Raw genomic sequence first — 113,148 nt, forward strand, 5'->3', positions numbered from 1 at the left:
CAGGATTTCAAACGGGCCGACGTCGCTATTGAGGAAACGCTCTTCTTCGTTTTCGTGCTCTTCCGGAATGCGCATCACATACACGCCAGACCCCTGGCGAATATCCACCGTCCCCTGTAGTTCAAGCATCAGTAGCGCTTCACGGACGATGGTACGGCTCACCCCGTAGGTTTCCGCGATATTACGCTCCGGCGGCAGGCGCGATCCCACGGGATAGTGCCCCTGGATGATCTGCAGGCGCAGATCCTCGCCAATCTCCTGGTACTGCTTCTTTTCCGCCGGGACGACAGCCTTATCCACGTTATCACCTGTACTCTTTGTTAATGCGTCGGCCGGGCATCCTCCCGGCCAGTTTGTGCGCTATGTTACCAGAACTGGCACGCTCTTCGCCTACTTCCATTCTTCGTCGAGAGTGAGCGCCAGCACACGCTCATCACGCAGCTGGCGGAACCAACTCGCCGACTTCTTGGGCCGCCGGGCGCGCTGATTATCGAGATCGATCTCAATCAGGCCGTAGCGATTTTTAAAGGCATTCATTGGCGAGACATTATCGGTAAACGCCCACAGCATGTAGCCGTGACAGTTCGCCCCCTCTTCCCGCGCCAGTAGCGTGTAATAAAGATGTTCGCTGATGAACGTGATCCGGTAATCATCTTCTATGACTCCGTCACGGTTGCGGAACTGACTCTCGTTCTCGACCCCCATCCCGCTTTCGGCAACGAACCACGGGATGTTGCGATAGTCGTTTTTGATGCGCATTGCCATGTCATAAATAATGCGCGGATAAATCTCCCAGCCGCGGGATTTATTCATGCGCCGCCCCGGCAGCTCAAAAGGCTCGTAATAATAGGCCGGATGGAAAGGTGTCTCAGGATGCCAGGCCCTGGAGGGCGCCTTAACCCGGTGCGGGTAGTAAAGGTTGATGCCCAGCTCATCGACGGTGTTATCCGCAATTAGCGCCAGCTCCTGCTCATTGTATTCCCACTGCACATCGTGCTGTGCCAGTAGGGAGAACAGCGCCTGCGGGTAACGCCCGTGAACCAGCGGATCGAGAAAGACCCGGTTGTAGAAGAGATCGTAAATTTCTGCCGCCCGCACGTCATGCGCTGCGCGTGAGCGCGGATAGGTCACCTCCGGGTTGAGTATGCAGCCCACGCTTCCGCTGTAGCCTTTTTCGCGAAACAGTTTTACCACCTTTGCTGTCGCCAGCACTTTGTGATGGTTCCACTGCATCCAGGTGCCGGTGTTCTGCTCGTAGGGCCAGCGCAGCGCATCCAGATAGACGCGGGTCTGTACAACGATCGGCTCGTTAAAGGTGAACCAACGCTTCACGACCTTGTGATAACGGGCGAAGACCTGCTCTGCATAACGGGTGAAGAGCTCCACCACATGCTTCGATCCCCAGCCGCCGTAGGTCTCCAGCAGGGTGCCAGGCAGTTCGTAATGTTCAAGGCAGATCATCGGCTCAATGCCCTGGCGATGCATCTCGGCGAACAGTTCATCGTACCAGGCGGCGTAGGTCTCATCGACCACGGCGTTTTCATAGTCGATTAAAAAGCGCGACCAGTTGATGGACGTGCGGTAATGGGTCAGTCCCGCCTGTTTCATCAGCGCCACGTCTTCCCTGAAGCGGTTGATGAAGTCGGTGGCCACCGCCGGGCCATAGCCGTTATGCCAGACGTGGCGATCATTTTTGTACCACAGGTCAATCCAGGAGTCTTGTCCCTCTCGCTTGCCGCTCCAGCCTTCAGTCTGCCAGGCGGAGGCCGCCGCCCCCAGGATAAAATCCTGAGGGATGCTAATGCGTTTTATGCTCATGAAATCCTCATGCGTTATGGGTCGCCTGCTGGTTCTGGGCCTGCTGCGCGGCAATCTCTGCGCGGCGGGAGGCGATTTTCACAAAGGGCAGATAGATAAGTATCGCGGTCACAATGCAGATCAGCTGGGTGATCACCGCCCCCATCGAGCCCGCCGTTGAGAGCCAGGCGTTAATCAGCGGCGGCGTCGTCCAGGGCACCATCACCACGGCTTTACCGGCAAAACCGGTTACGGTGGCGAAATAGCCGATAGAGCCCGTCACCAATGGGGTGATGATGAACGGGATCGCCAGAATCGGGTTAAGCATGATTGGCATACCGAAGATCACCGGTTCGTTGATATTGAAAATGCCGGGGCCAATCGAGAGCTTGGCGATCTCTTTCATCTCTTTACGTTTGGTGGCGATCATCACCGCGATCAGCAGCCCGATCGTCAGGCCGGAGCCGCCGATGCTCATATAGACATCCCAGAACGGCATGGTAATGATATTGGGTACCTCTTTGCCCTGTTCAAACGCGCTCATGTTAACCGTGATAGCCCCCAGCAGAAGCGGCTCGCGGATCGGTTTAATCATCTGGTTGCCATGAATGCCGATCACCCAGAACAGCTGGGCCACAAACATCAGCAGCAGAATGCCCGGCAGGCTTTGCACCACGCGTTCAAGCGGCTGTTGCACCACCTGATAAACCGCATCGTACAGATACATACCGGTTAACTGATGGAAGACAAAGCCGAAGGTGGCAATAGCGGTGGTGGTGATGATCGCCGGGATCAGCGCAGAAAAAGAGGCAGAAACGTTAGGCGGTACGGTGTCGGGCATTTTGATCTTCAGCCCGGGGCGGGTCTCCAGCCAGCAATAGATCTCTACCGACAGAATCGCGATAAACATACCGAGGAACAGGCTGCGGGTGTCAGAGAATTGGCGCAGCAGCACATCTTTTACCACGTGCATTTCACCGTCCACCAGCATCTCTACCGTCGTTGGCGTAACGCAAATAAAGCAGATGACCGCCAGCAGCCCTGGAAAGAGCGATTTAATGCCGTTGATCCGCCCCAGTTCGACACCGATCAGGAACACAGCGCCGATATTCAGGAAGTTAAGGGTGGCGTAGTTAAGCGCACTGGTGATGGGCTTTAGCGCCGCCAGGAACGAGAGCGACTGAAAGCTGGCCAGGCCGTTTTTCGGATCCAGCACCATATTGGAGATCAGCACCGAAAACGCCCCAACGATGATGACCGGCATTAAGGTGATGAAAGCGGATTTTATCGCCATGATGTAGCGATAACTGTTGAACTTGGTGGCGAAACTGCCCAGAGAATCGATCAGTTTTTCCTGTAAGGCCATAGGGGTAATACCTCAGTAAAAGGGCTTTTATTGAATAAGGTGTACAGCCGGATACTATTGGCATACCAAAAATAGCTTTCAGCGTCATATTGTTCTGTGACTTGGCTCGCAACGCGGTAAGAGGTATCCCAGATTGTGATTTAGATACACTTTGGTATACCACTTATCGCCCGCGATGCCGCGGGTGGCAAAAAGCGTGATCATGATGGGGGTTTTGCCCTACCCGCCCGGCTTAAGCGCCGGAACGTCTGTGATAAACTGCTTTTATAACGGGAATGCAGGAATAACGAATGGCAACAATGCTGGATGTCTCACTGCGTGCGGGCGTATCAAAAGCCACTGTATCGCGCGTGCTGAACGGCACAGGTCAGGTCAAAGAGAGTACGCGGCAGCAAGTGTTTAAAGCGATGGAAGAGCTGGGTTATCGCCCTAATTTTCTTGCCCGCTCGCTGGCTAACCGTACCAGCAACAGTATTGGCCTGGTGGTTTCCACCTTTGACGGATTCTATTTTGGCCGCCTGTTGCAACAAGCCTCGCGTCAGACAGAAACGCATGGCAAGCAGCTGATTGTTACCGATGGCCATGACACGCCCGAGCGGGAGCAGGAAGCCGTGCAGATGCTGGCGGATCGTCAGTGCGACGCCATCGTCCTCTATACCCGGTATATGAGCGAAAAAGCCATTATGGCGCTGATCAACAGCGTGAAGATGCCGCTTATTGTCATCAACCGTGACGTCAGCCAGGCGCGCGATCGCTGCGTCTTCTTCGAGCAACAAGATGCGGCGTATAAAGCCGTGGATTATCTGATTCGCCAGGGGCATCGGGAGATCGCCTGTATGACGGTACCGATCCATACGCCGACCGGGAAAGCGCGTCTGATGGGGTATCGTAAAGCGCTGGAAGAACACGGCATTGCGTGGGATGAGAGCCGGGTAAAATATGGCGACGCCGGGATGACGCGGGGCTATGAACTCTGCCGTGAACTGCTTACCGAAAACGTAAAGTTTACCGCCCTGTTTGCCTGTAACGACGATATGGCGCTGGGTTCATCAAAAGCGCTGCACCAGGCGGGGCTGCGTATCCCTCAGGATGTATCTCTGTTCGGCTTTGATGACGCCCCCTGCGCGAAATGGCTGGAGCCAGCCCTGTCGACCGTCTATCTGCCGATCGACAATATGATCACCACGGCTATCGATCAGGCGATCCGGCTGGCGAACGACCAGCCGATCGAGGCGATCCCGCCCTTTACCGGCACGCTCGTCATCCGGGACTCCGTCGCGCCAGGGCCGGAGTATGATCAGAAGAGTTCCAGCGCCAGCAATTCCTGAATCGTCTGACGGCGGCGGATCAGGCGTGCCGCGCCGTTATCAAACAGCACTTCCGGCAGTAGCGGGCGGCTGTTGTAGTTAGAAGACATCGACGCACCGTAGGCCCCCGTATCATGCAGTACCAGATAATCTCCCGGTACCACGGCAGGCAGCGAACGGGTTTCGACCTTGCCGCCTTCCAGCTGGGTAAAGACATCACCGGATTCACACAGCGGCCCGGCGACCACGGTTTCTACCTGCTCTGCCTGAGTTAAATCGCGCCCGTCGCCGGCCAGCGCGGTAATGTGGTGATAGCTGCCGTACATTGCCGGGCGCATCAGATCGTTGAATCCTGCGTCGATCAGTACGAAGTGGCGGCTACCCATTGTCTTAACGCTACGCACCTGTGCCACCAATACGCCGGACTCTGCCACCAGGAAACGCCCTGGTTCGATCTCCAGCTTTACCGGATGGCCGAGGTGTGCGGCAATTTTGTCACGCGCGGCGCTCCACAGACCGTAATAGTGATCGGTATCGATCGCCTCTTCCCCTTCACGATACGGAATAGAGAGGCCGCCGCCCGCGGAGATCGCTTCCAGATCCTGCCCGAATTCCATGACCTGACGCACCATGGCACCGCATACCTGCTCCAGATGGCCGTAATCGACGCCAGAACCAATGTGCATGTGAATGCCCACCAGCTTCAGGTTGTACTGTTGCAATACCTCCAGCGCCGCCGGCAGATCGCTATACCAGATGCCGTGTTTACTGTTCTCGCCGCCGGTATTCGTTTTCTGACTGTGGCCATGGCCAAAGCCGGGGTTAACGCGCAGCCAGACGCGATGGCCAGGCGAAACCTCGCCTAACTGGGCAAGCATATCTACCGAGCCCGCGTTAACCGGGATCTGCAGTTCATGCACGCGGGCCAGGGTTTCGCTGTCGATCAGATCGGCAGTAAACACAATGGCATCGCCATCGGCTTGCGGATCATAACCCGCCGCCAGGGCACGTTCGATCTCCCCCAGCGATACGGAGTCGACTTTGACACCCTGCTCGCGCATCAGGCGCAGGATATGGATGTTTGAGCACGCTTTCTGAGCGAAACGCACCACATCAAACTGATGCAGCGCGGCGATTTTTTCGCGAACGATCTGTGCGTCGTAAACCCAGACCGGGCAGCCAAACTCCGCAGGCAGGCGCAGCAGATTCTCGGCGTTGAGGGCGGTGTCTGTGTTGTGTAACGAGCGTGGCATGGTCTTCTCCGGTACAGGTTTTTTATGATTACGCCACAGTGCGAACCGAATAAAAAATATCGTTTTATCGTCAGTCTATGCAAAAATGATATGGATAACTTTTTGCCACAGGCCACCGTTATGCCCGCCGTTAACCTACGCCATATCGAAATCTTCCACGCCGTGATGACCGCCGGTAACCTGACCGAGGCCGCACGTCTGCTCCACACCTCGCAGCCCACGGTCAGCCGCGAGCTGGCGCGCTTTGAAAAGGTAATTGGGTTGACGCTCTTTGAGCGAAGCCGCGGGCGTCTGCATCCTACGGTGCAAGGGCTGCGGCTCTTTGAAGAGGTCCAGCGATCCTGGTACGGGCTGGACAGGATTGTCAGCGCCGCCGAAAGCCTGCGTGAATTCCGCCAGGGAGAGTTGTCGATCGCCTGTCTGCCGGTTTTTTCCCAGTCCTTTTTACCGACGCTGTTACAGCCCTTTCTGACGCGCTATCCCGACGTTAATCTCACTATCGTGCCGCAAGAATCCCCGTTGCTTGAGGAGTGGCTTTCCGCCCAGCGACACGATCTGGGGCTGACGGAAACCTTGCTCACCCCTGCCGGAACGGAACGTACTGAACTGCTGTCGCTGGATGAGGTGTGCGTGCTGCCCGCAGGGCATCCGCTCAGTCAGAAGAGCGTGCTCACCCCCGCCGATTTTCAGGGTGAGAACTACATTAGCTTGTCGCGCACCGACAGCTATCGCCAGCTGCTGGATTCGCTCTTTAGCGAGCATCAGGTTAAACGCCGGATGGTGGTGGAGACCCACAGCGCAGCATCGATTTGCGCCATGGTGCGCGCAGGGGTAGGAATTTCGGTAGTGAATCCGCTCACGGCGCTGGAGTATGCGGCGAGCGGAGTGGTTATCCGCCCATTTAGCCTCTCGGTGCCGTTCACGGTGAGTTTGATCCGCCCGCTGCATCGCCCGGCCTCCGCCCTGGTGGAGGCATTCAGTGGCTGGTTACAGCAGGGGGCAAAACAGTTTACGGCCGATCTTCTCAGGACAACATAAATTCCACCGCATCCGCCGCGTGGATCGCCGCCGTATCGAAGACCGGAATGGGGCTGTGCTCAGCAGGGACCAGCAGGCCAATCTCGGTGCAGCCGAAGATCACCCCTTCCGCCCCCTGCGCCGCCAGTTTCTCGATCACGCTAAGATAATAGTCGCGCGAGGCATCACTAAAGGTGCCGAGGCAGAGCTCTGCAAAGATGATCTCATTGATGCGCGCGCGGTCTGCTTCATCGGGGATCAGCGTTTCAATGGCAAACTGCGACGTCAGACGGCCCCGGTAAAAGTCCTGCTCCATGGTATAGCGGGTGCCCAGCAATGCCACGCGCGACATGCCGGATGTCGTAATCGCCCGCCCGGTCGCATCGGCAATATGCAGAAATGGCAGCGGGCATCGCGCTTCAATATGCGACGCAACTTTGTGCATGGTATTAGTACAGAGCAGAATAGCTTCGGCCCCCGCCTGCTGCAGGCCCAGCGCCGCGCTGGCCAGCATCTCTCCGGCTTTGTCCCAGTCGCCGCTTGATTGACAGGCTTCGATCTCATGAAAGTCCACGCTATGCAGCAGCAGAATCGCAGAGTGCAGACCACCCAGGCGCTGCTTTACGCCCTCATTGATTAAACGATAATAGGGAATGGTTGATTCCCAACTCATTCCGCCCAACAGACCGATCGTTTTCATTCTGCTCCCCTTTCTGGTTTTCCTCAGTGAAGCAAACTTGTGATCGAGTTTCCAGTTCCTTGGTTCAACGTTTTCTTTTTATACGGGCTGAGATAAGTTAATTGAAACAACGTTTCACTCTATATCAGGATACAACCATGTTTATTTTTCATAAAGAGACCCGCCTGGACGATTTGGGCAACGGCGTGACGCGCCGCATTCTGGCTCACGACGGCAAAATGATGGCAGTAGAGGTGAATTTTGAGGAGGGGGCAATTGGCCCGATGCACAACCATCCGCACGAGCAGCTGACCTATGTGCTGTCTGGCGAGTTTGAGTTCACTATCGGTGATGAAAAACATATCGTGACCGCTGGCGATACGCTCTATAAAGAACCGCATGTGATGCACGGCTGCGTCTGTCTTAAGCCCGGTACGCTGCTGGATACCTTCACGCCGGTGCGCGAAGACTTCCTGAAGTAAATAAGAGGGCGCGATTAAGCGCCCTTTTCTTTCCTGCCTTTAGGCCGCTACCGCCTCGGGCAGTGGAATACGGGAACTTAATGCCTGGTTCAACAGTACGCTACCGCAAGCGAATAGCCCACCCAGTAATCCCGCCAGCAGTACAATGAGCGCTTTACCTGGGCCGTCTTTATTCACCGGCATAGAAGGGGAAAGCTGATATTTAAACGGCTCTACGTTCACATCTTCAATAGAAAGGTTTTCCAGCTGTTGCAGATAGTATTGACGGTTCTGGAAGTCCGCATTGAGTTCAGCCACGTCCTTGATATTTTTTTCAATCTGCAGTTTCTGCGCGATACCGTCAGCGCCTAACGCCACTGAGTAGTCAGGATCATCCTTCACGGCTTGCCCGTTACTGTAGACCGGCTTTTTGATGCCCGCCGCGTTAGCGACCTCCAGCGAGTAATGCAGGCGCTGAAGATTGGTGTTGTGAACATTGGTCAGGCGCACCCTATCAAGCTGCAGCTGCTCTTTTACCACTTTGGTTTTCAGCGCGATCTGGTTGCGTATGTTCTGCATTGTCTCCTGCTCGACGATGCGAGAAACGTAGTTGATATAGCCTTCCAGCACGGTCTGTGCATCGGCTGCTGTTGGCGCGGTAAAGCTCAACGTCCACGAAATATAGGGCGCTTTATCCGCATCTTTTGCGGAGGTGTTATCGGCTGCTTTCATTCTGTCAGCGATGCTGACCACCGCGCGATGCAGCGTCAGGGGATCCACCTCTGAGCCTTTCAACTGTTCCATCACAAAGGGTGAACTCGCCATGTACTCTTCGAGAAGGGACTGCGACTGGAATTTTTTAATGAACATTTTGAACACTTCCGGTCGGTCCACCTTAACGTCAACATCAAGGACTTGTAACGCAACCATCATCTGGCGCAGCGGGTTCCACTGTGTCTGTTCTGCCGGGGTGATAATGGCTTTACTGGTCCATTTCTGCGGGAGTAAAAACGCGATTGCCAGGCCGGCCAACGCAAACGCGAAGGTAATTGCCACGATGCGCTTTTTGGCTGCAAAAAGGGTCTGTAACAACTCCAGAAGGTCTATTTCTCGGGTATTGACTGCCGGGGAGGCATAACGAGGGAAATCGAGGTCCGTGTGTTTGTTGGTATCCATAGATGACATAACCGTTTTTCTTTTAAAGGTGCAGTGCATTTCTGCCTGGCAAATTACGGGGATCCCGATGATACAAGAACCTAAGAATAATCTGAACGCCTGAATGGTATATCTGTCGCTGGGCTATCAAATTTAGTAGCCCATCCAACAAAAGGATTGCTGCTATAAAATCTCTCCGTTATGCCCCACCCTCCTCTTCCTTTTGGCGAGTGCAATTTTTTGAAATGACGCAAAAATGCCAGCCCCATCACCTTATTGAAACAGCGTTTCGACATCGATCACATTTCCATCATTAACCGAATGACGCGGAAATAAATAGCAATAAAATAAAATAAAACGATGTTTTAGTATTCAAGAAAGACAGTTCGTAAGTTTTGAAAACCAGACACTTCAGTGCGAGGTGCATTTTGAAAATACCCTATTAATCAGCACGTAATGGGTGACTAACCTTCGCATCGCCCTAAAAATTTCCCCTCATGCTAAGGAACACAGGCGTGAGCAGTCTTTACAAATGCAGATTCCGTTTTTTAAACCATTGATCGCCAGGTAGGTATGTATGAATGAAAACAAGCTGCTGGGGTTAGCATGGATATCGCCCTACATAATTGGGTTGATACTCTTTACTGCTTTCCCATTTGTTTCATCTTTCTTCCTCAGTTTTACTGATTACGATTTGATGAGCCCGCCGGTATTTAACGGCATTGAGAACTATCGCTACATGTTTACCGAAGACACCCTCTTCTGGAAATCCATGGGCGTGACCTTCGCGTATGTATTTTTAACCATCCCGTTAAAGCTGGCCTTTGCCCTTGGCATCGCTTTTGTCCTGAACTTTAAATTACGCGGCATTGGATTCTTCCGAACCGCTTACTATATTCCGTCGATCCTGGGCAGCTCCGTCGCGATTGCCGTTCTGTGGCGCGCCCTGTTTGCCATCGATGGGCTGTTAAATAGCTTTATCGGCGTATTTGGCCTCGATCCGGTCAACTGGCTTGGTGAGCCTTCGCTGGCGCTGATGTCCGTCACCCTGCTGCGCGTATGGCAATTCGGCTCCGCGATGGTCATCTTCCTTGCCGCCCTGCAGAACGTGCCGCAATCCCAGTACGAAGCGGCAATGATCGACGGCGCATCTAAGTGGCAGATGTTCATGAAAGTGACCGTGCCGCTGATTACCCCGGTGATCTTCTTTAACTTCATTATGCAGACGACCCAGGCGTTCCAGGAATTTACCGGGCCGTATGTCATCACCGGCGGTGGGCCGACTTACTCGACCTATCTGTTCTCGCTCTACATCTACGACACCGCATTCAAATACTTTGACATGGGTTATGGTGCCGCGCTGGCCTGGGTCCTGTTCCTGGTCGTTGCTGTCTTCGCCGCTATCGCCTTTAAGTCTTCGAAATACTGGGTGTTCTACTCCGCCGATAAGGGAGGCAAAAATGGCTGATATTCAACAACTCTCCACGGCGAGAAGCATCGCAGAACGCGAAGTGGCCCGTACGCTGCGTCGTGAAAAAATTAGCGCCAGCATTCGCTATGTGATCCTGCTGTTTGTTGGCCTGCTGATGCTCTACCCACTGGTGTGGATGTTCTCGGCGTCGTTCAAACCGAACCACGAGATCTTTACCACCCTGAGCCTGTGGCCTGCCCATGCCACCTGGGATGGTTTTGTGAATGGCTGGAAAACCGGCACCGAGTACAACTTCGGTCATTACATGCTGAACACCTTTAAGTATGTCATTCCAAAAGTGATCCTGACCATTATCTCCTCCACCATCGTGGCGTACGGCTTTGCCCGCTTCGAGATCCCCTGGAAGAAGTTCTGGTTCGCGACGCTGATCACCACCATGTTGCTGCCAAGCACCGTGCTGCTGATCCCGCAGTACCTGATGTTCCGTGAAATGGGCATGCTGAACAGCTATATGCCGCTGTACCTGCCGCTGGCCTTCGCCACGCAAGGGTTCTTCGTCTTCATGCTGATCCAGTTCCTGCGCGGCGTGCCGCGCGACATGGAAGAGGCGGCGCAGATTGACGGCTGTAACTCTATTCAGGTGCTGTGGTACGTGGTGGTACCTATCCTGAAGCCGGCCATCATCTCCGTGGCACTGTTCCAGTTCATGTGGTCCATGAACGACTTTATCGGGCCGCTGATCTATGTCTACAGCGTGGATAAATACCCGATTGCACTGGCTCTGAAAATGTCCATCGACGTCACCGAAGGGGCGCCGTGGAACGAAATTCTGGCAATGGCGAGCATCTCCATTCTGCCATCCATCATTGTCTTCTTCCTGGCACAGCGCTACTTCGTACAGGGCGTAACCAGCAGCGGAATTAAAGGTTAAGAGGGAAATATCATGGCTGAAGTTATCTTCAACAAACTGGAAAAGGTTTACTCCAACGGCTTCAAAGCGGTACATGCTATCGACCTGAAAATCGCTGAAGGTGAGTTCATGGTGATCGTCGGCCCTTCCGGCTGCGCGAAGTCCACCACCCTGCGTATGCTGGCCGGTCTGGAGACCATTAGCGGCGGCGAAGTACGCATCGGCGACAAGATCGTCAATAACCTGGCGCCAAAAGAGCGCGGGATTGCGATGGTGTTCCAGAACTACGCCCTTTACCCGCATATGACCGTGCGCGAAAACCTGGCCTTTGGCCTGAAGCTGAGCAAACTGCCGAAAACGCAAATTGAGGCGCAGGTGAATGAAGCGGCCAAAATCCTTGAACTGGAAGAGTTGCTGGATCGCCTGCCGCGCCAGCTCTCCGGGGGCCAGGCCCAGCGTGTGGCGGTAGGCCGTGCGATTGTGAAAAAGCCGGACGTGTTCCTGTTTGACGAACCGCTCTCCAACCTGGATGCCAAACTGCGTGCCTCAATGCGTATTCGTATTTCGGATCTGCACAAGCAGCTGAAGGCCTCCGGCAAACCGGCGACCACCGTCTACGTAACGCACGATCAGACCGAAGCGATGACCATGGGCGACCGCATCTGCGTGATGAAACTGGGTCATATCATGCAGGTAGATACCCCGGACAACCTCTACCACAAGCCGAAAAACATGTTCGTGGCCGGTTTTATCGGCTCGCCGGAGATGAACATCCGCGCCAGCAAACTGGTGCACCAGGACGGCCAGCTCGCCCTGACCATCGGCGACCAGACCATGCCGCTAAGCGCTGAACTGAAAGAGAAAGTCGAGAGCCACGTTGGCCAGGACATTTTCTACGGGATTCGCCCGGACTTTGTCTCGCTCTCTGACGAGCCCTTCCTTCAGGGCGGCTGCGGCGGCGAGATGGTTCGCGCCGAAAACATGGGGCACGAATTCTTTGTTTACCTGAAAGTCGCCGACTATGAACTGACAGCCCGCATTCCTTCCGACGAAGCTAAGCCCATGATTGAAAAGGGGCTTCATCGTAAGGTGTATTTTAAGTTCGACATGAATAAGTGTCATATCTTTGACGCGAAATCTGAACAGAACATCTCTCTCTGACTGGAGTTATAAAAATGAAAAAAGTGCTTTTAAGCGCAGCAATCTCCGCTACCCTGGGTCTGACTGCTTTGCCATCGATGGCGCAGGATGTTGATTTACGTATGTCCTGGTGGGGCGGTAATGGCCGCCATCAGGTGACGCTGAAGGCGATTGAAGAGTTCCACAAACAGAATCCGGACATCAACGTTAAAGCCGAATACACGGGGTGGGACGGACACCTCTCCCGTCTGACGACGCAAATCGCAGGCGGCACCGAGCCGGACGTGATGCAGACCAACTGGAACTGGCTGCCGATTTTCTCTAAGACCGGTGAGGGCTTCTACGATCTGAACAAAATGAAAGATGTGATCGATCTGGCGCAGTTCGATCCTAAAGAGCTACAGTCCACCACTGTAAACGGCAAGCTGAATGGGATCCCTATCTCCGTGACCGCGCGCGTCTTCTATTTCAACGATGAAACCTGGAAAAAAGCCGGTGTCACCTACCCAAAAACCTGGGATGAGCTGATGGCGGCGGGTAAAACCTTCGAAAGCAAACTGGGCAAACAGTATTACCCGGTTGTACTGGAGCACCAGGACACCCTGGCGCTGCTGAACTCATATATGACTCAGAAGTACAACATCCCGGCGGTTGATGAAAAGGCGAAAAAATTCTCCTACAGCAAAGAGCAGTGGGTCGAATTTTTCCAGACCTACAAAAAGCTGGTTGATAGCCACGTGATGCCTGACACCAAATACTATGCCTCATTTGGTAAGAGCAACATGTATGAGATGAAGCCGTGGATCCAGGGTGAATGGGGCGGGACCTATATGTGGAACTCCACCATCACCAAGTATTCCGACAACCTGAAGCCACCGGCAAAACTGGAGCTGGGTAGCTACCCAATGCTGCCGGGCGCAACGGACGCGGGTCTGTTCTTTAAACCGGCACAGATGCTCTCCATCGGCAAATCGACGAAGAACCCGGAAGCGGCCGCTAAGTTGATTAACTTCCTACTCAACAGCAAAGAGGGTGTCCATACTCTGGGCCTGGAACGTGGCGTACCGCTGAGTAAAGCGGCAGTGCAGTACCTGACGGAAGACGGCACCATCAAAGAGAACGATCCTTCCGTAGCGGGTCTGCGCCTGGCGCAGTCACTGCCTGCCAAACTCTCTGTATCGCCATACTTTGACGATCCGCAGATCGTGGCGCAGTTCGGCACCTCCCTGCAATACCTCGACTACGGCCAGAAAACCGTGGAAGAGACTGCCGCTGACTTCCAGCGTCAGGCTGAACGTATTCTGAAGCGCGCCATGCGCTAACAAGGACTTACTTTGAATACCCTGACGCCTATGCGTTGGGGTATTTTTTTATGGAGAAAACACCATGAAAGGCAAAATCATCCCGCTGAATTTTCAGACGCGTCAGGACAGTGAGACCGGACACGAGGTCATACGGATGACGCCCCCGCATATTATTTGCCACCGTAATTACTTCTATCAAAAGTGCTTCACCCGCGATAGCAGCAAGCTGCTCTTTGGCGGCGCCTTTGAAGGGCACTGGAATTACTATCTGTTGGATATCCCCGGTCAGCAAGCCATGCAGCTCACCGAGGGGCCTGGAGATAACACATTTGGCGGCTTTTTATCGGCTGACGATAAATCGCTCTGGTATGTCAAAGAGACCCGCGAACTCCGGCGCGTCGACCTGGAGAGCCTTGAAGAGTACGTGGTGTACGAGGTCGATGACGACTGGGTCGCCTACGGCACTTGGGTGGCCAACAGCGACTGCACGAAGCTGGTCGGGATTGAAATTAAAAAGAGCGACTGGCAACCCCTCACCGACTGGAGCAAGTTTCGGGCATTTTACTTCACTCAGCCGGAGTGCCGCTTAATCAATATCGATTTACGCACCGGCGAAAGGACAGTGATTTTGCAGGAGAAGCGCTGGCTTGGGCATCCCATTTATCGTCCGTTTGACGACAATACCATCGCTTTTTGCCATGAGGGCCCGCGCGATGCTATCGATGCGCGTATGTGGCTGATCAACCCCGACGGTCGCAACCTGCGCAAAGTGCGCCAGCACGCCGCAGGAGAGAGTTTTACCCATGAATTCTGGGTGCCGGACGGCTCCGCTCTCTATTATGTGGCGCACAAAGAGCATGCAGCCCAGCGCTATCTGTGCAGTGCCGATCCTGCCACCTTAGAGAACCGCGAACTGATGGCCATTCCCCCCTGCTCTCATCTGATGAGCAACGACGATGGCTCGCTGATCGTCGGTGACGGCTCGCCGCACAACACGGGCGATATCAACCTGAACGATCCTTTTATCTGGGTATTCGATATTAAGAAGGGAACACAAAAAGCCATTTGCCAACATAACAGCAGCTGGAAAGTACTGGACGGCGACCGTCAGGTGACGCATCCCCACCCCTCGTTCTCGCCGGATAATAAGTGGGTGTTGTACACCTCAGATACGGAAGGAATGCCTGCGCTCTATCTGTGTGCGGTTTAACTTGCTTGCCCCTCTCTATGCAAAGAAGAGGGGCAAACTGAACAGACATTACACGCCGATGTCGCGCAGTTTCTCTCCCGCCATCAGTTTGCGTTCGATATGTTCCAGCGTCACCCCTTTGGTTTCAGGAATAAGCCAGAAGGTTATGCCAATAAAGGCCACGTTTAACGCCGTGTAGAGCCAGAACGTTCCCGCCGCACCAATGGCATCCAGCAATGTCAGGAAGGTTGCCCCGATGATCATGTTGGAGACCCAGTTAGTGGTGGTAGAGCAGGTGATGCCAAAGTCACGGCATTTCAGTGGCTGAATTTCAGAACACAAGATCCATACCACCGGCGCGGCGCTCATGGCATAGCCTGCAATGCACATCATGGTCATGCCCACCGAAAGCCAGGAGAGCCCGCTCGATGCGGTGCCGTTATCGAACTGCATCAGGCAGTAGCCGAGGATCAGCGTACCTATTGCCATCACGCTAAAGCCAATCTTCAGCGCCGGCTTACGCCCGGCTTTATCGACGGTGAACACGGCGATAAAGGTGGCAAACATAAAGGTCAGCCCGACCACCAGAGTGGCAATCATCTGCTGTTCTGTGGTGGTGAATCCGGCCATTTTGAAGATTCGCGGAGCGTAATACATGATGATATTCATGCCGGTAAACTGCTGCATTGCCTGCAATAGCATGCCGAGGAATACCGCGCGGCGAACGTTGCGGTTAACCTTAAACAGCGACCAGCCGCCCTGCTTCAGCTTCAGACTTTCGCGGATCTCATTCAGCTCTTCGCGCGCTTTTTCAGAGGTGTCTCGCAGCATGCGTAGCACCTCTTCCGCTTCCACGTGGCGCCCTTTCTGCGCCAGCCAGCGCGGGCTGTTCGGCAGGAAAATCACTAATACGATCAGCAGCAGCGCTGGTAACGCCAGTACTCCTAACATAGCGCGCCAGTTACCGCTGTAGCTAAAATAGGTATCCGACAGGAATGCCAGCACGATGCCCAGCGTCACCATCAGCTGATACATACTGATCATTTTCCCGCGCACGTTTTCACTCGCCATTTCCGAGAGGTAGAGCGGCGCCGTATAAGATGCAATCCCCACCGCCACGCCCAGCAGCACGCGGGCGAGCAGTAGCACTTCAACCTGTGTGGCAAAGGCAGAGCCAACGGACCCGGCAACAAACAGAATTGCCCCCACCATCAGGCTGTATTTACGCCCCAGACGGAATGAGAGCCAGCCATTAAATAACGCTCCTATCGCTGCGCCCAGCATCATGCTGCTCACTACCCACTCCTGCAGGCGGCTGCTGAGGGTGAAATGCTCGGTAATAAACGGCAACGCACCGGCGATCACGCCAATATCGAGCCCGAACAGCAGGCCTGCCACGGCAGCCGCAATCGAGACAAACTGATTCATGCGCCGGGTGTCGCGCAGCGCAGCCGGCATAAGGGTAGAGTCATTTATCGATGTCATAATTTCCTGCCAGAACCGAAAAATCGTTAACTGAAATTACGAGATAAGGGGAATAAGTGTCAGGCGGGAATGGGTGAAGTTATGGACTAATTAGCTATGGCATGGCGTTATGTGATGGACATTACAATTTCAAATGATTATGAAAAATCTTAATTCCCCGTTAATTAGCTAATAAATAAACAATAAATGTGTGAAGCCTGTCGTGCCTGTTTTTTGAGTATGGATTAATTATCTTTCTTGATATGGATAATCAACATTACAGGCAAAAAAAACCTCCGCCCATGGGCAGAGGTTTTTTATAACGTGACGCGAAAATTAACGTGCCAGCCAGCCACCATCAACCGCAATGGTATAGCCGTTGATATAGTCAGATGCACCGGAGGCCAGAAATACCACCGGCCCCATCAGATCCGATGGCAGACCCCAGCGGCCTGCCGGAATACGCTCAAGAATGGCAGCACTGCGCTCTTCGTCAGCACGCAGCTGCTGGGTATTGTTGGTTGCCATGTAACCTGGCGCGATAGCGTTCACGTTAATGTTGTGCTGCGCCCATTCGTTGGCCAGCAGACGGGTCACGCCCATTACGCCACTTTTCGATGCAGTGTAAGAAGGCACACGGATACCGCCCTGGAAGGAGAGCATAGAGGCGATATTGATAATCTTGCCGCCGTTGCCCTGAGCGATAAAGTGCTTCGCCGCCGCCTGAGACATGAAGAACACACTCTTGATGTTCAGGTTCATCACGTCATCCCAGTCCTGCTCGCTGAAGTTAATCGCGTCTTCACGGCGAATCAGACCCGCGTTGTTTACCAGAATGTCGATTTTACCGAACTCAGCAACGGCGCGATCCAGCAGCTCAGGAATAGCGTCGATTTTACGCAAATCGGCAGTCAGGCTCAGGAAGCGACGACCCAGCGCAGTAACGCGCTCAATGGTTTCGGTCGGCTCAACGATGTTAATACCAACGATGTCGCAGCCCGCTTCTGCCAGACCTAACGCCATACCCTGGCCCAGCCCCGTGTCACAACCCGAAACAACGGCCACTTTACCTTGCAGAGAAAATGAATCCAGAATCATGTTTTTTCCTTAATCGTTCAGCGCCTGTCATAACAGGCAGAGTTATGCATAACTGCCCGCAGTTAGCGCAAATCTTTAACAGCGACGTGGTCCATGTCATCAAAGACCTGGTTCTCACCCACCATACCCCAGATAAAGGTGTATGCACGGGTACCAACGCCTGAGTGAATGGACCAGCTTGGCGAGATAACGGCCTGCTCGTTGTGCATCACGATATGGCGCGTCTCTTGCGGCTGTCCCATCATGTGGAATACGCAGGCGTCGTCTTCCATGTTGAAGTAGAAGTAAACTTCCATGCGGCGCTCATGGGTATGGCACGGCATGGTGTTCCAGAGGTTGCCCGGCTCAAGCTCGGTCAGCCCCATGCTGAGCTGGCAGGTTTCCAGCACATCGGGAACGAAATATTTATTGATGGTGCGACGGTTGCTGGTGAGGTTATCCCCCAGCGTGACCGGAGCGACGTCTGCCGGGGTCACTTTTTTGGTGGGATAGGTGGTATGCGCAGGCGCGCAGTTGTAGTAGAACTTCGCGGGTTTGCTGTTATCTACGCTGGCGAAGACCACCTCTTTGGCACCCTTGCCTACATACAGCGCGTCGCGATGACCAATTTCGTAGCACTGGCCATCAACGGTGATGGTACCTGGCCCACCAATGTTGATCACGCCCAGTTCGCGACGCTCGAGGAAGTAGCTTACGCCCAGCTGTTTGCCCACTTCGCCGCCCACGGAGACAGTTTTTGCCACCGGCATAATGCCGCCAACAATGATGCGGTCAATGTGGCTGTACACCATGGTGTACTCATCCGCGACAAACACTTTCTCAACTAAAAACTCATTACGCAGCCCCTGGGTATCCAGCGTTTTTGCGTGCGCACTGTGGATGCTTTGTCTGACTTCCACATTAACCTCCAACGTATTCTGGCTAGTTAGCCTGGATAATTAACAAAACGATGTTCCGTTTTCATGATGAGCACATATTATCTTCTGTGAAATGGGTTTTCAATTGTATTCGAAACGTTGTTTCACTTTTTCTGCATGTTAATCTCAGAAGTGTAGTTTCGATCACGATTGTCAGGCTAGCGGCCCTACCGCGCTGTTTAAGGTGGTTTCTAAATCACTTTAAAAACATAAAGATAGAATAGAAAAAGGTTCTTACCAGGTTATTCAGCACAAAAATTATTATCAGCAATAACATGAAACTGAATGATACAAATGTCTCCATATTGTCCAGAAGTGCGCCACCAGTCACACACATTGAAACGATGTTTTGATAATTTAATGCCCAGTTTTTAAACCATTATCTTCAGGGCCTTTGCCCTGCCGTCGACATCAAGGAGCGCATCATGGCAAAAGGTATGCGGGTCAAGCTGAACTATGACGTCAGCCGCGATCCGGATACAGGCGTGGAAGTCACCCGCCTGACCCCCCCGGAAGTAACGTGCCACCGTAACTACTTCTATCAAAAATGCTTTTTCAATGATGGCAGCCATCTGCTGTTTGCCGGAGAGTTTGACGGCCACTGGAACTACTACCTGCTGGATATCAACAAAGCCGAGGCCGTACAGCTGACCGAAGGGGCCGGTGATAACACCTTTGGCGGCTTCTTGTCACCCGACGATACTTCGCTCTACTACGTGAAGAACGATCGTACCCTGCGGGAAGTGAATCTGCGCACGCTCGACGAGCGTGAAATCTATCGCGTGAGCGATGACTGGGTCGGATACGGCACCTGGGTGGCGAACAGCGATTGCACGAAACTGGTGGGCATTGAAATCGCCAAAAGCGACTGGACGCCGCTCAATGACTGGAAGATCTTCCACGACTTTTTCCACAAAGGCCCACACTGCCGTCTGCTGCGCGTGGATCTGCAAACTGGCGAAAGCCGCGTCATCCATGAAGAGAAAAACTGGCTCGGTCACCCTATCTATCGCCCGTTCGATGACAACACCGTTGCGTTCTGCCATGAAGGTCCGCACGACCTGGTCGATGCCCGCATGTGGCTGGTCAACGAAGACGGAAGCCATGTGCGTAAAGTAAAGGAGCACGCTGAAGGCGAAAGCTGCACCCACGAGTTCTGGGTGCCAAACGGTTCTGCCCTGATTTATGTCTCTTATCTGAAGGGCGAACAGGGCCGCACGATTTATCGCTTCAATCCGGATACCGGCATTAATGAAACCGTGATGCAGATGCCCGCCTGTTCTCACCTGATGAGTAACTTTGATGGCACGCTGCTGGTAGGCGACGGCTCTGGTACGCCGGTAGATGTGAAAGACACCAGCGGCTATACCATCGATAACGATCCTTATCTGTATGCGTTCGACGTGGCGAAGAAAGGTCATTTCCGCATCGCGCGTCACGATACCTCCTGGGCCACGGTAGCAAATAGCCGCCAGGTGACCCATCCGCACCCCTCCTTTACGCCGGATGACAGTGCGGTCCTGTTTAGTTCCGATAAAGACGGTAAACCCGCTCTTTATATCGCGAAACTTCCTGAGCAACCTGAAATGTTGCAATCTTAATTGAGTTAGTGTTTCTGTAACTGGCCTTGCCCTCCTTCGCGGAGGGCTTTTTTTATTTCTACTGCCACCCGCAAGATATTTCAGGCACAAAAAAGCCGGCGCATGAGCCGGCTTTTCTTTCCCTGATGCTGTCTGGTTAGAATGAATATGCCACACCTAAACGAAAGCGGGTTTGACGTTCATCCGTTGTTTTAACACCGACGTTACCCACCTCAGCGTATGGCGCCCAGTTTTTATCCCACTTATATGCCAGCTTCACGTTATATTCTTGAGAATAATCTTTGTTGTTATTGCGAATGGTGCCTTCAGAGCTTTTCGCATAAACATAATTCAGCTCGGTGCGCCAGTCGCCCATTACCCAACCGATCCACGCATCACCACGATTGACTTTATCGTCTTCCCGGTCTGGCGTAGAAGGATAACGGTTATATTCATAACGGTAACGTGCGGCCATGTAGAAACCGCTATCGAAGCTATATTGCGCATGCAGATAAGGTTTATAGACGGTATTACTCTCTTTGCTTTCCAGCGTCAGGCCCGGCGTTATCGCAATATTCTTGTTTGCTTTCCAGCGCCAGCTAATTTGCTCTTCGTGGCCATTGCCCACGATATCTGCAAAAGGCTGATCGGCTTTATCACCACCTGATTTCCATTTCGCTTCAACAGAGAAACCAAAACCATTATCAAAACGATGTGATACGGACACGCGGTCTGCGTTAGTTCCTGTATCGATATACTCATGACGCAAATCTACGGTAACAGCCTGAGCCGCGAAAGACGCACCAATGAGAGAAGCAAGGACCAGAGATTTTTTAAACATGGGACACCCTCAATTAAAATGATGTTTCGTTTTTATGGAATTGCATTTTATTTTTTAAATAACGATATTTTAGTGATCCTGATCGTAATTATTTGTTTCATTTTTTTTGGCAACGATGGACGTGACAACCATCAACAAAAGAAGATGATTAAGGGGAAATTTAATGGTAAGGATCACAAAAGGAGGGTATTAACGCACGGGATTAATGACACTTAAATTATTAGAAAATTGAGAATTGACTTATGCGGATAAAAATAAGATTCATTTCACAAAAAAAGCCCCCAAAATTGGGGGCTGTGTAGCAGGAGATATTACTGCGCTGGGGTTATCTTTCGATGGCGAGCGCCACACCCTGGCCGCCGCCGATACATAATGTGGCCAGCCCTTTACGGGCATTGCGCTTCGCCATCTCATGAACCAGCGACACTAAAATACGACAGCCTGAAGCGCCAATAGGGTGACCGAGGGCAATTGCCCCGCCGTTAACGTTGACCCGGAGAGGATCCCACTCCAGCATCTTACCCACCGACAGCGCCTGCGCGGCAAAGGCCTCATTGACTTCAATCAGATCCACGTCGCTGAGTTGCCAGCCTGCACGCTCCAGACAGCGGCGGGTGGCATAGACCGGCGCAATCCCCATCAGGGCAGGATCGACCCCCACGCTGGCAAAGGCTTTTATACGTGCCAGCACCGGCAGATTCAGCTCTTCCGCTTTACTCTCACTCATCATCATCACCGCCGCAGCACCGTCATTGATTGACGACGCATTGCCGGCGGTCACGGAACCGAGCATTTCAAAGGCCGGAGCCAGCATGGCCAGCCCTTCGGCGCTGGCATCCACACGCGGTTGTTCGTCAGTATCGACGATAAAGGGTTCGCCGCCAGCGCGGGATGCGGCAACCGGTACAATCTCGTCGCGAAAACGCCCGGAATCAATAGCCGCGCGGGCCTTTTGCTGAGAGCTGAGCGCATAGGCATCCTGTAACTCACGCGTGATGCCATATTCACGCGCCAGGTTCTCTGCGGTCACGCCCATATGGTAATCATTGAAGGCATCCCACAGGCCATCGTGCACCAGGCTATCGATAAGCTGACTGTTGCCGAGCTGCGCACCGGTGCGGCTGTCGGTCAGAACATGCGGAGCACGGCTCATGTTCTCCTGACCGCCCGCAATGACCACGTCGGCTTCGCCGCACTGGATCGCCTGCGTGGCCAGGTGCAGTGCCTTCAGGCCCGAACCGCATACGTCGTTAATGGTGATCGCCGAGACGGTATTCGGGAGTCCCCCTTTTAACGCCGCCTGCCGCGCGGGATTTTGCCCGGCTCCTGCGGTCAATACCTGACCGAGGATCACTTCATCAATTTCATGGGCAGCAACGCCGCTACGTGCCACCAGCGCGTTAACCACCACGCTACCCAGCTCAACCGCAGAGTGACGCGCCAACGCTCCCTGAAAACAGCCAATAGCTGTACGCAATGCACCCACAATGACGACGTCTTTCATCTCAACCTCTGCGCAAAATGACACCGGCAATAGTAGAGGATTGTTATCAACTATTAATGTAATTGTTTAAAAATAGTGAGTTTTATCACAAAGGATTTGTGGCTTAACGCCGCAGGACATTAAGAAGAGTAATCATTATCAAGGTAATTATAAGAGAACGTATTTGCATTATCTCAGCAGAAAGATAAGTTAGAAATTGCAAACACGCGTTCACACTGGAGTAACAAATGGTCGACTGTATCATTCCAGAAATAAAAGAATCAGAAGACGAAATTATTGCCATCCGCCGTTATTTACATGCCAACCCAGAATTAAGCCTCGAAGAGTTTAATACCAGTAACCTGGTTGCCCACCAGCTAGCATCGTGGGGCTACCAGGTTACCCGTGATATTGGTAAAACCGGCGTTGTGGGTTCGCTCAGCAAAGGCCAGGGCAGTAAAACTATCGGCCTGCGGGCCGATATGGATGCGCTGCCGATTTTTGAAACCACCGACCTCCCCTGGGCCAGTACCGTACCCGGCAAAATGCACGCCTGTGGTCACGACGGACACACCGCCATTTTACTGGCGACGGCAAAATACCTCGCCTCAGACGCCTGTCAGTTTAACGGCACAGTGCACCTTATTTTCCAGCCGGCGGAAGAGGCAATTGGCGGGGCGGATTTAATGATTAAGGATGGGTTGTTTGACCGCTTCCCCTGCGACCGAATTTTTGCCCTGCACAATATGCCCTGGCTGCCGACCGGTAAATTCGGCTTCTATGAAGGCAACTTTATGGCCTCTGCCGATACCGTCAAAATTACCCTTAATGGCTACGGTGGACATGGCGCGCACCCTGAGCGTAGCGTCGATCCCATTCTGACGGGCGCCGCGTTGGTGATGGCGTTGCAAAGCATTGTTTCGCGAAACGTACCGCCGGGAGAAACCGCCGTCGTTACCGTGGGGACCTTCAATGCGGGTATTGCTTCCAACGTGATCCCGGATAGTGCCCAGATGGAACTGACGGTACGTTCCATGAAACCGGAGATCCGTGAGCTACTGATTCGCCGTATTAAAGAGATTGCCGATCTCACCGCCCGTAGCTATGGCGCCCGCTGTGAAATCGAGATTTATGACTCCTACCCGGTATTAATTAATGATGCCGAACAGACTGCTTTTGCCCGCCAGCTGGCCATCGAGTTTTTTGGTCAGGATGCGGTGCTGGATAGCGTATCGCCTTCTAACGGCAGCGAAGACTTCGCTTTTATGTTGCAGGAACGCCCTGGCAGCTATTTCTTACTCGGCAACGGCGAGAAAGGGGAGAAAGGCGGCTGCATGGTGCATAACCCGGGCTACGACTTTAATGACGAAATCATCACCACGGGTGCCTCTTTCTTTGCCCGTTTAGTGGAAAACTATTGCCGTTAAGAGAGTACATAAAAATGAAAAAATATTTATTACCGCTGCTGGCATTGATGGCTACGTCATCCGTGTTCGCGGGTGAGACCCGGGAGCTCCGCTTTGGCGTAGATCCGACCTTCGCCCCTTTTGAGTCGAAAAATCCTCAGGGCGACGTGGTTGGGTTTGATATCGATCTGGGTAATGCGATTTGCGCAAAGTTACAGGCGAAATGCGTCTGGGTAGAGAACAATTTCGACGGAATTATTCCCTCCCTGAAGGCGCGTAAGTTCGATGCCATTTTATCGGGGATGTATATCACCGAGAAACGCAAAGAGCAGATTGCCTTCAGCGACAAGATATACAGCGGACCCGCTTTCCTGGTCGCCCGTAAAAATAGCCTGCCCGACACCAGCCTGGCCCAGCTGAAAGGCAAAACCATTGGCGTTGAACAGGGTTCCGCTCAGGAGACTTACGCCAACCAGAAGTGGCGCGGTGAGGGAGTTAACGTGGTGGCGTATCAGGGGGCCGACCAGGTTATCCGCGATCTCGAATCCGGGCGAATTGACGGGGCTGTCCTCTCGGGCGTTATGGCTGAGTACAGTTTTCTGAGCAAACCCCAGGGCAAGGCATTTGGTTTTGTTGGCGGCGCGCTTCAGGACGATGCCCTGTTTGGCGCCGGGGCGGCCATTGGTCTACGTAAAGAGGACGATAAGCTGCGCCAGGAGCTGAACGGGGCGATTGCCGCGATCCTGGCGGATGGTACCTACAAAAAGCTCGCCGACCGCTATTTCAGTTTTGATATCTATACCGGTAAGTAATGTTTTCCCGCTCGTCACAAACGAATGGGCGGGCCTTTTCTGCCGGACGATGTCCCGGGATCGGCCTTCTCCTGTAAGTAATGCCGCAGCCAGTTCCCCGCCATTCCCGGCGGGGAACGTTTATTCCATACCACATCAATGGCCACCGATCGCGGCCATCCTGCGACATTGAGCTGCACCAGGGTTTTTGCCGGCGCGAACTCCTCTACCAGCGCGCAGGGTAATTCGCACCAGCCGAAGCCCTGTACCGCCATGCTGAGCAACATCAGATAGTTAGGTGCAGACCAGACCGGTCCCTGAGCCAGCGTTGGCTGGCGCTCCAGATAGGTGTTCAGGCGCAGCTCTCGCCAGCCGTGCAGTTCATCGGCATTGATGCGCGTCTGCGCCGCCAGAGGGTGGCCGGCAGAGGTATATATCGCCATGTGTGTCTGCATGGGCAGACGGGTGGCACCAATATCGGTGGGATAGTGCTCACGCGCCTCGGTCAGGCCAATCTGCGCCCGCTCTTTTTGCAGCAGATCGATCACGTCCTCTTCTTCCCCAATCAGACATTCGAATTCGGTGTGCGGAAAGCGCTCGTCAAAACGGTAGAGCATCTCTTCAAGCACATCCGGGTGCAGGGTGTCAGAAAGTACAAAGGTCAGCCGGGGTTCAGTTTCATCGCTGAGCGAGACCGCCAGTTCATCGAGACGGGCGCTGGCGGCCAGGATCGACTGGACATAGCCCAGCACCTGCCTGCCCTGAGCGGTCAACACCGGCTGTCGTGCACTGCGATCAAACAGTGTAAAACCGAGATCGTCCTCCAGGTGGGCGATGGCCGTGCTGATGGTGGACTGGCTTTTTCGTAGACGGCGGGCCGCAGCGGAGAAGGATCCCGCCGCCACCGTCTCGACAAACGCCGTTAATGCTTCAGGAGAGTAGCGCATGGTGTATCTACTTTATCGATGGAATCCAACTTTTATATATCAGTTTAAACGATAAAAATAGCGACATTATTTTGCCCATACAGGCACGCTAACGAGGTATCAGGTTATGCAGCACAACGATGTTCAACGCAGAAAACTGCCGGAACGCATCTTTCACGCCGTCTGTTTTGAGGGGATTGCCACGGCGATCCTCGCGCCAACAACTGCCTGGCTGATGCAGCGCCCGGTGCTGGAGATGGGAGGATTAACCCTGCTTCTCGCCACCACCGCGATGATCTGGAACATCATTTATAATGCCGGGTTCGACGCACTATGGCCCCGGCATAAGGTGCCGCGCACGACCAAAGTGCGCGCCCTGCACGCGCTCGGTTTTGAAGTCGGATTTATTTTTATCGGCGTCGGTATCGTATCGATGGTGCTGGGCGTGAGCCTGCTTCAGGCGTTTATGTTAGAGATAGGGTTCTTCATTTTCTTCCTGCCCTACACCATGTTCTATAACTGGGCATACGACACGCTGCGCGATCGTATTATCCGCCGCCGCGAGCTGCGACGCGCCGCAGCAAACTAACGTCCCCACCGGCCGGAAATGCTTTCCGGCCCCGCTTACCTAACGTCAACTGCGCCGTCTTCCCATAATTATGGTAAATTAGCCTCCTTTTTGTTGTTTTTATAGTTGATACGTTTTTCTAATGTCGAAAATTTGGTCTAAAGAAGAGACCCTCTGGAGCTTTGCCCTGTATGGCACTGCCGTGGGCGCAGGAACCCTGTTCTTGCCTATCCAGCTCGGGTCCGCAGGCGCTATCGTCCTGTTTATCACCGCTCTTGTGGCCTGGCCACTCACTTACTGGCCTCATAAAGCACTGTGCCAGTTCATCCTCTCCTCAAAGACAAAAGGCAATGAAGGGATCACCGGTGCGGTAACGCACTACTACGGAAAGACGATCGGCAATCTGATCACCACGCTCTATTTCGTGGCTTTCTTTGTGGTCGTGCTGATCTATGCCGTGGCGATCACCAATTCGCTTACTGAACAGCTGGCAAAACGCATGACGGTAGACCTTACCGTGCGGGTGCTGGTGAGCCTTGGCGTGATACTGGCCCTGAACCTCATCTTCCTGATGGGACGTCATATCACTCTGCGGGTAATGGGTTTTCTGGTCTTCCCGCTGATCGCCTATTTTCTGCTGGTCTCGATTTATTTGACCGGCAGCTGGCAACCCACCCTGCTCACCAGCCAGATGAGCTTCGATAAACATACGCTGCATCAGGTGTGGATATCGATCCCGGTCATGGTATTTGCCTTTAGCCACACGCCGATCATTTCAACCTTTGCCGTTGACCGTCGGGAAAAGTATGGCGATGCCGCCATGGGACACTGTACCCGCATCATGAAGGTGGCCTATTTGATCATCTGCCTGAGCGTGCTGTTCTTTGTCTTTAGTTGTCTGCTGTCGATTCCGCCAGCCTATATCGTGGCCGCCAAAGAGCAAGGCGTGACCATTCTCTCTGCGCTGTCGATGATGCCTTCGTCGCCGTCCTGGCTGGGTATTTCCGGGATTGTGGTCGCCATTGTGGCGATGTCGAAATCCTTCCTTGGCACCTATTTTGGCGTGATCGAGGGGGCGACGGAGATAGTGAAATCGTCGTTGAACCAGGTGGGGGTCAAGAAAAGCCGGGCCTTTAACCGCGCGCTCTCTATTATGATCGTGTCGTTGATTACGTTCGTGGTGTGCTGCATTAATCCGAACGCCATTTCGATGATTTATGCCATTAGCGGGCCGCTCATCGCCATGATTTTGTTCATCATGCCGACGTTATCAACCTACCTGATCCCGTCCCTGAAACCCTACCGCTCGGTGGGTAACCTGCTGACGCTGATTGTCGGCGTGATGTGCGTATCGGTGATGTTTATCGCCTAAATCGCCATGCCATAGACGTGCAGCACGCTGGTCTGATCCGGCGTGCTGAACACGTCGTCGCGCAGATGGCGCATGCCCTGCGCTTCATAAAACCTCCTTGCCCTTTCGTTGCCCTGCAATACCTCTAGACAAAAGTAGCGACTGCCGCTGGCTTTCGCGCGGGTTAATACCTCTGTAAAGAGTAATTGCCCAAAGCCATGACCGGTGGCGGCCTGGGTGAAATAGAGTTTATTCAGCAGCGTACCCGGCTCCGCGGGCTGCTGCTGCCGGGTGTATTTTGCAAAACCGATGGGCTTATCGGTGATGGCCAGCAGCCAGCGCACGTCAGGGTCATTCAGGCTGGCCGTAAGGGTCGAGACAGAATACTCCTCCTCCAGCCATGCCAGCATCGCCTGTTGCGAATGCCAGTAGTGGGCAAAGTGGCTAAGGTAGGTTGTTTTGCCTAATGCGGATAGCACGGCGATATCCTCAACCGTGGCTTCTTTAATCTGTAAATCCATGCTTCCCCCTGATATCCCTGAAGAGAGTACCGGGGGGCATAGCACTGAGGCAACTATCAGATTTTGCAGGATAAGGTCTGTGAATGCGGCATCAGGCGCGGATACTGTCGTACTCGCGATTATTATCAAATTCATGCTTAGCAAACGGGCAGAGAGGAATGATTTTGCGATTCTCTGCACGCATTTTTTCGACTACTTTCGCCACCAGCTGTTTGCCCACCCCTTGTCCCTTCAGACTCGGATCGACATCCGTATGTTCAATGATGCTCAGGTGCTCACCCGTAGGCACAAAGACGATTTCCGCGACCTGGTTACCTGCGGCATCATTGACATAAAACTTGTTGTGGCCTTCCTGAATTTCCATAATTTCTCGCTTATTTATGACGGTATTTAAGGGCGCCGCTCGGGCAGGTGTCGATGACGCGCACCACGGTATCTACATCCACTTCATCAGGGATGATCCAGGGTTTACGTTTAAGATTGAAGAGCTTTGCACTTCCACGCACGCAGTTGCCTGCATGCTGACAGATACCGGTATTAAAATAGACATCAATTTTTTCACCGGTATAGGCGCGATACCCCGCTTCCAGGAGTTCGTTATCCATGACATTGCCTCTGTAATTATTATTGATTCGGCAGTAAGAATAGCGCTACGGCTCATTGAGAAGCAAAATGAAAAAGGGTGCCTCAGGCAGTTCAGACAGAAGAGTGGCGTTTTAAAAAGAGAGTGGAAGAAGATGCGCTTTTTTTCGCTTAAAGCTGTGATTGTTCAGGCTGACAGAGCGTTAAGCGGCTGATTATTTGTCGGGTGATGCAGGAATAAAGAGATTTTTTAAGAAAAGAGAAAGCTGGAGCGGGCGAAGGGAATCGAACCCTCGTATAGAGCTTGGGAAGCTCTCGTTCTACCATTGAACTACGCCCGCTTTGAGGTGCGTAAAGCATTATAGGCTTTACGCACACGCTGACAAGCCTGCCAGCAGCTAAGTGGCGATTAAATAACCATTTAGCACTTCGGTTTTCCGCCCGGGGCAGGCAGATAGCGCTGGGGATCGATAGCCGTGGCGCGATAGCGGATCTGGAAATGCAGCGCCACCGTATTGGTCCCGGTACTGCCCATGGTGGCGATCTTCTGTCCGGCCTTCACGTTTTGCCCGTTATTCACCAGCATGGAATCGTTATGCGCATAGGCGGTAATGTAATCCTCACCATGCTTAATCATGATCAGGTTGCCATAGCCACGTAGCTGATTACCCACGTAGACCACTTTGCCGGCATCCGAGGCATAAACCGGTGAACCGCGCGTGCCTGCGATATCTATTCCTTTGTTTCCCCCTTCTGCAGTGGAATAAGGAACAATCACTTTTCCACTGGCAGGCCAGACCCAGCAGCGCTGCCCAACCGGTGGCCAGGAGGAGGTCGGCACCGCATAGGACGGCGTGACGGCAGTTTTTCTGCTGCTCTTGCCAGACGATTTTTTCGAACCCGCGCTGCTGCCGTTCACGTTCAGCTTCTGCCCGATTTCGATGGTATACGGCGGAGAGATATTATTCAGACGCGCCAGCTCCTTCACGCTGGTGCCCGTCATCCGCGATATGCGATAAAGGGTATCGCCGCGTTTAACGGTATACACCGCACCGGAATAACTGCCCCCCGAAGATTTACTGCCCGAACATCCCACCAGCAAAAGTGTGAGCGTCAGGCAAGTAAGCGCGAAGAGGTTTTTTCTCGTCAGGCTTCCTGCAAACAAAACAGTTCCTTATTCAACGTGAATGGCCGCCATATGATAGCAGCCCCCTTCCCGATGCCCAATCTTTTCACGGCAGCTGAACTCGCCTTCTGCCAGACGAGGTAACGGTATACTGGCGGATAGTGCCCGATGCGCTGTTATCTCCCCGCGGCAGGCAATAAAAAAGCCCCGACGCGGTAAACGTCGGGGCTTATTTGTGTCTCTGTCAGGCTTACTTCACCGGACGCATCGCCGGGAAGAGGATCACGTCACGGATGGTGTGGCTGTTAGTAAACAGCATTACCATACGGTCGATACCAATGCCCAGGCCCGCCGTTGGTGGCAGACCGTGCTCCAGCGCGGTCACGTAGTCTTCGTCAAAGAACATCGCTTCGTCGTCACCGGCGTCTTTCGCGTTAACCTGATCCTGGAAACGCTGCGCCTGATCTTCGGCATCGTTCAGCTCGCTAAAGCCGTTACCGATTTCGCGGCCACCGATAAAGAATTCGAAGCGGTCAGTGATTTCCGGGTTCTCGTCATTACGACGCGCCAGCGGAGAAACTTCAGCCGGGTATTCAGTGATGAAGGTCGGCTGAATCAGGTGCGCTTCGGCCACTTCTTCGAAGATCTCGGTCACGATACGACCCAGACCCCAGCTCTTCTCAACCTTAATACCGATGCTTTCGGCAATTGCTTTCGCCGAGTCGAAGTTATCCAGATCGGCCATATTGGTTTCAGGACGGTATTTCTGAATCGCTTCGCGCATGGTCAGTTTTTCGAACGGCTTACCGAAGTCAAAGACCTCTTCACCGTAAGGCACTTCCGTGGTGCCCAGAATATCCTGCGCCAGGGTACGGAACAGGGATTCGGTCAGCTCGATCAGATCTTTGTAATCTGCATACGCCATATAGAGTTCCATCATGGTGAACTCTGGGTTATGACGCACGGAGATGCCTTCGTTACGGAAGTTACGGTTGATTTCGAACACGCGGTCGAAACCACCCACCACCAGACGCTTCAGATACAGTTCCGGCGCGATACGCAGGTACATGTCGAGGTCGAGGGCATTGTGATGGGTGATGAACGGACGCGCAGAGGCGCCGCCAGGGATCACCTGCATCATCGGGGTTTCCACTTCCATAAAGTCGCGATTCACCATGAACTGGCGAATACCAGCCATGATCTGAGAGCGAATTTTGAAGGTCTTGCGGGATTCATCGTTAGAGATGAGGTCCAGATAGCGCTGACGATAACGCGCTTCCTGATCCTGCAGGCCGTGGAATTTGTCCGGCAGCGGGCGCAGGGCTTTGGTCAGCAGACGCAGCTCGGTGCAGTGAATAGAGAGCTCGCCGGTCTTGGTTTTGAACAACTTGCCTTTCGCGCCCAGAATATCGCCCAGGTCCCACTTCTTGAACTGCTCGTTGTAAATGCCTTCCGGCAGGTCATCACGAGAAACGTACAGCTGAATACGGCCGCCCACGTCCTGCAGCGTTACAAAGGAGGCTTTACCCATAATACGGCGGGTCATCATGCGGCCAGCAACGGCCACTTCGATGTTCAGCGCTTCCAGCTCTTCGTTCTCTTTACCATCAAAGTCAGCATGCAGTTGGTCTGAGGTATGGTCACGACGAAAATCGTTCGGGAACGGCACGCCCTGCTCACGCAGCGCAGCCAGCTTCTCACGGCGGGTTTTCAGTTCATTGTTAAGATCGACGACCGCGTCAGCGCCCTGTGCTTGTTGTTCAGACATGTTGGTTCCTCATAACCCTGCTTTCAAACTTGCTTCGATAAATTGGTCCAGGCTGCCATCCAGCACCGCCTGCGTGTTACGGGTTTCAACACCGGTACGCAGATCTTTAATGCGGGAGTCATCAAGGACATAAGAACGAATCTGGCTGCCCCAGCCGATGTCAGATTTGTTATCTTCCATCGCCTGCTTCTCAGCATTTTTCTTTTGCATCTCCAGCTCATAAAGCTTCGCTTTCATCTGCTTCATGGCCTGGTCTTTGTTCTTATGCTGGGAACGGTCATTCTGGCACTGCGTCACCAGCCCGGTTGGGATGTGGGTAATACGCACCGCAGATTCTGTACGGTTAACGTGCTGACCACCCGCGCCGGATGCGCGATAAACGTCGATACGCAGATCCGCCGGGTTGATGTCGATATCAATATCTTCGTCAACTTCCGGGTAAACAAACGCGGAACTGAAGGAGGTATGGCGGCGGCCGCCGGAGTCGAACGGGCTCTTACGTACCAGACGGTGCACGCCGGTTTCAGTACGCAGCCAGCCGTAAGCGTAATCGCCGATGATCTTGATAGTCACGGATTTCAGACCCGCCACTTCGCCTTCAGACTCTTCAATGATTTCAGTTTTGAAACCACGCGCTTCCGCCCAGCGCAGGTACATACGAGTCAGCATGCTGGCCCAGTCCTGTGCTTCGGTACCGCCGGAGCCCGCCTGGATATCCAGGTAGCAATCTGCGCTGTCGTATTCGCCAGAGAACATACGACGGAATTCGAGCTGTGCCAGCTTCTCTTCCAGAACGTCGAGCTCGGCTACGGCTTCGTTAAAGGTTTCTTCGTCGTCGGCTTCAACAGCCAGCTCCAGCAGCCCGGAAACATCTTCCAGACCCTGAGACATTTGGTCGAGGGTATCAACAATGGCTTCGAGGGAGGAACGCTCTTTACCCAGCGCCTGTGCGCGTTCAGGTTCGTTCCAGACGTCCGGCTGTTCCAGCTCGGCGTTTACTTCTTCGAGACGCTCTTTCTTGGCATCGTAGTCAAAGATACCCCCTAAGAACGTCAGAGCGCTCCGTGAGGTCCTGAATGCGGTTTTTTACCGGGTTAATTTCAAACATGGTCTGTTTTCTTTTCTGGACTAGTCAAAATGCGGTGATAAGAGCGGGATTGTACCCAATCCACGCCCTTTTTTATAGCGATTACTGCCGTTAAATTGGCCAGATATTGTCGATGATGATCTGCAGGGAGCGGTTGCCACGAAACTCGTTAATATCGAGTTTATAAGCCAACTCCACTTCACGCACGCCGTTGTCCGGCCAGATAGAGGTATCAACATTAAAGGCGATGCCATCCAGCAGCGGACCGCCGCCAACAGGCTCGACCATAACTTTCAGGTGGCGTTCGCCGACAATGCGCTGCTGCAGCAGACGGAAGCGGCCATCAAACAGCGGTTCCGGGAACATCTGCCCCCAGGGCCCTGCATCGCGCAGCATCTGTGCCGTTTCCATGGTCATTTCGGCCGCCGGGAGTTCTCCGTCCGAGACCACCTCACCCTGCAGTAACGCGGGATCCAGCCACTCGGTCACCAGCGCGCCAAACAGCTGCTGGAATTCGTCAAACTTTGCCTCTTCCAGCGACAGGCCCGCCGCCATCGCGTGGCCGCCGAACTTAATCATCAGGTCCGGATGAAGCGTGTGGAGTCGCTCCAGAGCATCGCGCATATGCAGTCCCTGAATGGAGCGGCCGGAACCCTTCAGCGTGCCATCCCCCGCGGGGGCAAAGGCAATGACAGGACGATGAAAACGCTCTTTGATACGCGACGCCAGAATGCCGACGACACCCTGGTGCCATTCCGGGTGATACATCGCCAGCCCGCCCGGCAGCGTCTCGCTGCTGCGCTCCAGTTTCTCGCACAGAGTCAGCGCTTCGGCCTGCATCCCCTGCTCAATCTCTTTGCGGGTCTGGTTCAGCGCATCCAGTTCGTTGGCCAGCATGCGTGCTTCGCCGATGTTATCGCACAGCAGCAGCGCCACGCCGACGGACATATCATCCAGACGCCCCGCCGCATTCAGCCGCGGCCCCAGAGCAAAGCCCAGATCGCTGGCAGCCAGCTTTAACGGATCGCGCCCGGAGATCTCCAGCAGCGCTTTAATACCCGGCCGGCATTTGCCCGCACGGATGCGGCCTAACCCCTGCCAGGTGAGAATACGGTTGTTAGTATCCAGCGGTACCACGTCTGCCACGGTACCCAGCGCCACCAGATCGAGATATTCAGCGAGGTTAGGTACGGCGATGCCGCGAGATTCAAACCAGCCTTTATCGCGCAGCAAGGCGCGCAGGGCCAGCATCAGATAAAACGCCACCCCGACACCCGCCAGCGATTTAGACGGGAAGGCGCAGTCGCGCAGGTTTGGGTTGATGAGCGCTTCTGCCGCCGGGAGCGTATCGCCGGGGAGGTGGTGATCGGTGACCAGCACCGGGATCCCAAGCTCATGCGCACGATCCACGCCGCTATGAGAGGAGATCCCATTATCCACGGTCATGATCATTTGCGCGCCGCGCGCGTGGGCTTGATCCACCACTTCCGGGCTCAGGCCATAACCATCTTCAAAACGGTTCGGCACCAGGTAGGCCACATTGTCGCAGCCCATTGCCTGCAGGCTCAAGACGCTCAGCGCCGTACTGGTAGCGCCATCGGCGTCAAAATCGCCCACCACCATAATGCGGGTGCCTTCACGAAACGCGTTGTAGAGCATTTCAACGGCTTTATCGATACCGCTCAGTTGCTGCCAGGGAAGCATCCCTTTTACGCTGCGTTCCAGATCGTCAGGTTTTTTTACGCCACGGCTGGCGTACAACCGACGCAACAGGGGCGGCAGATCCGCAGGCAGATCTGCATTTTCATCCACTTCACGTCGGCGGAGCTGTATCGTTGATTTCACGCGAATTATTTACCGCCAAACTGTTTCTGGTGTGCATCAAGGAAGGCTTTCATCTCTTTCGGCCCCTGATAACCCGGCACTACGTAGCCGTTATTCAGCACAATGGCCGGGGTGCCGGTCACACCGAACTGCACGCCCAGCGCATAGTGATTCGCGATATCGATACCGCAAGAGGCCGGCTGAATGCCTTTGCCGCTCATGGCGTCATCAAAGGCTTTGTTGCGATCTTTCGCACACCAGATGGCTTTCATATCCTGTTCTGGCTGGCTCTGGACGCCCGCGCGCGGGAAGGCCAGATAACGCACGGTGATCCCCAGCGCGTTGTAGTCTTTCATCTCTTCATGCAGTTTGTGGCAGTAGCCGCAGGTGATGTCGGTAAAGACGGTGATTACATGTTTTTCCTGCGGCGCTTTGTAGATGATCATCTCTTTTTCCAGCGCATTCAGGTTTTTCATCAGCATCTGGTTGGTGATATTCACCGGCTGCGCGCCGCTCACATCGTATAGCGGCCCCTGAAGGAAATGTTTGCCATCTTCGGTGACGTACAGCACGCCGCCGCTGGTCATGACGGTTTTCATTCCGGCAATGGGCGCAGGCTGAATGTCGCTGCTGGTGACGCCAAGCTTAGCCAGCGACTGTTTAATCGCTGCATCATCCGCATGCGCCAAACCCGATAACGAAGCTGCCAGCAGAGTGAACAGCGCTAATGACTTTTTCATAATCCTTCCTTAAACAATTCGGCACTCACGCGCGTGGGTGGTGCTGTTGATGTAGCTGCCGCAAGCGTTCCGTGGCGACGTGCGTATAGATTTGCGTCGTGGAAAGATCGCTATGACCAAGCAACATCTGCACCACGCGCAAATCGGCCCCGTGGTTTAACAGATGCGTTGCAAAGGCGTGACGCAGAACGTGCGGTGACAGTTTTTCACTGTCGATGCCTGCCAGTGTGGCGTAATGTTTGATGCGATGCCAGAAGGTTTGCCGCGTCATTTGCTGGGCGCGCTGGCTGGGAAACAGCACATCGTTAGAGACACCGTTCAGCAGCCAGGGGCGACCGTGCTCCAGCCAGTTTTCCAGCCAGTACACCGCCTCTTCGCCCAGCGGAACCAGTCGCTCTTTATTCCCTTTACCGATTACCCGCACCACACCCTGACGCAGGCTGATATCGCTCATCGTCAGCCCGACCAGTTCAGAGACGCGCAGACCTGTCGCATACAACACTTCAAGCATCGCTTTATCGCGTAACTCCAGCGGCTGGTCAACAACGGGTGCCTGTAATAATCGCTCAACTTGCGCTTCGCTCAGATCTTTGGGCAGACGTTGGGGCAGCTTAGGCGACGCCAGCGAGGCGCTGGGATCGTCCGGGCGAATTTTCTCGCGATAAAGATATTGAAACAGCCGACGCACAGCGCTGAGCAGCCGCGCGGAGCTGGTAGCTTTGTATCCCCCCTCCACGCGCTCGGCAAGCAGGGCCTGCAAATCGTCGCTTTGCGCAGTCGCCAGTTCGCGATCGTGATGATGCAGCCACGCCGCCAGCATCGTCAAATCGCGCCGATAAGCACTGAGGGTATTTTCAGCCAGATTCTTCTCAAGCCAGAGCGCGTCGAGAAATTGTTCGATGAGTGCGAGATCCTTTTCCACTTCCGCCCCTTTAGTTCTGCTGTCGGTGCATTATGCCTGAAGGCGTATCGTTTCTGGTACACTAGTTCGCAACGTCAAAGCAAGTATTGAGACATTTTAGCGATGAATATTGGTCTGTTTTATGGTTCCAGCACCTGCTATACCGAAATGGCTGCTGAGAAAATTCGCGACATTATCGGCCCTGAGCTGGTCACCCTCCATAACCTCAAAGACGATGCGCCGACCCTGATGGAGCAGTACGACGTGCTGATCCTCGGCATTCCAACCTGGGACTTTGGCGAACTGCAGGAGGACTGGGAGACGGTGTGGGATCAGCTGGACTCTCTGAACCTGGACGGCAAAATTATTGCGATGTACGGCATGGGCGACCAGCTGGGTTACGGCGAATGGTTCCTGGATGCGCTGGGCATGCTGCACGATAAACTCGCGCCAAAAGGGGTGACCTTTATCGGCTACTGGCCGACGGAAGGCTACGAGTTTACCAGTAAGAAACCTATCACCGCAGAAGGGCAGCTGTTTGTCGGTCTGGCCCTTGATGAAACCAACCAGTACGACCTAAGCGAAGAGCGGCTGCAAAACTGGTGCGAGCAGATCCTCGGCGAAATGGCAGAGCAGTTTAGCTAAATCGCTACCGTCCTTGCGTCGGCTGTTGCTGAGCAATCATCCGACGCAGGTCTCGCCACTCGCCTTCATCCATGCTATCCGCCGATACCCATAAATGGTGGCAGCGCTGCTCTTCGCTTGCACGCAGACGCAGCATCATGCCGGCGTTAATCATCCACGGCGAGCCGACGATCTCCCACTCTTTCCCCTGCCAGCGCAGGCGAGAATCCATAAACAGTTTAATTTCACCCTGACGGGCGTTGATCCGCCGCTGGCTTCGAACGCTGTCAAAGACCACCAACGAGAGAAGTAGCAGCCAGAGCGGGGTATAGCTCAGCGGCCATGGCATTAACAGAATGGCGGCCGCAACCAACCCGTGGAGTAAAAGAGACATCCACTGTGAGCGCCACGAGACGCGTAAATCAGATTGCCACAGGACCACGTTCCCGATTCCGTGTTTGAATTAAAAGCACCATCCGTTGCAGCTCGCTGTCGGCTGGTTCGCCATGATTCATCAGCCAGTTGAATAAATCTGGATCGTCACACTCCAGCAGGCGGATAAACAGCTGTTTATCTTCATCGCTCAGGCTGTCGTATTCATGTTCGAAGAACGGCATGATGGAGATGTCGAGTTCACGCATACCGCGACGGCATGCCCAGTGAATGCGGGCTTTATTATTAATATCCATGTCATTTTTCCTGCATAACGTTGGGTTCAGACACTGCTCCACGCCAGAGTTTTCCCTGCGTGAGGCAAAATCTAGTGTAACGTGTTTTCTGTCGATTCTTTACTGGAATATTACGCATCGGAAGAGGCTGCGCAGAAAACAGAGGCAAAACTGAAGCGGCTCGCACGCTCTTGCGTAACCTTTCGCAGAACGCGTTGAAGGCACGAATAGCCTGTTGAAACCGCTTGCATTGACTACAGTCTCTTTTACCATTAGGCATCAATAAAGCGTTAAGCAAATCAGGACATCACTATGGCATTTACCCCTTTCTCTCCGCGCCAGCCTGTCGCCTCTGCGCGTCTGCCGCTGACGCTGATCACCCTCGATGACTGGGCGCTGGTTTCCGTTACCGGCCCGGATAGCGAAAAATATCTGCAGGGCCAGGTGACTGCGGATGTGGGTCAACTGACGGAGCACCAGCATCTGCTTGCGGCTCACTGCGATGCAAAAGGTAAAATGTGGAGTAACCTGCGCCTGTTCCGTCGCGGCGAGGGCTTTGCTTTTATCGAGCGCCGCAACCTGCGCGATGCTCAGCTGACTGAGCTAAAAAAATACGCGGTCTTCTCCAAAGTTACTTTTTCGCCGGACGACGAGGTCGTGCTGCTGGGCGTGGCCGGTTTTCAGGCGCGCGCTGCCCTGACGAATCAGTTTGCAGAGCTGCCGGATGCCAGCAAACCGCTGACCACCGATGGCGTTACGTCTATTTTATGGTTTGAACACCCGGCTGAACGCTTCCTGCTGGTCACCGACGTCGCCACGGCCGAGCGCCTGACCGAAGCGCTGCGCGGCGAAGCGCAGCTGAACGGCAGCCAGCAGTGGCTGGCATTGAACATTGAAGCCGGTGTGCCCGTCATCGATAGCGCCAACAGTGGGCAATTTATTCCGCAGGCCACGAATTTGCAGGCGCTGGGCGGCATCAGTTTCAAAAAAGGGTGCTATACCGGCCAGGAGATGGTGGCGCGTGCGAAGTTCCGTGGCGCGAATAAACGTGCGCTCTGGTATCTGGCGGGCACCGCCAGCCGCGTTCCGGAAGCCGGCGAAGACCTTGAAATGAAGATGGGTGATAACTGGCGTCGTACCGGTACGGTTCTGGCCGCCGTTCAGCTTGATGATGGCCGCCTGCTGGTGCAGGTCGTGATGAATAACGATATGGAGCCAGACAACGTGTTCCGTGTACGTGATGACGCCAACACTTTAAGCATCGAACCGCTGCCTTACTCTCTGGAAGAGTAATAGCCCTGCACGATGGCGAAGTAAAAAAAACGGTAACCCGAAGGTTACCGTTTTTTGTTATGAGAGCGCGCGCGCCGCACTGCGGTTACACCTGCCCCACATATAAATAAATCGCCAGGAAGTGACAGACACTTCCCCCCAGCACGAAGCCGTGCCAGATAGCGTGGTTGTAAGGGATGCGTTTGCAGACGTAGAAAATAACCCCTAGCGAATAGATTACGCCCCCTACGGCAAGCAAGGTCACGCCGCCTGCCGACAGTTTCACCGCCAGCTGATAGACCACAATCAGCGACAGCCAGCCCATGGTCAGATAGGTGACCAGTGACAGAGCTTTGAAGCGGTGAGCGATGGTCAGTTTAAACAGGATGCCCAGCAGCGCCAGGCTCCAGATAACAATCATTAACCCACGCGCAAGCGGAGAACCCAGCCCCACCAGCAGGAAAGGTGTATAGGTGCCGGCAATCAACAGATAGATGGCGCAGTGGTCGAATTTCTTCAGCCAGATCTTGGCTCGCTGGTGTGGGATAGCGTGATAAAGCGTGGAGGCCAGGAACAGCAAAATCATGCTCCCGCCGTATAAACTGTAGCTGGTAATAGCCATCGCACTGGCGTTAGCATCCACCGCCTGCACCAGCAGCAACACCAGACCGACAATACCAAAGACGAGGCCGATGCCGTGGCTGATACTGTTGGCTATCTCCTCAGCCAGTGAATATCCCTGTGCGAGTAATGGTTTATTAACCATAGAGGTCTCCAGGAGAACATAAAAAAATAACGTATCGCCAGACTATGCTAACTGAGAATGATTCCAGTGAACACCTGTTAGCTAAAATAAAGTCTTATTTTCAGAAAAGTTATATTTTTCATATCGTTACATATAAACCTCACCGCACAGCTGTTCACTCTATGTTAAAGACATTCAAATTCAATGAGATAAAACTGCGTCTGCCCGGGATAGATGTCGGTAATGACCTGCTTTAGCTCAGTTAAGGTCATGTTTTCCTGTCGGGCATGTTGATCATCAAGCGTATCCAGCGTCACGGTCGCGGTGCCGGTCACCTTGATGGTGCAGAAATAGCCATCATCTTCATAGCGGCCAACGCGCAAAATATCACCTGTTTTAAAATGCGACTCGCTTTTATCGCGAAGGGTAATGGTCTTACGCCCGGCCAGAATGTCATCCTGAAAGCGTTGAAAAAAAGTGATGTCGTTTGGCTGCATGGTATGATTCCTTAACGATGACGTCTGCGATGAGAGTTTTGCCACAGTGAGTATGTTCACCCACGCCGCGATTGCCAGTCTCAATAATCTGGAGATGATGGTCTACAACTTTGTCATCAAAAACCGCGACAAAGTCATGTATATGACCATTCGCGAGCTGGCAGATGCCGCGGGCGTGTCCACGACCACCGTGCTGCGTTTTTGCCGCAAGCTTAACTGTGAAGGTTATTCTGAATTTCGGGTACGCTTTAAACTCTATTTAGAGCAGAACGAACCTCAACAAGCTAATTTTGGCGCCAGCGAAATTATCAGCTTCTTTAAAGGTGTCAATAACGAAGAGTTTGATGCCCTGCTCGACGACGCTGTAGATATTATTTTATCTTCTGAACGAATTATATTTGTCGGCGCGGGCACCTCTGGTTCCCTGGCAAAATATGGCGCACGCTTTTTCTCAAATATCGGAAAATTTAGCAACCATATCGACGATCCTTATTTCCCCGTCACTAACGATATGGCTAAAAACGCCCTGGCTATTGTCCTCTCTGTCTCGGGCGAAACCGAAGAGATCCTGCGCTTCGCCAGCCAGTTCAGCCTGCATCACTGCAAGGTACTCTCCATTACCAGTCACGAGCACTCTCGCCTGGCGAAGCTGGCCGACTTTAATCTCTCCTGGCATGTGCCTCAAACGCGCATCGGCGGCGTCTACGATATTACCACTCAGATCCCGGTGATTTATATTCTGGAATCTTTAGGCCGTAAACTGGCGAAGAAACTGACAGAATAAAACATCCTGTTTTTTTGATGTAACAAATCACATTTTGCGCGAATTGTTATATCGTGACTTTTAATTCCCCTTTGTTAGACTCGAAAACAGAACGTAATTAACGAGATTAGCAAAGATGAAAAAACTCACCTTACCAAAAGACTTTTTATGGGGCGGCGCGGTTGCGGCGCATCAGGTCGAAGGCGGCTGGAACAAAGGCGGCAAAGGGCCGAGCATTTGCGACGTGCTGACCGGCGGTGCCCATGGCGTACCGCGTGAAATCACCCAGCAAGTGGTGCCGGGGAAATACTATCCGAACCATGAGGCGGTCGACTTTTACGGCCACTATAAAGAAGACATTAAGCTGTTTGCCGAAATGGGCTTCAAATGTTTCCGCACCTCCATCGCCTGGACCCGTATCTTCCCGAAAGGGGATGAAACTCAGCCAAACGAAGAAGGGCTGAAGTTCTACGATGAGATGTTCGATGAGATGCTGAAGTACAACATCGAGCCGGTGATCACCCTCTCCCACTTCGAAATGCCGCTGCATCTGGTGCAGGAATACGGCGGCTGGACCAACCGTAAAGTGGTCGATTTCTTTGTGCGCTTCTCTGAAGTGGTCTTCGAGCGCTACAAAAATAAGGTCAAGTACTGGATGACCTTTAACGAAATCAATAACCAGCGTAACTGGCGTGCGCCGCTGTTCGGCTACTGCTGCTCTGGCGTGGTCTATACCGAGCATGCTAATCCGGAAGAGACCATGTACCAGGTGCTGCATCACCAGTTCGTGGCCAGCGCCCTGGCGGTGAAGGCCGCGCGTCGCATTAACCCGGAGATGAAAGTCGGCTGCATGCTGGCGATGGTGGCGCTCTATCCGTTCTCCTGCAAGCCAGAAGACGTGATGTATGCCCAGGAATCCATGCGTGAGCGTTATGTCTTTACCGATGTTCAGCTGCGCGGCTACTACCCGTCTTACGTGCTGAACGAGTGGGAACGCCGCGGCTTCTCTATCAATATGGAAGCGGGCGACGAGCAGATCCTGCGCGAAGGCACCTGCGACTATTTAGGCTTTAGCTACTACATGACCAACGCCGTGAAGGCAGAGGGCGGTACCGGCGATGCAATTTCCGGCTTCGAAGGTAGCGTGCCGAACCCGCACGTCAAAGCCTCTGACTGGGGGTGGCAGATTGATCCGGTGGGCCTGCGCTACGCACTGTGCGAGCTGTATGAACGCTATCAGAAGCCGCTGTTCATCGTGGAAAACGGGTTCGGCGCCTACGATAAAGTGGAAGAGGACGGCAGCATCAACGATGATTACCGCATCGACTATCTGCGTGCCCACGTCGAAGAGATGATAAAAGCCGTCACCTACGATGGTGTAGATCTGATGGGCTATACCCCGTGGGGCTGCATCGACTGTGTGTCGTTCACCACGGGTCAATACAGCAAGCGTTACGGCTTTATCTATGTGAACAAGCACGACGACGGTACGGGCGACATGTCGCGCTCCCGTAAGAAGAGCTTTGAGTGGTATAAAACCGTCATCGCCAGTAACGGCGAAACGCTTTAAGCCCCACGGGCACATGGCCTCTCCCCTGTGGGGAGAGGTTCTATTTCCCGCCCGCTAATTCAAGAAAACTGCCCGTCACGTACGACGCCTTCTCGCTCAACAGCCAGACAATCGCCTGTGCCACCTCTTCCGGCTGCCCACCGCGCTGCATCGGCAACATCGACTTCACCCGATCGACACGCCCCGGCTCACCGCCAGAAGCATGAATATCGGTGTAAATCAGCCCCGGACGCACGCAGTTCACGCGGATCCCCTGCGCTGCCACTTCCAGCGCTAAGCCGGTGGTCAGCGAATCCACGGCCCCTTTCGACGCGGCATAATCCACATACTCGCCCGGTGCGCCAAGGCGAGAGGCGGCGGAGGAGACGTTAACAATCGCCCCGCCTTTACCCCCGTGGTTGTGCGCCATGCGTTTGACCGCCTCACGGCAGCAGAGGAAATAGCCGGTGACGTTGGTCGCCAGCACCCGATTAATGCGCTCGGCAGAGAGATTCTCAATCGTGCTCTGTTCAAACAGAATGCCGGCATTATTGACCAGGGCGGCGAGCGGTTCTCCTTCACGATCGAGACTTTCAAACATTGCCAGCACCTGCGCTTCATCGCTGATATCGGCGCGCAATGCAAATGCCCTGCCTCCTGCGTCCTGTATGGCATTAATGACCTGCGTTGCGGCGTGGATGTTGTGATGGTAGTTAACCGCCACGGTATAACCTTCACGGGCCAGCTGCAGCGCGGTAGCTTTGCCAATCCCCCGGCTGGCGCCGGTAACCAGTGCGATTGCCATTGTTCACTCCTTAAAAAAAAACCGGGTAGCGCATGCGCTTACCCGGTTTGTTAATCAGTGGGGGGTTACTGGTATTCGCTCATCGGCACGCAAGAGCAGAACAGATTCCGGTCGCCGTAGACATCGTCCAGACGTTTAACCGTCGGCCAGTATTTGTTTGCCACACCCGCCGGGAAGACCGCCAGTTCGCGGGTGTAACCGTGGTTCCATTCCGCCACCAGTTCGTTCTGGGTATGCGGGGCATTTACCAGTGGGTTATCGGTAAGCGTCCACTCACCCGATTTCACGCGGTCAATCTCACTGCGGATCGCCAGCATCGCATCGATAAAGCGGTCCAGCTCGACTTTGCTTTCAGACTCGGTTGGCTCAACCATCAGGGTTCCGGCAACCGGGAAGGACATGGTTGGCGCGTGGAAGCCGTAGTCGATCAGACGTTTAGCAATATCCAGTTCGCTGATGCCGGTCTCTTCTTTCAGCGGACGGATATCCAGAATGCACTCGTGTGCTACGCGGCCATCACGGCCCGTGTAGAGCACCGGATAGGCATCTTTCAGACGCGTCGCAATGTAGTTCGCGTTGAGGATGGCGACCTGGCTTGCCTGCTTCAGCCCTTCAGCACCCATCATGCGGATGTACATCCAGCTGATTGGCAGGATAGAAGCGCTACCAAACGGTGCCGCAGAAACCGCGCCCTGGCGGGTCAGCATGCCTTCGATCTGCACCACGCTATGGCCCGGAACAAACGGCGCCAGGTGCGCTTTCACGCCAATCGGCCCCATACCTGGTCCGCCGCCACCGTGTGGGATGCAGAAGGTTTTATGCAGGTTCAGGTGGGAGACGTCCGCGCCGATAAAGCCAGGGGTCGTGATACCCACCTGGGCATTCATGTTTGCGCCATCCAGGTAAACCTGGCCGCCATACTGGTGCACGATTTCGCAGACTTCGCGGATAGTCTCTTCGTACACACCGTGAGTGGACGGGTAAGTGACCATGATGCAGGAGAGCTTGTCACCGGTCTGCTCGGCTTTCGCCCGCAGATCCGCAAGATCAATGTTGCCGTTCTTATCGCAAGCGACCACCACCACTTCCATACCCGCCATCTGAGCAGAGGCTGGGTTGGTGCCGTGCGCGGAGCTTGGGATCAGGCAGATATCGCGATGCCCTTCGTTGCGGCTTTCATGATAGTGGCGAATCGCCAGCAGGCCCGCGTATTCACCCTGCGCGCCGGAGTTCGGCTGCATGCAGAGCGCGTCGTAGCCGGTCAGCTTCACCAGCCAGTCAGAGAGCTGGTTGATCATCTGGTGGTAACCTTCCGCCTGATCTACCGGGCAGAACGGGTGCAGCTCGGCGAATTCCGGCCAGGTGATCGGGATCATCTCGGCCGCAGCGTTGAGCTTCATGGTGCATGACCCCAGCGGGATCATCGCCTGGTTCAGCGCCAGATCTTTGCGCTCCAGAGAGTGCATATAACGCATCATCTCCGTTTCGCTGTGGTAACGGTTAAAGACGGGATGGGTCAGGATGTCGTCGTTACGCAGCATGCACTCCTGGATGGAGCGGCTATCGTGCGCCACCTCTTTATCCAGCGTGTCGATGTTCAGGCCATGGTCAGCACCCAGCAGGACATCGAACAGCGCTGCAACATCGTCGCGGGTCGTGGTTTCGTTCAGCGTAATACCCACCGCGTTCAGGATGTCGCTGCGCAGGTTAATCTCTGCGGCCTCGGCGCGCGCCAGCACGGCGGCCTTGTCGGCAACCTCAACACACAGGGTGTCGAAGAAGTGGGCGTGACGCAGCTTTTGCCCTTTTTGCTGCAGACCCGCCGCCAGGATATCGGCGAAGCGATGAATGCGGGAAGCAATGCGTTTCAGGCCAACCGGGCCATGGAAGACGGCATACAGGCTGGCGATGTTGGCCAGCAGTACCTGAGAGGTACAGATGTTGGAGTTCGCTTTCTCGCGGCGGATATGCTGCTCGCGCGTCTGCATCGCCATGCGCAGCGCGGTATTACCGGCCGCATCTTTAGAGACGCCGATAATACGGCCCGGCATGGAGCGTTTGAATTCATCTTTTGCGGCAAAGAAGGCCGCGTGCGGGCCACCGTAGCCCATCGGAACGCCAAAGCGCTGGGCAGAGCCGAAGACGATGTCCGCCCCCTGTTTACCCGGCGCCGTGAGCAGTACCAGCGACATAAAATCGGCCGCTACGCTGACCACGATTTTACGGGCTTTCAGCTCAGCAATAAGATCGCTGTAATCGTGGACTTCACCGGTGGTGCCCACCTGCTGCAACAGCACGCCAAAGACATCCTGATGATCCTTCACCTTTTCGGCATCATCTACAATGACGTCAAACCCGAAGGTTTCCGCACGGGTACGTACTACGTCCAGAGTTTGCGGATGGATATCGGCCGCGACGAAGAAGCGGTTTGCGCCCTTCAGTTTGCTGACGCGTTTTGCCATTGCCATGGCTTCGGCAGCGGCGGTGGCTTCATCCAGCAGTGAGGCAGAAGCAATATCCAGCCCCGTGAGATCCAGCGTCACCTGCTGGAAGTTCAGCAGCGCTTCCAGACGGCCCTGAGAGACTTCCGGCTGATACGGCGTATAGGCGGTATACCAGCCCGGATTTTCCAGCATATTGCGCAGAATAACCGGCGGCAGTTGTACCGGGGTGTAGCCCATGCCAATGTAAGACTTAAAGCGCTTGTTAAGGCCGGCAATCGCCTTCAGCTCCGCCAGCGCGGCAAATTCCGTCGTGGCATCGCCTACCTGCGGCGGTGTGGCAAGCTGGATGTCTTTTGGCACGATCTGGCCGATCAGGGCGTTTAATGAATCTGCGCCAACCGTGTTCAGCATCTCCTGCTGTTGCTGAGCATCCGGCCCGATGTGACGTTCAATAAAGGCGCCACGATTTTCAAGCTGGCTTAAAGTCTGTGTCATGAGCGATGGTTCCTGAAACGTGCAGTGAATGTGTATTCTCCCTCTCCCTGAGGGAGAGGGCTGGGGTGAAGGTGTCGTCTGTTCCCCTCACCCTACCCTCTCCCTAAAAGGGAGAGGGAAAAGGCTTACTCGTCTTCTAACAGTGCTTCGTACGCGGTGGCATCCAGCAGCGCGGCAACTTCCGCTTCATCGCTGGCTTTGATTTTAAAGATCCAGCCGCCCGCGTAAGGCTCGCTGTTTACCAGTTCCGGGGAGTCGCTCAGCGCGTCATTCACAGCAACGATTTCGCCGCCAACCGGCGCGTAGATGTCAGAAGCGGCTTTCACAGACTCCGCCACCGCACAGTCATCGCCTGCGCTAACGGTCGCGCCCACTTCCGGCAGGTCAACAAAGACCATGTCACCCAGCAGCTCTTGCGCATGTTCGGTGATGCCTACCGTGTAAGTGCCGTCCGCCTCTTTGCGCAGCCACTCGTGTTCTTTGCTGTATTTCAGTTCTGCTGGCACATTGCTCATTGAAGTTCTCCTGATAAAAATAATTAGACGACCGGCTTACCGGCGCGAACAAAAATCGGTTTAGTGACGGCAACCGGCATCTCGCGATTGCGGATCTGTACAACGGCAGTGTCGCCAATGCCCGCCGGTACGCGTGCCAGCGCAATGCTGTAGCCCAGGGTCGGCGAGAAGGTGCCGCTGGTGATCACCCCTTCGCGATGATTGCCATCGGCATCGGTGAAGCGCACCGGCAGTTCACCGCGCAGCACGCCTTTGTCTTTCATGACCAGGCCAACCAGCTGTTCGGTGCCCTTATCACGCTGCATCTCCAGCGCTTCGCGACCGATAAAGTCACGGTCAGCCGGTTCCCAGGCAATGGTCCAGCCCATATTCGCAGCCAGCGGAGAGACGCCTTCGTCCATCTCCTGGCCATATAAATTCATACCGGCTTCCAGACGCAGCGTATCGCGCGCCCCCAGGCCTGCCGGTTTCACGCCGGCTTCTACCAGCGCACGCCAGAAATCAGCGGCTTTCTCGTTAGGCATGGCAATTTCATAACCCGCCTCGCCGGTGTAACCGGTGGTGGCAATGAACAGGTCACCTGCCTGCACACCAAAGAACGGCTTCATGCCTTCGGTGGCGTTACGCTGCTCATCGCTAAATAGCGTTGCAGCTTTCGCCTGGGCATTCGGCCCCTGAACGGCAATCAGCGACAGATCGTCACGGACGGTGATGTCGATGGCGTAAGGTTCGGCGTGTTGGGTGATCCAGGAGAGGTCTTTTTCGCGGGTGGCGGAGTTTACAACGAGGCGGAAGAAATCTTCAGTGAAATAATAGACGATGAGGTCATCAATCACGCCGCCGGAGGCATTGAGCATGCCGGTATAGAGCGCTTTTCCCGGCGTCTTCAGTTTGGCGACGTCGTTGGCCAGCAGATAACGTAAAAACTCCCGGGTGCGGCTGCCGTGCAGATCGACAATGGTCATGTGGGAAACGTCGAACATGCCGGCATCGGTGCGCACGGCGTGGTGCTCATCAATTTGTGAGCCGTAGTGCAGCGGCATCATCCAGCCATGGAAATCCACCATGCGCGCGCCACATAACGTGTGCTGTTCGTACAAAGGAGTCTGTTGAGCCATCTTTTCCTCGTTGAATAAGCAGGGCTATCTTTGCGTTTCATGCGGTTTTATCCCCACGAAACCCGGCATCGGCACCACTCCTGGATGTCGACGCAAACGTTCTCTTTGACCTGAACTTACCACCGAAAACGGCGGCAAACCATAAGCGAAAATGGGCCATCACATTAGCTTATGACCAAAAAGGTGCCGAAAGCCTACAGAGTTATTCACTAAAATTATGCGATACAGGCCGCACAAATCCAGCATCACACCCGCCGCATTCTGTTAAAAATGATATTTAATCTGGAAAAACGGGATGATTTTCCGCAACATAAAAATCACCACATTAGTTTTATTAATGCGAAAAAGCGGGTGAAATTAGATTATTTCAAACGAGGAGAAACACCCGGCCAGCAGGCCGGGAAAGGAAAGTGTGACGGGGGTCTTATTTAGCGCAGCCAGTCCGGCAGGTCGTTCAGACCCATTGCCTGGCGTAAAAGTTGGGGTTTCACGCCCGGAAGGGTATCGGCCAGCTTCAGGCCCAGGTCGCGCAGCAATTTTTTGGCCGGGTTAGCACCGGCAAAGAGTTCGCGAAAACCCTGCATCCCTGCCAGCATCATGGCGGCGCTATGTTTGCGGCTGCGCTCATAGCGGCGCAGATAGAGATGCTGGCCAATGTCTTTGCCCTGCTGATGCAGACGACGCAATTCAGCAACCAGCTCCGCGGCATCCATAAAGCCGAGGTTAACCCCCTGCCCGGCCAGCGGATGAATGGTGTGGGCAGCATCCCCCACCAGCGCCAGACGATGCGCGGCAAACTGGCGGGCATAACGCCCCGTCAGCGGGAAGACAACACGTTCGCTTCCGACGCTGCAGAGCCCCAGGCGGTTATCAAACGCCACGCAAAGCGCCTGGTTAAAGGCCTCTGGTGTAGCATCACGCATGGCCTGTGCCGCATCGGGAGAGAGCGACCAGACGATCGAACAGAGATGAGGATCGCTGAGCGGTAAAAAGGCCAGAATGCCGTCATTGTGGAAAATCTGCCGCGCCACGGCCTGATGCGGCTCTGCGGTGCGGATCGTCGCTACCAGCGCATGGTGATGGTAGTCCCACCAGGTCAGGGGGATATCGGCTTTGTTACGCAGCCAGGAGTTGGCGCCATCGGCTCCCACCATCAGGCGTGCCGTGAGCATGTCGCCGCTTTGCAGGGTGAGAAATGCCTCATTTTCTCCCCAGGCTACCTGCTGGATTTGCGCCGGCGCCAGTAGCGTGACATCGCTGCACTGTTCAGCTTTTTGCCACAGCGCCTGGTGAATCACTGCATTTTCAACAATGTGGCCGAGATGGCTATAGCCCAGGCTCTCGTCATCAAAGGCAATGTGACCGAAGCTGTCTTTCTCCCACACTTCCATACCGTGATAGCAACTGGCGCGGCGCGCAACGATATCAGACCAGACGCCAAGGCGGGTAAGCAGCTTTTCGCTGGCGGCATTGATGGCCGACACGCGCAATTCGGGTGCCGCATCGGCGGCTATGGGCTGAGGCGGCTGCTGTTCGAGTACCGCCACGCGCAGGCCGCTACCCTGTAAGCCACAGGCTAACGCCAGCCCAACCATCCCACCACCGACAATGGCAACATCAACATTCTGCACTTGTTAACTCCTTAGCGAGCGACCCAACCGAGAGTCCTCTGCGCCAGCACGTCGCGTGCCGGAATGAATAATTCCATCGCCATCAGCCCTAAGTTGCGCCCCGCAACCAGCGGGGCCCAGCGGTTAGCGAACAGATGCACCAGCCCATCGGTGACGCCGATGGTCGCCTCTTTATCGCGCTGACGACGGTGTTGATATTGGCATAACAGGGGGTACGCCCCGCAATCTTCTTGTCCGAAAAATGCCTGCGCCAGCGTTTCGGCGAGGGTCATCACGTCACGCAGCCCAAGGTTAAAGCCCTGCCCGGCAATCGGGTGCAGGGTCTGGGCGGCGTTACCTACCAGCGCTACGCGATGAGAAATAGCCTGACTTGCGGTGGTGAGCGCCAGCGGATAATGTGCGCGCTGCCCAACATGGGTAATGCGCCCTAACCGCCAGCCGAAAGCCTGTTGTAATTCGTTGCGAAAACGTTCGTCAGACCAGCCTTTGATCTCGTCCGCTTTCTCCAGCGGATGGCTCCAGACCAGCGAACTGCGCCCCTCAGACATGGGCAGCATCGCCAGAGGGCCGTATTCGGTGAAACGCTCAAAGGCACGGCCCTGATGCGCTACGGCGGTGGCAACGTTGGCGATAACCGCCAACTGGTGATAAGGCTGCTGCTGCCACTGGATACCACACTGCTGGCCCAGCGCTGAACGCGAGCCATCGGCGGCCACCAGCAACTCACCCGTGAGAGAGCTGCCATCATCAAGCGTCACGCTGACCTGATCGTCACTACGCGTGAAATGGGTAACACGTGCCGGACAATGCAGCGTCACGCCCGGCGCCTCTTTTAACAGACGGAAAAGCCGCAACCCCACATCATGGAGCTCGACTACCTGTCCAAGGGCATCGATACGATAATCCTGCGCTTCAAGGGTGACGAACCCGGCGTGGCCGCGATCGCTCACGTGCACGGTTTTGATCGCCGTCGCGCAGTCGGCAATCGCCTGCCAGATACCGATGCGGGCAAGGTGCTGACAGGTACCCTGCGCGATAGCGATAGCACGGGCATCGAAACCCGGATGGTCGTTACGCTGTGGTGCGACGGCTTCAATAAGATGGACGGGTGATTGCCCCTGGGTAAGCCGGGAGATCGCCAGCGCCAGCGTCGCGCCGGTCATGCCGCCGCCTACGATGATGACGCTCATGCGCGCGCCGCCGCCATCAACGCTTCGATATCGTCGGCTTTTTTCACCACCGTCGCCGTCAGGTTTTCATTACCGGTTTCGGTAATCACAATATCGTCTTCAATACGAATACCGATGCCGCGATATTGCGCCGGGACATCGGCATCCGGGGCAATGTACAGACCGGGCTCCACGGTGAGCACCATTCCCGGCTCCAGCACGCGGGAGCGGTCCGGGCCATAGAAGCCGACATCGTGGACATCCAGCCCTAGCCAGTGGCTAAGTCCGTGCATAAAGAAGGCGCGATGTGCGTTCTCTGCAATGAGCTGCTCCACGTCACCTTTGAGGATTTCGAGATTGACCAGCCCGGTGACCATAATACGCACCACTTCACCGGTCACCTCCTGAATGGTGGTGCCAGGGCGGAAGAGGGTCAGCGCCGTCTCCAGCGAATCGAGGACAATATCGTAAATCGCACGCTGGGCAGGGGTGAACTTACCGTTAACCGGGAAGGTACGGGTAATGTCTCCCGCATAGCCTTTATACTCACACCCTGCATCGATCAGCACCAGATCCCCATCGCGAAGTTCGGATTCGTTTTCAGTGTAATGCAGAATGCAGCCGTTTTCGCCGCCGCCAACGATAGTGTTGTAAGAGGGGAAACGCGCGCCGTGGCGGGTAAACTCGTGCAGAACTTCCCCCTCCAGCTGATATTCAAACATCCCGGGGCGGCAGCGTTCCATGGCACGGGTATGCGCCAGGGCGCTGATCTCACCGGCGCGACGCATTACCTCCAGCTCCTCGGGCGATTTAAACAGGCGCATCTCATGCACGACAGGGCGCCAGTCAGTCACAGATGCTGGTGCCTTCAGGTTCTGCCGTGAGCCTTTGCGCAGCGTATTGAGCGCAGTAAATACAATCTCATCGGCATACGCATACTCGCCCTGGGCGTGGTAGACCTCGTCCAGCCCATTGAGCAGTTGCGCGAGCTGTTCATTGATCTCACTGAAGGCCAGCGCACGGTCTACACCCAGTTTTTCTGGTGCCGCCTCCTGCCCCAGCCGACGGCCAAACCAGATCTCGGCCGTCAGGTCGCGTACCCGGTTAAACAACACGCTGTGGTTATGGGTGTCATCGCTCTTAATCAGCACCAGCACGGCTTCGGGCTCATTAAAGCCGGTGAAGTACCAAAAATCGCTGCTCTGGCGATAGGGGTACTCGCTGTCGTTGCTGCGTGTGGCTTCCGGTGCGGCGAAAATAAGCGCGGCGCTGCCTGGCTTCATGGTCGCCAACAGCGCCTGACGGCGGCGAAGATACTCTTGCTGAGTCATGACACCCTCCAGTGGTTGTTCTTAATGTAAGGTTGGCTTCTTAACTTCCGGTGCTGTCGGTTTCACGCGCGTAAACGCGTCATGGCACAGCAGCGATGCTACGCGTACGTACTCAATGATCTCTTCGAGAGACATCTCCAGCTCTTCCTGGTCTTCGTCTTCCTCATAGCCTAACTGGGCGATATTACGCAGATCATCGATGGCTTCACCCGCCTCACCGGTCACTTTATCCAGCTTCGGCTGCGTTACCCCCAGGCCAAGCAGGTAATGGTTAACCCAACCGGCCAGCGCGTCGGCGCGCTCAAAGACGCTGACCTCATCGCCTTCAGGCAGATAAAGCTGAAAAAGGAAGCCGTCATCTTCCAGTGAATCGCTGGTCGCGGCGTGCATTTTTCGCAGGGCCTCGGCCAGCTCGTGGCCAAAAGCCAGCCCTTCGTTAGTCAGGTCGTGAACCAGCGGCAGCCATGAGCTGTCGTTGTTTCCGCCACACAGCATCCCGCTGATCAGACCGTGCATTTCAGCCGGGGTGAGCCCCACGCCCTGCTGGTTCAGTAACTGGCCAAATTCGTTGTAGCCAGGCATTTCGTTCTGTATAGACATGCGCATTCGTCATCATTGGGAGGAATATTCATGATATGCTACCACTTTGGACCCTGGTGACACCAGAAAAGGGCTTGTATCTCCGCACCAGGGTAGCTATAGTGTCGCCCCTTCGCAGGCCCCGGGCCGGATGTGAAGGTAGCGCAGTCAAACAGCAGGAAGGTGGCATGTCTGCACAACCCGTCGATATCCAAATTTTTGGCCGCTCGCTGCGAGTGAATTGCCCGCCTGAACAAAGGGATGCTCTGAATCAGGCTGCGGATGATCTGAATCAGCGGTTGCAAGATCTAAAAGAACGCACTAGAGTCACCAATACTGAGCAACTGGTTTTTATTGCCGCGTTGAACATCAGTTATGAACTGACTCAGGAAAAAGCGAAGACCCGCGATTACGCGGCGAGCATGGAACAACGTATTAAAATGCTCCAGCAGACCATTGAACAGGCGTTACTTGATCAGGGTCGCATTACCGAAAGAACGGGGCAAAACTTTGAATAACGCTTCACAGTTGACTATGGTAGAGTGACTGTGAAGAAAAAATTTCTCTGAGATGTTTGCATGTGGGCCAGTCCCCTGAGCCGATATTTCATACCACAAGAATGTGGCGCTCCATGGTCGGTGAGCATGCTCGGTTCGTCCGAGAAGCCTTAAGACTATGACGACACATTCACCTTGAACCAAGGGTTCAAGGGTTACAGCCCGCGGCGGCATCTCGGAGATTCCCTCTCTTCCTACTACCTCTTCATTACCCATGACGCAACTTCCTGAAGTCTCTTCATCCCGACAAGCCATTCGTCAATCTATTCGCCAGCGTCGTCGCGTATTATCCGCCGAACAGCAAACCCTTTTTGCCCAACAAGCCGCCGCCCGCATGATGGCCTGGCCACCCGTATTGATGGCCCATACCGTGGCACTGTTTTTGTCGTTTGATGGCGAACTGGATACCCGACCGCTTATCGATGCGCTGTGGCGCGCCGGCAAGAAGGTCTATTTGCCCGTATTGCACCCCTTCAGCCCAGGCCATTTACTCTTCCTGCACTACCATCCCCACAGCGAGCTGGTGGTGAATCGTCTGAAAATCACCGAGCCAAAACTGGATGTACGTGACGTGCTGCCTCTGAGCGAACTGGATGTATTGATTACGCCTCTGGTCGCCTTTGATGAGCATGGCCAACGGCTGGGGATGGGTGGCGGTTTTTACGATCGTACCCTGCAAAACTGGCAGCAGTATGGCCTGCAGCCTGTGGGTTATGCCCATGATTGTCAGAGAGTGGAAGCGCTGCCGGTTGAGAAATGGGATATTCCGCTACCAGCGGTGGTTACCCCGTCCAGAGTGTGGGAGTGGTAGAGATGTCGGGTAAGCGCGAACGCTACCCGACAAACTTGCAGGATTAGTACAGCAGACGGGCGCGAATGGTGCCCGGAATCGCCTTCATGCTCTGCAGCGCTTTCTCCGCCACATCTTCATCTGCTTCAATATCGATAACCACGTAGCCCATCTGGGCGTTAGTTTGCAGATACTGAGCCGCGATGTTCACGCCCTGCTCGGCGAAGATCTGGTTGATGGCGGTAAGCACGCCTGGTCGGTTTTCATGGATGTGCAGCAGACGACGGCCACCGTGCAGCGGCAGAGACACTTCCGGGAAGTTCACGGCAGAGAGCGTCGAACCGTTATCGGAGTATTTGCTCAGCTTGCCCGCCACTTCCAGACCGATATTCTCCTGCGCTTCCTGCGTTGAGCCACCAATATGCGGCGTCAGGATCACGTTGTCGAATTCGCACAGCGGAGAGGTAAAGGGATCGCTGTTGGTTGCCGGTTCAGTCGGGAAGACGTCGATGGCGGCACCCGCCAGGTGTTTACGCTTCAGGGCATCGCACAGAGCCGGAATATCGACCACGGTACCGCGTGCGGCGTTGATCAGCAGTGAACCGGGCTTCATCAGCGCCAGCTCTTCCGCACCCATCATGTTTTTGGTGGAGGCATTTTCTGGCACGTGCAGGCTCACCACGTCGCTCATATTCAGCAGGTCGGAGAGATGCTGAACCTGAGTCGCGTTGCCCAGCGGCAATTTGCTCTCGATATCGTAAAAGAAGACGTTCATCCCGAGAGATTCCGCCAGAATACCGAGCTGAGTACCGATATGGCCGTAGCCGATGATGCCCAGTTTCTTACCGCGCGCTTCGAAAGAGCCGGACGCCAGTTTGTTCCAGATACCGCGGTGTGCTTTGGCATTCGCTTCCGGAATACCACGCAGCAGCAGTAGCAGTTCGCCAATAACCAGCTCGGCAACAGAACGGGTGTTTGAGAACGGTGCGTTAAACACCGGAATACCGCGTTTCGCTGCAGCGCCGAGATCAACCTGGTTAGTGCCAATACAGAAGCAGCCGATAGCAACCAGCTTCTCAGCGGCGGAGATAACGTCTTCGGTCAGTTGGGTACGGGATCGCAGGCCAATGAAGTGTGCATCACGGATCGACTCTTTCAGCTGTTCAGTGTCCAGCGCACCTTTATGAAACTCAATGTTGGTGTAACCCGCCGCACGAAGGCTATCCAGTGCTTTTTGATGCACCCCTTCGACCAGCAGAAATTTAATTTTGTCTTTCTCCAGTGATACCTTTGCCATTTACCCGACCCTGTCTGATTGTCTGAACTGATGTTGTGCTGGATTTAAATCCGCTCCAGCCAACATATCAAAAAAAACTATTGCAGCAATATGAACGTTTGCGTCGGCTCTCTGAAGAAAAGTCATCCAGAGCAAAATGGCAGAGGAAAATGCTGGAGATGATAATGAAAGCGGCAGGATTGTCAGACGAGACCGAAAAACGTGATACAAGTCACCGAATTTGGCTTTTGCAAAATATTTAGCGGGGGGACAACGCCCCCCACCAGATCATTTTGTGATGGTTTTGACGCCATCTGCGGTACCGATCAGCGCGACATCCGCGCCGCGATTGGCAAATAACCCTACCGTGACGACGCCCGGAAGCGCGTTGATCGCGTTTTCCATTGCGATAGCATCAAGAATTTCCAGACCGTGAACATCCAGAATCACGTTGCCGTTATCCGTAACCACGCCCTGACGGTATTCCGGACGGCCACCCAGCTTCACCAGCTCTCGCGCCAGAGCGCTGCGCGCCATCGGGATCACCTCAACCGGCAGGGGAAATGCACCCAGAATATCCACCTGCTTGGAGGCATCAGCAATACAGATAAACTTGTCAGCTACGGAGGCGATAATCTTCTCACGCGTTAGCGCCGCGCCGCCGCCTTTGATCATCTGCATATGACCATTGATCTCATCTGCACCATCGACATAGATCCCCAGACGATCCACTTCGTTGAGATCAAAAACGGTGATGCCCAGGCTTTTCAGTTTTTCGGTGGAGGCGTCAGAGCTAGAAACCGCGCCCTCGATCTGGCCTTTCATCGTCCCCAGCGCATCAATAAAGTGTGCTGCGGTCGACCCCGTACCCACGCCAACAATGGTGCCCGGCTGCACATACTGGAGAGCGGCCCATCCTACTGCTTTTTTCAGTTCATCCTGTGTCATGATCTCATGCCTGTGGTGTCAATGCGTGACGCGCATTATAGAGCAAACACCTTGCCGGTGTGATCGGCGCGGTCACCAATTTCGTCTGTATCAAACATAAATTTATGTCATAGTGCGACGTAATGAATTTCCTGGGAGCCAGCCAAAGCAATGAAACGTCCGGACTACAGAACACTTCAGGCGCTTGATGCCGTTATTCGTGAACGCGGTTTTGAACGCGCGGCGCAAAAGCTGTGCATTACGCAATCCGCCGTATCACAACGTATCAAACAGCTGGAGAACATGTTCGGGCAGCCGCTGCTGGTTCGTACCGTACCACCGCGCCCAACCGAACAGGGGCAGAAGCTGCTGGCGTTGTTGCGTCAGGTTGAGCTGCTTGAAGAGGAGTGGCTGGGTGACGAGCAGACCGGCTCTACCCCGCTGTTGCTGTCGCTGGCGGTAAACGCCGACAGTCTGGCGACATGGCTGCTGCCCGCGCTGGCGCCGGTCTTATCCGATTCGCCCATTCGTCTGAACCTGCAGGTTGAAGATGAAACCCGCACCCAGGAGCGCCTGCGTCGCGGGGAAGTGGTAGGCGCAGTCAGTATCCAGCCTCAGGCGCTGCCAAGCTGCCTGGTAGACCAACTGGGGGCGCTGGATTACCTGTTCGTCGGGTCAAAAGCTTTTGCCGACCGCTATTTCCCGAACGGCGTGACCCGTGCCGCGCTGCTTAAAGCCCCTGCCGTGGCGTTCGACCATCTGGATGATATGCACCAGGCATTTTTACAACAGAACTTCGACCTGCCGCCAGGCAGCGTGCCGTGCCATATTGTTAACTCGTCAGAGGCCTTTGTGCAGCTGGCGCGTCAGGGCACCACCTGCTGTATGATTCCACACTTGCAGATTGAGAAAGAGCTGAACAGCGGCGAGCTTATCGACCTGACGCCTGGCCTCTATCAGCGCCGGATGTTGTACTGGCACCGTTTTGCGCCGGAAAGCCGCATGATGCGCAACGTGACGGATGCGCTGCTGGCCCACGGGCATAAGGTATTAAGACAGGATTAAACGTGAAAACCCTCTCCGGCTGGAGAGGGTTTAAGTGAAGCGTAAATCGTTACTGCGCTTTAGCCGCCGTATCCTGCTGCTGACCCTGCGCAGGCTCAAGCTGGAACACCACATCAACCTGATCATCAAACTGAATCGTTGGCTGCTCGTAGGTTTCCTGTGCGGAGACCGGTGCTGAATCGGCCTTCATCATACGAACCATCGGGCTCGGCTGGTAGTTAGAGACGTGGTAACGAACGCTGTACACTGGCCCCAGCTTGCTGTTGAAACCGGAAGCCAGCTGCTGCGCCTGACGCACGGCATCATCAATCGCCGCTTTACGTGCTTCGTCTTTGTATTTTTCAGGTTGCGCAACGCCCAGTGAGACGGAGCGAATCTCGTTCAGCCCCGCTTTCAGCGCGCCATCCAGTAGAGAGTTAAGTTTATCGAGCTGACGCACGGTCACTTCCACCGTACGCACTGCACGGTAGCCTTTCAGAATGCTTTTACCGTTCTGGTAATCGTAATCTGGCTGGGTACGCAAGTTGGCTGAGTTGATATCCTTTTTACCTACGCCGTTCTGCTCAAGGAAAGAGAGATATTGCGCAACACGGTCGTCAGCCTGCTTCTTGGCTGTCGCGGCGTCTTTTGCCGCCACGTTCACTTCAATGGCCAGGGTGGCGATATCCGGTACCGCATCCACGCTTGCCGTACCTGAGGTAACAATATGCGGGCTGTCAGGCAATTCGCTAGCCTGAACAGATACGGCGGCAAAACCCATTAATGCCGCCAGGGCGATTGCATTCAACTTCACTTTCATTCCTCCATGCTGCGAAAGAGTGCCCATGTAACAGGGCGCATGCCAGCAAGCTTAGCGGCTGCTGGCCTATTGTCCATAAGACAACGCTTAGTTGAATAGTTCACGCACGTGATAAATACCCTCTTTCGCCAACTGGAAGGCGATAAACCACATCACCAGCCCCACCAGGATGTTGATAATGCGCTGGGCTTTGGTGGTGCGCAGTCGCGGAGCCAGCCAGGCGGCGAGCAGCGCCAGACCGAAGAACCACAGGAATGAGGCGCTAATTGTCCCCAGCGCAAACCAGCGCTTCGGCTCTACGTCGAGCTGTCCCCCCAGACTGCCCAGTACGACAAAGGTATCAAGATAAACGTGCGGATTAAGCCAGGTGACGGCCAGCATAGTGACAATCAACTTCCAGCGTCCCTGCTTCATTACCCCGGCGGTCGCCAGTTCCAGATTACTGCTCATCGCGGTTTTCAGGGCGCCAAAGCCATACCAGAGTAAAAACGCCACCCCGCCCCAGGTCACCAGCGCCATCAGCCACGGTGACTGCATTAACAGGGCGCTGCCGCCAAAGATCCCCGCGCAAATGAGCAGCAGATCGCTCACGGCACATAGCAGCGCAATCATCAGGTGATACTGGCGACGTATCCCCTGATTCATCACAAAGGCATTTTGTGGGCCGAGGGGAACTATCATGGCCGCACCTAGAGCAAGCCCTTGAAAATAATAGGATAACATTCTTAATGTCTCATACTGTTGTCTTAAGTGCAGACTATACTGCGAGAGCGTCATTAGTTGAAATTGATATTATTAATTGTTAATTAAAATAATTAATGGTGGCAGTGATTATTGTATAACAGAATCAATTCCGTTTATTTAACTCACCAGGGATTGGTATGAAACCTCATCGTAGATTGCTTTGTCTGTCGTTAGTTCTCACTGCCCTTTTCATGTCCTGCGCTGTTGGCCATGCGCAAACTGTGTTGCGCTACACCGATCACGAACCCTATGGCAACATGCGAACACGAGCCATCAACGAGATTTTTTTCCATGCAGTTGAGCGTGAATCTCAGGGAAAGGTAAAAATAGAAGCTCACTGGGGAGGTGAGCTCTCCACCAGCTACAATGCGCTTACCACCGTTGCCGAAGGCAAAATAGCGGATATGGGTATTGTGGTTCCGGAGTATTCACCCGCCCAACTCCCTCTGCACCAGATATTCAAAAGCTTCCCTGTTGGGCCGGATACGGGCGCAGCTCAGGTCGCCTTTTTTAAACACATATTTTTGCAAAATCCACAGTTCAGCCGCGAACTGAACAACAACAACCTGATCAATCTGCAATTTTTCCTGGGCTATCCAGCCGGATTTTTCAGCACGGTACCGTCGCTACGGTTCGATGCGCTGGAGGGAACCCGCTGGCGCACAGCCAGCTTTTGGCACCAGGCGTGGCTCAGGAACGCGGGAGGAACGCCAATCTCAATGCCCTGGAACAACAACATTAGCGGGGCGTTGCGCAGCGGGCAGCTTGATGGTCTTCTGGTAAATCTTGATAGCGCCTGGAACATTCAGGTCCAGCGCGCAGCGCCGTGGGTAAGTTACTCTCCCGCGATGTGGCTGGGACATGTTTATCTATTAGCGATTAATAAAGAGGTGTGGGCGGCGCTGGATGCAAAAGATCAGGCTGCCATTCAACGGGCGGCGGCATCAACGGAAAAGCAACTGGGCACGCTACTCGACAAGAGTGTTCGTTCCCTGGGTAAGCGGATGGCAAAAGAGGGGGCTCACCTTCACATCCTGAGCCATGCAGAGCTCGCGCGTTGGCAGGAAGCCACGAATTATCAACAGGTACAGGCAGAATGGATCCAGATTCAGGAAGAGAAAGGCAATAAAGATGCCGCTCTGATAATGCGTGCCGTGGGATTAGCGCTTAAGGATGCCTTGCAAAAATAGCCTTTAAACGACGCCCCCGCGATGCGTGGGCGTCATTAGACGGGTGTCAGTTACTCACTCGCGTTCTCTTTCACTCGCTTAAAGTTAACGTCCATCTGCGGATATGGGAAGCTAATACCATTGGCATCGAAATCACGTTTGATGCGCTCCAGTACGTCCCAGTAAACGCTCTGCAGATCGCTGCTGTTACTCCAGACACGGACCACAAAGTTAATTGATGAGGCGCCCAGTTCGTTGAGACGCACCGTCTTTTCACGATCGTTCAGAATACGATCGTCGGAGTCGATGATGTTGGTGAGCAGCTGTTTCACTTTATCAATATCGGAATCATACGCGACACCAATAATAAACTCGTTACGACGTACCGGTTCGCGTGAGAAGTTGATGATGTTATTAGCGATGATTTTACCGTTCGGGATGACCACGATACGGCCATCTACGGTACGCATAGTGGTAGAGAAGATCTGCACCTGCAATACCGTACCTGCCACCCCACCCAGATCAACATACTCGCCGGAGCGGAACGGGCGGAAGGTCACCAGCAGCACGCCAGCCGCCAGGTTCGACAGGGAGCCCTGCAACGCCAGGCCAATCGCCAGACCGGCGGCACCCAATACGGCGATAACCGATGCCGTTTGCACCCCGACGCGGCCAAGCGCGGCGATCAGCGTAAAGGCAATAATACCGTAACGAACCAGCGCGGAGAGAAAGTCCGCAACCGTGGCATCAATGTGACGCGCGCGCATTACGCGGTTAACCGCATTCGAAATGATTCGTGCGACAATCATCCCGATGATGATGATCGCAATCGCCGCAACGATGTTTACCGCATAACTCAGCAGTAGCGCCTGGTTACGCACCAGCCAGGAGCCAGCGTTATTGATGCTATCTACAACACCGAGATCTTCCATTTATCTATCCTTATGCTCATTCAACGTCAGAACCCTCCCACAGAGGGACAGGCAAGTGAGTAAAGGGTAAACAAAAAGCCAGGGTTTTGCCAAACAGATCACAAAATCAGGATTTACAGCTTATTGAAAAAGCATAAAAAAAGGCCCGCACAGGCGGGCCTTTCTGAGGCTGTTAGCAGCGCAAATTACAGAACGTCAACCGCGTTCAGCTCTTTGAAGGCCTGCTCCAGACGCGTCACCATGGATGACTGGGCAGCACGCAGCCATACGCGCGGATCGTAGTATTTCTTGTTCGGCTGGTCTTCGCCTTTCGGGTTACCCAGCTGACCTTGCAGATACGCTTCGTTGGTTTTGTAGTACTGCAGGATACCGTCCCAGGTTGCCCATTGGGTATCGGTATCGATGTTCATTTTGATCACGCCGTAGCTGACGGAATCTTTGATTTCCTGCGCAGAAGAACCGGAACCGCCGTGGAAGACGAAGTTCAGGCTGTTGTGCGGCAGGTTGTGTTTCTTAGAAACGTATTCCTGAGAATCACGCAGGATGGTCGGGGTCAGAACCACGTTACCTGGTTTGTAAACGCCGTGCACGTTACCGAAGGACGCTGCGATAGTGAAGCGTGGGCTGATTTTGCTCAGCTCGGTGTAAGCGTAATCAACATCTTCTGGCTGAGTGTACAGGGCAGAAGCGTCCATGTGGCTGTTGTCCACGCCGTCTTCTTCACCACCGGTGCAACCCAGTTCGATTTCCAGAGTCATGTCCATTTTGGCCATACGCGCCAGATATTTGGAGCAGATCTCGATGTTCTCTTCCAGAGACTCTTCAGACAGGTCGATCATGTGAGAAGAGAACAGTGGCTTGCCGGTAGCTGCGTAGTGTTTTTCACCCGCATCCAGCAGACCATCGATCCACGGCAGCAGTTTCTTCGCGCAGTGGTCAGTGTGCAGGATGACTGGAACACCGTAATGTTCAGCCATCTGGTGCACATGGTGTGCACCAGAGATAGCACCCAGGATAGCCGCGCCCTGAGGAACGTCAGTTTTCACGCCTTTACCTGCGATGAACGCAGCACCACCGTTGGAGAACTGAACGATAACCGGTGCTTTAACTTTCGCAGCGGCTTCCAGTACGGCGTTGATGGAGTCGGTACCCACGCAGTTAACAGCAGGCAGAGCAAAGTTGTTTTCTTTAGCTACCTGGAACACTTTCTGAACGTCATCACCGGTGATTACGCCAGGTTTTACGAAATCAAAAATTTTAGACATGTTGCGAGTCCTGTATCTTCGGCCTTGGAAAGGGATGCGTGCTTTAAAGCGCGCTAATAATTGGGCAGGTTACCCTGCCCTTAAATGGCTTACTTCTTCGCGCGCTCTTCGAGCATTGCTACTGCCGGCAGAACTTTGCCTTCCACGAATTCGAGGAATGCGCCGCCGCCAGTGGAGATGTAGGAGATTTTGTCGGAAATACCGAACAGGTCGATTGCCGCCAGGGTGTCACCACCGCCTGCGATGGAGAACGCTTCGCTGTCAGCAATCGCGTTAGCCACGGTTTCAGTACCTTTACGGAAGTTCGGGAATTCGAACACGCCAACCGGGCCATTCCACAGAATGGTTTTGGCGTTTTTCAGGATCTCTGCCAGACGCTGTGCAGAGACGTCGCCGAGGTCCAGAATCTGCTCTTCATCTTTAATGTCAGAGACAGATTTCAGGGTCGCGGTCGCGGTTTCAGAGAACTCGGTCGCCACGCGAACGTCGGTTGGAACCGGGATATCGCAGGTAGTCAGCAGGCGTTTCGCTTCATCAACCAGATCGGCTTCGTACAGGGATTTACCCACGTTGTGGCCCTGGGCCGCGACGAAGGTGTTTGCGATACCACCGCCAACGATCAGCTGGTCCGCGATTTTGGACAGAGAGTCCAGAACGGTCAGTTTGGTAGACACTTTAGAACCGCCAACGATAGCAACCATCGGACGTGCTGGTTCTTTCAGGGCTTTACCCAGTGCTTCCAGTTCGTCAGCCAGCAGTGGGCCTGCACAGGCGACATCAGCGAATTTACCGATACCATGGGTAGAGGCTTGCGCGCGGTGAGCGGTACCAAAGGCATCCATAACGAATACGTCACAGAGTGCAGCATATTTTTTGGACAGCGCTTCGTCGTCTTTCTTTTCGCCTTTGTTAAAGCGAACGTTTTCCAGCACTACCAGCTCGCCTTCAGCCACTTCAACGCCATCCAGGTAATCTTTTACCAGGCGCACCGGGCTGGACAGTTTGTCTTTCAGGTAATTAACAACCGGCAGCAGAGAGAACTCTTCGTTGTACTCGCCTTCGGTCGGACGACCCAGGTGGGAAGTTACCATCACTTTAGCGCCTTGTTTCAGGGCCAGTTCGATGGTCGGCAGAGAAGCACGGATACGCGCGTCACTGGTCACTTTGCCGTCTTTAACCGGTACGTTCAGATCTGCACGGATGAAAACGCGTTTACCAGCCAGATCCAGATCGGTCATCTTAATTACAGACATGGTGAATCCTCTCGTTGATTCTTAAAGTTTTGCAGGCGCTTTACGCGCCTTACCTGAAACCTTTAGCGGCCATTGCTAACGTGGTGTCGAGCATCCGGTTAGCAAAGCCCCATTCGTTGTCGCACCAGACCAGCGTTTTGATTAAGTGCGCTCCACTGACCCGCGTTTGGGTGCCATCGACAATGGCACTGTGCGGATCGTGGTTGAAATCAATTGAGACCAACGGTAATTCCGTATAGTCAACTATACCATGAAATGCTTGCTGTGCCGCTTTTTGCAGCAACAGGTTGACTTCACAGGCTTTTACCGGTTTTTTCACGGTAACGCTGAGGTCAATTGCCGTCACGTTGATGGTCGGTACGCGCACGGCAATGGCTTCAAAACGGTCGTTAAACTGCGGGAAAATGCGCGAAATACCGGCGGCCAGTTTGGTATCTACCGGGATAATCGACTGGCTCGCAGCACGCGTGCGTCGCAGGTCAGGATGATAGGCATCAATAACCTGCTGATCGTGCATGGCAGAGTGGATTGTGGTGACGGTACCCGACTCGATGCCATACGCATCATCTAACAGTTTAATGACCGGAATAATGCAGTTGGTGGTGCAGGAAGCATTGGAGACAAGGCGGTGTTCAGCTTGCAGTTCATGGTGATTCACACCAAAGACCACAGTAGCATCGAGATCGTTGCCGCCAGGATGAGAGAAAAGAACCTTTTTCGCGCCCGCCGCAAGATGCGCTTCGCCATGCTCGCGGCTGCCGTATACGCCGGTGCAGTCGAGCACCACATCTATGCCCAACTCGCGCCAGGGCAGCGCATCAAGGCTGCGTTCATGCAGAACCCGAATGGCATCGTCACCGACAAAAAGCTGCTCTCTTTCCTGACGAACGTCCCAGGCAAAGCGCCCATGGCTGGTGTCATATTTCAACAAATGCGCCATGCCAGCAGCATCGGCCAGTTCATTGATTGCCACCACGGTGATTTCCGCACGGCGCCCGGATTCATATAAAGCACGAACCACGTTGCGTCCGATGCGACCGAAGCCATTAATCGCTATGCGTACGGTCATAAGTCTCCTGCAAGGCTATCCTTGATTCGAGGTGGCTGACAGAGTAATGCAGCGACGCTCAGAGGGGAATGCTTGCCTGTCACAAACTGCAACTGATTGGTCATTTGTCGAACACATAATCGACTGAAACGCTTCAGCCAGAATAAGCGAAACGTGGAATAAAAGGAACGTTCCATCGGAGTGATTCGCCATTTATCTGACTTGCGTCACATTTTCTCCGTTAAAAGCGCGTCCAATTATTCCAGTCAGGCAAACCTGTATTCCCCTGCTGCCGTCATCTGCAATACCACATCAGCCTGACGACTCTGGCTAAGCACACGATCGACGTTTGGCCCATCTGTGCGCAGATAAAATGCCTGCGCCTCGTCTGGTGATAACCCCCCTGCTATCTTGCGCTGCACCAGCCGTTCACGCAGCGCCGATGGCGGGGCTGTGATAAATACCGATAAATCACAAAATACCTCCAGTGCTTTCCATTTTTCGTCATCAAGCAGGAGCCAGTTGCCTTCAACGATCGCAATACTCGCCGTTACCGTAATAGCCGCTTCGACAGGATCGTGTTTTTGTCTGTCATACTGCGGCCAGCGTGCGATTGGCTCGCGAAGCTGAGCCAAATTTGCGGCAAGTTTATCAACGTTAAAGGTCTCCGGAGCGCCTTTAAACGTGCGTAAATGGTTGGCGTCCAGCCAGGCGTTGTAGTGATGGAAACCGTCCATCGGCAGCGTCTGGATGCTGGGCAGGTCGGGGGCTTGCCGGGAGAGGTACTCCCAGAACGTTGTGAGCGTCGATTTACCTGTCCCCGGGGGGGCGCTGAGGAAAACAACGGTTCTGGATCGCGGGTTCTCCCTGTGTCGCTTCGCTATGTGCTGTAGCAAGGGAAGATGTACGTTTTGGATTTCATCATCTGAATACTGAGCGTCAACCGGTAATCCATTCACCGTCAGGCTAATTTTCACGGGTCTAATTCCTTAAGTATTGCCGTTATCGCCAGCGTCATTGCCGTTTTGACCATGCCCGTAAACCGCACTTCAGACCACGCGGCAAAGTCAGCAAACTTCATCGACTCAAGGGCGTTAAATAAGGTGGCATTGCGGGTAATGCTATTCACGTTGCTGATGAAATCCCAGGTGATGTCATCTGCAAAACCCGGGATCTCTTTTTGCTCCTGAAGATAGTGATAGAACTGCGAGAAATGGGTGATATCGGCATACAACCATTTCTCCATTTTCCCCAGGGCAAAAATCAAACGCAGCGCCACGGTAATATCGTCTAACGGCCCGCTTTGCGCGAGTAACGGCTTCACTGCATATTCCACAATTTCTTCATCATTATTGACGAACAACGACGGCAGAAAACGTCTGATACCCAGCAGCAAGATCTCATTTGCTTTTGCCATAAACGCGAGTAAATCCGTCTGAGCATCCAGTTGCTCAATTACGTCGTCTTCGATTAGCGTCGTCATTTGTTTCTCGATAAATCACCATGAATGCAGAGAGTCTATAATATTACACGTCCGGTCCGCGCCGCCGATGAGTAAAGTTTGCGTGCGCACGCCGTCCGTCACCTGTTGAATGCCATTGACGAGATCGCCTCCGGTCACGCTCGTGGCGGAGAAAATAACGTCCTCGCCTGCAACGAGTTCGCCCAGTGAGTAGACGCGGTTTATTATCACGCCCATTGCTTCACAGCGCAGGCGTTCGCTGGCGGCGATACGATGATTCTCTTCCGACTCCCCTTTCGCCTGACAAAAGTCGATAAGCTCTGCCTGCATATCTCCCCCCAGTGCCGCGACCGCACAGGCGGAGATCACCCCTTCTGGCGCGCCACCGAGGGTATACATCACATCGTACTGATTATCCCGCAGACAGGTCATTACGCTTGCCGCCACGTCTCCGTCGGGTAAGGCAAAGACCTTCACGCCAAGAGCGGTTGCTTCATCAATGGTCGCCCGCATTCGGGGCTTATCGAGCGTGACCAGCCGCAATTTGTCCAGTGGTTTATCCAGCGCCTGCGCCACGTTACGTAGATTGTCGACCAGCGGTAAATGGAGATCGATGGCCCCCTTCGCCAGCCGGTTCACCACCAGCTTTTTCATATACATATCGGGGGCATGCAGCAAACTCCCCGCTGGCGCAAACGCCATTACCGCCAGGGCATTGTTTTGCCCCATCGCCACCATCCGGGTGCCTTCGATAGGATCAACCGCAATATCCACGCGAGGCCCGCAGCCCTGTCCGACCTCTTCGCCAATCCACAGCATTGGCGCATGGTCAATTTCACCCTCACCAATAACAATGCGGCCACGTATCGGCATATTGTTGAGAGACTGACGCATTGAGCTTACCGCCAGTCCGTCGATTTTATTTTTGTCACCGCACCCGATTTGAGGCCAGGCAGCAAGCGCCGCCTGCTCCGTTGTGCGAAACAGCGGCCAGGCAAGCGACATCATGCCAATGCCTCCCCGGTATCAACGCCAAAGTGCGCCAGAAGATATTTTTCTGCCTGCTCATTCCAGATGCCATGCGTTTCGGCAACCAACCTGGCCAACGCGTTAAACAGCGGGTCGGTCTTCCCTTTCTCGGCAAAATCGGCAATCGCCGTCAAAGGCATGGTCACGCCGTTGTAGATGAGCTTTTTCCCCCCCGGAATGTTGGGCAAATTGAGGACAGTTTCAGGTACCGCATCCAGCCCGCCGATATGTGTCACCATAAAGGAGGGTTGCAGTTTCCCTGAGGCGCTAAGCGCTATTGCTTCTTTCATATCGTCAGTTGAGCCACCTGAGGTGCCCACCACGTGCGTGCTGTTGTAATGCACGTTATAAAAGTTGAAGGGAACCTTGAAGGCTTTATCCGTAGGGCCGGCGAAGAAGTTAAGGCAGCCATCCTCCGCCAGCAGTTCATCGGCCATCTCAACCACTGACGCAACCGCTGCATAGACAAAGACGTCGTCAAAACCGACATCGTTAGTCAGCGCGCGCAATGCCTCCGCAGGATTTTCCATACCCGACGTGTTGATATAAATGAGCTCAATGCCCTTTTGGGCCGCCAGTTCAACGGGTAATAGTTTACGGGCCTGCGCCAGGCGAGTTTCATCAATATCAACCACCACAATACGAGCAGGCTGAATACCGCCGTTAATGGCGTAATCTATTGCACCAATTCCCATCGGCCCGGCACAGGCCAGCAGGGCCAGATTACCACCGGGCTTTATTCCCATTCGATGTTCGTAGACATACTGCGTGGTATGGTAATTCGCTTTATAGGCGCCAATAATGCAACAGGTTGGCTCCGCCAGCGATGCGGCGGCAAAATAGGAGCCGCTATAAGGTAATACGCAGCCCAGATTTACCGCTATTTCCGGAATAATCATATAGGTCGCGTTGCCACCAAAATACTCATAGCTATACCCGGCCGAATAACCGCTCGGCAACCCCATGGCGGGTTGTAAAACAAAACGCTGTCCTTTTTTATATTTTCCGGCCAGTTTTTTCCCTACCTCAACAATAACGCCTGCACATTCGTGCCCGGTAATAACGGGATGGTTTTCTAAATCATCCGGTACGCGTTTATGATCGCTTCCCAGCATTGCCGCTTTCCAGGTAGATAAACAGACGCTATCCGAAATAACGCTCACCAGTAATTCATTATCGGTAATCGCAGGCAGTTCGAATTCGCGTAAACGTACATCACCCTTACCGTATATCGCGGCGACTTTTGTTTTCATGATAAACCTCTATGAATTTGATTAGATTTCAGCAGTGAGTTTTTTGAACAGCACATCAAGCTGTGGGTCGCCGATATAATTATTAATAAGAATGAGCGGTTTTTCTGATACTCGTTTTACGCGCCCTTCAAGACTGGCGTGCGTCACCACCATATCCGCATCGGCGGGAATATTTTCAATGGCATAATGTTTTACCTCGATAACAAGACCACTCTTCTCAAGCCGTTTACGGAATGTTGTCGCGCCCATTGCGCTTGATCCCATTCCTGCATCACATACAAAAGCAATTCGCTTAACGTTCTTAAGAGAAAATGTGCCCGCCTGCTTCATGGATTTCATCGCCTGGGTTGATTCCGTAAAGCGATCTTCCTTTTCCGTTTCCACGGATTTTTCCATTTTCAAAATCAATGAGGTCACGGCGAAGGTCACCAGGGTCCCTACGGCAACACCCGCGAGGGTGGCGATAAATGACCCCTTCGGCGTTAAGGCGAGATAGGCAAAAATGGATCCTGGGCTCGGTCCAGCCACCAGTCCGCCGCCGAGCACATTAAAGGTCCAGGTGCCAGCCATCCCCCCTGCAATCATGCCTATCAGCGTCAGGGGTTTCATCAGGACATACGGGAAATAGAGTTCATGAATGCCGCCAAGGAAATGAATGATCATTGCTCCGGGCGCCGAGCGCTTACTCATCCCCTTGCCAAAGAAGGAAAACGCGAGGAGCAAGCCGAGCCCTGGCCCAGGGTTAGAGGCCACCATAAAGAAGATGGACTTACCCTCTACGGAAGCCTGCTGCATGCCCAGCGGATAGTAGACTCCCTGATCGATAGCATTATTCAGGAACAGAATTTTGGCCGGTTCATTAATTACCGATAACAGAGGGAGATAGCCCGCATGCACCAGCGCCTCGATGCACTCTTTAACAAAGGTATTGGCAATCAGAACCGCCGGGCCAATCACTTCAAATCCGAGCAGGCAAAGCAGCATGCCCGAGATACCGAGTGAAAAATTGTTGATCACCATCTCAAAACCGGCCGGGATGCGTTTCTCTAAAGCCCGGTCGATCTGTTTAATGATCAGCCCCCCTAGCGGTCCCATGATCATGGAGCCCAGGAACATCGGGATATCCGCGCCCACGATCACCCCAATGGTGCCGATGCCCCCCATTACCGCGCCACGTTTTCCGCCAATCAGATGCCCCCCGGTGGAACCAATCATCATCGGCAGTAAATAGGTAATCATCGGACCGACTATTTTTGCGAAATGCTCATTGGGTAGCCAGCCTGTAGGAATAAATAACGCAGTAATGAATCCCCAGGCAATAAAGGCGCCAATATTAGGGATGACCATCGCCGTTAAAAAGCCACCAAAAGCCTGGACTTTAGCGCGAGCAGACTTATTTTCCATAATAGTATCCTGTAAAGGAAAGCGTGATTAAGCGTTAGCAATAATATCGGTGAGTTGTTTTTCTGTATCACAATCTAACAAAGACGTTAAGTTTTCTTCCTCTGATAATAACTCACTGAGGGCCTGGATTGCCTCAATATGTGAATCTGCGTCAGCCGCCGATAACCCGATTAATAGCTTTACAGGTTCATCATTATTATCGAACATGACTCCTTGCTTTAATAAGGTTAAAGACATGCCTGTTTTTAATGCGCCATGTTCTGGTCTGGCGTGGGGCATCGCAACACCGGGAGCCAAAATATAATAGGGTCCGTTATGCTGCGTTGTATCTTTAATGGCCTGAATATATTGCGCGTTGACATAACCATTTTTTAGCAATGATGCCATACTGTGATCAATGGCTTGCTGCCAGTTATCAGCGGAATGTTTTATCTTTATTGATTCATCGGGAAAATAACTTATAAGTCGCATAATCACCCTCTTATTTTAGGTTCGGGCTGAACGTAAAAATAAAATACGCGGGGAAATGCTTTAAGGCAAATTAAGCAAATACGAAAGGTCAATACTAATGGAAAAAATAAAAACGTTATTAAACAATAATTTGTGAAGATAATTTAATTTTGCAACTGTTTAAATGGGATCTTCACTGCAGATATACAAAATACCTATTATTAAAATTTGTGATAAAAATCAAGTTTCAGCTATTGCTTCACATTTAATTCGTGATCTTAGCCATAAAAAAACCAGGCGACTTTTGGTCTGCCTGGCTTTGGGATTTCAGCCCCGGGCGTATAACGCGCCGGGGAAAATATCAATTACAGCAACGCCTTCGCTTTCGCGACTACGTTCTCAACGGTGAAGCCGAACTCTTCGAACAGCTGCTCCGCTGGTGCAGACTCACCGAAGGTGGTCATACCAACGATAGCGCCGTTCAGGCCCACGTATTTGAACCAGTAGTCTGCGATACCGGCTTCCACCGCCACGCGAGCGGAAACCGCTTTAGGCAATACGGATTCACGGTATGCCGCATCCTGCTTGTCGAACGCATCAGTAGACGGCATGGACACCACGCGCGCCTTCACGCCTTCGGCAGTCAGTTTTTCCCATGCCGCTACGGCCAGCTCAACTTCAGAACCGGTAGCGATGAAGATCAACTCAGGCTGGCCTGCGCAATCTTTCAGTACGTAACCACCACGCGCGATGTTAGCCAGCTGCTCAGGAGTACGCTCCTGCTGTGCCAGGTTCTGACGGGAGAGGATCAGCGCGGTCGGGCCGTCCTGACGCTCAACGCCGTATTTCCACGCTACCGCGGATTCAACCTGGTCACATGGACGCCAGGTAGACATGTTAGGAGTTACGCGCAGGGACGCTACCTGCTCTACCGGCTGGTGAGTTGGGCCATCTTCGCCCAGACCGATAGAGTCGTGGGTGTAGACCATCACCTGACGCTGTTTCATCAGCGCAGCCATACGCACGGCGTTACGCGCGTACTCAACGAACATCAGGAAGGTTGAGGTGTACGGCAGGAAACCACCGTGCAGGGAGATACCGTTAGCAATCGCGGTCATGCCGAATTCGCGCACGCCGTAATGAATGTAGTTACCGGCAGTGTCTTCGTTGATTGGCTTAGAGCCGGACCAGATAGTCAGGTTAGACGGTGCCAGGTCAGCGGAGCCGCCCAGGAATTCTGGAAGCCAGGGACCGAACGCTTCAATCGCATTCTGAGACGCTTTACGGCTCGCGATTTTAGACGGATTAGCCTGCAGTTTAGCGATGAATTCGTTGGCTTTCGCGTCGAAATCAGATGGCATTTCGCCTTTCATACGACGGGTGAATTCAGCGGCTTCCTGTGGGAAAGCTTTCGCATAGGCAGCGAATTTCTCGTTCCATGCGGACTCTTTCGCCTGACCCATTTCTTTCGCATCCCACTGTGCATAGATCTCAGACGGGATTTCGAAGGCAGGATGTTTCCAGCCCAGCGCTTCACGGGTCAGCGCAATTTCTGCGTCGCCCAGCGGCGCGCCGTGGGAGTCATGGGTGCCAGCTTTATTCGGGGAACCGAAACCAATGATGGTTTTGCACATCAGCAGGGATGGTTTATCCGTCACCGCACGTGCTTCTTCTACTGCGCGTTTAATCGAGTCAGCATCGTGGCCATCAACGCCACGCACCACGTGCCAGCCGTAGGCTTCGAAACGGGCTGCGGTATCGTCAGTGAACCAGCCTTCAACGTGACCATCGATAGAGATGCCGTTGTCATCGTAGAACGCAACCAGTTTGCCCAGCTTCAGGGTACCGGCCAGGGAGCACACTTCGTGAGAAATGCCTTCCATCATGCAGCCGTCACCCAGGAATGCGTAGGTGAAGTGGTCAACGATGTCATGGCCCGGACGGTTAAACTGCGCTGCCAGCGTTTTTTCGGCAATCGCCATACCGACTGCGTTAGCAATACCCTGACCCAGCGGGCCGGTGGTGGTTTCTACGCCCGCGGTGTAACCCACTTCCGGGTGACCTGGAGTTTTAGAATGCAGCTGACGGAAGTTTTTCAGCTCTTCGATTGGCAGATCATAGCCAGTGAGATGCAGCAGGCTATAGATCAGCATTGAGCCGTGGCCGTTGGACAGCACGAAGCGGTCGCGGTCAGCCCATGCTGGGTTCTGCGGGTTATGGTTCAGGAAATCACGCCACAGGACTTCGGCAATATCAGCCATGCCCATCGGGGCACCCGGGTGGCCAGATTTGGCTTTTTGTACTGCGTCCATGCTCAGCGCACGGATAGCATTTGCAAGCTCTTTACGTGAAGACATTTTGACTCCAGATCGGACTGTTAAAGGCCATACCCTTGACGACAGCGCGTTTTGGGCTACGCCGGAAAAAAGTGCCAACAATGTAACCCAAGCGACAAAGCATGTACATGGACCATTCTTTTGCCTGTTAAGAAATCTCTGGAACACGCTCGCATGTTGCGCAATCTTCTCGCCCGGCGTGATTTATATTCTTTATACTGAGTGAAACTCCGGCTTCGCTGCCCTGGAGTACTTTCAGAATTTATCGAATTCAACGAGTACGGAAGCAACATAATGAAAATGCGTGCAATAGTGCTGGCTCTGGGTACCACTCTGCTTTTGAGTGGCTGTCAGAACATGAACTCCAACGGTCTGATGAGCTCCGGTGCCGAAGCCTTTCAGGCCTACAGCCTGAGCGATGCTCAGGTTAAAGCCCTCAGTGATGAAGCCTGTAAAGAGATGGATGGCAAAGCCACCGTTGCGCCGGCTAATAGCACCTACTCGCAGCGTCTGACCAAGATTGCTTCCGCACTGGGCGATAACATCAACGGCCAGCCGGTAAACTACAAGGTATACATGGCGAAAGACGTGAACGCCTTCGCGATGGCGAATGGCTGTATCCGCGTCTACAGCGGCCTGATGGATATGATGACCGATAACGAAGTCGAAGCGGTGATCGGCCATGAAATGGGTCACGTGGCGCTCGGTCACGTGAAGAGAGGCATGCAGGTTGCGCTGGGCACCAACGCCGTGCGCGTGGCCGCCGCTTCTGCAGGCGGCATCGTCGGTAGCCTGTCTCAGTCACAGCTGGGCGATCTGGGCGAAAAACTGGTGAACTCTCAGTTCTCACAGCGTCAGGAGTCAGAGGCCGATGACTACTCCTACGATCTGTTGCGCAAACGCGGCATCAACCCATCCGGTTTAGCCACCAGCTTCGAAAAACTGGCCAAACTGGAAGAGGGTCGTGCAAGTTCTATGTTTGACGATCACCCGGCCTCCGCAGAACGTGCACAGCATGTACGCGACAGAATGGCGGCTGACGGCATTAAATAAAACAAAAAGGAGGCGATATCGCCTCCTTTTTATTTCGCACCAATTGCCAATATTACCGCACAGATTGTTAATATTCCCTGATAGCAATCAAAGCGGGTTATTCGATATTTCAGCCTGTCTCAGTGAAATATATTAAGAGCAAATGACTCTGCCATTTTTATCGCTGCCTGTATCCCTTCTGTCGAAATATAAAATAGTCTACCCCCTGCGCCGGAGAACCACGCGGCCAGTGGCCCGGCGCGTTACAGCGCGTCACATAACCATTGCAATCATTTATCTTTCAGGTAACTATCAAATACGCAGCAACGCAATTTGATATTATTTAGAAAGAGAAGTTCCTTCCGTGAAAAAAGAATTATCGTTAATCGCATTAGGTTTATTTTCGGCCCTTCCCGCCGTTGCAAGCCAGCAATCTGACAGCCAGGGTTTTATTGACGACAGCCATCTGGACCTGTTTTTCCGTAACGCATACATCAGCCGCGACTACCATCAAAGCCAGAAGGACAAGGCCGAATGGGGTCAGGGAATCGTTGCGACCTTTGAATCCGGTTATACCGAAGGGCTGGTAGGCTTTGGCGTCGACGGCATTGCGCAGTACGGCGTGCGTCTCGACGGTGGCCGCGGCAAGAGCGGCGCGGGCGGTATCGACTTCTTCAGGCAGGAAGATGATGGCCGCGCGAAGTCCGAACTGGCAAAATTTGGCGCGACCGCCAAAATGCGCATCTCCAATACCGTGCTGAGCTACGGCAGCCAGCGTCCTGCGTTACCGATTGTCACCTCCGACAGCTCGCGCCTGCTGTTCGAAAGCTATACCGGCGCGCTGTTAACCTCTAAAGAGATCGACGGTCTGGAAGTTAACGCAGGTTACTTTACCGACGAGCAGCGTAAGAGTGACGATCGCCACGATAGTGGTCTGAAGAGCCTTACCTTCGGCGGCGCAAGCTATCAATTTAACGATCAGTTCAGCGGCGCGCTGTACGCCTCTCACAATGAAGAGGTGATGAACAAGCAGTACCTGGGTCTGAACTTCAAACAACCGTTCAGCACTGGCCAACAGCTGGTACTCGACTTTAACGGCTATAACTCTCGTCTGGATCAGGGCTATGCCAACGACCTCAACACCGGTCGCAGCAATAGCATCTGGAGCCTGGCGGCCAGCTATATCTGGGACGTTCATACCTTTAAGGTGGCGTACCAGCAGAGCAGCGGCAGCACCGGTTATCACTATGGTAGCTATCGCGATCGCGACGGCGTGGGCGACGGCGGCAACACCATCTGGCTGGCGAACTCCTACTGGTCTGATTTTAATGGTGAAGACGAACGTTCGTGGCAGGCCTCTTACGGTCTGGACTTCGCTGGCCTCGGCTTACCGGGTCTGAGCTGGACCACGGCCTACGTGCGTGGCGATAACATCAAAACATCTGAAACCAGCAACGGTAAAGAGCACGAGTGGTTCAACCAGGTGCAATACCAGGTACAGGATGGCCCCGCAAAAGATCTGAAGCTGAAACTGCGCTATTCCGTCCTGCGCGTCTCCAGCAACGCCAGCGACTATAACGTCGGCGGCAACGAGCTTCGCGCTTACGTGGAATATCCGTTTAACGTGTTTTAAGTTTGTCCCCCCTCACTCTAACCCTCTCCCAAAGGGAGAGGGAACGCGATCACCCTCTCCCTTTGGGAGAGGGTCGGGGTGAGGGGAATTGACCCGCACCTCAGCTAACGTTGCTATATCCTCTAATCAATACAGCGACTTCTGCGGCGGCCCGGCAAACTTCAGCGCGCCAATCTGCCCCATGCGCACCTCTACCACCGACGGCCCCGGCATTGACAGCGCCTCCGTCATCACCGCGTCAAAATCCTCGGCCCGCTCCACGCTCCACGCCTGCAGGCCAATCGCCTGCGCCAGCAGGGTAAAGTCCGGCGTATGCAGTTCGTTGTAATACTGACGCCCACCGAAATACTTATCCTGGATCCCGCGCATTACGCCATAGCCGCCGTCGTTCATGATCAGCAGCGTCACGTTCGCTTTCTCCTGGGCAAGCGTTGCCAGTTCACCCAGATTAAGGCTCAGGCCGCCGTCGCCCACCAGTCCCACCACCTTGCGTTGCGGGTTGGCAATCGCGGTGCCGATCGCCATCGGCAGCCCCATGCCAATCGCCCCCGCCAGAGAGTGAATGTTCATCAGCGGGCCGTTAGCGCGGAACAAACGGCTGCCCCACAGGCTGCCGGAAACGGTGATATCCCGCACCAGCAGGCCGTCGTTCGGCAGGGCGTTGTCGATAGCATCGTTCAGCCTGGCATAGGCGCCGCACTGCTCGCGCAGCCCCTGCTCTGCTGTTGCCACCGCCTGCTGAACCTGCCCATCCCACTGGGCATTGCCCCATTCGCGCCCCTGCGCTTTGTTCGCCAGCGCCGTCAGCAGCGCAGAACAGTCGGCGACCAGGGTGTTATCCATTAGATAGTTACGGCTCGCCGCCGCCGGATCGATATCAATCTGCACGCGGGGATGCGGCAGCTCGAGCGTCCATGAGCGGGTTTCGTTACTGCGCAGGCGCGAGCCTGCCACCAGCGTAAAGTCGCACCGGGCAATTAGCGCCTCGACCGACGGTGAATTATGAAACGCCCGCAGGCTGGCGCGATGGCTGTCCGGCAGCACGCCGCGTGCGTGGGTGCTGGAGATCACCGTAACGCCCGCATCCGCCAGCTTTTGCACGGCCTCAGCACTTCCCAGCGCCCCCCCGCCCAGCCACAGCAGAGGCTGTTTCGCCTGCTTAAGCTGCGCCCAGAGCGCCTCGACCGCAGCCTTATCAACGGTGTCCGGCGCGGTGGATTTTACCGGTGCCGTCACCAGCGAGGCCGGGATCTTCGCCCCCTGAATATCAATCGGAATTTCCACCGAAACCGGCCCGCACGGCGGCGTCTGCGCCTCCTGAATGGCCTTATGGAGAATAGCGACTGCCTGGTGAGCATTGCTGATGCGCCAGGCCCGTTTCGAGCTGGCCTTGAGGAAGGTCAGCTGATCGCGGGTTTCGTGGATAAACCCGGTGTCGGCATCCAGCCAGGCTTTTTCGACCTGGCCGGTCAGGTGCAGCAGCGGCGTACAGGCGTTCATGGCTTCCACCAGCGCCCCCACCGCGTTGCCCGCCCCTGCGCCGGTGCTGGTCAGCGCCACGCCAAGGCCGGAAAAGCGTCCGTGGGCGTCGGCCATGGTGACGGAACCCGCCTCGCCGCGCGCGGGCACAAAGCGGATGTTGCCCCGCTGCCCCACCGCATCCGCGATTGGCAGGTTGTGGATAGAGATGACGCCGTAGATGGCCTCAACCTGATACTGCTCCAGCGTTCTGGCGATGGCGTCGCCGACGGTTATCATTTCGCTCATTGCTCACCCTTTCTCAGTCGCACCAGTGGTTGACGCTATTACCCGTCGCCAGATAAATGCTCTTTTGCTGCATCCAGGCTTTCAGCCCCTGAATGCCCTTTTCGCGGCCCAGACCGCTCTCTTTAAAGCCCCCAAACGGGGTCGAAATCGCAAACACTTTGTAGGTGTTGATCCACACGGTGCCTGCTTCCAGTTGCTCGCTCAGGCGCAGGGCGCGTCCGGTATCGCGCGTCCAGATGCCCGCCGCCAGGCCGTACACCGAGTCGTTGGCCTCGCGGATCAGCGCCGCCTCGTCACTGAACGGCATCGCCACCAGCACCGGGCCGAAGATCTCCTCCTGACAGGCGCGGGCGGCGTTGGTCAGCCCCTCGATAATCGTTGGCTGGAAGAAGCTGCCGCCAGCAAGCGCCGGATCGGCCGGGATCTCCCCGCCGCACAGGACGCGGCCCCCTTCGCGTTGCGCCAGCTCTACGTAGGCCTGCACGCTCTGACGATGTTTGTCGTTAATCAGCGGTCCGATATGTGTACCGTCGGCAAACGGATGGCCGACGCGCAGGCCGCGCGTGAGTTCCAGCAGCCGCGCCATCAGCGGAGCGTAAATGCTCTCGTGGATAAACAGCCGTGAACCGGCAATGCACGCCTGCCCCGCCGAGCTGAAAATGCCGTAGCAGATCCCGCGCGCGGCCTGCTCGACGTCCGCATCGTCCAGCACAATGGTCGGGGATTTTCCGCCCAGCTCCAGCGACGCCGGGATCAGCTTTTCCGCCGCCACGTGCGCCAGATGCCGCCCCGTGGTCGTGCCGCCGGTAAAGGAAATTTTCCGCACGCGAGGGTGGCGCGCCAGCGCGTCGCCAATCACTGAACCTTTGCCTGGGAGCACGCTCAGCAGCCCGGCGGGCAGCCCGGCCTGCTCAAAAATACGCGCCAGCTCCAGCGCCATCAGCGGCGTGGCCTCGGCAGGTTTGAGGATCACCGCATTTCCGGCGGCAATGGCCGGGGCAACCTTCTGCATTTCGCTGGCAATCGGTGAATTCCACGGCGTGATGGCCGCCACCACGCCGAGTGGCTCGTAGCGGCTCAGCGTCAGGAGATCGGGCTGGCGTGGGGTGGGAAGTTCGCCTTCCAGCAGTTCGCAGGCGGCGGCGAAATAGCGCGCCGTGCCCGCCGCACTCATCACCAGACCACGCGCTTCCGCCAGCGGCTTGCCGTTATCGCGGCTCTGCATCTGCGCCAGTTCATCGACGCGGGATTCAATCAGATCGGCCACCTTGTGCAGGATCTTCGCCCGCATATGCGGCAGGCGGTTGCGCCAGTCCGGATCGCGCCACGCGCGTTCGCCTGCCTCGATGGCATCTTCCAGATCGTCCAGGCTTGCGGCGTTAAGCGTTGCGTTGATTGAGCCATCCGCCGGGAACTGGCTCTGCATCAGGTTGCCGCCGCCATGGCGCCAGTGACCACCGATAAAAATCTTCAGATCGTCCATCGTGACTCCTCAGCTCAGGGCCAGCTCGCGGCAGGCGCGCACCGCGCTCAGTGCCGCCAGGGTGGAGGTTTTGGGGTTGCTGGCAAGCGGCAGGCCGCTCAGCTCCAGATGAAACTCACCAAACAGCCCTTCGACGTGCAGCGTATGGGTGTTGCGCGTCGTCGCCGGGTCGACCATCAGTTGCACGCGGGTGTCATCCATCCCGACGCCGCCGAGCGCCACGGTCGCCGCCACGTTGGCGTTAGCCGGGAACAGCCGCGCCGCCTCGCGGGCGCTGCCCTCAAAGAACACCTGCGCCTGCGACACCGCGTTAAGATCGATAAGCTGCTCGGCGTAGCTGCCGCGCCAGCTGGCCGGGCTTTTGCGCGACCGATAGGTCACACGCTCCAGGCCGCCCTCTCTGGCGGCGGAGAGCCCGTCGATGCCCGCCACCGCGCCGGAGAGCAGCGTGAGTTTTCCGCCCGCGCTAAGCAGACGCTGTTCCAGCGCGCTGTCCGCCAGCGCGCCGGTGGATATCACAGCCAGATGCCAGCCGCGATGCAGTATCTCTTCGCCGTACTGCGCCACTGCCTGTTGGCTGGCGCACTCCAGCACCAGATCGGGCGCTTCAGCGCAGTCTGCAGGCGAGGCCAGCGCCGCCACCGCACCGCCGAACTGCGCGCGAATGGCCTCGTGGTGGGCCTCGCGCGCCACGATCCAGCCGATGCTGACGCCATCAGGCAGGCGCTCAATCACCGCCTGCGCCATCGCGCCAAAGCCAATTAACATGATTTTTTTCATGATGCGTCCTTACAGGTGACGGCAGAAGCCGCCGGAAACGTCCAGCGCGGCACCGGTGGTAAACGAGGCCAGCGGCGAGGCGAGGAACAGCAGCGCCTGTGCGGGCTCCTGCGGCTTGCCGAGGCGCGCCATCGGTATGCCCCGCTTGCGCGCAATATCCGCCGTCCATTCCGGCCAGCTCTGGCTTTTATCCGTCCGGTTTTCAAAGCGGCGCTGCCACTGGCCGGACTCCACCATGCCGAGCAAAATGGAGTTGACGCGAATACCTTTGCCCACCAGCTCTTTAGAGAGCGTCAGCGTCATATTCAGCAGCGCGGCGCGGGCGGCGGAGGTGGCGATCATGTGCTCCTCCGGCTGCAACGCCAGCAGGGAGTTGACGCAGGTAATCGAGGCGATATCGGACTGCTCCAGCAGAGGCTGAAACGCCTGCACCGGGTTGATTACCCCAAACAGTTTCAGTTCGGCTTCGTGCAGCCACGCCTCGCGCGGGGTGTCGTTGAAGTGCGCCACGTAGCCCTGCCCGGCGTTGTTGATCAACATATCCGCCGCGCCAAAGCGCGCCTGAACCGCCTGCGCGAAAGCCTGCACCTCATCGGCGTTGAGCACGTCGCAGCGGTAAGCGAAGATCTCTCCGTCGGGGTAGTCGTTTTGCAGCGCCGCATGCGCACTGGCGAGCCGGTCCGGATCGCGGCCGCAGAATGCCACTTTTGCCCCCTCGCCCAGCAGCAGGCGCAGCGTTTCAAAGCCGATGCCGGACGATCCGCCGGTGACTACCGCTACGCGACCATCAATGTGTGCATTCATCGCCTATCTCCTGGTGAATACGTAAAAGCTGTTGGTTAAAAAACGCCGCGTTATCGAGGTAGCTGGCGTGCCCGGCCTGGGGAATAGAGGTAAACGGCATGCCGTAGCGCAGCGCCAGCCCCTGCACCTGCTCGGGTTGGGTGATGGCATCCTGCTCGCCGCACCAGGCTTCAAAGGTGCCCGAATAGCGCGTCAGCCAGCCGTGGATATCGTCGTGGGCCAGCATCCACGCGGCGGCGAGATAGCCTTCCGGGCGCAGGGCGCGCATGCCCGTCGCAACGGTCGCGATATCCTCCACGCGCGCGCCGGGGCGCAGCAGCTTCGCCGCACGGGTCTGGGCGAGAATGTCGCCGCCCAGCGCGATCTGCTGCTCGCGGTTGCGCCACACCTGCTCGCGCTGCTCCGGCGCGGCCTGGCCGTAGCCCTGCGCCGCGTCCGCCAGCACCAGATGCAGCACGCGTTGCGGAAACTTCGCGGCAAAGGCGCTGGCGACCAGCGCCCCCAGCGAGTGCCCGACCAGCACCGTCTGCCAGACGCCCGCACGATCGAGCATCGCCGCCAGCGCGTCGGCGTAATCGCCCGCGTTCGCGCGTTCGGTCGAGAGCATCGGGCTTTCGCCATACCCGGGCATGTCCCACGCCAGCACGCGAAAACCGCTCAGCGCCATCTGCTTATGCCAGGAGGCCGCGCCGGAGCTGATACCGTGCAGCAGCATCAGCGGCGTGCCGCTTCCCTGTTCGCGAAAGCCCGTCATACTGCCTCCTTACCCGCGCTTCACTTTAGAGAGCGGGTGATCGGCCGGATAGGTTGGGATTTCCGGCTTGTTGGTTCCCAGCATTACGCACATCAGCGCCTCTTCTTCGCCGTGGTTAAACAGCCCGCGGTAGATGCCTGGCGGAACGGAGATCAGGTCGCGCTCGCGCAGCACGGTTTCGGTGTAGTTGTCGCCGTCCTGAATCATCAGGGTGATCTGCCCTTTGAGCATGAAGAAGACCTCTTCCACGTCGTCGTGCAGGTGCAGCGGCCCTTCGCACTTCGACGGCAGTACCATGGTGGAGAAGGTGAAGTGGTCGGCCTGAACGGTATTGGTGTCGTTCGCCACGCCGGTTGCGCCGGTGCCGATATAGCGCATCTGCGCGCGGCGGTATTTCGGGTCATAGTCGGCCTGGAACTTCAGGGCGTTCCAGTCATACTTGCGGCCTTCAAAGCGCGCAATGCGCGACTCGACCCACTCTTCCATGGTCAGATGGTCAGGCTTAATGCCCGGTTTTGCAGTTACGGTTGAATCAGTCATGACACTCTCCTCAGTAACGTCTCAGCAGCGGCAGTAACAGGACGCAGCCCACCGCCGCCATCACCGCCAGAAAAATCAGCCCGGAATCCATGCTGTGGGTGAAGGCGATAAGCGCTCCCATCACCGCGGGCGACAACGCCCCGGCAAAGTTTCCCAGCCCGTTGAAAATGCCGCCCGCCGTCGCGCTCACCCGGGGATGGGTAGCCTTCGCCAGCAGGGCGAAAATGTTCGGCGCACCCGTGCCCCACATAAAGGTGCTAAAGCTCATCGCCGCGATAATCGTCAGGGGCGTATCAAGGTGCATCACCGCCGTCAGCCCGACAGCTGCTCCCGCCATGGAGATAAAACAGGCCGCCGCCCGCTTATCGACGCGGTCCGAAAGCCAGGCGCCAATCACCTCGCCCGCCAGCATGGCGATAAACGGCATCGACGACAGCCAGCCCGCGTGCTCCAGATGAATGCCCTTGCCCTTGATCAGGTAGCCCGGCAGCCAGCCGTTGATCCCCCACAGATAGGTGAGAAAGGCGACGTTAAAGACGCAAATTACCCAGAAGTGCGGGCTGACAAACAGCTCGCGCCGCGCCGCACGCCGCTCGTCCCGTGATGCCTGCGTAGTTGTTGGTTTCACGTCGAGGCGAATACCGCGCAGGCCTATGCGCACAAAGATCAGCACCGGCACGGTGAGCATCGCCATGACAAAGAAGGTGCTTTGCCAGCCGAAAGTGTTGAGCAGCCAGAGGGAGAGCGGGAAACCAATTGCCGCGCCCACCGGCGTACCGAGCAGCCACAGCATGGTGGCGCGCGCCTGCAGATGTTGCGGGAAGTTATGGCGCACGATGGCGAACGCCAGCGGGAACAGCGGCCCTTCGGCGATGCCCAGTAGAATGCGCAGAACAATCATCACCGTGTAGTTATGGGTGAAGCCCATCGCCACCATCAGCACGCACCACACCGCCATCATCCCGGTGAGCAGGCGCAGCGGCGGGATTTTGTCCCCCAGCCCGCTGAGCAGCACCGATGAAAAGCCGTAGCTCAGCAGAAATGCACTCATCAGGATGCCGAGGCGCGTGGTGTCAAAATCGATCCCCATCGCCTGCTGGAAATGGCTATCGGAAAACAGTGCCGCGATACTGATTTTGTCGAAAAACGCCAGCAGCACGCAGGCCAGCAGCGACAGCGGGATAGCCCAGCGTACGGCTTTTTCAGGCGTACGGGTTCCCTCGCCGCTCGCCTCTGAGGGCGCGGCGTTGGTCTCGAATGTGGTCATGTCTCCCCCTACGGGTGCGGGTTAGCTATCGCAGTGCCATCAGTGAAAAGGCCGGGTCGCTCAGCGGCACATCCGATAAGTCTCGCCCCGCCGCCATCCAGCGCTTCGCCAGCTTGACGGTACGCGCGTCGTTAAAGGCCACCAGCTGCGTCAACCGTCCGCCGTCATCCAGCGAGAAGAACAGCGCGTTATCACGAACGACGGTTTTGCCGCCAGGCTGCGGAATGCCGAGGATCTGGATGTTGTGCTGATATTGATCCGACCACAGCCACGGTGCGTCGTCGTAGCCCGGCGCGTCGGGGTTAAGCATTGCTTTCGCCGTCGCCACCGCCTGATTCTGGGCAAAGGCCCACGACTGGATGCACAGCCCGTAGTGGTGATGCTGCGCGACATCGCCCGCGGCAAAGATGGCCGGATCCGACGTGCGCCCCTGCGCGTCCACCACGATCCCACGGTCGGTCTTTAGCCCGGCGTCGCGGGCCAGCTCAAGGTTCAAATCGACGCCGATCCCCACCACCACCGCATCGAAGGTTTCGCGTTTGCCGTCGCAATGGATCACCGGCAGACCGTTGTGATCGTCAAGCTCCAGCACGCCGCAGCCGGTGCGGATATCCACGCCCTGCTCGCGGTGGATCTTCTCCAGCTGTCGGGAAACCTCGCCGCTCACCGAGCGCATGCACAGGGCAGGCTGCTGCTCGAACAGCGTAACCGCCACGCCACTTTTACGCGCCGAGGCGGCAATCTCCAGGCCGATCCAGCCGCCACCGACAATCGCCAGGGTGTTGCTTTGCGCCAGACGCGCTTTCAGGCGCTGCGCGTCCTGCCAGTGGCGCAGGGTGTAGACCTGCGGATGTTTTGCCCACGTCTCGCCCGGCAGACGCGCCCGTCCACCGGTCGCAATTAAAAGGATGTTGTAACTAAGAAGCTCACCGTTGCTCAAATGTACCTTTTTCGCGGCGCGATCGATCTGCGTGGCGCGCAAAGGACGGTACCAGGTCAGATTCAGCGCCTGTTGGGCCTCTTCAGCAAACAGGCGCGGCAGCGCGGCATCGGCGTCCAGCAACGCGGCTTTCGAAAGCGGCGGGCGCTCATAAAAATCCCACTCCTCTTCCGCCACTACACAAATCTCGCCGTCGAAGCCGTCGTCGCGCAGGGTTTTCGCCGCCCAGCCCCCCGCCTGGCCGCCGCCGATAATGACAATGCGCGAGGTCATACCGCCTCCGGCTTTTTCTGCTGGCGGCGCGTGTCATGGTCAATCCCGCCCTCTACTGCCCATTCGGTAAAGGAGATCAGGGAGTGTTCCAGCTCACGCGGCTGCCAGTTTTCGGTCAGGTAGTCGTCGTTGGTGTAGTACTCAAACGCGCCGCCGGTCGGGCTGTTGACGTACCAGAAGTAGGCGGACGACACCGGATGGCGGCCCGGCCCGATAAAGGTGCTCCAGTCGTTTTTATTCATCGCAATGCCGCCGCCGATCACTTCGTGAATGTCGCGCACGGTAAAGGCGACGTGGTTCAGGCCGCGCTTGCGGTTCGGCAGCTGGAGCAGGAAAAGATTGTGATGGCCGCCACGCGGGCCACAGCGCAGGAACACGGCGCGGTTGATGTAGCGGTCAGAAACCTGGAAGCCAAGCACCTCGCGGTAGAACTTTTCTACTGCCGCCAGCTCCTCGACGAAGAAGACCACGTGACCGACGTTGATCGGCTGAGCGCGGTCGTACACCGGGCTTGGCGTGTCGATGCGGCGGGCGTCTCCCCACTGGTTAATCGGCTCGACGTTCAGCTCAACCGGCACCTGCTGGCTCACCTGTACGCGCAGGGTCATACCGTTCGGATCAAGACACTCCAGCGCGTCCCCCACCTGGCGAAAGCCGGGCTGCTGCGCCAGCTTCGGGCGCAACGCATCCAGCTCGTCCTGGGTCGCCACCGCCCAGGTCATGCGGCGCAGGGTGTTGCCCGCTTCAAACGCCGGCGGCAGGTCGGGGCTGTCAATTGGGTTGAGCTCAACGCGCGCGCCGCTCAGGGTGGTAAAACGCTGGCCGCTGGCATCGCCCGTCAGGCCAAAATCACGCATAAATTTGGCGCAGTGCGTCAGGTTATCAACGCCAAATTCCAGCTTTTCAATTCCGGTTACACTCATCGTTCGTTGCCTCATCTGGCCCAAATTGGGCGTAAAACATGCCCGACGCAGCAAAGCGCCTGACGTTAACTCACTGATTTAACTGGCCTGTGACAAATATCCTAAGAAGCCAGAGATTTTATCCGCCGCCAGACGGACCTCGTTTTGCAGGCGCTCGCGGTCGGTCCGGGGGATCTCCTCCGACGGCACCAGAATGCTGACCACCGCCGCCACCCGTCCGCTGCGGTCATACACCGGATAGACAATGGAGGAGATGCCGTGGCGGAAGAAAGATTCGCCAATCACGTAGCCGCGAGCTTTGTCCTGCTGCACCATCTGCCACAGCGCTTCGCGGTCGTGAAGCTGCCCCGGCGTGTTGCCCGGCAGGCGCTCATGCGGGAACAGGTGTTCAAAGTCAGCGCGCGAAATATCGGTCAGCAGCATGCGGCCAAGCGAGGTGCAGTGCACCGGCAGGCGGGTGCCAATGCTGACCTGGTTGATGCGCGAACCGGCAGCGCTGACGCGGGCGACGTAAATAATGTCGCGCCCGTCGCGGATCGCCAGATGGCTGCTGCACTGGCTGACGTCGCGCAACTGTTCAATAACCGGCTGGCCGACCTGCGCCACGTCCAGCGAGGCGATGTACTCAAAGCCCAGACGCAGCACATTCATGCCGAGCGAGAAAGTATTGGTGCGCGCGTTGCGCTCCAGAAAGCCCATGTATTCCAGCGTCTGTACCACGCGATAGGCGGTCGCTTTTGGCATATCCACCAGCCGGTGCAGCTCGGCAAAGGTCAGATCGCGGTGCTGCTCGCCGAAGGCCAACAGCAGCTGGAGACCGCGCTCCAGCCCCGGCACGAGATACTTCACTTCACGATCGTTTTCCATATTCACCAGGCCTCAGTTAAAGACAAAACCGCCGTTGACCGGAATCAGCTGCCCGGTAATGAACCGCGACAGATCGCTTAACAGCCAGACCACGCTGCCCGTCACATCTTCCGGTTGCTGCGCGCCGGTTAACGCGCGGCCATTTTCGTAGAGCTGATGGCGTTCGGCGGGCACATATTCGGTCGCCTCGACGCGGGTTAATCCCGGCGCGATAGCATTGATGCGGATACGTTTTTCACCCAGCTCACGGGCCATCGAACGGGTCATGGCAATCACCGCGCCCTTGCTGGCAACATAGGCCATCAGGCGCGGTGCGCCCCACAGCGCGGTGTCGGAAGCGACGTTCACAATCCCGGCCCCCTCACGCAGCAGCGGCACGGCGGCGCGCGTCACCAGCCAGGTGCCCTTGACGTTGACGCTCATCACCCGATCCCAGAGATCCGGATCGTAATCGAGCATGTTTTTGCCCCCCACGCCGGTCGCCATGGCTGCGTTATTCACCAGCCCGTCAATCTGGCCCTGCTCGCCGATGGCGCTGAATACCTGCTCAATGGCGTGCGGATCGGCCAGATCGATAATGTGGGATTCGATCGCATAGCCCTGCTCACGCAGCCCGTGCGCGCTTTCGGCCAGCTCGCCCTTCAGGATATCGCACATCACCACCGCCGCCCCCTGCTCTGCGCAGGCTTTGGCAAAGTGATAGCCCAGCCCGCGCGCGGCGCCGGTCACGACGATGCGCTTCCCGTTCAGCAGGCCGTTCATCAGGCGGCTCCCTGCTGTTCTTCACGCATCGCCAGCTGCTCTTTCGCCGCCTTTTGCATCATGCGGCGCAGGCGGGAGAGACCGACGTCGTGCTGGTACAGGTATTCATGCTCGCGGGCGTTTGGGGCGAGGCTTTCGAGTACCACGCGGTCCTGTTCGAGGACTTCCCAGTGCAGTTTCTCCAGGCGGTTGCGGTACATGAAGCGCCACATGTCACGCTGCCAGCCCTGCACCCGGCGGATACGCCAGAAGAAGACGCGGCAGTTGTCGTTATCTTCCGGCACCACCATGCCGACGATAAAGAAGTGGCCGCCCGGCCCGAAACGCTTCTTATAAGGAATGGAGAGGCGCATCCAGCAGGTGCCGCTGTTGCCCAGCTCTACCCAGTCGAAGTTGATGCCGCTCTGCCCTTTTTTCTCAAAGATGAAGCCGGTTTTGGTCGGCTGCAGCACCATCTCCGCCTTGCGATCCCCTTCCGCCATCGAGTGCGACGACGAGTGTAGATAGGTACCGTGCATCGGGTCCATCACGTTTTCCAGCGCGTACTGGTAGTTGCATTTCCACCCGGCGGTGCAGAGGAAGTTGCTGAAATTGTCGGTGTCGGCGAGTTCATCCGGGAAGCTCAGTTCATCCGGCTGCTGGTCAGCGGTAACGCCAAACCACAGGAAGATGGCCCCGTGCGCCTCCTGCACGTTGTAGCTGCGCACGCACTGCTGGCCGACCAGCGGGCATTTATCCACCGCGGGCACATCTTTCACCTCGCCGTTACCCGCCACTTCCACGCCGTGATACCAGCAGGCGATGCGGTCGCCGAGATTCCAGCCCATAGACAGCCGCGCGCCGCGGTGTGGACAGCGATCTTCCAGCGCCTGCACCTGGCCGTCTTTGTTACGCCAGACCACAATCTGCTCGCCGAGACGGGTAATACCCACCGGCGCAGACTGCACTTCCCAGCTCGCCAGAACCGGATACCAGAGGCCGCGCAGACCTTTATCAAGATAGTGTTGTACGGGAGTCGTCATCGCGTTGTCCTCAGTAGCCGTTAACCTGTAAGAATGCCTGGAAGCTGTTCTCGCTCCAGGGCTCGCCCTGCTGGTCGTGCAGGCGTGCGGCGTTCAGACCGTTCACCAGCTCCGGCAGGGTTTCCGCCCCCTGCTCAAACAATTCTTCCAGGGTGGCGATAAGGTGCAGCTCCCAGTTTTCCGGCTCGCGGCTGCGCGTCTGCCAGATAAGATTCGGGTATTCGCCCGGCTTGTGGATCGCGCCGTTACCGCCCTCTGCCGGAGGGGTAAACTGGCGGCTTTCCGGCAGCGCCGGGTTAAAATTCAGGGTCTCGCTCATGCCACGGTCTCCTCGACAAAGGTAATCTGGATTTGGTTTTCAAAGACCCGAACCGGGTAGCGGTTGAGGTTGCGACCGCCAGGGCCATGCAGGCACTGGCCGGTTTTGACGTCAAAAACCGCCTCATGCAGCGGGCACTCCACTTTGCCGTCTTCCACAAAACCCTGGCTTAGCAGCGCGTAGGCGTGCGGACATACGTCTTCCAGCGCGTAATATTCACCGTCAATTAAATAAACGCCGATCTCTTTACCCTCGACGTTGCCGCTAAAAGGGAAATCTTCCTGTACTTGTTCTGCGTCACATACGCCTATCCAGCTCATCGCGATCCTCCAGGCTTTTGTTTCATATATGAAACTCTGTTTCTTATTTAATACGGTCAATATAAAAGCGATGAATCTTTCGTCAAGCGGCAATGTGACGAATTTGTTAACCAAAAGACAATTAATTAACTAAGTGTGCAAAGGATCACGAAAAAATGCAGCGATATGAAATATTCATTATTTAGGCGTGAGGAAATACGTTTTAGTAATGGTCGTAAATATTCACCAAAAGTTATTGACTAATTTTATCATTCGTCATTAGAAATAAATAAAAGGGATGCGCGCGGAGTTTCACCTGTGAAACTTATTTTTATTTTATTGTTTATAAACAACGAGTTTCACTGGTGAACCATTTTACTTGCGTGACAATCACATTTATAAAAAATCAATCAATAAGGCGAGCATGATGACGGCAAGATGGCAAGGTACGATAGCACTGTTATTGCTAATTATTATTTCGTATGTCGACCGGGTTAATATTTCGGTGATGATTTTAAACCCGGAGTTCGCCGAACACTTTCAGTTAAATGAAAACAGAATGTTACAGGGAATGCTAATGACATGCTTTCTGCTGGGCTATGGTTTTTCCGCGTTACTCTTAACGCCGGTTATTGAAAGCAAATTCCATTATCGCCAGGGGTTGTTAATGAGCATTGCCATCTGGGCAGCGGTGTGTGCCATTTCACCGCTGCTCGGCTCGCTGATGGGAATGCTCATCGCGCGCGTGATTTTAGGCGTTGCTGAAGGGCCGCTCTTTTCGCTGAAAACCCGCTTTATCAGCGATAACTTCTGCGCAGAGGAGATCGGCAAACCCAATGCCGTCACCGCCCTGGGCGTTTCGCTGGGGCTGGCGGTGGGCTTTCCGCTGATTACCTGGCTAATGGCGCACCTCGGCTGGGCCGGATCGTTTTATGCCCTGGCAGCGATCAACCTGGTGCTGGGCGGCGGTGCGATCTGGCATTTTCTGCCCGCGCCGCGCGAGGTGACGACCATCCAAAAACCGGGTTTTATGCAGACCTTTACCCTCGCCTGGCATACGCCACTGCTCGGCCTGATCCTGCTGGTTGAAATCGCCACGCTGAGCTATCTCTGGGGTAGCAGCGCATGGCTCCCCGCCTGGCTGCGCGATGAGCATCACTTCTCGCTGCACGCGACCGGGCTGCTTGCCGCGGTCCCCTTCCTGTTAAGCCTTGGCTCAAAATTTCTCGGCGGCGTACTGCTCGACAAAATGCGCCCGGAGCAGGCCCCGGTGCTGTTTGTGGTGGGCGGCTTGCTAACGGCGTTGTCCGTCATCGCGCTGATGCTGAGCCACCAGCCGCTGTGGCTTGCGCTGTTTATGCTCTCGGCAAATATCTTCTGGGGACTTCAGGGGGCGGCCATTCCTGCGGTGATCCAGCATCACGCGGCGCGAGAAGCGGTCGGTAGCGCCTACGGAATTATTAATGGGATCGGCAATCTCTGCGCCGCCTTTATTCCGCTGCTGATGGGGATGGTCATGAAATCGATGGGGTCGGTGAGCTCAGGCTTTTCGGTGCTGGTGGTGTCGCAGGCGATCACCCTGCTGGCGGGGGGCGTGTTGCTGCTGCGCATGCGTCGCGCAGCAGCACTCAGCGCGTAAAGGTTATTCGCCCTTTTTCGCCGCCTGGATGTAGAGCATTTCCAGCGCCAGGGTCGCCGCGGCCAGCGCGGTGATCTCGGACTGATCGTATGCCGGCGCGACTTCCACCACATCCATGCCCACAATGTTCAGATCTTTCAGGCCGCGCACCAGCTTGATGGCGCGGTCAGAGGTCAGCCCGCCGATGACAGGCGTACCGGTACCCGGTGCAAACGCCGGATCCAGACAGTCGATATCAAAGGTCAGGTACACCGGCATATCGCCAACGATCTGCTTCACCTGGGCGATGATGTCGTCCACGCCGCGATCGTTCACCTGGCAGGCATCCAGCACGGTGAAACCGTTGTCTTTATCGAACTCGGTGCGGATACCGATCTGCACGGAATGGTTCGGGTCGATCAACCCTTCTTTCGGCGCGGTGAAGAACATGGTGCCGTGGTCAAATTCACAGCCGTTCGCATAGGTATCGGTATGCGCATCGAAATGCACCAGCGCCATTTTACCGAAGTGTTTAGCGTGGGCGCGCAGCAGCGGCAGGGTCACGAAGTGGTCGCCACCGAAGGAGAGCATGCGCTTACCGGCAGCCAGCAGCTTCTCGGCGTGAGCCTGCAGCTTTTCGCTCATCTCACGCGCGTCGCCGAAGGCATACACCAGATCGCCGCAGTCCACGACGTTCAGGCGCTCACGCATGTCGAAGTTCCACGGGAAACGGTGATGTTCCCAGGCAAGGTTAGTGGAGACCTGACGGATTGCCGCCGGGCCGTGACGGCCACCCGCGCGACCAGAGGTCGCCATATCAAATGGCACCCCGGTGATCACCCACTCCGCGTCACTGTCGTACGGCTGGAAGTTCATCGGAAGGCGTAAAAAACCAAACGCGTTAGATACCAGAGAGTTATCGTACTGATGACCTAAGGTGCTCATGTCCTGACCTCATTTAACGTCGATGTTTAAAAAAGATGAAAAAAAATCCCCTCCGCGTCGTTAAACCCGACGAGGAAGGGATTGATTCGTAAATCGCATATTGGGGCGAATTATCGCCGGTAATCCATACGGGTTCAAGTGAGTATAGCATCCTGCCGGAGGGCGCCTTCGCCTTATCGGGCCTACATTCCCGGGCCCGATACACGGGCATCACACGCCCAGCGGTCTGTTACCCTCTCCCACAGGGAGAGGGAGGTTCACTTACTCGTCTTCCAGATACGTATAACCGTACAGACCCGCTTCAAACTCTTCCAGGAACTGCTGCTGGAGCTGATCGTCCAGACCGGTGTTCTTCACCTGATCGCGGAACTGGGTCAGCAGTTTTTTCGGATCCAGCTGGACATACTCCAGCATATCGGCCACGGTATCGCCCTCGTCAGAGAGCTCTACTTCTACATTGCCATCCGGGAAGACAAAGACATCCACCGCCTCGGTATCCCCGAACAGGTTGTGCATGTTACCGAGGATCTCCTGATACGCCCCGACCATGAAGAAGCCCAGCATTGGCGGGTTCTCCGGATCGTACTCCGGCATTGGCATGGTAGTGGCGATCCCGTCACCGTCGATGTAGTGATCGATGGCACCGTCTGAGTCACAGGTGATATCCAGCAGCACCGCACGGCGCTCAGGTACCTGATCCAGCCCTTCCAGCGGCAGGACCGGGAACAGCTGGTCAATACCCCATGCGTCCGGCATCGACTGGAACAGCGAGAAGTTGACGTACATTTTGTCCGCCATCCGCTCCTGCAGTTCGTCGATAATCGGGCGGTGCGCACGGTTGCTCGGATCGAGCTGTTTCTGCACTTCGTGGCACATGTTCAGATAAAGCTGCTCTGCCCAGGCACGCTCTTGCAGGCTGTACGCCCCGGACGAATATCCGATATGAATATCATGCAGGTCCATCTGGCTATCGTGCAGCCATTCACGCAGCGAACGACGCGTGCCCGGCTCGTGCATCTCTTGCCAGGTTTCCCACATGCTCTGCAGCGCACGCGAAGCATCTTCCGCCGGCGCGGTCGCTTCGGTGTATTCGTTGCGCTCAACGCCGATAATGTTCGAGACCAGCACCGTATGGTGTGCGGTAACGGCACGACCCGATTCGGTGATCACGGTCGGGTGCGGCAGACCGTGCTCATCACACGCATCGCCAATCGCCCAGATGATGTTGTTAGCGTATTCGTTCAGGCCATAGTTCACCGAGCAATCCGACTGGGAGCGCGTACCTTCGTAGTCCACGCCCAGGCCGCCGCCCACGTCAAAGCACTGAATGTTCACGCCCAGCTTATGTAGCTCAACGTAGAAACGGGCCGACTCGCGCACGCCGGTGGCGATGTCGCGGATGTTAGCCATCTGCGAACCGAGATGGAAATGCAGCAGCTGAATACTGTCCAGACGACCATGCTCACGCATGATCTCTACCAGCTGCAGCACCTGGTTTGCCGCCAGGCCAAATTTGGATTTCTCGCCGCCGGAGGACTGCCATTTGCCGGAGCCCTGAGACGCCAGACGGGCACGCACGCCAAGACGCGGTACCACGTTAAGGCGCTCGGCCTCTTCCAGCACGATAGCGATTTCGGACATCTTCTCAATGACCAGATAGACCTTATGGCCCATCTTCTCGCCAATCAGCGCCAGACGGATGTATTCGCGGTCTTTATAGCCGTTACAGACGATCACCGAGCGGGTCATACCCGCATGCGCCAGTACCGCCATCAGCTCTGCTTTAGAGCCGGCTTCCAGCCCCAGCGGTTCGCCGGAGTGGATAAGGGATTCAATAACGCGGCGATGCTGGTTAACCTTGATCGGATAAACCAGGAAATAGTCGCCGTTGTAACCGTAGGATTCACGGGCGCGTTTAAACGCGGCGTTAATGGAACGCAGACGGTGTTGCAGGATCTGCGGGAAGCAGAACAGAGCAGGCAGACGCTGTCCCTGTGCTTCACGTGCTTTCACCAGTTGGGCGAGATCGACGCGCGCTTCCGGTACGTCAGGATCCGGGCAGACGCTGATGTGACCCAGTTCGTTGACGTCGTAGTAGTTGTTACCCCACCACGTAATATTGTATGTGCGCAGCATCTTGCTGGCTTCCTGGGAGCTCATCGCAACCTCCTGCATAGAACGTAGTACACCCTGTTCGCCTGCTGACGAAGGCGAAAATGAAGACATGTCGTCAGACATTGCGAACCTCAACTCTTACTAAAAAGTGTAAAACAGTTGACTACTATCGCAGCGTTAAACTGCGATAACAACCCATTAACCGACCAGTTTTCCAGCACAGAATGCTGGAAGCCGGGCCGTGCGACCGGTTTCTTGTTCATATCATTGTAAAACACGTAACCGAACTAAGTATGACAAGGTTCGGCGAAACCACGAGAAAACTCTTGTATTAACAAGAGCGCCCTTGTTCAGACTTCACAAAGCGTAACCGGCCCTGGAATCCTGAGAAGCGCCGAGATGGGTATATCATCGGCAGGTTTGCAGAATAGATTTGTAGAGAACGGGGAGTGCACTCCGGCCAGAAAGGCGGGACTGACAAGGCAGAAAACGACGGTTCATTATCTTGAATCACCTCCACGGGCGCCCCGAAAGACAGACCCACAAGCCAAAGCGAAAAGTTCACTGCTTAACCCGGCTGGAAGTGGCGTCCCGATGAGATCATCGAGCGCTATTATGTCGAAGCCGTGCGCGGCGTTTTATACCGAGAAGATGGGTAAAAAGCAAAATATAAATATGCGCATTGCCAGTGGTGTCCGGAAAAATTTCCAGTCGGGTTTTCAACGTAGTGGGAGCTATCTCAAAAAAAGCTGGAAATGGGGCGAAGAAGTGACCTAAAATAGCCGTCCAGATGTTAATCCATCCATACTGATTAACACTCAGACTGCCAGTGTCACTACCTGCACGTTCTGGCGGAAAACTCCGCTATAACGACCTCACACGACAGTTTGAGCTAACTAAATTCTCCTTAGGTGAAATAAAACATGGCAAAACACCTGTTTACGTCCGAGTCTGTATCAGAAGGACATCCTGATAAAATTGCTGACCAAATCTCCGATGCGGTGCTGGATGCGATCCTGGAACAGGATCCAAAAGCCCGCGTTGCATGTGAAACCTATGTCAAAACCGGCATGGTTCTGGTTGGCGGTGAAATCACCACCAGCGCATGGGTTGATATCGAAGAGATCACCCGTAACACGGTGCGTGAAATCGGCTATGTGCATTCTGATATGGGCTTTGATGCCAACTCCTGCGCCGTACTGAGCGCGATTGGCAAACAGTCTCCTGACATCAACCAGGGCGTTGACCGTGCTGACCCGCTGGAACAGGGCGCGGGCGACCAGGGCCTGATGTTCGGCTATGCAACCAACGAAACCGACGTGCTGATGCCAGCACCTGTGACTTACGCCCACCGTCTTGTGCAGCGTCAGGCTGAAGTGCGTAAAAACGGCACCCTGCCGTGGCTGCGCCCGGATGCGAAAAGCCAGGTAACTTTCCAGTACGATGACGGCAAAATTGTTGGCATCGATGCGGTTGTTCTCTCTACCCAGCACGCGGAAGATATTGATCAGAAATCCCTGCAAGAAGCGGTGATGGAAGAGATCATCAAGCCCGTTCTGCCGACCGAATGGCTGAACTCCGCGACCAAATTCTTCATCAACCCGACTGGCCGTTTCGTTATCGGTGGCCCAATGGGTGACTGTGGCCTGACCGGTCGTAAAATTATCGTTGATACCTACGGCGGCATGGCTCGTCACGGCGGCGGCGCGTTCTCCGGTAAAGACCCGTCTAAAGTTGACCGTTCCGCAGCGTACGCGGCACGTTATGTGGCGAAAAACATCGTTGCCGCTGGCCTGGCTGACCGCTGTGAGATTCAGGTTTCCTACGCAATCGGCGTGGCTGAACCGACCTCCATCATGGTGGAAACCTTCGGTACCGAAAAAGTGCCTTCCGAACAGCTGACTCTGCTGGTGCGCGAGTTCTTCGACCTGCGTCCATACGGCCTGATTCAGATGCTGGATCTGCTGCACCCAATCTATAAAGAGACCGCAGCATACGGTCACTTTGGTCGCGAACATTTCCCATGGGAAAAAACCGACAAAGCAGCCCTGCTGCGTGACGCAGCCGGTCTGAAATAAACGACCGACCTCTCTTCAAGGCCAGCCTCGCGCTGGCCTTTTTTTATCGTCCTGCCCTGGCTTTATGACGTTTTCAACACGATATGAAACCGCTTACATCACCTGTCATCGGCAGCGCTTTCAGAATATTCTCTTTGCATGAATCCCTTTCTTCTGCTGTTACATCCCCTTTAGGTTAAGTCTGAAACTGGCGCAAATACGATGCGCATCAACTATTTTAACTCTATATTTTCAAAGTCTTAATTTACTTTACGATCGCGATCCGGTGTAACCGATTACACCAATGTGACCTGTATCACATAACTTCACGATCTAATAACCTACCCTTTACATCGATAAAATTGATAACCCAACTGGAGGGCATAATGCCTGACAATAAAAAACAGGGGCGTACGTCCAATAAAGCCATGACGTTTTTCGTCTGCTTCCTTGCAGCCCTGGCAGGATTGCTATTTGGCCTGGATATCGGCGTCATTGCCGGTGCATTACCCTTCATCACCGATGAATTCAAAATTAGTGCCCACACCCAGGAGTGGGTAGTGAGCTCAATGATGTTTGGCGCCGCTGTGGGCGCCGTCGGCAGCGGCTGGCTCTCTTTCAAACTCGGGCGTAAAAAGAGCCTGATGATTGGGGCGATCCTCTTCGTGGCCGGTTCACTCTTTTCAGCCGCCGCACCCAATGTGGAAGTGCTGATCCTCTCCCGCGTATTACTGGGTCTGGCGGTAGGGGTAGCCTCTTATACCGCCCCGCTCTACCTCTCTGAAATTGCGCCGGAAAAAATCCGTGGCAGCATGATCTCTATGTATCAGCTGATGATTACCATCGGTATCCTCGGTGCCTATCTGTCCGATACCGCGTTCAGCTACAGCGGCGCATGGCGCTGGATGCTGGGCGTCATTATCATCCCGGCGATTCTGCTGTTGATCGGGGTCTTCTTCCTGCCGGATAGCCCGCGCTGGTTCGCCGCAAAACGCCGCTTCCACGATGCGGAACGGGTGCTGTTACGTCTGCGAGACACCAGCGCCGAAGCCAAAAATGAACTGGAAGAGATCCGCGAAAGTCTGAAGGTAAAACAGTCCGGCTGGGCGCTGTTTAAAGAGAACAGCAACTTCCGTCGTGCCGTCTTCCTGGGGGTATTGCTCCAGGTCATGCAGCAGTTCACCGGTATGAACGTCATCATGTATTACGCGCCAAAAATCTTTGAACTGGCGGGTTATACCAACACCACCGAGCAGATGTGGGGAACGGTGATCGTCGGGCTGACTAACGTGCTGGCGACCTTTATCGCCATCGGCCTGGTTGACCGCTGGGGCCGTAAACCGACCCTGACGCTGGGCTTCCTGGTCATGGCGGTAGGTATGGGCGTGCTGGGTACCATGATGCACATGGGTATCAACTCACCGACCGCGCAGTACTTTGCCGTAGCGATGCTGCTGATGTTTATCGTTGGCTTCGCAATGAGCGCCGGTCCGCTGATTTGGGTACTGTGCTCTGAAATTCAGCCGCTGAAAGGCCGCGACTTCGGTATCACCTGTTCCACCGCCACCAACTGGATTGCGAACATGATCGTCGGCGCAACCTTCCTGACCATGCTCAATACTCTGGGCAATGCCAATACCTTCTGGGTTTATGGCGGTCTGAACGTGCTGTTCATTGTATTGACCCTGTGGCTAGTGCCTGAGACCAAACACGTCTCGCTAGAACACATCGAACGTAACCTGATGAAAGGACGTAAGCTTCGCGAAATCGGCGCTCACGACTAATCTTCAAACGGGGAGGATGGCTATTGCGCCTCCCCGCCTCCCGCTTTATGCTCTGCCCCTATGAAAACACCCCGTCTTCCCATCGCTATCCAGCAAGCCGTTATGCGCAGCCTGCGGGAAAAACTCGCCCAGGCCAACCTGAAGCTGGGGCGCAGTTATCCGGAACCGAAGCTGGTTTATCAGCAGCGTGGCACCTCGGCTGGTACCGCATGGCTTGAGCCATACGAGATCCGCCTTAATCCGGTGCTTATGATGGAAAATCAGCAAGCCTTTATCGATGAAGTGGTGCCGCATGAACTGGCCCATCTGCTGGTCTGGAAACATTTCGGTCGCGTTGCCCCTCATGGTAAAGAGTGGAAGTGGATGATGGAGAGCGTCCTCGGCGTCCCGGCGCGCCGCACCCACCAGTTCGAGCTGGATTCTGTACGCCGTAATACCTTCCCCTATCGCTGCGCGTGCCAGCAGCATCAGCTGACCGTACGCCGCCATAACCGGGTGGTGCGCGGCGAAGCGACTTACCGCTGCGTAAAGTGTGGCGAGGCGCTAACCGCAGAATAGACTGCGAACATTCAGGAACATTCCTGATCTGACTGATTGCATACAAGAACAACATTCGCTACGTTGCGGGCTCGTTTTACTACGGAGTTCACGATGTACCGTAAATACTCTCTCGCGGTTGCCCTTCTGGCTGCCGCGGTCTCTGGTCACGCGCTGGCCGAAGGTATTCACAGTTTCTCTCAGGCCAAAACCGCCGGCGTGAAGATTAACGCCGATGTGCCCGGTGATTTTTACTGTGGCTGTAAAATTAACTGGCAGGGCAAAAAAGGGGTCGTCGACCTTGAGTCCTGTGGCTACAAGGTTCGCAAAAACGAGAATCGGGCCAGCCGTATTGAGTGGGAGCACGTAGTCCCGGCATGGCAATTTGGCCACCAGCGGCAGTGCTGGCAGGACGGCGGACGCAAAAACTGCGCTAAAGACCCCGTCTATCGCCAGATAGAGAGTGATATGCACAACCTGCAGCCCGCGGTGGGCGAAGTTAACGGCGATCGCGGCAACTTTATGTACAGTCAGTGGAACGGCGGTGAAGGTCAATATGGCCAGTGCGCCATGAAGGTCGATTTCAAAGAGAAAGTCGCCGAGCCGCCAGCCCGGGCACGGGGCAGCATTGCCCGGACCTATTTCTATATGCGTGACCGCTACAACCTCACTCTTTCTCGCCAGCAAACCCAGCTGTTCAACGCCTGGAACAAGCTTTACCCGGTCTCCCCGTGGGAGTGCCAGCGCGACGAACGCATTGCAAAAGTTCAGGGGAATCACAACCCTTACGTGCAGCGCGCTTGCCAGGCGCAAAAGAGCTAACCTACACTAGCGGCAACTGATTTAGACAGACACGCCTTCAGGCCAGGGCCTGGAGGCGTGTCTGTATCACCGTATGACACATGGAATTTCTGACTATGCGCACTCCTCGCATCTATCACCCGGACCTGATTACCGCTGGCAGCGAAATTGCCCTCTCTGACGATGCGGCGAACCACGTCGGCCGCGTATTACGCATGGGCGCAGGCCAGGCGATTCAGCTTTTTGATGGCTCGAATCAGGTTTTTGAGGCGGAAATTACCCGCGCGGATAAAAAAAGCGTGCTGGTGCGCGTTGTGCGCGGCGAAATGGATGATCGTGAATCTCCGCTGCATATTCACCTGGGCCAGGTGATGTCGCGTGGCGAAAAAATGGAATTCACTATCCAGAAATCGATCGAACTGGGTGTAAGCCTCATTACGCCACTTTTTTCTGAGCGTTGCGGCGTTAAACTGGATGCTGAACGGCTGAACAAGAAGCTTCAGCAGTGGCAAAAAATCGCGATTGCCGCCTGTGAACAGTGTGGTCGCAACCGCGTCCCGGAGATCCGCCCGGCGATGGATCTCGAAGCCTGGTGCGCTGAAGAGGAGCAAGGGCTTAAGCTCAACCTGCATCCGCGCGCCAGCGCCAGCATCAATACCCTGCCGCTACCGGTTGAGCGCGTACGGTTGCTGATTGGCCCGGAAGGCGGACTGTCAGCGGATGAAATCGCCATGACCGCGCGCTATCAGTTTACTGATATTCTGTTGGGGCCACGCGTTCTGCGTACTGAGACGACTGCACTCACTGCCATAACCGCACTTCAGGTGCGATTTGGCGATCTGGGTTGAAGCATTAACGGAGAAGAAGAATGATCAAGCTCGGCATCGTGATGGATCCCATCACCAGCATCAACATCAAGAAAGACTCCAGCTTTGCCATGCTGCTGGAAGCGCAGCGTCGCGGCTACCAGCTCCACTATATGGAGATGAGCGATCTTTATCTGATTAACGGCGAAGCCCGTGCGCGCACCCGCATTGTTAACGTCGAGCAGAACTACGACAAATGGTACGAATTTGGCTCCGAGCAGGATCTGCCTCTGGCCGAACTCGACGTGATCCTGATGCGTAAAGATCCGCCATTCGATACTGAATTTATCTACTGCACCTATATCCTTGAGCGTGCTGAAGAGAAAGGGACGTTGATCGTCAACAAGCCTCAGAGCCTGCGCGACTGTAATGAGAAGCTCTACACCGCCTGGTTCTCAGACCTGACGCCAGAAACCCTGGTGACCCGTAACAAAGCACAGCTGAAGGCCTTCTGGCAGAAACACGGCGACATCATCATGAAACCTCTGGACGGAATGGGCGGTGCGTCTATTTTCCGCGTCAAAGAGGGCGACCCGAACATCGGCGTGATTGCCGAAACCCTGACCGAACTGGGCACCCGTTACTGTATGGCGCAGAACTATCTGCCCGCCATTGTGGACGGTGATAAGCGCGTGCTGGTTGTTGATGGCGAACCGGTTCCTTACTGCCTGGCGCGTATTCCGCAGGGTGGCGAAACTCGCGGTAATCTGGCGGCAGGTGGTCGCGGTGAGCCCCGTCCGCTGAGCGAAAGCGACTGGGAAATTGCCCGTCGCGTCGGCCCGCTGCTGAAAGCTAAAGGGTTGATATTTGTGGGTCTCGACATTATTGGCGATCGTCTGACGGAAGTGAATGTGACCAGCCCAACCTGTATTCGCGAAATTGAAGCGGCGTTCCCGGTTTCTATTACCGGCATGCTGATGGATGCGATTGAAACGCGTCTGAAGGGATAATTTCGTTCGAAATACTGTTAGTGACAGCGTCCCTCTTTGTACGCATACTGGGCGCTGTCGCTTTTTAAACCAGGAAACAGAACCTCTGACAATGAATTTACAGCATCACTTTCTTATTGCCATGCCTGCTCTCCAGGATCCGATTTTCCGTCGTTCCGTAGTCTATATCTGCGAATACAGTGATGACGGCGCAATGGGGATCATCATCAATAAACCGCTGGAAAATCTTAATGTTGAAGGCATTCTGGATAAGCTGAAAATTGCCCAGGATGAGCGCGTGCCGGAAATCCGCCTCGACAAACCGGTGATGCTGGGGGGGCCGCTGGCAGAAGATCGCGGATTCATCCTGCATACCCCGCCGGGCTTCTCTTCCAGCATTCGCATCTCTGACAACACCGTCATCACCACCTCCCGCGATGTTCTCGAGACGCTGGGTACCCTGAATCAGCCAGCCGATGTGCTGGTTGCGCTCGGCTATGCGTCCTGGGAAAAGGGCCAGCTGGAACAGGAGATTCTGGATAACGCATGGCTTACGGCGCCGGCGGATCTGAATATCCTCTTTAAAACCCCTATCGCCGACCGTTGGCGTGATGCAGCGAAGCTGATTGGCATTGATATCCAGACTATGCCTGGCGTCGCGGGGCATGCCTGATGAGCGGTACCCTGCTGGCGTTTGATTTTGGCACCAAAAGTATCGGCGTAGCCATTGGCCAACGCATTACCGGCACGGCGCGCCCGCTGACGGCTCTTAAAGCGCAGGACGGTACGCCCGACTGGAGCCTCATTGAGCGGTTGCTAAAAGAGTGGCAACCCGATGAGGTCATTGTGGGCCTGCCGCTGAATATGGACGGTTCTGAACAACCGCTTACTGCCCGGGCGCGTAAGTTTGCCAATAAAATCCATGGCCGGTTTGGCGTGGCGGTGAAACTGCATGATGAGCGGCTGAGCACGGTGGAAGCCCGCTCCGGCCTCTTTGAACAGGGTGGTTTCCGCGCGCTGAATAAAGGCAGCGTAGATTCAGCCTCTGCGGTAATAATTCTCGAAAGCTACTTCGAACAGGGTTTCTGACCCCCTCTCCTCTAATGCCCGGCATGCCGGGCAAATGCGCGCAATACCTCGATCGCCATCACACTTCAGCCGGCCCTTTTTTGCTTTCTGATTAATGTTTCTATAAAAGAAACATTAAGGTGATTTTTGCAGCAACTGCTGGTTAAGCGTATCCAGTTGTTCGAGGCGAGTCTGAATGGTCTGTTCATCAGGGTTCCACATCCCGGCAAAGGCCAGTGCAGCCTGATGTTCGCCAACGGGCCGGGCCATGGAGACTTCGCCATCGTCATGGTGCCACACAACCTGCCCCTGTTCGCGTTGCTGAGCCACATGCGGTGCCAGGTTCTGCCACTGTTCCGGGGTAAAACGCGCCATCAAGGCCTCGTCGCTCTCGGCAGCCAGCAGTGACATGCCGATGACCGAACGCCAGGCAGGGAGCATATGAAAGCCGGCCAGCGCCTGCGTCGCCTGACTGCCGGGAACGGAGTGCCAGATATAGATGACCTGGTCTTCCCACAATACTCCCAACGCCACCACGATATCGCGCGGGGCATGGCGTTCCAGCGCCGGTAGCGCACGGGAGAAGAGCTCTGAGCCACGTATCGCCTGCGCCGCCAGCGCGTGGATCCCGGGCCCCGGCAGATAGCGACGCTGTTCATCCTGCATGGTGAGGCCAATAGAAGCCATGGTCATCAGCAGACGGTTAACGCGGGTGGTGTTAATGCCCATCAGACGCGCCAGCTCCCGGCAGCCAATAGCGCGACCACTGGAGACCAGATACTGCAGACAGCGAATGCCCTCAATAAGGCTTTGGTTCGGTTGTGATGACATAGCCACGTTCATTTTGTGTCGAAAAGTGAGTCGATTCTACCGCCAGTTCAGAAGGATACAAGGTAATGAATATCTATCCCCAACGCGAGGCCAGAACCTTTCCTGGCACCTCTCTGGAAGCTGACCTGCTGGTGGCAGGTGGTGGCCTGGCCGGGCTGTGCGCGGCCCTGGCGGCAGCCCGGGAGGGGCTCAGGGTCGTTCTTATTCAGGACCGCCCCGTATTAGGGGGCAACGCCTCCAGCGAAGTACGCCTGTGGGCAAACGGCGCCACCTCGCACATGGGCAACAATAATCGCTGGGCGCGTGAAGGCGGCATCATGGGTGAGATCATGGAGGAGAACCTCTGGCGAAACAAAGAGGGGAACCCGGTGATGTTTGACCTGGTACTGCTCGATCTCGCTAAAAGTCAGCCGGGTCTGACCCTGCTGCTTAATACTGCCGTATATGAGATCACTCAAGAGCAGGCTCGCCTGACCGCCGTCAAAGCCTTCAATGCCATTAATGAAACCTTTTATACCGTAACGGCAAGCCAGTTTTGCGATGCCACCGGGGATGGCGTCCTGGGCTTTCTTGCGGGGGCTGAGTATCGCGAAGGGGCCGAGTCGCCCGATGAACTGGGGGAGAAAATGGCCCCAGGGGAGCATTTTGGACACAAGCTCGGGCACTCGATCTATTTTTACACTAAGCGCACCGCTGAGCCGGTAAATTTTGTCCCCCCCTCCTTTGCGCTTGATGACATCACCGCCATCCCTCGTTATAAGCGACTGACCTCGACCCTCAACGGCTGCGATCTGTGGTGGCTTGAGTGGGGAGGCCGCCTCGACACCGTTCATGAGAGCGAGACCATCAAATGGGAGCTGTGGAAAATCGTCTGGGGGGTCTGGAACTATATTAAAAATTCGGGCGAATTCCCCGATGCGGACAACCTGACTATCGAGTGGGTGGGCGCGATCCCCGGCAAGCGCGAGAGCCGCCGATTTATGGGCGATCATCTGCTCTGCCAGCAGGACATTATTGAACAGCGCGACCATTACGACGCGGTGGCGTATGGCGGCTGGTCTATCGACCTGCACCCTGCGGACGGGGTGTACAGTACACACGATGGTTGCCGACAGTTCCACAGTAAAGGGACGTACACCATTCCCTTTCGCTCGCTCTACAGCCGCTCTCTGGACAACCTGTTTTTGACCGGCAGGTTGATCTCTGCGTCGCATGTTGCCTTTGGCAGCGCAAGGGTGATGTGCACCTGCGGCCTGCTGGGGGAGGTGGTGGGCCGCGCAGCGGCGCTCTGTCATCGTCATCAGCTGACGCCGCAGGCGCTTGCGCAGCCGGGCCGCATTGGTGAACTGCAGCAGCGGTTGCAGACGACGGGCTGTTACATCCCGCGCCAGTGGCTGGAAGACCCGGCAAAAGGCGCTACTGTCACCACCAGCAGCGAGTATCTCCTCCGCGCGCTGGCGCCAAATGGCCAGTGGCACTCCCTGGCGGCGCGCATGGCAATACTGTTGCCCGTTCGCCGTGGTGACACCTTGCCTGCCATGACCTTTACGCTGCGCACCCGCAGACCGCAGCCGCTCACCGTTACCCTGCTGGGGAGCGAAAAGAGCGGTAATTTTACGCCAGAATGTAGCTACGCCGGGGTGACGCTGGATGTCGGACAAGAGGGCGATTACACCTGCAACTTCGACTGGCAGAGTGACCGGGATCAGTACGTTTTTGTCGCCTTCAGCGCCAGCGAAGAGGTTGAGATAGCGCTGACGGATACGCATTTGCCTGGGCTGATGACCGTCTTTAATAGTCTGAACGCCCGGGTGGCGAAACATACTCGCCAGGTGGCGGATGGCGATTATGGCGTGGATGAGTTTGACTTCTGGCTGCCGCGCCGTCATCCGCAACAGATCTTCCCGGCCATCCGTTTGGATACGCCGCTGGAGTGCTACAGCAAGCAAAACCTGCAGAATGGCCGCCTGCGCCCCGAACAGCAAGCCAACGCCTGGTCTCCCGCGGCTGATGACCCTGCACCGCAGGCCGTATGGCAATGGGCCCATCCGCAGGAGATTACCCACCTGACGCTGGTGCAGGATAACGATTTTGACAACGCAATGGAGAGCGTGCAGATGGGCCATCACCGGGCCATTACGCCGCACTGCATTACCCACTATCGCCTGTGGGGAGATAACGTCCTGCTCGCTGAAGTAACAGATAATCACCACTCCGTCTGTGAGCACCGTTTTGCGCACCCGCTCAGGGTGCAAGAGATCAAACTGGAGATCCTTGCCACCGCAGGCGCACTTCCGGCGATCTACTCCCTGAACGTCCGTTAAACCCGGCCCTGGGCGCGGCGCTCGGCAAGGCTCTGGTCGAAGTTCTGCATCCCCATCTGCTGCCCGGTCTGAATCACGCCGGGCAACTGGTACGTTTTGCCCTCGCGGATCAGGTTCGCCGCCGCGGGGGTATTGACCAACAGCTCATACAGCGCCACTCGCCCGCCCTGGTTATCGTTAACCAGCTTTTGCGCCAGTACCGCACGCAAACTGCCTGCCAGCTGGTTACGCACCGGATCTTTTTCCTGCGCGGGAAAGGTATCGACCAGCCGTTCAATGGCCTGCGATGCGCCGCGCGTATGGAGCGTCGCCAATACCAGATGCCCGGTCTCGGCGGCGGTGAGCGCCAGACGAATGGTTTCGCTGTCGCGTAGTTCCCCCAGCAAAATCACATCGGGATCTTCACGCAATGCGCCACGTAATGCCTCGGCGAAGGTGCGGCTGTGTAAGCCTATTTCGCGCTGCTGCACCAGACAGCGCTTGCTCTGGTGGATAAATTCCACCGGATCTTCCAGCGTCAGAATGTGCCCGTCGCTGTGGCAGTTAAGATAATCGACCATGGCGGCCAGCGTGGTCGATTTTCCGCTACCCGTTGCCCCGGTCACCAGTATCAGGCCGTTATCGTTCGCCAGCAGCTCCGGCATCGTACGCGGCGTACCCAGCGCGCGTAGCTGCGGACAACAGTGCGGCAGCAGCCTCAGCGCAAGGGAGCAGCCATGCGTGTGGGCAAAGGCACTGGCGCGCAGGCGATGCGCCTCCCCTACCGTGATGGCAAAATCGACCTGCCCGCGGGCAATCCACTCGCCCTGCAGCTCTTCGCTGAGCCACCTATTAAGCAGCGCGGCGACATCCGCCGGGGGAAAAGGGGCTGGCTCAATCTTTCCACGGCGTCGCCAGCGCGGTGGCGCATTACTACACAGGTGTAGATCCGAGACATTATGCTTTACACTAAGGGCCACAATTTCTTCCATATCCACACGAATCTCCTCGGAAAATGAACGACATTGCGCATAACCTGGCACAGGTCCGGGATAAAATCTCAGCCGCAGCAACGCGTTGCGGCCGTGTTTCAGAAGAAGTTACGTTGCTTGCAGTCAGCAAAACCAAACCTGCGAGCGCCATCGCAGAAGCGATTGACGCAGGCCAGCGCGCATTCGGCGAAAACTATGTTCAGGAAGGGGTAGAAAAAATCCGCCATTTCCATGACGCGGGCAGAAGCGATCTGCAATGGCACTTTATTGGGCCGTTGCAGTCGAACAAAAGCCGCCTTGTCGCCGAACATTTCGACTGGTGCCATACGGTCGATCGTCTGCGCATAGCCACGCGGCTTAGCGAGCAGCGTCCAGCCGAAATGCCTCCACTTAACGTGCTGATTCAAATCAATATTAGTGATGAGAACAGCAAGTCAGGAATCGCGCTTTCAGAACTTGATGCACTGGCAGAGGCCGTGGCGCAGTTGCCCGGACTCCAGCTGCGTGGATTGATGGCGATCCCGGCGCCGGAAGCGGATTACGACAGGCAATTTGCCGTGGCACAGCAAATGGCTGTAGCATTTGAGGCGCTCAAAGCGGGCTACCCAACCGTCGACACGCTTTCACTGGGCATGACGGACGATATGGACGCCGCCATTGCGGCAGGCAGTACCATGGTGCGCATCGGCACAGCCATTTTCGGTGCGCGCGACTACACCCAATAATAAGGAAACCTGAGGAACGCCATGAAGACGTTGACTTTCCTGCTCTCGACGGTCATTGAACTCTATACGATGGTGCTTTTGCTGCGCGTATGGATGCAGTGGGCGCGTTGTGATTTCTACAACCCCTTTTCACAATTTGTCGTTAAAATCACCCAGCCGATCATTGGGCCGCTACGCCGAGTTATCCCTCCGATGGGGCCGATTGATAGCGCATCGCTGCTAGTAGCACTGGTGCTCTGCTTTATCAAAGCCATCGTGCTGTTTATGGTGGTCAGCTTCCAGCCTATCATCTGGATTGCCGCCGTACTGATCCTGCTGAAGACCATCGGCCTGCTCATCTTCTGGGTACTGCTGCTGATGGCGATCATGAGTTGGGTAAGCCAGGGCCGTAGCCCGGTAGAGTTTGCCCTGATCCAACTGGCAGACCCTTTACTTCGCCCGATCCGTAACCTGCTGCCGTCGATGGGCGGGATCGACTTTTCCCCGATGATCCTTGTGTTGCTGCTGTACGTGGCCAACATGGGGATCGCCGAGCTGTTACAGGCGACGGGCAACATGCTGCTGCCGGGGCTGTGGATGGCGCTATGAGTGCCGTAAGCACCTGCGCTGACGGGCTGGTTTTACGGCTGTATATTCAGCCGAAAGCCAGCCGCGACAGCATTGTTGGGCTGCATGGCGACGAGATAAAAGTCGCCATCACCGCCCCGCCGGTTGATGGCCAGGCCAATGCGCATCTGACCAAATATCTGGCTAAACAGTTTCGCGTCGCCAAAAGCCAGGTCATCATTGAAAAAGGTGAACTGGGGCGGCATAAACAGGTAAAAATCCTCAACCCGCAAAATATCCCGACGGAAGTCGCGGCGCTGACAGAACAGGACTAAACCATGCAGAAAGTTGTTCTCGCTACCGGTAATGCCGGTAAAGTGCGCGAGCTGGCCTCGCTTTTAAATGATTTTGGGCTGGACGTGGTCGCTCAGACCGAGCTTGGCGTGGATTCCGCCGAGGAGACGGGCCTGACCTTTATCGAAAACGCCATTCTGAAAGCGCGCCATGCCGCTCAGATTACCGGCCTGCCGGCCATTGCTGACGACTCCGGTCTGGCCGTCGATTATCTTGGCGGTGCGCCGGGGATCTACTCCGCGCGCTACTCTGGTGAAGATGCCACCGACCAGCAAAACCTGGAAAAGCTGCTTGTTGCCCTGAAGGATGTGCCTGACGACCAGCGCACCGCGCAGTTCCACTGCGTGCTGGTTTATCTGCGCCATGCCGAAGACCCCACGCCTGTTGTCTGTCACGGCAGCTGGCCGGGCGTAATTACCCGTGAGGCGGCAGGCAACGGCGGCTTTGGCTACGACCCGATTTTCTTTGTCCCGTCTGAGGGCAAAACCGCTGCGGAACTGACCCGCGAAGAGAAAAGCGCGATTTCCCACCGCGGACGCGCCCTGAAACTGTTACTGGAAGCATTACGTAATGGCTAATTTGCCACCTTTGAGTCTTTATATTCACATCCCGTGGTGCGTGCAGAAATGTCCGTACTGCGATTTCAACTCGCACGCGCTGAAGGGCGAAGTGCCGCACGATGATTACGTTGCGCATCTGCTGGCCGACCTGGACGCCGATGTACCTTACGCACAGGGACGTGAAGTTAAGACCATTTTTATTGGTGGCGGTACGCCGAGCCTGCTTTCAGGCCCGGCGATGCAAACGCTGCTGGATGGCGTGCGTGCGCGCCTGAACCTGGCAGCGGATGCTGAAATTACGATGGAAGCCAACCCCGGCACCGTGGAGGCCGACCGTTTTGTCGAGTATCAGCGCGCAGGGGTGAACCGTATCTCCATCGGCGTGCAGAGCTTTAGCGAGCCGAAATTAAAGCGCCTGGGGCGTATTCACGGCCCGGACGAGGCAAAGCGCGCTGCGCATCTGGCAACGGGGCTTGGCCTTCGTAGTTTTAACCTTGATTTGATGCACGGCCTGCCGGACCAATCGCTCGACGAAGCGCTGGATGACCTGCGTCAGGCGATTGAACTTAATCCCCCGCATCTCTCCTGGTATCAGTTGACCATTGAGCCAAACACGCTGTTTGGCTCTCGCCCGCCGGTACTGCCGGATGACGACGCGCTGTGGGATATCTTCGAGCAAGGCCATCAGCTGTTGACCGCTGCGGGCTATCAGCAGTACGAAACCTCCGCCTATGCGAAGCCGGGCTACCAGTGCCAGCACAACCTGAACTACTGGCGCTTTGGCGATTATCTGGGGATAGGCTGCGGCGCGCACGGCAAAGTGACCTTCCCGGATGGCCGCATCCTGCGTACAGCTAAAACGCGCCATCCGCGTGGGTATATGGAAGGCCGCTATCTGGAGCGTCAGCACGACGTCGAGGCAGCGGATAAGCCGTTTGAGTTCTTTATGAATCGTTTCCGCCTGCTGGAAGCCGCACCGCGCGCGGAGTTTTCGCGCTATACCGGGCTGCCGGAGTCGGTGATTCGTCCACAGATTGACGAGGCGCTGGCGCAGGGGTATCTCACCGAATGTGATGAATACTGGCAGATCACCGAGCACGGCAAACTGTTCTTAAACTCCCTTCTCGAGCTGTTCCTCGCCGAAGATTCCTGAAGACGGCTTCCGGATTTTGCATCCCGTTCTGCCAGCTGAAGTAAAGGCTGGCAGAGTGTGGGGATGGATAAATTAAAAATTTACGCAAAACAGCTCAGGCGTGAGCTGACAATGGAAGAGAGACACCTCTGGTATCTCTTGCGTGGTCGCCGTTTCTCACGTTACAAGTTTCGCCGACAACATCCCGTGGGCCACTACATTCTTGATTTTGCCTGCTGCGAAGCGCGACTGGCGGTTGAACTGGATGGCGGGCAACATGATGAAAAACAGAACTACGATGAGCAAAGGTCGTTGTGGTTAAACCAAAAGGGGTGGTACGTCATTCGATTCTGGAACAACGAACTCTGGAATAATGAAGAGGCGGTATTAGAAAAAATCCTTGAGACACTGCAAACGCTGCTACCCTCACCCCGACCCTCTCCCTGAAAGGGAGAGGGGGCAGACCATCGCCTCGCCTACGAGGTGAGGGTGCAAACTATCACCTCGCCTACGAGATGAGGGAGCAAACTATCCCCTCGCCCCTTTGGGGAGAGGGTTAGGGTGAGGGGTAAAGAAACTTACTTCAGCGTCCCTACCAGCGCCTTCCTGCTCTCTTCCAGCGACACCACGCGTTTACAGACATCTTTGCCGAAGGCCTGGAAATCCGCTTCCTGATTCTTCCACTCATTCTGAATCGAAGTCTGTAATCCGCCCAGGCTACCCAGCACGCCCTGCAGCGGGTTACCGCCGCCTTTCAGCACGGCTTTTGCACCCATCTCGTTGATGCTGTCCTGCAAAATACCGCCCATCGCCTGGTTCACCAGCTGCTGGCCGTCGGCACGCACCTGGTCGATAGCTTTGTAGTGGAAGGTCAGGCCGTCGGGACGGCGTTCAATGATGCGGTTCATCTGCTCTTTCAACTGGGCATCCAGTTTGGTCAGGCGGGTACGCATGTTGCTGCTCTCCCCCACCTCTTTGGCGATGATCTTATCCAGCGCCACGCGGCCCTTTTCTACGCGGGTACGGGCGCCGTCGTCGATCCACGGCAGCGCGGAGCGCAGATCGGCCTGATAATCTTTCGCCTGCTCACGCTGGGCTGCGCTCAGGCTCGCTTGTTTGCCATTAAACATGACGCTGCCATCCGGGGTAATGACCAGATTGCCGTTCTCGCCTTTCACCTGCACGGTTTGCGGGCTCAGGATTACATCGTCACGCGGCGTCACTTCACATTTATATTCAGCATGCGCCGTTAAGGCGGTTGCCATCAGTGCCGCTGCCAGCAGCGTTTTGCGCATCATAAAAACTCCCTCAGACAAAATGGGCCAGCAAATGCTGGCCCCTTATGTTTAATTAGTCCCACCAGACGTCGAAAAGTTCGCTGATGCGTACCTCTTCGTATTTATGGTCTTCTAACCATTTACGGACGATAGCCTGATGTTCTTCCGTGCAACGGCCGATCTCTTGTTTGCAGATCAGACCTTCCCACGCCAGGTAGCCACTGCCATCAAAGGCCAACTGGTTAGGTTCGATAACCTCTTCGATAAACGCATCAACGTCTTTATCGATCTGTTCTACGCTGGTGCCTTCCGGAAAACGCCATGCAACGGAAAAACCTACTTCCTGGAATTCGTCGATGTGCATTTTCTTACGCAGACGACGGCTACGGTTCTTTGCCATTATTTCACCCTCTCGAACATTAAGTCCCATACGCCGTGACCAAGACGATGGCCACGCTGTTCAAATTTGGTTACCGGCCGGGAGTCCGGACGCGGCACGTAGTCGTTACTTTGCGACTGGTTTTTATACCCGTCGAGCCCCGACATGACTTCCAGCATATGTTCTGCATAGGCTTCCCAGTCGGTCGCCATATGGAAAACGCCACCCAGTTTAAGCTTACTTTTCACTAACTCAGCAAAGGGTGCCTGCACAATGCGACGTTTATTATGACGCGCCTTGTGCCATGGGTCAGGGAAAAAGAGCTGAACCATATTAAGTGAGTTGTCAGGGATCATTTTGTGCAGCACTTCTACCGCATCGTGGCACATCACACGCAGGTTTTCGACACCCTCTTCATGGGCCGTAGCCAGACATGCGCCCACGCCCGGTGAGTGCACTTCAATTCCGAGGAAATTTTGTTCCGGGCGCGCTTTCGCCATCGTGACCAGCGAAGCGCCCATGCCAAAACCAATTTCCAGGGTGATGGGCGCGTCGCGGCCAAACAGTTCGACAAAATCGACAGGCTGCTCGCTGAACTCAACGCCCATCACCGGCCAGTAGTTGTCCAGCGCATGTTGCTGACCTTTGGTCAGGCGCCCCTGACGGCGGACGAAGCTGCGAATACGGCGCAGCGGGCGGCCGTTTTCATCAAATTCCGGTGAAATGACGTCGTTTTTCATAAAAGAGTAGTCTGCTTGTGAGTATGTTCGGGAAACGGGCATTATCCAAAGTTAAGGCATCTATGCAAGCATGGGAAAGATCCGGTTTACAGCCGATTGCCGCTGTGCTGCAATTCGCCCCCCTGATATCGCGAATCGAAGACCATGCAAGCCTCTCAATTTTCAGCCCAGGTGCTGGACTGGTACGACAAATACGGGCGTAAAACCCTGCCCTGGCAAATTGAAAAAACGCCCTACAAAGTATGGCTCTCTGAGGTGATGTTGCAACAAACGCAGGTCGCCACCGTGATCCCCTATTTTGAGCGCTTTATGGCGCGTTTCCCAACGGTAACCGATCTGGCGAATGCCCCCCTTGATGAAGTGCTGCATTTGTGGACCGGGCTTGGCTATTACGCCCGGGCGCGTAATCTGCACAAAGCCGCTCAGCAGGTTGCCACGCTCCATAAGGGTAAGTTCCCGGAAACCTTTGACGAGGTTGCGGCGTTGCCCGGTGTCGGGCGTTCCACCGCCGGGGCGGTACTCTCCCTGTCGCTGGGCAAACATTTTCCAATACTGGACGGAAACGTTAAGCGGGTGCTCGCTCGCTGCTACGCCGTTGACGGCTGGCCCGGAAAAAAAGAGGTCGAAAAGCGTCTGTGGGCGTTAAGCGACGCGGTGACGCCGGCCAAAGGGGTTGAGCAGTTTAATCAGGCAATGATGGATTTAGGAGCGATGGTCTGCACCCGCTCCAGACCAAAGTGCGAGCTTTGCCCGGTTAATAACCTCTGCGTAGCCTATGCCAACCATTCATGGGCTAACTACCCCGGCAAAAAACCTAAGCAAACGCTGCCAGAGCGCACCGGCTATTTTCTGCTGCTGCAGCATGATGAGAACGTCTTCCTGGCCCAGCGTCCGCCGAGCGGGCTCTGGGGCGGACTGTTCTGTTTCCCGCAGTTTGCCGACGAAGCCGGGCTGCGCGCCTGGCTGGCGGATCGGCAGATTAATGCCGATAATCTTCGGCAGTTAACCGCGTTTCGCCACACCTTTAGCCATTTCCATCTGGATATTGTGCCAATGTGGCTTCCAGTGTCCTCATTCACCGCGTGCATGGATGAGGGAACCGGTCTCTGGTATAACTTAGCGCAGCCACCGTCAGTGGGACTGGCGGCACCTGTAGAGCGCTTGTTACAGCAATTACGTGTTGGGGCAATAGCGTAGCCCCGGCGCGACAAAGAGGAATGATTATGGCCAGAACAATTTTTTGCACCTTCCTGCAACGTGACGCAGAGGGTCAAGACTTCCAGCTTTATCCAGGCGAGCTGGGTAAGCGCATCTATAACGAGATCTCCAAAGAAGCCTGGGCGCAGTGGCAGCATAAGCAGACCATGATCATCAACGAGCAGAAGCTCAATATGATGAACGCTGAACATCGTAAATTACTGGAGCAGGAGATGATCAACTTCCTGTTCGAAGGTAAGGATGTTCACATCGAAGGCTATACGCCGCCGGAAAAATAATGAAGGGCCAGATGGCCCTTTTCACTGCTCACAACACGCACTCCCGGAATGATGAAAAAATTTTTAGCGCTAGCCCTTGTTGCGCCGTTGCTTGTTTCTTGTTCCTCGAAAAATAAAGGCGATAGCTATAACGAAGCCTGGATAAAAGACACTAACGGTTTTGACATTCTGATGGGGCAGTTTGCCCATAACATTGAAAATATTTGGGGATTTAACGAGGTCCTGATTGCCGGACCAAAAGATTACGTTAAATATACCGACGCGTATCAGACCCGTAGCCACATCAACTTTGATGACGGTACGATCACGATTGAAACCATTGCAGGCACTGAACCTGCGGCACGCCTGCGTCAGGCCATCATCAAAACCTTGTTGATGGGTGACGATCCGGGCACTATCGATCTCTACTCTGATGCCGACGACATCACCATCTCTAAAGAGCCGTTCCTGTACGGCCAGGTAGTGGACCAGACCGGCCAGCCGATTCGCTGGGAAGGTCGCGCCTCGAACTTCGCCGATTATCTGTTACAAACGCGCATGAAGAGCCGCACCAACGGCCTGAAAATTATCTACAGCGTCACCATCAATCTGGTACCGAACCACCTCGATAAACGTGCCCATAAGTACATCGGTATGGTGCGTCAGGCGTCGCGTAAGTATGGCGTCGATGAGTCGCTGATCCTTGCGATTATGCAGACTGAATCCTCGTTTAACCCGTATGCCGTCAGCCGTTCCGATGCGCTGGGCCTGATGCAGGTTGTGCAGCACAGCGCCGGGAAAGACGTGTTCCGTTCACAGGGGAAATCGGGTACGCCGAGCCGTAGCTATCTGTTCGATCCTGCCAGTAACATTGATACCGGCACCGCCTACCTGGCGATGCTGAACAATGTCTACCTGAGCGGCATTGATAACCCTACGTCGCGTCGTTATGCGGTGATCACCGCCTACAACGGCGGTGCGGGCAGCGTGCTGCGCGTCTTCTCCAGCGATAAGCTGCAGGCGGCGAATATCATCAACAGCATGGCGCCAGGTGATGTCTATCAGACCCTGACCACCCGCCATCCATCCGGTGAATCCCGTCGCTATCTCTACAAAGTGAATACGGCGCAGAAAAACTATCGTCGTCGTTAATCCACACTTTCCCCTCACCCTGCCCCGTCTCCCTGGGGCAGGGTGAGGTGGACGCCACAACGCCCGCCTGCCATACGAAAATGTTATTTGCATCACAATCCAAACTGCAAATTAATGAGGATTGCATTTTTTTGCGGGAGGTAACAAAACATCAGGCCGTCCACTGATAGAATTGCACCAAATAGCCCCCCTGAATGTTTACACACTAACAATTAGCCCGCTCACTTGTGAGGAAAGCAACATGAACCTTAAGCTGCAGCTTAAAATTTTGTCATTTCTGCAGTTCTGCCTGTGGGGGAGCTGGCTAACCACGCTCGGCTCCTACATGTTTGTCACGCTGAAATTTGATGGCGCATCCATCGGGGCGGTATACAGCTCGCTCGGTATCGCGGCGGTGTTTATGCCGACGTTGCTGGGGATTGTGGCGGATAAGTGGATCAGTGCGAAGTGGTTGTACGCACTCTGTCACCTTGTAGGCGCAGCAACGCTATTTATGGCGGCCGGGGTGACCACGCCTGGGGCGATGTTTGCAGTGATCCTGCTTAACTC

The 113,148-nt window shown here is 55.3% G+C and carries 113 protein-coding genes, 1 tRNA gene, 1 other RNA gene and 1 pseudogene (2 of these 116 only partly in view); 44 read left to right on the top strand and 72 right to left on the bottom strand.

Going from position 1 to position 113,148, the window contains the following annotated elements:
* The 3 genes from WFN75_RS15785 to WFN75_RS15795 all read right to left on the bottom strand — a co-directional run.
* Positions 1-300 carry the start of a GntR family transcriptional regulator gene (locus WFN75_RS15785; RefSeq protein ID WP_040074191.1) on the bottom strand. 474 nt of this gene lie to the left of the window's left edge, so only the first 300 of its 774 coding nucleotides appear in the window; it begins with the start codon at positions 298-300; its stop codon lies beyond the left edge, outside the window.
* A gap of 90 nt (positions 301-390) precedes the next feature.
* Entirely contained in the window at positions 391-1,818 is a 1,428-nt protein-coding gene (locus tag WFN75_RS15790; protein WP_212476441.1) for a glycoside hydrolase family 1 protein, read from the bottom strand.
* A 7-nt stretch (positions 1,819-1,825) separates the two neighbouring features.
* Positions 1,826-3,163, bottom strand: a complete 1,338-nt coding sequence (locus WFN75_RS15795) for a PTS sugar transporter subunit IIC (RefSeq protein ID WP_040074187.1) — start codon at positions 3,161-3,163, stop codon at positions 1,826-1,828.
* Between the two features lie 290 nt (positions 3,164-3,453).
* Between WFN75_RS15795 and WFN75_RS15800 the strand changes: the two genes are divergently transcribed.
* Positions 3,454-4,491, top strand: coding sequence for a LacI family DNA-binding transcriptional regulator (locus WFN75_RS15800; protein WP_040074186.1), 1,038 nt, complete (start codon positions 3,454-3,456; stop codon positions 4,489-4,491).
* On the opposite strand, the gene lysA is transcribed toward WFN75_RS15800, so the two are convergent.
* Positions 4,461-5,723, bottom strand: a complete 1,263-nt coding sequence (gene lysA, locus WFN75_RS15805) for a diaminopimelate decarboxylase (RefSeq protein ID WP_336996467.1) — start codon at positions 5,721-5,723, stop codon at positions 4,461-4,463. The two genes, WFN75_RS15800 and lysA, sit on opposite strands and share 31 nt — an antisense overlap.
* 120 nt (positions 5,724-5,843) lie before the next feature.
* Between lysA and WFN75_RS15810 the strand changes: the two genes are divergently transcribed.
* A complete protein-coding gene (locus WFN75_RS15810; RefSeq protein ID WP_207293871.1) occupies positions 5,844-6,761 on the top strand; it encodes a LysR family transcriptional regulator in 918 nt (305 codons plus the stop codon).
* Here the strand turns inward: WFN75_RS15810 and WFN75_RS15815 are convergent.
* On the bottom strand, positions 6,748-7,440 hold the full coding sequence (locus tag WFN75_RS15815) for an aspartate/glutamate racemase (protein WP_336996468.1): 693 nt from the start codon (positions 7,438-7,440) through the stop codon (positions 6,748-6,750). The genes WFN75_RS15810 and WFN75_RS15815 overlap by 14 nt on opposite strands.
* Positions 7,441-7,577: 137 nt before the next feature.
* Here WFN75_RS15815 and WFN75_RS15820 point away from each other — a divergent pair, with 137 nt between their 5' ends.
* Complete coding sequence (locus WFN75_RS15820; protein ID WP_040074182.1) at positions 7,578-7,901, top strand: cupin domain-containing protein; 324 nt, start codon at positions 7,578-7,580, stop codon at positions 7,899-7,901.
* Between the two features lie 39 nt (positions 7,902-7,940).
* On the opposite strand, the gene wzz(fepE) is transcribed toward WFN75_RS15820, so the two are convergent.
* Positions 7,941-9,065 (bottom strand): LPS O-antigen length regulator Wzz(fepE), encoded by a 1,125-nt coding sequence (gene wzz(fepE) / locus WFN75_RS15825; protein WP_212476452.1) that lies wholly within the window; start codon positions 9,063-9,065, stop codon positions 7,941-7,943.
* 547 nt (positions 9,066-9,612) lie between these two features.
* Between wzz(fepE) and WFN75_RS15830 the strand changes: the two genes are divergently transcribed.
* The 5 genes from WFN75_RS15830 (at position 9,613) to WFN75_RS15850 (ending at position 15,031) form a co-directional block, all read left to right on the top strand.
* Positions 9,613-10,503 carry a carbohydrate ABC transporter permease gene (locus WFN75_RS15830; protein ID WP_040074179.1) on the top strand — a complete coding sequence of 297 codons (891 nt, stop codon included), beginning with the start codon at positions 9,613-9,615 and terminating at the stop codon, positions 10,501-10,503.
* The gene (locus WFN75_RS15835) at positions 10,496-11,398 is read left to right on the top strand and encodes a carbohydrate ABC transporter permease (RefSeq protein WP_040074178.1); all 903 of its coding nucleotides are present in this window, start codon (positions 10,496-10,498) and stop codon (positions 11,396-11,398) included. Before WFN75_RS15830 ends, WFN75_RS15835 begins: the two co-directional genes overlap by 8 nt.
* Positions 11,399-11,410: 12 nt before the next feature.
* Entirely contained in the window at positions 11,411-12,538 is a 1,128-nt protein-coding gene (locus WFN75_RS15840) for an ABC transporter ATP-binding protein (RefSeq protein WP_040074177.1), read from the top strand.
* A 14-nt stretch (positions 12,539-12,552) separates the two neighbouring features.
* Positions 12,553-13,839, top strand: a complete 1,287-nt coding sequence (locus tag WFN75_RS15845) for an ABC transporter substrate-binding protein (RefSeq protein ID WP_207292350.1) — start codon at positions 12,553-12,555, stop codon at positions 13,837-13,839.
* Between the two features lie 64 nt (positions 13,840-13,903).
* Positions 13,904-15,031, top strand: coding sequence for an oligogalacturonate lyase family protein (locus WFN75_RS15850; RefSeq protein WP_336996469.1), 1,128 nt, complete (start codon positions 13,904-13,906; stop codon positions 15,029-15,031).
* Positions 15,032-15,079: 48 nt separating this feature from the next.
* Here the strand turns inward: WFN75_RS15850 and araE are convergent, their stop codons facing one another.
* The 3 genes from araE to kduI form a co-directional block, all read right to left on the bottom strand.
* Positions 15,080-16,495, bottom strand: a complete 1,416-nt coding sequence (araE, locus tag WFN75_RS15855; RefSeq protein WP_286791453.1) for an arabinose-proton symporter AraE — start codon at positions 16,493-16,495, stop codon at positions 15,080-15,082.
* 315 nt (positions 16,496-16,810) lie between these two features.
* Positions 16,811-17,572 carry a 2-dehydro-3-deoxy-D-gluconate 5-dehydrogenase KduD gene (kduD, locus tag WFN75_RS15860; RefSeq protein WP_040074172.1) on the bottom strand — a complete coding sequence of 254 codons (762 nt, stop codon included), beginning with the start codon at positions 17,570-17,572 and terminating at the stop codon, positions 16,811-16,813.
* A 62-nt stretch (positions 17,573-17,634) separates the two neighbouring features.
* Positions 17,635-18,471 (bottom strand): 5-dehydro-4-deoxy-D-glucuronate isomerase, encoded by an 837-nt coding sequence (kduI, locus tag WFN75_RS15865; RefSeq protein WP_040078401.1) that lies wholly within the window; start codon positions 18,469-18,471, stop codon positions 17,635-17,637.
* Between the two features lie 443 nt (positions 18,472-18,914).
* Here kduI and WFN75_RS15870 point away from each other — a divergent pair, with 443 nt between their 5' ends.
* The gene (locus WFN75_RS15870; protein WP_336996470.1) at positions 18,915-20,090 is read left to right on the top strand and encodes an oligogalacturonate lyase family protein; all 1,176 of its coding nucleotides are present in this window, start codon (positions 18,915-18,917) and stop codon (positions 20,088-20,090) included.
* Positions 20,091-20,226: 136 nt separating this feature from the next.
* Here WFN75_RS15870 and WFN75_RS15875 read toward each other — a convergent pair whose 3' ends face one another.
* Positions 20,227-20,910 (bottom strand): oligogalacturonate-specific porin KdgM family protein, encoded by a 684-nt coding sequence (locus WFN75_RS15875; RefSeq protein ID WP_040074170.1) that lies wholly within the window; start codon positions 20,908-20,910, stop codon positions 20,227-20,229.
* Between the two features lie 325 nt (positions 20,911-21,235).
* On the bottom strand, positions 21,236-22,414 hold the full coding sequence (locus WFN75_RS15880; protein ID WP_040074167.1) for an acetyl-CoA C-acetyltransferase: 1,179 nt from the start codon (positions 22,412-22,414) through the stop codon (positions 21,236-21,238).
* Positions 22,415-22,641: 227 nt separating this feature from the next.
* On the opposite strand from WFN75_RS15880, the gene WFN75_RS15885 reads away from it, so the two are divergent.
* Together WFN75_RS15885 and WFN75_RS15890 are read left to right on the top strand one after the other, a co-directional pair.
* Positions 22,642-23,820, top strand: a complete 1,179-nt coding sequence (locus tag WFN75_RS15885; protein ID WP_046887103.1) for a M20 aminoacylase family protein — start codon at positions 22,642-22,644, stop codon at positions 23,818-23,820.
* Positions 23,821-23,834: 14 nt separating this feature from the next.
* Positions 23,835-24,611, top strand: coding sequence for an ABC transporter substrate-binding protein (locus tag WFN75_RS15890; RefSeq protein ID WP_336996471.1), 777 nt, complete (start codon positions 23,835-23,837; stop codon positions 24,609-24,611).
* A gap of 14 nt (positions 24,612-24,625) precedes the next feature.
* Here the strand turns inward: WFN75_RS15890 and WFN75_RS15895 are convergent, their stop codons facing one another.
* Positions 24,626-25,537 (bottom strand): LysR family transcriptional regulator, encoded by a 912-nt coding sequence (locus WFN75_RS15895; protein WP_336996472.1) that lies wholly within the window; start codon positions 25,535-25,537, stop codon positions 24,626-24,628.
* Positions 25,538-25,643: 106 nt separating this feature from the next.
* Here WFN75_RS15895 and WFN75_RS15900 point away from each other — a divergent pair, with 106 nt between their 5' ends.
* Entirely contained in the window at positions 25,644-26,105 is a 462-nt protein-coding gene (locus WFN75_RS15900; RefSeq protein WP_046887106.1) for a multidrug/biocide efflux PACE transporter, read from the top strand.
* A gap of 121 nt (positions 26,106-26,226) precedes the next feature.
* Positions 26,227-27,456: an amino acid permease gene (locus tag WFN75_RS15905; RefSeq protein WP_336996473.1), complete on the top strand. Its 1,230-nt coding sequence runs from the start codon at positions 26,227-26,229 to the stop codon at positions 27,454-27,456.
* Here WFN75_RS15905 and WFN75_RS15910 read toward each other — a convergent pair.
* The 10 genes from WFN75_RS15910 to xerD all read right to left on the bottom strand — a co-directional run bounded on the left by WFN75_RS15910 (position 27,453) and on the right by xerD (position 36,005).
* Positions 27,453-27,956 carry a GNAT family N-acetyltransferase gene (locus WFN75_RS15910; protein WP_046887108.1) on the bottom strand — a complete coding sequence of 168 codons (504 nt, stop codon included), beginning with the start codon at positions 27,954-27,956 and terminating at the stop codon, positions 27,453-27,455. The genes WFN75_RS15905 and WFN75_RS15910 overlap by 4 nt on opposite strands.
* 91 nt (positions 27,957-28,047) lie before the next feature.
* Entirely contained in the window at positions 28,048-28,320 is a 273-nt protein-coding gene (locus WFN75_RS15915; RefSeq protein ID WP_040074156.1) for a GNAT family N-acetyltransferase, read from the bottom strand.
* Positions 28,321-28,330: 10 nt separating this feature from the next.
* Entirely contained in the window at positions 28,331-28,561 is a 231-nt protein-coding gene (gene yjdI / locus WFN75_RS15920; protein ID WP_040074154.1) for a 4Fe-4S mono-cluster protein YjdI, read from the bottom strand.
* 244 nt (positions 28,562-28,805) lie between these two features.
* A tRNA-Gly gene (locus tag WFN75_RS15925) sits at positions 28,806-28,879 on the bottom strand.
* Between the two features lie 80 nt (positions 28,880-28,959).
* Entirely contained in the window at positions 28,960-29,703 is a 744-nt protein-coding gene (actS, locus tag WFN75_RS15930) for an amidase activator ActS (RefSeq protein WP_212476464.1), read from the bottom strand.
* A gap of 211 nt (positions 29,704-29,914) precedes the next feature.
* Positions 29,915-31,432 carry a lysine--tRNA ligase gene (gene lysS / locus WFN75_RS15935; protein ID WP_040074151.1) on the bottom strand — a complete coding sequence of 506 codons (1,518 nt, stop codon included), beginning with the start codon at positions 31,430-31,432 and terminating at the stop codon, positions 29,915-29,917.
* Between the two features lie 9 nt (positions 31,433-31,441).
* Positions 31,442-32,540 (bottom strand): peptide chain release factor 2 gene (gene prfB, locus WFN75_RS15940; protein WP_154298971.1). Its coding sequence is split into 2 segments (ribosomal slippage): positions 31,442-32,464 and positions 32,466-32,540, totalling 1,098 coding nucleotides; the frame shifts between segments, so codons are not numbered across the junction.
* 90 nt (positions 32,541-32,630) lie between these two features.
* Positions 32,631-34,364: a single-stranded-DNA-specific exonuclease RecJ gene (recJ, locus tag WFN75_RS15945; RefSeq protein ID WP_336996474.1), complete on the bottom strand. Its 1,734-nt coding sequence runs from the start codon at positions 34,362-34,364 to the stop codon at positions 32,631-32,633.
* Positions 34,365-34,369: 5 nt separating this feature from the next.
* Positions 34,370-35,083, bottom strand: coding sequence for a bifunctional protein-disulfide isomerase/oxidoreductase DsbC (gene dsbC / locus WFN75_RS15950; RefSeq protein WP_336996475.1), 714 nt, complete (start codon positions 35,081-35,083; stop codon positions 34,370-34,372).
* 25 nt (positions 35,084-35,108) lie between these two features.
* Positions 35,109-36,005, bottom strand: a complete 897-nt coding sequence (gene xerD / locus WFN75_RS15955) for a site-specific tyrosine recombinase XerD (RefSeq protein WP_040074146.1) — start codon at positions 36,003-36,005, stop codon at positions 35,109-35,111.
* Positions 36,006-36,107: 102 nt separating this feature from the next.
* Here xerD and fldB point away from each other — a divergent pair, with 102 nt between their 5' ends.
* A complete protein-coding gene (gene fldB, locus WFN75_RS15960; protein ID WP_207292358.1) occupies positions 36,108-36,629 on the top strand; it encodes a flavodoxin FldB in 522 nt (173 codons plus the stop codon).
* A gap of 4 nt (positions 36,630-36,633) precedes the next feature.
* On the opposite strand, the gene WFN75_RS15965 is transcribed toward fldB, so the two are convergent.
* Positions 36,634-37,050, bottom strand: coding sequence for a protein YgfX (locus tag WFN75_RS15965; RefSeq protein WP_046887112.1), 417 nt, complete (start codon positions 37,048-37,050; stop codon positions 36,634-36,636).
* On the bottom strand, positions 37,031-37,297 hold the full coding sequence (sdhE, locus tag WFN75_RS15970) for an FAD assembly factor SdhE (RefSeq protein WP_040074142.1): 267 nt from the start codon (positions 37,295-37,297) through the stop codon (positions 37,031-37,033). The genes WFN75_RS15965 and sdhE overlap by 20 nt, the downstream gene beginning before the upstream one ends.
* 291 nt (positions 37,298-37,588) lie before the next feature.
* On the opposite strand from sdhE, the gene ygfZ reads away from it, so the two are divergent.
* On the top strand, positions 37,589-38,569 hold the full coding sequence (gene ygfZ / locus WFN75_RS15975; protein ID WP_336996476.1) for a tRNA-modifying protein YgfZ: 981 nt from the start codon (positions 37,589-37,591) through the stop codon (positions 38,567-38,569).
* Between the two features lie 85 nt (positions 38,570-38,654).
* On the opposite strand, the gene trhA is transcribed toward ygfZ, so the two are convergent.
* The gene (trhA, locus tag WFN75_RS15980) at positions 38,655-39,314 is read right to left on the bottom strand and encodes a PAQR family membrane homeostasis protein TrhA (RefSeq protein WP_336996477.1); all 660 of its coding nucleotides are present in this window, start codon (positions 39,312-39,314) and stop codon (positions 38,655-38,657) included.
* A 164-nt stretch (positions 39,315-39,478) separates the two neighbouring features.
* Positions 39,479-39,790: a N(4)-acetylcytidine aminohydrolase gene (gene yqfB, locus WFN75_RS15985; RefSeq protein WP_336996478.1), complete on the bottom strand. Its 312-nt coding sequence runs from the start codon at positions 39,788-39,790 to the stop codon at positions 39,479-39,481.
* 52 nt (positions 39,791-39,842) lie between these two features.
* Between yqfB and WFN75_RS15990 the strand changes: the two genes are divergently transcribed.
* Together WFN75_RS15990 and WFN75_RS15995 are read left to right on the top strand one after the other, a co-directional pair.
* Entirely contained in the window at positions 39,843-40,574 is a 732-nt protein-coding gene (locus WFN75_RS15990; RefSeq protein WP_040074138.1) for a MurR/RpiR family transcriptional regulator, read from the top strand.
* 115 nt (positions 40,575-40,689) lie between these two features.
* Complete coding sequence (locus WFN75_RS15995) at positions 40,690-42,123, top strand: 6-phospho-beta-glucosidase (RefSeq protein ID WP_207292360.1); 1,434 nt, start codon at positions 40,690-40,692, stop codon at positions 42,121-42,123.
* 40 nt (positions 42,124-42,163) lie between these two features.
* On the opposite strand, the gene WFN75_RS16000 is transcribed toward WFN75_RS15995, so the two are convergent.
* The 8 genes from WFN75_RS16000 to WFN75_RS16035 all read right to left on the bottom strand — a co-directional run bounded on the left by WFN75_RS16000 (position 42,164) and on the right by WFN75_RS16035 (position 52,210).
* On the bottom strand, positions 42,164-42,907 hold the full coding sequence (locus WFN75_RS16000) for an SDR family oxidoreductase (protein ID WP_286808097.1): 744 nt from the start codon (positions 42,905-42,907) through the stop codon (positions 42,164-42,166).
* 65 nt (positions 42,908-42,972) lie between these two features.
* A complete protein-coding gene (gene gcvP / locus WFN75_RS16005; RefSeq protein ID WP_336996479.1) occupies positions 42,973-45,846 on the bottom strand; it encodes an aminomethyl-transferring glycine dehydrogenase in 2,874 nt (957 codons plus the stop codon).
* 125 nt (positions 45,847-45,971) lie between these two features.
* Positions 45,972-46,361 carry a glycine cleavage system protein GcvH gene (gene gcvH / locus WFN75_RS16010; protein WP_040074134.1) on the bottom strand — a complete coding sequence of 130 codons (390 nt, stop codon included), beginning with the start codon at positions 46,359-46,361 and terminating at the stop codon, positions 45,972-45,974.
* A gap of 23 nt (positions 46,362-46,384) precedes the next feature.
* Entirely contained in the window at positions 46,385-47,479 is a 1,095-nt protein-coding gene (gcvT, locus tag WFN75_RS16015) for a glycine cleavage system aminomethyltransferase GcvT (protein ID WP_336996480.1), read from the bottom strand.
* A 428-nt stretch (positions 47,480-47,907) separates the two neighbouring features.
* Positions 47,908-49,110 (bottom strand): FAD-dependent 2-octaprenylphenol hydroxylase, encoded by a 1,203-nt coding sequence (gene ubiI, locus WFN75_RS16020; protein ID WP_336996481.1) that lies wholly within the window; start codon positions 49,108-49,110, stop codon positions 47,908-47,910.
* An 11-nt stretch (positions 49,111-49,121) separates the two neighbouring features.
* Positions 49,122-50,300: a 2-octaprenyl-6-methoxyphenyl hydroxylase gene (gene ubiH / locus WFN75_RS16025; protein ID WP_336996482.1), complete on the bottom strand. Its 1,179-nt coding sequence runs from the start codon at positions 50,298-50,300 to the stop codon at positions 49,122-49,124.
* A complete protein-coding gene (gene pepP / locus WFN75_RS16030; protein ID WP_336996483.1) occupies positions 50,297-51,610 on the bottom strand; it encodes a Xaa-Pro aminopeptidase in 1,314 nt (437 codons plus the stop codon). The genes ubiH and pepP overlap by 4 nt, the downstream gene beginning before the upstream one ends.
* Before the next feature lie 21 nt (positions 51,611-51,631).
* Positions 51,632-52,210, bottom strand: coding sequence for a YecA/YgfB family protein (locus WFN75_RS16035; RefSeq protein ID WP_212476475.1), 579 nt, complete (start codon positions 52,208-52,210; stop codon positions 51,632-51,634).
* A gap of 167 nt (positions 52,211-52,377) precedes the next feature.
* Between WFN75_RS16035 and zapA the strand changes: the two genes are divergently transcribed.
* The 3 genes from zapA (at position 52,378) to WFN75_RS16050 (ending at position 53,557) form a co-directional block, all read left to right on the top strand.
* Positions 52,378-52,707 (top strand): cell division protein ZapA, encoded by a 330-nt coding sequence (gene zapA, locus WFN75_RS16040; protein WP_040074128.1) that lies wholly within the window; start codon positions 52,378-52,380, stop codon positions 52,705-52,707.
* Positions 52,708-52,748: 41 nt separating this feature from the next.
* Positions 52,749-52,932, top strand: a non-coding RNA gene (gene ssrS, locus WFN75_RS16045) — 6S RNA.
* A gap of 28 nt (positions 52,933-52,960) precedes the next feature.
* A complete protein-coding gene (locus WFN75_RS16050) occupies positions 52,961-53,557 on the top strand; it encodes a 5-formyltetrahydrofolate cyclo-ligase (protein ID WP_336996484.1) in 597 nt (198 codons plus the stop codon).
* Between the two features lie 43 nt (positions 53,558-53,600).
* Here WFN75_RS16050 and serA read toward each other — a convergent pair whose 3' ends face one another.
* Positions 53,601-54,833 carry a phosphoglycerate dehydrogenase gene (gene serA / locus WFN75_RS16055; RefSeq protein WP_040074126.1) on the bottom strand — a complete coding sequence of 411 codons (1,233 nt, stop codon included), beginning with the start codon at positions 54,831-54,833 and terminating at the stop codon, positions 53,601-53,603.
* Between the two features lie 267 nt (positions 54,834-55,100).
* Entirely contained in the window at positions 55,101-55,760 is a 660-nt protein-coding gene (rpiA, locus tag WFN75_RS16060) for a ribose-5-phosphate isomerase RpiA (RefSeq protein ID WP_336996485.1), read from the bottom strand.
* A gap of 150 nt (positions 55,761-55,910) precedes the next feature.
* On the opposite strand from rpiA, the gene argP reads away from it, so the two are divergent.
* Positions 55,911-56,804 (top strand): DNA-binding transcriptional regulator ArgP, encoded by an 894-nt coding sequence (gene argP, locus WFN75_RS16065; protein ID WP_040074124.1) that lies wholly within the window; start codon positions 55,911-55,913, stop codon positions 56,802-56,804.
* Positions 56,805-56,853: 49 nt separating this feature from the next.
* On the opposite strand, the gene WFN75_RS16070 is transcribed toward argP, so the two are convergent.
* Both WFN75_RS16070 and argO read right to left on the bottom strand, forming a co-directional pair.
* The gene (locus WFN75_RS16070; protein ID WP_040078397.1) at positions 56,854-57,597 is read right to left on the bottom strand and encodes an oxidative stress defense protein; all 744 of its coding nucleotides are present in this window, start codon (positions 57,595-57,597) and stop codon (positions 56,854-56,856) included.
* A gap of 93 nt (positions 57,598-57,690) precedes the next feature.
* Entirely contained in the window at positions 57,691-58,326 is a 636-nt protein-coding gene (argO, locus tag WFN75_RS16075) for an arginine exporter ArgO (RefSeq protein ID WP_336996486.1), read from the bottom strand.
* 158 nt (positions 58,327-58,484) lie between these two features.
* On the opposite strand from argO, the gene dctP reads away from it, so the two are divergent.
* The gene (gene dctP / locus WFN75_RS16080) at positions 58,485-59,537 is read left to right on the top strand and encodes a TRAP transporter substrate-binding protein DctP (protein ID WP_336996487.1); all 1,053 of its coding nucleotides are present in this window, start codon (positions 58,485-58,487) and stop codon (positions 59,535-59,537) included.
* Positions 59,538-59,587: 50 nt separating this feature from the next.
* Here the strand turns inward: dctP and WFN75_RS16085 are convergent, their stop codons facing one another.
* From WFN75_RS16085 to tkt, 11 genes are all read right to left on the bottom strand, one after another.
* On the bottom strand, positions 59,588-60,448 hold the full coding sequence (locus WFN75_RS16085) for a small-conductance mechanosensitive channel MscS (protein WP_046887126.1): 861 nt from the start codon (positions 60,446-60,448) through the stop codon (positions 59,588-59,590).
* Positions 60,449-60,633: 185 nt separating this feature from the next.
* Positions 60,634-61,713: a class II fructose-bisphosphate aldolase gene (fbaA, locus tag WFN75_RS16090; protein ID WP_040074120.1), complete on the bottom strand. Its 1,080-nt coding sequence runs from the start codon at positions 61,711-61,713 to the stop codon at positions 60,634-60,636.
* A gap of 89 nt (positions 61,714-61,802) precedes the next feature.
* Complete coding sequence (gene pgk / locus WFN75_RS16095) at positions 61,803-62,966, bottom strand: phosphoglycerate kinase (protein ID WP_040074119.1); 1,164 nt, start codon at positions 62,964-62,966, stop codon at positions 61,803-61,805.
* Positions 62,967-63,015: 49 nt separating this feature from the next.
* Positions 63,016-64,035 carry an erythrose-4-phosphate dehydrogenase gene (gene epd, locus WFN75_RS16100; protein ID WP_040074118.1) on the bottom strand — a complete coding sequence of 340 codons (1,020 nt, stop codon included), beginning with the start codon at positions 64,033-64,035 and terminating at the stop codon, positions 63,016-63,018.
* 245 nt (positions 64,036-64,280) lie between these two features.
* Positions 64,281-64,991, bottom strand: coding sequence for a nucleoside/nucleotide kinase family protein (locus WFN75_RS16105; protein ID WP_336996488.1), 711 nt, complete (start codon positions 64,989-64,991; stop codon positions 64,281-64,283).
* Positions 64,988-65,497: an MltR family transcriptional regulator gene (locus tag WFN75_RS16110; protein WP_040074116.1), complete on the bottom strand. Its 510-nt coding sequence runs from the start codon at positions 65,495-65,497 to the stop codon at positions 64,988-64,990. The genes WFN75_RS16105 and WFN75_RS16110 overlap by 4 nt, the downstream gene beginning before the upstream one ends.
* 15 nt (positions 65,498-65,512) lie before the next feature.
* Positions 65,513-66,484, bottom strand: coding sequence for a class II fructose-bisphosphatase (glpX, locus tag WFN75_RS16115; protein WP_336996489.1), 972 nt, complete (start codon positions 66,482-66,484; stop codon positions 65,513-65,515).
* Complete coding sequence (locus WFN75_RS16120; protein ID WP_336996490.1) at positions 66,481-67,758, bottom strand: zinc-binding dehydrogenase; 1,278 nt, start codon at positions 67,756-67,758, stop codon at positions 66,481-66,483. Before WFN75_RS16120 ends, glpX begins: the two co-directional genes overlap by 4 nt.
* A 21-nt stretch (positions 67,759-67,779) precedes the next feature.
* Complete coding sequence (locus WFN75_RS16125; protein ID WP_336996491.1) at positions 67,780-69,162, bottom strand: PTS mannitol transporter subunit IICB; 1,383 nt, start codon at positions 69,160-69,162, stop codon at positions 67,780-67,782.
* A gap of 27 nt (positions 69,163-69,189) precedes the next feature.
* On the bottom strand, positions 69,190-69,633 hold the full coding sequence (gene cmtB, locus WFN75_RS16130; protein WP_286808089.1) for a PTS mannitol transporter subunit IIA: 444 nt from the start codon (positions 69,631-69,633) through the stop codon (positions 69,190-69,192).
* Between the two features lie 344 nt (positions 69,634-69,977).
* On the bottom strand, positions 69,978-71,969 hold the full coding sequence (gene tkt / locus WFN75_RS16135; RefSeq protein ID WP_040074111.1) for a transketolase: 1,992 nt from the start codon (positions 71,967-71,969) through the stop codon (positions 69,978-69,980).
* A gap of 273 nt (positions 71,970-72,242) precedes the next feature.
* Here tkt and WFN75_RS16140 point away from each other — a divergent pair, with 273 nt between their 5' ends.
* The gene (locus WFN75_RS16140; protein WP_040074110.1) at positions 72,243-73,001 is read left to right on the top strand and encodes a M48 family metallopeptidase; all 759 of its coding nucleotides are present in this window, start codon (positions 72,243-72,245) and stop codon (positions 72,999-73,001) included.
* A gap of 343 nt (positions 73,002-73,344) precedes the next feature.
* The gene (locus WFN75_RS16145; RefSeq protein ID WP_336996492.1) at positions 73,345-74,613 is read left to right on the top strand and encodes an OprD family outer membrane porin; all 1,269 of its coding nucleotides are present in this window, start codon (positions 73,345-73,347) and stop codon (positions 74,611-74,613) included.
* A gap of 126 nt (positions 74,614-74,739) precedes the next feature.
* On the opposite strand, the gene WFN75_RS16150 is transcribed toward WFN75_RS16145, so the two are convergent.
* From WFN75_RS16150 to WFN75_RS16215, 14 genes are all read right to left on the bottom strand, one after another.
* Positions 74,740-76,380 carry a thiamine pyrophosphate-binding protein gene (locus WFN75_RS16150; protein ID WP_336996493.1) on the bottom strand — a complete coding sequence of 547 codons (1,641 nt, stop codon included), beginning with the start codon at positions 76,378-76,380 and terminating at the stop codon, positions 74,740-74,742.
* 13 nt (positions 76,381-76,393) lie between these two features.
* Positions 76,394-77,863 carry an aldehyde dehydrogenase gene (locus WFN75_RS16155; protein WP_336996494.1) on the bottom strand — a complete coding sequence of 490 codons (1,470 nt, stop codon included), beginning with the start codon at positions 77,861-77,863 and terminating at the stop codon, positions 76,394-76,396.
* Between the two features lie 9 nt (positions 77,864-77,872).
* On the bottom strand, positions 77,873-78,643 hold the full coding sequence (locus WFN75_RS16160) for an aspartate dehydrogenase (RefSeq protein WP_336996495.1): 771 nt from the start codon (positions 78,641-78,643) through the stop codon (positions 77,873-77,875).
* Between the two features lie 9 nt (positions 78,644-78,652).
* Positions 78,653-79,447, bottom strand: coding sequence for an SDR family oxidoreductase (locus WFN75_RS16165; RefSeq protein ID WP_040074105.1), 795 nt, complete (start codon positions 79,445-79,447; stop codon positions 78,653-78,655).
* Positions 79,431-80,201, bottom strand: coding sequence for an alpha/beta fold hydrolase (locus WFN75_RS16170; protein WP_336996496.1), 771 nt, complete (start codon positions 80,199-80,201; stop codon positions 79,431-79,433). The genes WFN75_RS16165 and WFN75_RS16170 overlap by 17 nt, the downstream gene beginning before the upstream one ends.
* A gap of 9 nt (positions 80,202-80,210) precedes the next feature.
* Complete coding sequence (locus WFN75_RS16175; RefSeq protein ID WP_040074103.1) at positions 80,211-80,741, bottom strand: cupin domain-containing protein; 531 nt, start codon at positions 80,739-80,741, stop codon at positions 80,211-80,213.
* A 10-nt stretch (positions 80,742-80,751) separates the two neighbouring features.
* A complete protein-coding gene (locus tag WFN75_RS16180) occupies positions 80,752-82,008 on the bottom strand; it encodes an MFS transporter (RefSeq protein WP_336996497.1) in 1,257 nt (418 codons plus the stop codon).
* Between the two features lie 25 nt (positions 82,009-82,033).
* Positions 82,034-83,221, bottom strand: a complete 1,188-nt coding sequence (locus tag WFN75_RS16185; RefSeq protein WP_336996498.1) for an NAD(P)/FAD-dependent oxidoreductase — start codon at positions 83,219-83,221, stop codon at positions 82,034-82,036.
* Entirely contained in the window at positions 83,218-84,144 is a 927-nt protein-coding gene (locus tag WFN75_RS16190; RefSeq protein ID WP_046887139.1) for a VOC family protein, read from the bottom strand. The genes WFN75_RS16185 and WFN75_RS16190 overlap by 4 nt, the downstream gene beginning before the upstream one ends.
* Before the next feature lie 78 nt (positions 84,145-84,222).
* Positions 84,223-85,011, bottom strand: a complete 789-nt coding sequence (locus WFN75_RS16195) for an IclR family transcriptional regulator (RefSeq protein ID WP_040074098.1) — start codon at positions 85,009-85,011, stop codon at positions 84,223-84,225.
* Positions 85,012-85,023: 12 nt separating this feature from the next.
* Positions 85,024-85,773, bottom strand: coding sequence for an SDR family oxidoreductase (locus tag WFN75_RS16200; protein WP_046887140.1), 750 nt, complete (start codon positions 85,771-85,773; stop codon positions 85,024-85,026).
* Positions 85,773-86,795, bottom strand: a complete 1,023-nt coding sequence (locus WFN75_RS16205; RefSeq protein WP_046887141.1) for an aromatic ring-hydroxylating oxygenase subunit alpha — start codon at positions 86,793-86,795, stop codon at positions 85,773-85,775. The genes WFN75_RS16200 and WFN75_RS16205 overlap by 1 nt, the downstream gene beginning before the upstream one ends.
* Before the next feature lie 10 nt (positions 86,796-86,805).
* Positions 86,806-87,114 carry a recombinase-like helix-turn-helix domain-containing protein gene (locus tag WFN75_RS16210; protein ID WP_286791425.1) on the bottom strand — a complete coding sequence of 103 codons (309 nt, stop codon included), beginning with the start codon at positions 87,112-87,114 and terminating at the stop codon, positions 86,806-86,808.
* On the bottom strand, positions 87,111-87,434 hold the full coding sequence (locus tag WFN75_RS16215; RefSeq protein WP_013098654.1) for a Rieske (2Fe-2S) protein: 324 nt from the start codon (positions 87,432-87,434) through the stop codon (positions 87,111-87,113). Before WFN75_RS16215 ends, WFN75_RS16210 begins: the two co-directional genes overlap by 4 nt.
* Before the next feature lie 406 nt (positions 87,435-87,840).
* On the opposite strand from WFN75_RS16215, the gene WFN75_RS16220 reads away from it, so the two are divergent.
* A complete protein-coding gene (locus WFN75_RS16220) occupies positions 87,841-89,052 on the top strand; it encodes an MFS transporter (RefSeq protein ID WP_336996607.1) in 1,212 nt (403 codons plus the stop codon).
* A 3-nt stretch (positions 89,053-89,055) separates the two neighbouring features.
* On the opposite strand, the gene speB is transcribed toward WFN75_RS16220, so the two are convergent.
* From speB to WFN75_RS22695, 4 genes and pseudogenes are all read right to left on the bottom strand, one after another.
* The gene (speB, locus tag WFN75_RS16225; RefSeq protein WP_040074090.1) at positions 89,056-89,976 is read right to left on the bottom strand and encodes an agmatinase; all 921 of its coding nucleotides are present in this window, start codon (positions 89,974-89,976) and stop codon (positions 89,056-89,058) included.
* A 261-nt stretch (positions 89,977-90,237) separates the two neighbouring features.
* Complete coding sequence (gene speA / locus WFN75_RS16230) at positions 90,238-92,214, bottom strand: biosynthetic arginine decarboxylase (protein ID WP_072039477.1); 1,977 nt, start codon at positions 92,212-92,214, stop codon at positions 90,238-90,240.
* An 8-nt stretch (positions 92,215-92,222) separates the two neighbouring features.
* Positions 92,223-92,354: an acid stress response protein YqgB gene (yqgB, locus tag WFN75_RS16235; protein ID WP_154298976.1), complete on the bottom strand. Its 132-nt coding sequence runs from the start codon at positions 92,352-92,354 to the stop codon at positions 92,223-92,225.
* A 94-nt stretch (positions 92,355-92,448) separates the two neighbouring features.
* A pseudogene (locus tag WFN75_RS22695) lies at positions 92,449-92,499 on the bottom strand (hypothetical protein); the annotation flags it as partial.
* 515 nt (positions 92,500-93,014) lie between these two features.
* Here WFN75_RS22695 and metK point away from each other — a divergent pair.
* The 8 genes from metK (at position 93,015) to ruvX (ending at position 100,154) form a co-directional block, all read left to right on the top strand.
* Complete coding sequence (metK, locus tag WFN75_RS16240; RefSeq protein WP_040074088.1) at positions 93,015-94,169, top strand: methionine adenosyltransferase; 1,155 nt, start codon at positions 93,015-93,017, stop codon at positions 94,167-94,169.
* A gap of 365 nt (positions 94,170-94,534) precedes the next feature.
* On the top strand, positions 94,535-95,932 hold the full coding sequence (gene galP, locus WFN75_RS16245) for a galactose/proton symporter (protein ID WP_040074087.1): 1,398 nt from the start codon (positions 94,535-94,537) through the stop codon (positions 95,930-95,932).
* Between the two features lie 60 nt (positions 95,933-95,992).
* Positions 95,993-96,490, top strand: coding sequence for a SprT family zinc-dependent metalloprotease (locus WFN75_RS16250; RefSeq protein WP_040074086.1), 498 nt, complete (start codon positions 95,993-95,995; stop codon positions 96,488-96,490).
* Positions 96,491-96,583: 93 nt separating this feature from the next.
* Positions 96,584-97,291: a deoxyribonuclease I gene (gene endA / locus WFN75_RS16255; protein ID WP_040074085.1), complete on the top strand. Its 708-nt coding sequence runs from the start codon at positions 96,584-96,586 to the stop codon at positions 97,289-97,291.
* 95 nt (positions 97,292-97,386) lie between these two features.
* Complete coding sequence (gene rsmE, locus WFN75_RS16260; RefSeq protein ID WP_040078396.1) at positions 97,387-98,118, top strand: 16S rRNA (uracil(1498)-N(3))-methyltransferase; 732 nt, start codon at positions 97,387-97,389, stop codon at positions 98,116-98,118.
* A gap of 20 nt (positions 98,119-98,138) precedes the next feature.
* Entirely contained in the window at positions 98,139-99,086 is a 948-nt protein-coding gene (gene gshB, locus WFN75_RS16265) for a glutathione synthase (protein ID WP_040074083.1), read from the top strand.
* Positions 99,087-99,177: 91 nt separating this feature from the next.
* Entirely contained in the window at positions 99,178-99,738 is a 561-nt protein-coding gene (locus WFN75_RS16270) for a YqgE/AlgH family protein (RefSeq protein ID WP_040074082.1), read from the top strand.
* On the top strand, positions 99,738-100,154 hold the full coding sequence (gene ruvX / locus WFN75_RS16275) for a Holliday junction resolvase RuvX (protein ID WP_046887145.1): 417 nt from the start codon (positions 99,738-99,740) through the stop codon (positions 100,152-100,154). Before WFN75_RS16270 ends, ruvX begins: the two co-directional genes overlap by 1 nt.
* Positions 100,155-100,268: 114 nt before the next feature.
* Here the strand turns inward: ruvX and WFN75_RS16280 are convergent, their stop codons facing one another.
* On the bottom strand, positions 100,269-100,964 hold the full coding sequence (locus tag WFN75_RS16280; RefSeq protein ID WP_046887146.1) for an IclR family transcriptional regulator domain-containing protein: 696 nt from the start codon (positions 100,962-100,964) through the stop codon (positions 100,269-100,271).
* A gap of 65 nt (positions 100,965-101,029) precedes the next feature.
* On the opposite strand from WFN75_RS16280, the gene WFN75_RS16285 reads away from it, so the two are divergent.
* Positions 101,030-103,288: an FAD-dependent oxidoreductase gene (locus WFN75_RS16285; protein WP_336996499.1), complete on the top strand. Its 2,259-nt coding sequence runs from the start codon at positions 101,030-101,032 to the stop codon at positions 103,286-103,288.
* Here the strand turns inward: WFN75_RS16285 and WFN75_RS16290 are convergent.
* Positions 103,285-104,265 (bottom strand): type IV pilus twitching motility protein PilT, encoded by a 981-nt coding sequence (locus WFN75_RS16290; RefSeq protein WP_336996500.1) that lies wholly within the window; start codon positions 104,263-104,265, stop codon positions 103,285-103,287. The genes WFN75_RS16285 and WFN75_RS16290 overlap by 4 nt on opposite strands.
* A 17-nt stretch (positions 104,266-104,282) precedes the next feature.
* Between WFN75_RS16290 and WFN75_RS16295 the strand changes: the two genes are divergently transcribed.
* The 6 genes from WFN75_RS16295 to WFN75_RS16320 all read left to right on the top strand — a co-directional run bounded on the left by WFN75_RS16295 (position 104,283) and on the right by WFN75_RS16320 (position 108,023).
* A complete protein-coding gene (locus WFN75_RS16295; protein WP_040074074.1) occupies positions 104,283-104,984 on the top strand; it encodes a YggS family pyridoxal phosphate-dependent enzyme in 702 nt (233 codons plus the stop codon).
* A 21-nt stretch (positions 104,985-105,005) separates the two neighbouring features.
* The gene (locus tag WFN75_RS16300; protein ID WP_046887150.1) at positions 105,006-105,572 is read left to right on the top strand and encodes a YggT family protein; all 567 of its coding nucleotides are present in this window, start codon (positions 105,006-105,008) and stop codon (positions 105,570-105,572) included.
* Complete coding sequence (gene yggU / locus WFN75_RS16305) at positions 105,569-105,865, top strand: DUF167 family protein YggU (protein ID WP_263616987.1); 297 nt, start codon at positions 105,569-105,571, stop codon at positions 105,863-105,865. Before WFN75_RS16300 ends, yggU begins: the two co-directional genes overlap by 4 nt.
* A 3-nt stretch (positions 105,866-105,868) precedes the next feature.
* The gene (locus WFN75_RS16310) at positions 105,869-106,462 is read left to right on the top strand and encodes an XTP/dITP diphosphatase (RefSeq protein ID WP_336996501.1); all 594 of its coding nucleotides are present in this window, start codon (positions 105,869-105,871) and stop codon (positions 106,460-106,462) included.
* Entirely contained in the window at positions 106,455-107,597 is a 1,143-nt protein-coding gene (gene hemW, locus WFN75_RS16315) for a radical SAM family heme chaperone HemW (protein WP_336996502.1), read from the top strand. Before WFN75_RS16310 ends, hemW begins: the two co-directional genes overlap by 8 nt.
* A gap of 63 nt (positions 107,598-107,660) precedes the next feature.
* Positions 107,661-108,023: an endonuclease domain-containing protein gene (locus WFN75_RS16320; protein ID WP_336996503.1), complete on the top strand. Its 363-nt coding sequence runs from the start codon at positions 107,661-107,663 to the stop codon at positions 108,021-108,023.
* Between the two features lie 131 nt (positions 108,024-108,154).
* On the opposite strand, the gene WFN75_RS16325 is transcribed toward WFN75_RS16320, so the two are convergent.
* The 3 genes from WFN75_RS16325 to trmB are packed head-to-tail and all read right to left on the bottom strand — an operon-like array spanning position 108,155 to position 109,972.
* Positions 108,155-108,874: a DUF2884 domain-containing protein gene (locus tag WFN75_RS16325; RefSeq protein ID WP_040074067.1), complete on the bottom strand. Its 720-nt coding sequence runs from the start codon at positions 108,872-108,874 to the stop codon at positions 108,155-108,157.
* 52 nt (positions 108,875-108,926) lie between these two features.
* Positions 108,927-109,253, bottom strand: a complete 327-nt coding sequence (locus WFN75_RS16330) for a YggL family protein (RefSeq protein ID WP_040074066.1) — start codon at positions 109,251-109,253, stop codon at positions 108,927-108,929.
* Entirely contained in the window at positions 109,253-109,972 is a 720-nt protein-coding gene (gene trmB, locus WFN75_RS16335; protein WP_040074065.1) for a tRNA (guanosine(46)-N7)-methyltransferase TrmB, read from the bottom strand. The genes WFN75_RS16330 and trmB overlap by 1 nt, the downstream gene beginning before the upstream one ends.
* 144 nt (positions 109,973-110,116) lie before the next feature.
* Here trmB and mutY point away from each other — a divergent pair, with 144 nt between their 5' ends.
* The 4 genes from mutY to WFN75_RS16355 form a co-directional block, all read left to right on the top strand.
* Entirely contained in the window at positions 110,117-111,169 is a 1,053-nt protein-coding gene (mutY, locus tag WFN75_RS16340; protein ID WP_233800633.1) for an A/G-specific adenine glycosylase, read from the top strand.
* A 26-nt stretch (positions 111,170-111,195) separates the two neighbouring features.
* Positions 111,196-111,468: an oxidative damage protection protein gene (locus WFN75_RS16345; RefSeq protein WP_040074062.1), complete on the top strand. Its 273-nt coding sequence runs from the start codon at positions 111,196-111,198 to the stop codon at positions 111,466-111,468.
* Between the two features lie 51 nt (positions 111,469-111,519).
* Positions 111,520-112,599, top strand: coding sequence for a membrane-bound lytic murein transglycosylase MltC (gene mltC / locus WFN75_RS16350; protein ID WP_046887157.1), 1,080 nt, complete (start codon positions 111,520-111,522; stop codon positions 112,597-112,599).
* A gap of 241 nt (positions 112,600-112,840) precedes the next feature.
* A protein-coding gene (locus WFN75_RS16355; protein ID WP_046887158.1) for a nucleoside permease crosses the window boundary here: on the top strand, positions 112,841-113,148 show its beginning. 952 nt of this gene lie beyond the right edge of the window; 308 of the gene's 1,260 nt are visible here — the first part of the coding sequence; the start codon lies at positions 112,841-112,843; its stop codon lies off the right edge, out of view.

This window comes from Leclercia sp. UBA7405 (assembly GCF_037152215.1).
Lineage (GTDB): Bacteria > Pseudomonadota > Gammaproteobacteria > Enterobacterales > Enterobacteriaceae > Enterobacter > Enterobacter pneumoniae.

Bases quoted from the DNA above. Each gene is read 5' to 3' on its own strand.
- mutY (WP_233800633.1), top strand. From the start codon at position 110,117: ATGCAAGCCTCTCAATTTTCAGCCCAGGTGCTGGACTGGTACGACAAA.
- WFN75_RS16295 (WP_040074074.1), top strand. From the start codon at position 104,283: ATGAACGACATTGCGCATAACCTGGCACAGGTCCGGGATAAAATCTCA.
- WFN75_RS16200 (WP_046887140.1), bottom strand. From the start codon at position 85,773: ATGAACGGCCTGCTGAACGGGAAGCGCATCGTCGTGACCGGCGCCGCG.
- ygfZ (WP_336996476.1), top strand. From the start codon at position 37,589: ATGGCATTTACCCCTTTCTCTCCGCGCCAGCCTGTCGCCTCTGCGCGT.
- cmtB (WP_286808089.1), bottom strand. From the start codon at position 69,633: ATGCGACTTATAAGTTATTTTCCCGATGAATCAATAAAGATAAAACAT.
- WFN75_RS16050 (WP_336996484.1), top strand. From the start codon at position 52,961: ATGACGCAACTTCCTGAAGTCTCTTCATCCCGACAAGCCATTCGTCAA.
- WFN75_RS16220 (WP_336996607.1), top strand. From the start codon at position 87,841: ATGACGGCAAGATGGCAAGGTACGATAGCACTGTTATTGCTAATTATT.
- WFN75_RS16150 (WP_336996493.1), bottom strand. From the start codon at position 76,380: ATGAGCGAAATGATAACCGTCGGCGACGCCATCGCCAGAACGCTGGAG.
- WFN75_RS15870 (WP_336996470.1), top strand. From the start codon at position 18,915: ATGGCAAAAGGTATGCGGGTCAAGCTGAACTATGACGTCAGCCGCGAT.
- WFN75_RS15910 (WP_046887108.1), bottom strand. From the start codon at position 27,956: ATGGATTTACAGATTAAAGAAGCCACGGTTGAGGATATCGCCGTGCTA.
- mltC (WP_046887157.1), top strand. From the start codon at position 111,520: ATGAAAAAATTTTTAGCGCTAGCCCTTGTTGCGCCGTTGCTTGTTTCT.
- gcvP (WP_336996479.1), bottom strand. From the start codon at position 45,846: ATGACACAGACTTTAAGCCAGCTTGAAAATCGTGGCGCCTTTATTGAA.
- WFN75_RS15905 (WP_336996473.1), top strand. From the start codon at position 26,227: ATGTCGAAAATTTGGTCTAAAGAAGAGACCCTCTGGAGCTTTGCCCTG.
- trhA (WP_336996477.1), bottom strand. From the start codon at position 39,314: ATGGTTAATAAACCATTACTCGCACAGGGATATTCACTGGCTGAGGAG.
- WFN75_RS16175 (WP_040074103.1), bottom strand. From the start codon at position 80,741: ATGACTGATTCAACCGTAACTGCAAAACCGGGCATTAAGCCTGACCAT.
- speA (WP_072039477.1), bottom strand. From the start codon at position 92,214: ATGTCTGACGACATGTCTTCATTTTCGCCTTCGTCAGCAGGCGAACAG.
- WFN75_RS15800 (WP_040074186.1), top strand. From the start codon at position 3,454: ATGGCAACAATGCTGGATGTCTCACTGCGTGCGGGCGTATCAAAAGCC.
- speB (WP_040074090.1), bottom strand. From the start codon at position 89,976: ATGAGCACCTTAGGTCATCAGTACGATAACTCTCTGGTATCTAACGCG.
- WFN75_RS16325 (WP_040074067.1), bottom strand. From the start codon at position 108,874: ATGATGCGCAAAACGCTGCTGGCAGCGGCACTGATGGCAACCGCCTTA.
- WFN75_RS15875 (WP_040074170.1), bottom strand. From the start codon at position 20,910: ATGTTTAAAAAATCTCTGGTCCTTGCTTCTCTCATTGGTGCGTCTTTC.
- pgk (WP_040074119.1), bottom strand. From the start codon at position 62,966: ATGTCTGTAATTAAGATGACCGATCTGGATCTGGCTGGTAAACGCGTT.
- WFN75_RS15990 (WP_040074138.1), top strand. From the start codon at position 39,843: ATGTTCACCCACGCCGCGATTGCCAGTCTCAATAATCTGGAGATGATG.
- WFN75_RS15815 (WP_336996468.1), bottom strand. From the start codon at position 7,440: ATGAAAACGATCGGTCTGTTGGGCGGAATGAGTTGGGAATCAACCATT.
- WFN75_RS16170 (WP_336996496.1), bottom strand. From the start codon at position 80,201: ATGACGGGCTTTCGCGAACAGGGAAGCGGCACGCCGCTGATGCTGCTG.
- WFN75_RS16270 (WP_040074082.1), top strand. From the start codon at position 99,178: ATGAATTTACAGCATCACTTTCTTATTGCCATGCCTGCTCTCCAGGAT.
- trmB (WP_040074065.1), bottom strand. From the start codon at position 109,972: ATGAAAAACGACGTCATTTCACCGGAATTTGATGAAAACGGCCGCCCG.
- ubiH (WP_336996482.1), bottom strand. From the start codon at position 50,300: ATGAGCGTCATCATCGTAGGCGGCGGCATGACCGGCGCGACGCTGGCG.
- dsbC (WP_336996475.1), bottom strand. From the start codon at position 35,083: ATGAAAAAGTCATTAGCGCTGTTCACTCTGCTGGCAGCTTCGTTATCG.
- WFN75_RS15885 (WP_046887103.1), top strand. From the start codon at position 22,642: ATGGTCGACTGTATCATTCCAGAAATAAAAGAATCAGAAGACGAAATT.
- tkt (WP_040074111.1), bottom strand. From the start codon at position 71,969: ATGTCTTCACGTAAAGAGCTTGCAAATGCTATCCGTGCGCTGAGCATG.
- WFN75_RS16165 (WP_040074105.1), bottom strand. From the start codon at position 79,447: ATGAATGCACACATTGATGGTCGCGTAGCGGTAGTCACCGGCGGATCG.
- WFN75_RS16125 (WP_336996491.1), bottom strand. From the start codon at position 69,162: ATGGAAAATAAGTCTGCTCGCGCTAAAGTCCAGGCTTTTGGTGGCTTT.
- WFN75_RS15995 (WP_207292360.1), top strand. From the start codon at position 40,690: ATGAAAAAACTCACCTTACCAAAAGACTTTTTATGGGGCGGCGCGGTT.
- fldB (WP_207292358.1), top strand. From the start codon at position 36,108: ATGAATATTGGTCTGTTTTATGGTTCCAGCACCTGCTATACCGAAATG.
- WFN75_RS16300 (WP_046887150.1), top strand. From the start codon at position 105,006: ATGAAGACGTTGACTTTCCTGCTCTCGACGGTCATTGAACTCTATACG.
- yjdI (WP_040074154.1), bottom strand. From the start codon at position 28,561: ATGGATAACGAACTCCTGGAAGCGGGGTATCGCGCCTATACCGGTGAA.
- WFN75_RS16000 (WP_286808097.1), bottom strand. From the start codon at position 42,907: ATGGCAATCGCACTGGTTACCGGCGCCAGCCGGGGGATTGGCAAAGCT.
- WFN75_RS16035 (WP_212476475.1), bottom strand. From the start codon at position 52,210: ATGTCTATACAGAACGAAATGCCTGGCTACAACGAATTTGGCCAGTTA.
- kduD (WP_040074172.1), bottom strand. From the start codon at position 17,572: ATGATTCTGGATTCATTTTCTCTGCAAGGTAAAGTGGCCGTTGTTTCG.
- WFN75_RS15895 (WP_336996472.1), bottom strand. From the start codon at position 25,537: ATGCGCTACTCTCCTGAAGCATTAACGGCGTTTGTCGAGACGGTGGCG.
- WFN75_RS15790 (WP_212476441.1), bottom strand. From the start codon at position 1,818: ATGAGCATAAAACGCATTAGCATCCCTCAGGATTTTATCCTGGGGGCG.
- WFN75_RS16140 (WP_040074110.1), top strand. From the start codon at position 72,243: ATGAAAATGCGTGCAATAGTGCTGGCTCTGGGTACCACTCTGCTTTTG.
- yggU (WP_263616987.1), top strand. From the start codon at position 105,569: ATGAGTGCCGTAAGCACCTGCGCTGACGGGCTGGTTTTACGGCTGTAT.
- WFN75_RS16345 (WP_040074062.1), top strand. From the start codon at position 111,196: ATGGCCAGAACAATTTTTTGCACCTTCCTGCAACGTGACGCAGAGGGT.
- WFN75_RS15810 (WP_207293871.1), top strand. From the start codon at position 5,844: ATGCCCGCCGTTAACCTACGCCATATCGAAATCTTCCACGCCGTGATG.
- gshB (WP_040074083.1), top strand. From the start codon at position 98,139: ATGATCAAGCTCGGCATCGTGATGGATCCCATCACCAGCATCAACATC.
- hemW (WP_336996502.1), top strand. From the start codon at position 106,455: ATGGCTAATTTGCCACCTTTGAGTCTTTATATTCACATCCCGTGGTGC.
- fbaA (WP_040074120.1), bottom strand. From the start codon at position 61,713: ATGTCTAAAATTTTTGATTTCGTAAAACCTGGCGTAATCACCGGTGAT.
- WFN75_RS15845 (WP_207292350.1), top strand. From the start codon at position 12,553: ATGAAAAAAGTGCTTTTAAGCGCAGCAATCTCCGCTACCCTGGGTCTG.
- WFN75_RS16155 (WP_336996494.1), bottom strand. From the start codon at position 77,863: ATGGACGATCTGAAGATTTTTATCGGTGGTCACTGGCGCCATGGCGGC.
- zapA (WP_040074128.1), top strand. From the start codon at position 52,378: ATGTCTGCACAACCCGTCGATATCCAAATTTTTGGCCGCTCGCTGCGA.
- WFN75_RS15880 (WP_040074167.1), bottom strand. From the start codon at position 22,414: ATGAAAGACGTCGTCATTGTGGGTGCATTGCGTACAGCTATTGGCTGT.
- WFN75_RS16085 (WP_046887126.1), bottom strand. From the start codon at position 60,448: ATGGAAGATCTCGGTGTTGTAGATAGCATCAATAACGCTGGCTCCTGG.
- argP (WP_040074124.1), top strand. From the start codon at position 55,911: ATGAAACGTCCGGACTACAGAACACTTCAGGCGCTTGATGCCGTTATT.
- galP (WP_040074087.1), top strand. From the start codon at position 94,535: ATGCCTGACAATAAAAAACAGGGGCGTACGTCCAATAAAGCCATGACG.
- WFN75_RS16120 (WP_336996490.1), bottom strand. From the start codon at position 67,758: ATGAAAACAAAAGTCGCCGCGATATACGGTAAGGGTGATGTACGTTTA.
- WFN75_RS16285 (WP_336996499.1), top strand. From the start codon at position 101,030: ATGAATATCTATCCCCAACGCGAGGCCAGAACCTTTCCTGGCACCTCT.
- glpX (WP_336996489.1), bottom strand. From the start codon at position 66,484: ATGATGTCGCTTGCCTGGCCGCTGTTTCGCACAACGGAGCAGGCGGCG.
- WFN75_RS15795 (WP_040074187.1), bottom strand. From the start codon at position 3,163: ATGGCCTTACAGGAAAAACTGATCGATTCTCTGGGCAGTTTCGCCACC.
- WFN75_RS16195 (WP_040074098.1), bottom strand. From the start codon at position 85,011: ATGGAAAACGATCGTGAAGTGAAGTATCTCGTGCCGGGGCTGGAGCGC.
- araE (WP_286791453.1), bottom strand. From the start codon at position 16,495: ATGACATCGATAAATGACTCTACCCTTATGCCGGCTGCGCTGCGCGAC.
- WFN75_RS16160 (WP_336996495.1), bottom strand. From the start codon at position 78,643: ATGAAAAAAATCATGTTAATTGGCTTTGGCGCGATGGCGCAGGCGGTG.
- WFN75_RS15915 (WP_040074156.1), bottom strand. From the start codon at position 28,320: ATGGAAATTCAGGAAGGCCACAACAAGTTTTATGTCAATGATGCCGCA.
- WFN75_RS16110 (WP_040074116.1), bottom strand. From the start codon at position 65,497: ATGACGACGCTAATCGAAGACGACGTAATTGAGCAACTGGATGCTCAG.
- WFN75_RS16215 (WP_013098654.1), bottom strand. From the start codon at position 87,434: ATGAGCTGGATAGGCGTATGTGACGCAGAACAAGTACAGGAAGATTTC.
- gcvH (WP_040074134.1), bottom strand. From the start codon at position 46,361: ATGAGCAATGTGCCAGCAGAACTGAAATACAGCAAAGAACACGAGTGG.
- ruvX (WP_046887145.1), top strand. From the start codon at position 99,738: ATGAGCGGTACCCTGCTGGCGTTTGATTTTGGCACCAAAAGTATCGGC.
- WFN75_RS15830 (WP_040074179.1), top strand. From the start codon at position 9,613: ATGAATGAAAACAAGCTGCTGGGGTTAGCATGGATATCGCCCTACATA.
- WFN75_RS16185 (WP_336996498.1), bottom strand. From the start codon at position 83,221: ATGACCTCGCGCATTGTCATTATCGGCGGCGGCCAGGCGGGGGGCTGG.
- serA (WP_040074126.1), bottom strand. From the start codon at position 54,833: ATGGCAAAGGTATCACTGGAGAAAGACAAAATTAAATTTCTGCTGGTC.
- dctP (WP_336996487.1), top strand. From the start codon at position 58,485: ATGAAACCTCATCGTAGATTGCTTTGTCTGTCGTTAGTTCTCACTGCC.
- epd (WP_040074118.1), bottom strand. From the start codon at position 64,035: ATGACCGTACGCATAGCGATTAATGGCTTCGGTCGCATCGGACGCAAC.
- WFN75_RS15900 (WP_046887106.1), top strand. From the start codon at position 25,644: ATGCAGCACAACGATGTTCAACGCAGAAAACTGCCGGAACGCATCTTT.
- WFN75_RS16210 (WP_286791425.1), bottom strand. From the start codon at position 87,114: ATGAGCGAGACCCTGAATTTTAACCCGGCGCTGCCGGAAAGCCGCCAG.
- rpiA (WP_336996485.1), bottom strand. From the start codon at position 55,760: ATGACACAGGATGAACTGAAAAAAGCAGTAGGATGGGCCGCTCTCCAG.
- yqgB (WP_154298976.1), bottom strand. From the start codon at position 92,354: ATGAACAAGAAACCGGTCGCACGGCCCGGCTTCCAGCATTCTGTGCTG.
- pepP (WP_336996483.1), bottom strand. From the start codon at position 51,610: ATGACTCAGCAAGAGTATCTTCGCCGCCGTCAGGCGCTGTTGGCGACC.
- WFN75_RS16190 (WP_046887139.1), bottom strand. From the start codon at position 84,144: ATGAGTGTAACCGGAATTGAAAAGCTGGAATTTGGCGTTGATAACCTG.
- WFN75_RS15840 (WP_040074177.1), top strand. From the start codon at position 11,411: ATGGCTGAAGTTATCTTCAACAAACTGGAAAAGGTTTACTCCAACGGC.
- gcvT (WP_336996480.1), bottom strand. From the start codon at position 47,479: ATGGCTCAACAGACTCCTTTGTACGAACAGCACACGTTATGTGGCGCG.
- WFN75_RS16320 (WP_336996503.1), top strand. From the start codon at position 107,661: ATGGATAAATTAAAAATTTACGCAAAACAGCTCAGGCGTGAGCTGACA.
- argO (WP_336996486.1), bottom strand. From the start codon at position 58,326: ATGTTATCCTATTATTTTCAAGGGCTTGCTCTAGGTGCGGCCATGATA.
- lysA (WP_336996467.1), bottom strand. From the start codon at position 5,723: ATGCCACGCTCGTTACACAACACAGACACCGCCCTCAACGCCGAGAAT.
- WFN75_RS16205 (WP_046887141.1), bottom strand. From the start codon at position 86,795: ATGACGACTCCCGTACAACACTATCTTGATAAAGGTCTGCGCGGCCTC.
- WFN75_RS16250 (WP_040074086.1), top strand. From the start codon at position 95,993: ATGAAAACACCCCGTCTTCCCATCGCTATCCAGCAAGCCGTTATGCGC.
- sdhE (WP_040074142.1), bottom strand. From the start codon at position 37,297: ATGGATATTAATAATAAAGCCCGCATTCACTGGGCATGCCGTCGCGGT.
- metK (WP_040074088.1), top strand. From the start codon at position 93,015: ATGGCAAAACACCTGTTTACGTCCGAGTCTGTATCAGAAGGACATCCT.
- WFN75_RS16280 (WP_046887146.1), bottom strand. From the start codon at position 100,964: ATGTCATCACAACCGAACCAAAGCCTTATTGAGGGCATTCGCTGTCTG.
- rsmE (WP_040078396.1), top strand. From the start codon at position 97,387: ATGCGCACTCCTCGCATCTATCACCCGGACCTGATTACCGCTGGCAGC.
- WFN75_RS15820 (WP_040074182.1), top strand. From the start codon at position 7,578: ATGTTTATTTTTCATAAAGAGACCCGCCTGGACGATTTGGGCAACGGC.
- WFN75_RS16310 (WP_336996501.1), top strand. From the start codon at position 105,869: ATGCAGAAAGTTGTTCTCGCTACCGGTAATGCCGGTAAAGTGCGCGAG.
- WFN75_RS16180 (WP_336996497.1), bottom strand. From the start codon at position 82,008: ATGACCACATTCGAGACCAACGCCGCGCCCTCAGAGGCGAGCGGCGAG.
- yqfB (WP_336996478.1), bottom strand. From the start codon at position 39,790: ATGCAGCCAAACGACATCACTTTTTTTCAACGCTTTCAGGATGACATT.
- WFN75_RS15850 (WP_336996469.1), top strand. From the start codon at position 13,904: ATGAAAGGCAAAATCATCCCGCTGAATTTTCAGACGCGTCAGGACAGT.
- WFN75_RS15835 (WP_040074178.1), top strand. From the start codon at position 10,496: ATGGCTGATATTCAACAACTCTCCACGGCGAGAAGCATCGCAGAACGC.
- WFN75_RS16330 (WP_040074066.1), bottom strand. From the start codon at position 109,253: ATGGCAAAGAACCGTAGCCGTCGTCTGCGTAAGAAAATGCACATCGAC.
- lysS (WP_040074151.1), bottom strand. From the start codon at position 31,432: ATGTCTGAACAACAAGCACAGGGCGCTGACGCGGTCGTCGATCTTAAC.
- WFN75_RS15890 (WP_336996471.1), top strand. From the start codon at position 23,835: ATGAAAAAATATTTATTACCGCTGCTGGCATTGATGGCTACGTCATCC.
- endA (WP_040074085.1), top strand. From the start codon at position 96,584: ATGTACCGTAAATACTCTCTCGCGGTTGCCCTTCTGGCTGCCGCGGTC.